This window comes from Delftia sp. WSY_12 (assembly GCF_043104645.1).
Taxonomy (GTDB): domain Bacteria; phylum Pseudomonadota; class Gammaproteobacteria; order Burkholderiales; family Burkholderiaceae_C; genus Comamonas; species Comamonas tsuruhatensis.
The window spans coordinates 339,246-453,531 of record NZ_JBICKW010000012.1 but is presented as its reverse complement, the minus strand read 5'-3'; the positions used below and the strand labels follow the sequence as shown (position 1 = coordinate 453,531).

General features: G+C 66.0%; 95 protein-coding genes, 3 tRNA genes, 1 other RNA gene and 1 riboswitch (2 of these 100 only partly in view). Of the genes, 42 read left to right on the top strand and 57 right to left on the bottom strand.

Annotation, left to right across the window (positions count from 1 at the left end; translation table 11 throughout):
- From ACF8LI_RS07545 to dnaX, 5 genes are all read right to left on the bottom strand, one after another.
- On the bottom strand, positions 1 to 666 hold the 5' portion of the coding sequence (locus tag ACF8LI_RS07545) for an ABC transporter substrate-binding protein (protein WP_016447445.1). 420 nt of this gene lie to the left of the window's left edge; 666 of the gene's 1,086 nt are visible here — the first part of the coding sequence; it begins with the start codon at positions 664 to 666; its stop codon lies off the left edge, out of view.
- 84 nt (positions 667 to 750) lie between these two features.
- Positions 751 to 1,182, bottom strand: coding sequence for an MAPEG family protein (locus ACF8LI_RS07540; protein ID WP_046239288.1), 432 nt, complete (start codon positions 1,180 to 1,182; stop codon positions 751 to 753).
- 45 nt (positions 1,183 to 1,227) lie between these two features.
- Positions 1,228 to 1,818, bottom strand: a complete 591-nt coding sequence (gene recR / locus ACF8LI_RS07535) for a recombination mediator RecR (RefSeq protein ID WP_016451347.1) — start codon at positions 1,816 to 1,818, stop codon at positions 1,228 to 1,230.
- 146 nt (positions 1,819 to 1,964) lie between these two features.
- On the bottom strand, positions 1,965 to 2,297 hold the full coding sequence (locus tag ACF8LI_RS07530) for a YbaB/EbfC family nucleoid-associated protein (protein ID WP_012206701.1): 333 nt from the start codon (positions 2,295 to 2,297) through the stop codon (positions 1,965 to 1,967).
- 47 nt (positions 2,298 to 2,344) lie between these two features.
- Complete coding sequence (dnaX, locus tag ACF8LI_RS07525) at positions 2,345 to 4,531, bottom strand: DNA polymerase III subunit gamma/tau (protein ID WP_046984516.1); 2,187 nt, start codon at positions 4,529 to 4,531, stop codon at positions 2,345 to 2,347.
- A 100-nt stretch (positions 4,532 to 4,631) separates the two neighbouring features.
- On the opposite strand from dnaX, the gene ffs reads away from it, so the two are divergent.
- Positions 4,632 to 4,728, top strand: an RNA gene (gene ffs / locus ACF8LI_RS07520) — signal recognition particle sRNA small type.
- A gap of 64 nt (positions 4,729 to 4,792) precedes the next feature.
- Here the strand turns inward: ffs and ACF8LI_RS07515 are convergent.
- Positions 4,793 to 6,169, bottom strand: a complete 1,377-nt coding sequence (locus ACF8LI_RS07515; protein ID WP_160851911.1) for a TIGR03862 family flavoprotein — start codon at positions 6,167 to 6,169, stop codon at positions 4,793 to 4,795.
- Positions 6,170 to 6,440: 271 nt separating this feature from the next.
- Here ACF8LI_RS07515 and trxA point away from each other — a divergent pair, with 271 nt between their 5' ends.
- Positions 6,441 to 6,773, top strand: coding sequence for a thioredoxin TrxA (gene trxA / locus ACF8LI_RS07510; RefSeq protein ID WP_016447450.1), 333 nt, complete (start codon positions 6,441 to 6,443; stop codon positions 6,771 to 6,773).
- A 267-nt stretch (positions 6,774 to 7,040) separates the two neighbouring features.
- Positions 7,041 to 8,303 carry a transcription termination factor Rho gene (rho, locus tag ACF8LI_RS07505; RefSeq protein WP_016447451.1) on the top strand — a complete coding sequence of 421 codons (1,263 nt, stop codon included), beginning with the start codon at positions 7,041 to 7,043 and terminating at the stop codon, positions 8,301 to 8,303.
- Positions 8,304 to 8,369: 66 nt separating this feature from the next.
- On the opposite strand, the gene ACF8LI_RS07500 is transcribed toward rho, so the two are convergent.
- Complete coding sequence (locus tag ACF8LI_RS07500) at positions 8,370 to 9,779, bottom strand: CoA transferase (RefSeq protein WP_252652162.1); 1,410 nt, start codon at positions 9,777 to 9,779, stop codon at positions 8,370 to 8,372.
- 100 nt (positions 9,780 to 9,879) lie between these two features.
- On the opposite strand from ACF8LI_RS07500, the gene ACF8LI_RS07495 reads away from it, so the two are divergent.
- From ACF8LI_RS07495 to ACF8LI_RS07480, 4 genes are all read left to right on the top strand, one after another.
- Complete coding sequence (locus ACF8LI_RS07495) at positions 9,880 to 11,073, top strand: citrate synthase family protein (protein WP_133073613.1); 1,194 nt, start codon at positions 9,880 to 9,882, stop codon at positions 11,071 to 11,073.
- Positions 11,074 to 11,187: 114 nt separating this feature from the next.
- Positions 11,188 to 11,433, top strand: a complete 246-nt coding sequence (locus tag ACF8LI_RS07490; protein ID WP_012206708.1) for a type B 50S ribosomal protein L31 — start codon at positions 11,188 to 11,190, stop codon at positions 11,431 to 11,433.
- 155 nt (positions 11,434 to 11,588) lie between these two features.
- Positions 11,589 to 13,328, top strand: a complete 1,740-nt coding sequence (locus ACF8LI_RS07485) for a hypothetical protein (protein ID WP_209802390.1) — start codon at positions 11,589 to 11,591, stop codon at positions 13,326 to 13,328.
- Positions 13,325 to 14,692 (top strand): MATE family efflux transporter, encoded by a 1,368-nt coding sequence (locus tag ACF8LI_RS07480; protein ID WP_151019255.1) that lies wholly within the window; start codon positions 13,325 to 13,327, stop codon positions 14,690 to 14,692. The genes ACF8LI_RS07485 and ACF8LI_RS07480 overlap by 4 nt, the downstream gene beginning before the upstream one ends.
- A 28-nt stretch (positions 14,693 to 14,720) precedes the next feature.
- Here the strand turns inward: ACF8LI_RS07480 and phoR are convergent, their stop codons facing one another.
- From phoR to pstS, 7 genes are all read right to left on the bottom strand, one after another.
- A complete protein-coding gene (phoR, locus tag ACF8LI_RS07475; protein ID WP_016447456.1) occupies positions 14,721 to 16,115 on the bottom strand; it encodes a phosphate regulon sensor histidine kinase PhoR in 1,395 nt (464 codons plus the stop codon).
- Positions 16,116 to 16,235: 120 nt separating this feature from the next.
- Positions 16,236 to 16,931 (bottom strand): phosphate regulon transcriptional regulator PhoB, encoded by a 696-nt coding sequence (gene phoB, locus ACF8LI_RS07470; protein WP_016447457.1) that lies wholly within the window; start codon positions 16,929 to 16,931, stop codon positions 16,236 to 16,238.
- 20 nt (positions 16,932 to 16,951) lie between these two features.
- Positions 16,952 to 17,653 carry a phosphate signaling complex protein PhoU gene (gene phoU, locus ACF8LI_RS07465; protein WP_016447458.1) on the bottom strand — a complete coding sequence of 234 codons (702 nt, stop codon included), beginning with the start codon at positions 17,651 to 17,653 and terminating at the stop codon, positions 16,952 to 16,954.
- 13 nt (positions 17,654 to 17,666) lie between these two features.
- Positions 17,667 to 18,449: a phosphate ABC transporter ATP-binding protein PstB gene (gene pstB / locus ACF8LI_RS07460; protein ID WP_016447459.1), complete on the bottom strand. Its 783-nt coding sequence runs from the start codon at positions 18,447 to 18,449 to the stop codon at positions 17,667 to 17,669.
- A 38-nt stretch (positions 18,450 to 18,487) separates the two neighbouring features.
- Positions 18,488 to 19,351, bottom strand: a complete 864-nt coding sequence (gene pstA, locus ACF8LI_RS07455) for a phosphate ABC transporter permease PstA (protein WP_034347746.1) — start codon at positions 19,349 to 19,351, stop codon at positions 18,488 to 18,490.
- A 17-nt stretch (positions 19,352 to 19,368) separates the two neighbouring features.
- On the bottom strand, positions 19,369 to 20,307 hold the full coding sequence (pstC, locus tag ACF8LI_RS07450; RefSeq protein ID WP_016447461.1) for a phosphate ABC transporter permease subunit PstC: 939 nt from the start codon (positions 20,305 to 20,307) through the stop codon (positions 19,369 to 19,371).
- Between the two features lie 172 nt (positions 20,308 to 20,479).
- On the bottom strand, positions 20,480 to 21,520 hold the full coding sequence (pstS, locus tag ACF8LI_RS07445; RefSeq protein WP_016447462.1) for a phosphate ABC transporter substrate-binding protein PstS: 1,041 nt from the start codon (positions 21,518 to 21,520) through the stop codon (positions 20,480 to 20,482).
- Positions 21,521 to 21,767: 247 nt separating this feature from the next.
- On the opposite strand from pstS, the gene ACF8LI_RS07440 reads away from it, so the two are divergent.
- Positions 21,768 to 23,252, top strand: coding sequence for a Ppx/GppA phosphatase family protein (locus ACF8LI_RS07440; protein ID WP_046984522.1), 1,485 nt, complete (start codon positions 21,768 to 21,770; stop codon positions 23,250 to 23,252).
- A 118-nt stretch (positions 23,253 to 23,370) separates the two neighbouring features.
- Here ACF8LI_RS07440 and ppk1 read toward each other — a convergent pair whose 3' ends face one another.
- The gene (ppk1, locus tag ACF8LI_RS07435; protein ID WP_047473911.1) at positions 23,371 to 25,815 is read right to left on the bottom strand and encodes a polyphosphate kinase 1; all 2,445 of its coding nucleotides are present in this window, start codon (positions 25,813 to 25,815) and stop codon (positions 23,371 to 23,373) included.
- Positions 25,816 to 26,024: 209 nt separating this feature from the next.
- Here ppk1 and ACF8LI_RS07430 point away from each other — a divergent pair, with 209 nt between their 5' ends.
- Both ACF8LI_RS07430 and ACF8LI_RS07425 read left to right on the top strand, forming a co-directional pair.
- Positions 26,025 to 26,996: a Ppx/GppA family phosphatase gene (locus tag ACF8LI_RS07430; RefSeq protein WP_043792290.1), complete on the top strand. Its 972-nt coding sequence runs from the start codon at positions 26,025 to 26,027 to the stop codon at positions 26,994 to 26,996.
- 109 nt (positions 26,997 to 27,105) lie between these two features.
- A complete protein-coding gene (locus tag ACF8LI_RS07425) occupies positions 27,106 to 28,959 on the top strand; it encodes an EAL domain-containing protein (RefSeq protein WP_016447466.1) in 1,854 nt (617 codons plus the stop codon).
- A gap of 86 nt (positions 28,960 to 29,045) precedes the next feature.
- Here ACF8LI_RS07425 and glmM read toward each other — a convergent pair whose 3' ends face one another.
- The 4 genes from glmM to ACF8LI_RS07405 all read right to left on the bottom strand — a co-directional run bounded on the left by glmM (position 29,046) and on the right by ACF8LI_RS07405 (position 34,129).
- Entirely contained in the window at positions 29,046 to 30,389 is a 1,344-nt protein-coding gene (gene glmM, locus ACF8LI_RS07420; protein WP_016447467.1) for a phosphoglucosamine mutase, read from the bottom strand.
- A gap of 16 nt (positions 30,390 to 30,405) precedes the next feature.
- Positions 30,406 to 31,242, bottom strand: a complete 837-nt coding sequence (folP, locus tag ACF8LI_RS07415; RefSeq protein ID WP_392414459.1) for a dihydropteroate synthase — start codon at positions 31,240 to 31,242, stop codon at positions 30,406 to 30,408.
- 139 nt (positions 31,243 to 31,381) lie between these two features.
- Positions 31,382 to 33,304: an ATP-dependent zinc metalloprotease FtsH gene (ftsH, locus tag ACF8LI_RS07410; protein ID WP_016447469.1), complete on the bottom strand. Its 1,923-nt coding sequence runs from the start codon at positions 33,302 to 33,304 to the stop codon at positions 31,382 to 31,384.
- Positions 33,305 to 33,475: 171 nt separating this feature from the next.
- Positions 33,476 to 34,129 (bottom strand): RlmE family RNA methyltransferase, encoded by a 654-nt coding sequence (locus ACF8LI_RS07405; RefSeq protein WP_016447470.1) that lies wholly within the window; start codon positions 34,127 to 34,129, stop codon positions 33,476 to 33,478.
- A 31-nt stretch (positions 34,130 to 34,160) separates the two neighbouring features.
- On the opposite strand from ACF8LI_RS07405, the gene ACF8LI_RS07400 reads away from it, so the two are divergent.
- Positions 34,161 to 34,634, top strand: coding sequence for a YhbY family RNA-binding protein (locus ACF8LI_RS07400; RefSeq protein WP_012206726.1), 474 nt, complete (start codon positions 34,161 to 34,163; stop codon positions 34,632 to 34,634).
- 13 nt (positions 34,635 to 34,647) lie between these two features.
- Positions 34,648 to 35,442, top strand: coding sequence for a glycosyltransferase (locus ACF8LI_RS07395; protein ID WP_392414458.1), 795 nt, complete (start codon positions 34,648 to 34,650; stop codon positions 35,440 to 35,442).
- A gap of 77 nt (positions 35,443 to 35,519) precedes the next feature.
- Here ACF8LI_RS07395 and ACF8LI_RS07390 read toward each other — a convergent pair whose 3' ends face one another.
- From ACF8LI_RS07390 to rpsB, 20 genes are all read right to left on the bottom strand, one after another.
- Positions 35,520 to 35,963 (bottom strand): DUF4149 domain-containing protein, encoded by a 444-nt coding sequence (locus ACF8LI_RS07390; RefSeq protein ID WP_016447472.1) that lies wholly within the window; start codon positions 35,961 to 35,963, stop codon positions 35,520 to 35,522.
- A gap of 44 nt (positions 35,964 to 36,007) precedes the next feature.
- Positions 36,008 to 36,484 (bottom strand): transcription elongation factor GreA, encoded by a 477-nt coding sequence (gene greA, locus ACF8LI_RS07385; protein WP_016447473.1) that lies wholly within the window; start codon positions 36,482 to 36,484, stop codon positions 36,008 to 36,010.
- A gap of 251 nt (positions 36,485 to 36,735) precedes the next feature.
- The gene (gene carB / locus ACF8LI_RS07380) at positions 36,736 to 39,984 is read right to left on the bottom strand and encodes a carbamoyl-phosphate synthase large subunit (protein ID WP_016447474.1); all 3,249 of its coding nucleotides are present in this window, start codon (positions 39,982 to 39,984) and stop codon (positions 36,736 to 36,738) included.
- Complete coding sequence (gene carA / locus ACF8LI_RS07375) at positions 39,977 to 41,149, bottom strand: glutamine-hydrolyzing carbamoyl-phosphate synthase small subunit (protein WP_313280892.1); 1,173 nt, start codon at positions 41,147 to 41,149, stop codon at positions 39,977 to 39,979. Before carA ends, carB begins: the two co-directional genes overlap by 8 nt.
- Positions 41,150 to 41,323: 174 nt before the next feature.
- Positions 41,324 to 42,115, bottom strand: a complete 792-nt coding sequence (locus ACF8LI_RS07370) for an RNA methyltransferase (RefSeq protein WP_026062159.1) — start codon at positions 42,113 to 42,115, stop codon at positions 41,324 to 41,326.
- Positions 42,116 to 42,179: 64 nt separating this feature from the next.
- The gene (gene rnhB / locus ACF8LI_RS07365; protein ID WP_016447477.1) at positions 42,180 to 42,887 is read right to left on the bottom strand and encodes a ribonuclease HII; all 708 of its coding nucleotides are present in this window, start codon (positions 42,885 to 42,887) and stop codon (positions 42,180 to 42,182) included.
- Positions 42,850 to 44,040, bottom strand: a complete 1,191-nt coding sequence (gene lpxB / locus ACF8LI_RS07360; protein WP_016447478.1) for a lipid-A-disaccharide synthase — start codon at positions 44,038 to 44,040, stop codon at positions 42,850 to 42,852. Before lpxB ends, rnhB begins: the two co-directional genes overlap by 38 nt.
- A gap of 21 nt (positions 44,041 to 44,061) precedes the next feature.
- The gene (lpxA, locus tag ACF8LI_RS07355) at positions 44,062 to 44,859 is read right to left on the bottom strand and encodes an acyl-ACP--UDP-N-acetylglucosamine O-acyltransferase (RefSeq protein ID WP_017404505.1); all 798 of its coding nucleotides are present in this window, start codon (positions 44,857 to 44,859) and stop codon (positions 44,062 to 44,064) included.
- Positions 44,860 to 44,866: 7 nt separating this feature from the next.
- Positions 44,867 to 45,307, bottom strand: a complete 441-nt coding sequence (gene fabZ, locus ACF8LI_RS07350; protein ID WP_012206736.1) for a 3-hydroxyacyl-ACP dehydratase FabZ — start codon at positions 45,305 to 45,307, stop codon at positions 44,867 to 44,869.
- Positions 45,304 to 46,311 carry a UDP-3-O-(3-hydroxymyristoyl)glucosamine N-acyltransferase gene (lpxD, locus tag ACF8LI_RS07345; RefSeq protein WP_016451336.1) on the bottom strand — a complete coding sequence of 336 codons (1,008 nt, stop codon included), beginning with the start codon at positions 46,309 to 46,311 and terminating at the stop codon, positions 45,304 to 45,306. Before lpxD ends, fabZ begins: the two co-directional genes overlap by 4 nt.
- 24 nt (positions 46,312 to 46,335) lie before the next feature.
- A complete protein-coding gene (locus tag ACF8LI_RS07340) occupies positions 46,336 to 46,845 on the bottom strand; it encodes an OmpH family outer membrane protein (RefSeq protein WP_016447481.1) in 510 nt (169 codons plus the stop codon).
- A complete protein-coding gene (bamA, locus tag ACF8LI_RS07335; RefSeq protein WP_016447482.1) occupies positions 46,845 to 49,142 on the bottom strand; it encodes an outer membrane protein assembly factor BamA in 2,298 nt (765 codons plus the stop codon). The genes ACF8LI_RS07340 and bamA overlap by 1 nt, the downstream gene beginning before the upstream one ends.
- Positions 49,143 to 49,187: 45 nt before the next feature.
- Entirely contained in the window at positions 49,188 to 50,558 is a 1,371-nt protein-coding gene (rseP, locus tag ACF8LI_RS07330; RefSeq protein WP_392414457.1) for an RIP metalloprotease RseP, read from the bottom strand.
- Positions 50,559 to 50,640: 82 nt separating this feature from the next.
- Positions 50,641 to 51,819: a 1-deoxy-D-xylulose-5-phosphate reductoisomerase gene (gene ispC, locus ACF8LI_RS07325; RefSeq protein ID WP_392414456.1), complete on the bottom strand. Its 1,179-nt coding sequence runs from the start codon at positions 51,817 to 51,819 to the stop codon at positions 50,641 to 50,643.
- Positions 51,816 to 52,670 (bottom strand): phosphatidate cytidylyltransferase, encoded by an 855-nt coding sequence (locus tag ACF8LI_RS07320; RefSeq protein WP_016447485.1) that lies wholly within the window; start codon positions 52,668 to 52,670, stop codon positions 51,816 to 51,818. Before ACF8LI_RS07320 ends, ispC begins: the two co-directional genes overlap by 4 nt.
- Before the next feature lie 13 nt (positions 52,671 to 52,683).
- Complete coding sequence (gene uppS, locus ACF8LI_RS07315) at positions 52,684 to 53,430, bottom strand: polyprenyl diphosphate synthase (protein ID WP_392414455.1); 747 nt, start codon at positions 53,428 to 53,430, stop codon at positions 52,684 to 52,686.
- A 35-nt stretch (positions 53,431 to 53,465) separates the two neighbouring features.
- On the bottom strand, positions 53,466 to 54,026 hold the full coding sequence (frr, locus tag ACF8LI_RS07310) for a ribosome recycling factor (RefSeq protein WP_016447487.1): 561 nt from the start codon (positions 54,024 to 54,026) through the stop codon (positions 53,466 to 53,468).
- Between the two features lie 43 nt (positions 54,027 to 54,069).
- Complete coding sequence (pyrH, locus tag ACF8LI_RS07305) at positions 54,070 to 54,792, bottom strand: UMP kinase (RefSeq protein WP_016447488.1); 723 nt, start codon at positions 54,790 to 54,792, stop codon at positions 54,070 to 54,072.
- Positions 54,793 to 54,857: 65 nt separating this feature from the next.
- Positions 54,858 to 55,754, bottom strand: a complete 897-nt coding sequence (gene tsf / locus ACF8LI_RS07300; protein ID WP_016447489.1) for a translation elongation factor Ts — start codon at positions 55,752 to 55,754, stop codon at positions 54,858 to 54,860.
- A gap of 114 nt (positions 55,755 to 55,868) precedes the next feature.
- The gene (gene rpsB, locus ACF8LI_RS07295) at positions 55,869 to 56,621 is read right to left on the bottom strand and encodes a 30S ribosomal protein S2 (protein WP_016447490.1); all 753 of its coding nucleotides are present in this window, start codon (positions 56,619 to 56,621) and stop codon (positions 55,869 to 55,871) included.
- Between the two features lie 367 nt (positions 56,622 to 56,988).
- Between rpsB and ACF8LI_RS07290 the strand changes: the two genes are divergently transcribed.
- Entirely contained in the window at positions 56,989 to 58,260 is a 1,272-nt protein-coding gene (locus ACF8LI_RS07290; protein ID WP_392414454.1) for an FAD-dependent oxidoreductase, read from the top strand.
- Between the two features lie 45 nt (positions 58,261 to 58,305).
- Complete coding sequence (locus ACF8LI_RS07285; protein ID WP_392414453.1) at positions 58,306 to 59,886, top strand: NAD(P)H-hydrate dehydratase; 1,581 nt, start codon at positions 58,306 to 58,308, stop codon at positions 59,884 to 59,886.
- 6 nt (positions 59,887 to 59,892) lie between these two features.
- On the opposite strand, the gene rnr is transcribed toward ACF8LI_RS07285, so the two are convergent.
- Positions 59,893 to 62,460, bottom strand: coding sequence for a ribonuclease R (gene rnr / locus ACF8LI_RS07280; protein WP_338500095.1), 2,568 nt, complete (start codon positions 62,458 to 62,460; stop codon positions 59,893 to 59,895).
- Between the two features lie 34 nt (positions 62,461 to 62,494).
- Here rnr and ACF8LI_RS07275 point away from each other — a divergent pair.
- From ACF8LI_RS07275 to ACF8LI_RS07265, 3 genes are all read left to right on the top strand, one after another.
- A tRNA-Leu gene (locus tag ACF8LI_RS07275) sits at positions 62,495 to 62,579 on the top strand.
- A gap of 160 nt (positions 62,580 to 62,739) precedes the next feature.
- Positions 62,740 to 62,824: transfer RNA gene (locus ACF8LI_RS07270), tRNA-Leu, on the top strand.
- Positions 62,825 to 62,978: 154 nt separating this feature from the next.
- A tRNA-Leu gene (locus tag ACF8LI_RS07265) sits at positions 62,979 to 63,063 on the top strand.
- 151 nt (positions 63,064 to 63,214) lie between these two features.
- Here ACF8LI_RS07265 and ACF8LI_RS07260 read toward each other — a convergent pair.
- Both ACF8LI_RS07260 and ACF8LI_RS07255 read right to left on the bottom strand, forming a co-directional pair.
- Positions 63,215 to 65,839: a DUF349 domain-containing protein gene (locus ACF8LI_RS07260; protein WP_392414767.1), complete on the bottom strand. Its 2,625-nt coding sequence runs from the start codon at positions 65,837 to 65,839 to the stop codon at positions 63,215 to 63,217.
- Positions 65,840 to 65,993: 154 nt separating this feature from the next.
- Complete coding sequence (locus tag ACF8LI_RS07255) at positions 65,994 to 69,812, bottom strand: DUF748 domain-containing protein (RefSeq protein WP_392414678.1); 3,819 nt, start codon at positions 69,810 to 69,812, stop codon at positions 65,994 to 65,996.
- Between the two features lie 767 nt (positions 69,813 to 70,579).
- Here ACF8LI_RS07255 and ACF8LI_RS07250 point away from each other — a divergent pair.
- The 3 genes from ACF8LI_RS07250 to nrdR all read left to right on the top strand — a co-directional run bounded on the left by ACF8LI_RS07250 (position 70,580) and on the right by nrdR (position 73,572).
- A complete protein-coding gene (locus ACF8LI_RS07250; protein WP_016447496.1) occupies positions 70,580 to 71,500 on the top strand; it encodes a lytic transglycosylase domain-containing protein in 921 nt (306 codons plus the stop codon).
- A 136-nt stretch (positions 71,501 to 71,636) separates the two neighbouring features.
- Positions 71,637 to 71,812, top strand: a riboswitch (ZMP/ZTP riboswitch).
- A 34-nt stretch (positions 71,813 to 71,846) separates the two neighbouring features.
- Positions 71,847 to 73,094, top strand: coding sequence for a serine hydroxymethyltransferase (gene glyA / locus ACF8LI_RS07245; protein WP_016447497.1), 1,248 nt, complete (start codon positions 71,847 to 71,849; stop codon positions 73,092 to 73,094).
- 22 nt (positions 73,095 to 73,116) lie between these two features.
- Positions 73,117 to 73,572, top strand: a complete 456-nt coding sequence (gene nrdR, locus ACF8LI_RS07240) for a transcriptional regulator NrdR (RefSeq protein WP_012206755.1) — start codon at positions 73,117 to 73,119, stop codon at positions 73,570 to 73,572.
- Positions 73,573 to 73,634: 62 nt separating this feature from the next.
- On the opposite strand, the gene aroC is transcribed toward nrdR, so the two are convergent.
- A complete protein-coding gene (gene aroC / locus ACF8LI_RS07235) occupies positions 73,635 to 74,732 on the bottom strand; it encodes a chorismate synthase (protein WP_016447498.1) in 1,098 nt (365 codons plus the stop codon).
- 325 nt (positions 74,733 to 75,057) lie between these two features.
- On the opposite strand from aroC, the gene ACF8LI_RS07230 reads away from it, so the two are divergent.
- Entirely contained in the window at positions 75,058 to 75,429 is a 372-nt protein-coding gene (locus ACF8LI_RS07230; RefSeq protein WP_239009656.1) for a helix-turn-helix domain-containing protein, read from the top strand.
- 101 nt (positions 75,430 to 75,530) lie between these two features.
- Here the strand turns inward: ACF8LI_RS07230 and ACF8LI_RS07225 are convergent, their stop codons facing one another.
- Positions 75,531 to 75,983: a CBS domain-containing protein gene (locus ACF8LI_RS07225; protein WP_012206758.1), complete on the bottom strand. Its 453-nt coding sequence runs from the start codon at positions 75,981 to 75,983 to the stop codon at positions 75,531 to 75,533.
- 106 nt (positions 75,984 to 76,089) lie between these two features.
- Here ACF8LI_RS07225 and ACF8LI_RS07220 point away from each other — a divergent pair, with 106 nt between their 5' ends.
- Complete coding sequence (locus tag ACF8LI_RS07220) at positions 76,090 to 77,388, top strand: O-acetylhomoserine aminocarboxypropyltransferase (RefSeq protein ID WP_017406117.1); 1,299 nt, start codon at positions 76,090 to 76,092, stop codon at positions 77,386 to 77,388.
- 22 nt (positions 77,389 to 77,410) lie between these two features.
- Positions 77,411 to 78,220, top strand: a complete 810-nt coding sequence (locus tag ACF8LI_RS07215; RefSeq protein ID WP_392414679.1) for an alpha/beta fold hydrolase — start codon at positions 77,411 to 77,413, stop codon at positions 78,218 to 78,220.
- A 48-nt stretch (positions 78,221 to 78,268) separates the two neighbouring features.
- Here ACF8LI_RS07215 and ACF8LI_RS07210 read toward each other — a convergent pair whose 3' ends face one another.
- Positions 78,269 to 79,744, bottom strand: a complete 1,476-nt coding sequence (locus ACF8LI_RS07210) for an acetamidase/formamidase family protein (protein WP_034367320.1) — start codon at positions 79,742 to 79,744, stop codon at positions 78,269 to 78,271.
- 160 nt (positions 79,745 to 79,904) lie between these two features.
- Between ACF8LI_RS07210 and ACF8LI_RS07205 the strand changes: the two genes are divergently transcribed.
- The gene (locus tag ACF8LI_RS07205; protein ID WP_392414680.1) at positions 79,905 to 82,337 is read left to right on the top strand and encodes an acetamidase/formamidase family protein; all 2,433 of its coding nucleotides are present in this window, start codon (positions 79,905 to 79,907) and stop codon (positions 82,335 to 82,337) included.
- A gap of 13 nt (positions 82,338 to 82,350) precedes the next feature.
- On the opposite strand, the gene ACF8LI_RS07200 is transcribed toward ACF8LI_RS07205, so the two are convergent.
- Positions 82,351 to 83,172 (bottom strand): alpha/beta fold hydrolase, encoded by an 822-nt coding sequence (locus ACF8LI_RS07200; RefSeq protein ID WP_016451331.1) that lies wholly within the window; start codon positions 83,170 to 83,172, stop codon positions 82,351 to 82,353.
- A 216-nt stretch (positions 83,173 to 83,388) separates the two neighbouring features.
- Here ACF8LI_RS07200 and ACF8LI_RS07195 point away from each other — a divergent pair, with 216 nt between their 5' ends.
- Positions 83,389 to 83,742 (top strand): Mpo1-like protein, encoded by a 354-nt coding sequence (locus ACF8LI_RS07195; protein ID WP_016447505.1) that lies wholly within the window; start codon positions 83,389 to 83,391, stop codon positions 83,740 to 83,742.
- Here the strand turns inward: ACF8LI_RS07195 and ACF8LI_RS07190 are convergent.
- The gene (locus ACF8LI_RS07190) at positions 83,739 to 85,091 is read right to left on the bottom strand and encodes a YihY family inner membrane protein (RefSeq protein ID WP_016447506.1); all 1,353 of its coding nucleotides are present in this window, start codon (positions 85,089 to 85,091) and stop codon (positions 83,739 to 83,741) included. The genes ACF8LI_RS07195 and ACF8LI_RS07190 overlap by 4 nt on opposite strands.
- Positions 85,092 to 85,192: 101 nt before the next feature.
- Between ACF8LI_RS07190 and ACF8LI_RS07185 the strand changes: the two genes are divergently transcribed.
- Together ACF8LI_RS07185 and ACF8LI_RS07180 are read left to right on the top strand one after the other, a co-directional pair.
- Complete coding sequence (locus ACF8LI_RS07185; RefSeq protein WP_016451330.1) at positions 85,193 to 85,591, top strand: DUF2069 domain-containing protein; 399 nt, start codon at positions 85,193 to 85,195, stop codon at positions 85,589 to 85,591.
- Positions 85,592 to 85,635: 44 nt separating this feature from the next.
- Positions 85,636 to 87,066: an FAD-binding oxidoreductase gene (locus ACF8LI_RS07180; protein WP_392414682.1), complete on the top strand. Its 1,431-nt coding sequence runs from the start codon at positions 85,636 to 85,638 to the stop codon at positions 87,064 to 87,066.
- A gap of 78 nt (positions 87,067 to 87,144) precedes the next feature.
- On the opposite strand, the gene ACF8LI_RS07175 is transcribed toward ACF8LI_RS07180, so the two are convergent.
- A complete protein-coding gene (locus ACF8LI_RS07175; RefSeq protein WP_046239077.1) occupies positions 87,145 to 87,726 on the bottom strand; it encodes a hypothetical protein in 582 nt (193 codons plus the stop codon).
- Positions 87,727 to 87,902: 176 nt separating this feature from the next.
- On the opposite strand from ACF8LI_RS07175, the gene ACF8LI_RS07170 reads away from it, so the two are divergent.
- The 3 genes from ACF8LI_RS07170 (at position 87,903) to ACF8LI_RS07160 (ending at position 90,427) form a co-directional block, all read left to right on the top strand.
- Complete coding sequence (locus tag ACF8LI_RS07170; protein WP_034400291.1) at positions 87,903 to 88,727, top strand: thymidylate synthase; 825 nt, start codon at positions 87,903 to 87,905, stop codon at positions 88,725 to 88,727.
- A gap of 21 nt (positions 88,728 to 88,748) precedes the next feature.
- Entirely contained in the window at positions 88,749 to 89,249 is a 501-nt protein-coding gene (locus ACF8LI_RS07165) for a dihydrofolate reductase (protein WP_017406729.1), read from the top strand.
- Between the two features lie 95 nt (positions 89,250 to 89,344).
- Positions 89,345 to 90,427, top strand: a complete 1,083-nt coding sequence (locus ACF8LI_RS07160; protein WP_016447512.1) for a metallophosphoesterase — start codon at positions 89,345 to 89,347, stop codon at positions 90,425 to 90,427.
- Between the two features lie 196 nt (positions 90,428 to 90,623).
- On the opposite strand, the gene ACF8LI_RS07155 is transcribed toward ACF8LI_RS07160, so the two are convergent.
- The 4 genes from ACF8LI_RS07155 to hxpB form a co-directional block, all read right to left on the bottom strand.
- A complete protein-coding gene (locus ACF8LI_RS07155) occupies positions 90,624 to 93,242 on the bottom strand; it encodes a TonB-dependent siderophore receptor (protein WP_392414683.1) in 2,619 nt (872 codons plus the stop codon).
- Between the two features lie 274 nt (positions 93,243 to 93,516).
- A complete protein-coding gene (locus ACF8LI_RS07150; RefSeq protein ID WP_392414684.1) occupies positions 93,517 to 94,551 on the bottom strand; it encodes a FecR family protein in 1,035 nt (344 codons plus the stop codon).
- Positions 94,548 to 95,168: an RNA polymerase sigma factor gene (locus tag ACF8LI_RS07145; protein ID WP_126310652.1), complete on the bottom strand. Its 621-nt coding sequence runs from the start codon at positions 95,166 to 95,168 to the stop codon at positions 94,548 to 94,550. The genes ACF8LI_RS07150 and ACF8LI_RS07145 overlap by 4 nt, the downstream gene beginning before the upstream one ends.
- A gap of 162 nt (positions 95,169 to 95,330) precedes the next feature.
- Positions 95,331 to 96,026: a hexitol phosphatase HxpB gene (gene hxpB, locus ACF8LI_RS07140; RefSeq protein WP_392414685.1), complete on the bottom strand. Its 696-nt coding sequence runs from the start codon at positions 96,024 to 96,026 to the stop codon at positions 95,331 to 95,333.
- Positions 96,027 to 96,142: 116 nt separating this feature from the next.
- Here hxpB and ACF8LI_RS07135 point away from each other — a divergent pair, with 116 nt between their 5' ends.
- Entirely contained in the window at positions 96,143 to 96,652 is a 510-nt protein-coding gene (locus ACF8LI_RS07135; RefSeq protein ID WP_047473888.1) for a DUF1993 family protein, read from the top strand.
- A 28-nt stretch (positions 96,653 to 96,680) separates the two neighbouring features.
- Here the strand turns inward: ACF8LI_RS07135 and ACF8LI_RS07130 are convergent, their stop codons facing one another.
- The 3 genes from ACF8LI_RS07130 to ACF8LI_RS07120 all read right to left on the bottom strand — a co-directional run bounded on the left by ACF8LI_RS07130 (position 96,681) and on the right by ACF8LI_RS07120 (position 102,743).
- On the bottom strand, positions 96,681 to 97,970 hold the full coding sequence (locus ACF8LI_RS07130) for an MFS transporter (protein ID WP_392414686.1): 1,290 nt from the start codon (positions 97,968 to 97,970) through the stop codon (positions 96,681 to 96,683).
- A 124-nt stretch (positions 97,971 to 98,094) separates the two neighbouring features.
- Positions 98,095 to 101,727, bottom strand: a complete 3,633-nt coding sequence (locus tag ACF8LI_RS07125) for a hydantoinase B/oxoprolinase family protein (RefSeq protein WP_392414687.1) — start codon at positions 101,725 to 101,727, stop codon at positions 98,095 to 98,097.
- 233 nt (positions 101,728 to 101,960) lie between these two features.
- Positions 101,961 to 102,743, bottom strand: coding sequence for a putative hydro-lyase (locus ACF8LI_RS07120; protein ID WP_046239556.1), 783 nt, complete (start codon positions 102,741 to 102,743; stop codon positions 101,961 to 101,963).
- Between the two features lie 126 nt (positions 102,744 to 102,869).
- Between ACF8LI_RS07120 and ACF8LI_RS07115 the strand changes: the two genes are divergently transcribed.
- Positions 102,870 to 103,799 carry a LysR family transcriptional regulator gene (locus ACF8LI_RS07115; RefSeq protein WP_016447520.1) on the top strand — a complete coding sequence of 310 codons (930 nt, stop codon included), beginning with the start codon at positions 102,870 to 102,872 and terminating at the stop codon, positions 103,797 to 103,799.
- On the opposite strand, the gene ACF8LI_RS07110 is transcribed toward ACF8LI_RS07115, so the two are convergent.
- Positions 103,796 to 104,752 (bottom strand): LysR family transcriptional regulator, encoded by a 957-nt coding sequence (locus ACF8LI_RS07110; protein WP_047326714.1) that lies wholly within the window; start codon positions 104,750 to 104,752, stop codon positions 103,796 to 103,798. The genes ACF8LI_RS07115 and ACF8LI_RS07110 overlap by 4 nt on opposite strands.
- Positions 104,753 to 104,866: 114 nt before the next feature.
- Here ACF8LI_RS07110 and ACF8LI_RS07105 point away from each other — a divergent pair, with 114 nt between their 5' ends.
- From ACF8LI_RS07105 to ACF8LI_RS07080, 6 genes are all read left to right on the top strand, one after another.
- Positions 104,867 to 105,838, top strand: coding sequence for a tripartite tricarboxylate transporter substrate binding protein (locus tag ACF8LI_RS07105; protein ID WP_046987780.1), 972 nt, complete (start codon positions 104,867 to 104,869; stop codon positions 105,836 to 105,838).
- A gap of 7 nt (positions 105,839 to 105,845) precedes the next feature.
- Positions 105,846 to 106,874: a 4-hydroxythreonine-4-phosphate dehydrogenase PdxA gene (locus ACF8LI_RS07100; protein ID WP_392414688.1), complete on the top strand. Its 1,029-nt coding sequence runs from the start codon at positions 105,846 to 105,848 to the stop codon at positions 106,872 to 106,874.
- 28 nt (positions 106,875 to 106,902) lie between these two features.
- On the top strand, positions 106,903 to 108,075 hold the full coding sequence (locus tag ACF8LI_RS07095; protein WP_392414689.1) for an L-rhamnonate dehydratase: 1,173 nt from the start codon (positions 106,903 to 106,905) through the stop codon (positions 108,073 to 108,075).
- Positions 108,076 to 108,086: 11 nt separating this feature from the next.
- On the top strand, positions 108,087 to 109,016 hold the full coding sequence (locus ACF8LI_RS07090) for a dihydrodipicolinate synthase family protein (RefSeq protein WP_392414690.1): 930 nt from the start codon (positions 108,087 to 108,089) through the stop codon (positions 109,014 to 109,016).
- A gap of 94 nt (positions 109,017 to 109,110) precedes the next feature.
- The gene (locus tag ACF8LI_RS07085; protein WP_026062124.1) at positions 109,111 to 109,470 is read left to right on the top strand and encodes a DUF6916 family protein; all 360 of its coding nucleotides are present in this window, start codon (positions 109,111 to 109,113) and stop codon (positions 109,468 to 109,470) included.
- Entirely contained in the window at positions 109,460 to 109,984 is a 525-nt protein-coding gene (locus ACF8LI_RS07080) for a GNAT family N-acetyltransferase (RefSeq protein ID WP_047218219.1), read from the top strand. Before ACF8LI_RS07085 ends, ACF8LI_RS07080 begins: the two co-directional genes overlap by 11 nt.
- Here the strand turns inward: ACF8LI_RS07080 and ACF8LI_RS07075 are convergent.
- A complete protein-coding gene (locus ACF8LI_RS07075; protein ID WP_026062123.1) occupies positions 109,971 to 110,342 on the bottom strand; it encodes a DUF6916 family protein in 372 nt (123 codons plus the stop codon). The genes ACF8LI_RS07080 and ACF8LI_RS07075 overlap by 14 nt on opposite strands.
- Before the next feature lie 137 nt (positions 110,343 to 110,479).
- Between ACF8LI_RS07075 and ACF8LI_RS07070 the strand changes: the two genes are divergently transcribed.
- The 4 genes in view from ACF8LI_RS07070 to ACF8LI_RS07055 are tightly spaced (at most 8 nt apart) and all read left to right on the top strand, a layout consistent with a single transcriptional unit that may run on beyond the window.
- Positions 110,480 to 110,953 (top strand): phage tail protein, encoded by a 474-nt coding sequence (locus tag ACF8LI_RS07070; RefSeq protein WP_016447529.1) that lies wholly within the window; start codon positions 110,480 to 110,482, stop codon positions 110,951 to 110,953.
- Positions 110,953 to 111,444 carry a phage tail protein gene (locus ACF8LI_RS07065; RefSeq protein WP_016451310.1) on the top strand — a complete coding sequence of 164 codons (492 nt, stop codon included), beginning with the start codon at positions 110,953 to 110,955 and terminating at the stop codon, positions 111,442 to 111,444. Before ACF8LI_RS07070 ends, ACF8LI_RS07065 begins: the two co-directional genes overlap by 1 nt.
- Before the next feature lie 5 nt (positions 111,445 to 111,449).
- Complete coding sequence (locus ACF8LI_RS07060; RefSeq protein WP_312841325.1) at positions 111,450 to 111,971, top strand: tail fiber protein; 522 nt, start codon at positions 111,450 to 111,452, stop codon at positions 111,969 to 111,971.
- Positions 111,972 to 111,979: 8 nt separating this feature from the next.
- A protein-coding gene (locus tag ACF8LI_RS07055; protein ID WP_392414691.1) for an IPTL-CTERM sorting domain-containing protein crosses the window boundary here: on the top strand, positions 111,980 to 114,286 show its 5' portion. The gene runs 2,292 nt beyond the window's last position; 2,307 of the gene's 4,599 nt are visible here — the first part of the coding sequence; it begins with the start codon at positions 111,980 to 111,982; its stop codon lies off the right edge, out of view.

The window sequence follows — 114,286 nt, the reverse complement described above, 5'->3', positions numbered from 1 at the left end:
GGCGCCCTTGTCCTCCAGCACGCTCATCAGCGGGTCCGCATGGCACAGCGCATGCACACGCCCGGTGCGCAGCGCCTCCATGGCATCGGGCCCCGAGCCCACGCCCACCAGTTGCACCGCAGCGGGATCCAGGCCATCGCCCAGCAGCATCAGCTGCATGGCCCGGGCCGTGGATGCGCCCAGCGAGGAAACACCCACGCGCCGCCCGCGCAGATCGGCCAGCGTCTGGTAGCGCGGCATCCAGCGCGCAGCCACGCCCAGCGCGATCTGGGGTGCACGCCCCTGCACGACGAAGGCCCGCAGCTGGCTGCCGCGCTGCTGGGCAAGAAGCGTGTGTTCATAGGCGCCCGCGCAGACATCGGCGGCGCCCGACTCCAGGGCCTGCAGCGACTGCGATCCGCCTGGATAGTCCTCAATGCGCACGGCCAGGCCTTCGGCCTCGAAATAACCCAGCTGCTGCGCAATCACCAGCGGCAGGTAGTACAGCAGGCCCTGGCCGCCCACGGCAATCGTCAGCAGCTCGGCCGAGCCGAGCACAGGGAGCGACCAAAGAGGAGCCAGCCCCAGAAGGCTCAACAAAGTTCGGCGATCAAGCACGTGGGAAGACATGATGGTTATTTTGCTGCAGTGCAACACGATCATGCCCAGAGCCCGCATACGCAGCATCGGTGCTTGCCCGTACGTGAAACACCGCAGGGCCTGTGGTGCAGGCCCTGCGCGGGACGAGGGCGCCGGATGCGGCCGCAGGCCTCAGCGGTAGCCTGCGAAAAACAGCAGCAGATTCACCACCAGGGCCAGGGCCCAGGCCAGACTGCGCAGCGTGGCGCGGTCCATCACATAGAAGGCGATGTAGGCGATGCGCAACACCACGAAGGCCACGGCAAGGCCATCGACCCGCGCCGCTGGCGCGCCCAGTTGCCAGGCAACCAGCAAGGCGCCAATGAAGAACGGCAGGCACTCGAAACTGTTGGCCTGCGCCGCATTCGCCCGCGCCTGGTAGCCGGTCTGCTGGGCGAGCCAGGCGCGGGGGTCGTGGTTGTCGAAGCCGCGCTGCCCCGGCCGGTGCTTCATTCCGGGCGCCTTGGCGATGTAGGCGCAGGCCAGCGGCAGCAGGGCCACCACCAGCAGGCACCAATGGGCAAGGGAAAAACCGCCGGGCGGCAGGACGACAGAGGTCGGCATACGGGCTCCTGATGAAAAGACAAGGAATGCTGGCCGCCTCCACCACTACCGGCGATCCACCAGCGCATGGGCGATCGTACCCAGGTCCACGTACTCGAGTTCGCTGCCGATGGGCACGCCGCGCGCCAGCCGCGTCACATGGATGCCGCGCGCTTTCAGCGCCTCGCTGATCGCATGGGCCGTTGCCTCGCCCTCGGCCGTGAAACTGGTGGCCAGGATCACCTCCTGCACCTTGCCGTCGCCGGCGCGCTCCAGCAGGGATGACAGATTCAGGTCGCGCGGACCTATGCCGTCGAGCGGCGACAGCCGCCCCATCAGCACGTAGTAGTAGCCGTTGTAGGCCCCCGTGCGTTCCATGGCCCCCATGTCGGCAGGCGCCTCCACCACGCACAGCCGGGCCGAGTCGCGCCCTTCGTCCTGGCAGATGGAGCAGATGCGGCCTTCGGTGAAGGTATGGCAGCGCTCGCAATGGCTTACCGACTCCACGGCCGTGGTCAGGGCACGGGCCAGCTGCCGCGCGCCGTCCTGGTCGCGCTGCAGCAGGTGAAAGGCCATGCGCTGCGCAGACTTGATGCCCACGCCCGGGAGCCTGCGCAGGGCTTCGATCAGACCATCGAGCGATTGCACATCCGACATGGCGGCTTCCTTTCAATGAAGAAGATTCTCAGAAAAAAAGCGACCTGCAAGGGCAGATCGCTCGATGGCCGCTCAACGCAATTGAGTGGCTGGGGAAACCGTCACGGCCTCTCCTGGCTGTTCGGCACAACCTCTCGGGGCCAGCCTCAGAAAGGGAACTTCATGCCGCCCGGCAGGCCGGGCATGCCGGCCGTGAGCTTGCCCATCTTTTCGTTGGAGGTTTCTTCTGCCTTGCGCACGGCAGCGTTGAAGGCGGCAGCCACCAGGTCTTCCAGCATGTCCTTGTCTTCGGCCAGCAGGCTGGGGTCGATGGTGATGCGCTTGACGTCGTGCTTGCAGGTCATGACCACCTTCACCAGGCCCGCGCCGGACTCGCCTTCCACCTCGATGTTGCCCAGTTCATCCTGGGCCTTCTTGAGGTTGTCCTGCATGGCCTGGGCTTGCTTCATCAGGCCGGCCAGTTGTCCTTTGTTGAACATGTGAGTTCCTTCTTCTGTAGGGTAAAAACGAAACGCTCTAGAGCGTGTCAGGGCTGAATGGATACGGGCTTGATACTGCCAGGCACGATTTTCGCGCCATGGCTGCGGATCAGGGTCTGCACCAAAGAATGATTCATCACGATGTCTTCGGCAATGCGCTGGCGCTCATGGCTGGCCACCGCATTGCGCCGCGCGGGGCTGTCCACCACGGCGCCCTGCTCGACATGCAGTTGCCGGGCCAGGCCGGCAGCCTCCAGCGCCGCACGCAGGCGCTCGCGCGTGGCGGGCTGGGCCAGCGAGCTGCTTTCCACACGCAGCGTCCAAGTATCGCCCTCGCGCGCCACCAGCTGCGACTGCAGCGCCAGCTGGCGCGCCAGCGCAGTGACGGCCTCGGCCTGCACCAGTTGCTGGACGGCAGCGTGCCAGACATCGCCCTCGGCCGTGCGCTCCACGGTCGGCGCGGGAGGCGCATCCGGGGACTGGCGGCCACGTTCGGGAGCGAAATCCTGCACATCGATCTGAGTGTCGATCTGCGGTTCGGACTGCCGTGCCACGGCAGCGGCAGGCGGCTCCAGGGCCAGATCTCCGTCATCGCTCCAGCGGCCTTCGTCGGCCCAGCCCTCATCGGGCATCCCGGCCCAGGCACCCTCGTCCGGCGCATCGGCATCCTGCGCCTGCGGCGCCTCATCGGCAGAAGAGTCTGCGTCTTCCTGCACATCGTCCACGGGCTCATCCACAGGCTCGTCCAGGGGCTCTTGGGCGACACCGGCGGCCGGCTTCACCTCTGGAGCAGCGGAAGGCCTGGCCTCTTGGACAGGCGCAAGCACAGGTTCCGGCCTGGCAACTGCGGCCACGGCCACGGGCGCCTGAACAGGCGCTGGAGCCGCAACGGCTTGCACCACGGGAGCGACCACGGCGGGCGCAGCGGTCACGGGAGATGCGACAGGCGCGACAGGAGCAGGAGGCGCGACCGGGACGGGCATGGCCGCCTTGGCTGGGACAGCGGGGGCCTCGGGCACAGCGGGCTGTGCAGGCCGCGTCTGCGCAACGGGCGCGGGAGATTCAGGCTTCGCCGTGGAGGGGGTCAGCGCTGGAGTTTTTTTTTCAGCCGCGCCCGGGGCGGGCTCTGCAGATTGCGGCTTGAACGCCAGCAGCCGCAGCAGCGCCATGGTCAGCGCCGCATACTCATCGGGCGCCAGGCCCAGTTCGGCCCGGCCGTGCAGGCAGATGCTGTAGAGCAACTGGGTTTCATCACGCGGCATCAGCAGCGCAAGACGGGCAATTTCAGCAGCCTCCGGATCGCTGGCGTCGGCGGCCATCTGTGGCACAGCCTGCGCCACAGCCATGCGTTGCAGCACGGCGCACATCTCCTCCAGCGTGGAGGCTGCAGACAGGCCATTGCGGCGCAGCGCCTCGGAGGTTTCCACCACCACCTGGCCATCGGCCTGGGCGAGTGCCTCGATCAGGCGGAACACATGGCTGCGGTCCACGCTGCCCAGCATCTGGCGCACCATGGACTCCTGCAGCTGGCCGCTGCCAAAGGCAATGGCCTGGTCGGTCAGCGACAGCGCATCGCGCATGGAGCCGCGCGCGGCGCGAGACAGCAGGCGCAGGGCCTGGGGTTCGGAAGCCACGCCTTCCTGGCCGAGCACCTGGCCCAGATGCTCCAGCACGGTTTCGGGCGCCATGGGCCGCAGGTTGAACTGCAGGCAGCGGCTGAGCACGGTCACGGGCACCTTCTGCGGATCGGTGGTGGCCAGCACGAACTTCAGGTATTCGGGTGGCTCTTCCAGCGTCTTGAGCATGGCGTTGAAGGCCGTGTTCGTGAGCATGTGCACTTCGTCGATCATGAAGACCTTGAAGCGTCCCTGCACCGGCTTGTAGACGGCCTGCTCCAGCAGGCTTTGCACCTCGTCCACCCCGCGGTTGGAGGCGGCGTCCAGCTCGGTGTAATCGGGAAAGCGGCCGCTGTCGATTTCGGTACAGGCCGCACAGACGCCGCAGGGCGTTGCCGTGATGCCGCCCTGGCCATCGGCGCCCTGGCAGTTGAGCGACTTGGCCAGAATGCGCGAGACCGTGGTCTTGCCCACGCCGCGCGTGCCGGTGAACAGATAGGCATGGTGCAGGCGCTGCTGCGTCAGGGCATTGGTGAGCGCCTGAACGACATGCTCCTGCCCCACCATTTCGGAGAAATTGCGGGGGCGGTATTTGCGGGCCAGCACAAGATAAGACATCCCGCGATTCTACGGGGCTGAGCACCCTCGCCCGGTGCGCCCCGGGTTTGGCCGGCCTTGTCGCCCGGGCAGCCCGGTGTTTGCCCCTATAATCGAGAGTGACGGGCCTCCTCGCATGGGGAAGCGGCCAACCGGGTCAGGTGGGGAACCAAGCAGCCCTAACCGTGAAACCAGTGCCGAGGGCAAGGCTCGTCACCTTCCATTGAACAGCAGGCCCTGCGGGCGCCTGCCCCGTCCACGCCCGCAGCGGCCCTTCTCTCCTCAACGCGTCTCGCCATCCACCTTCAGATAGCGGGCAACGCCCTGTGCCGCGTGCACGCCGCTGGCCATGCATGCCGTCAACAGGTAGCCACCCGTGGGAGCCTCCCAGTCCAGCATTTCGCCGGCACAGAAAACGCCAGGCGCAGCCACGCACATGCCATTGGCATCCAACGCCTGCAGCCGCACGCCACCTGCGGTGCTGATGGCCTCGTCGATGGGCCGGGCCGCCACCAAGGTGATGGGCAGGGCCTTGATGGCCTGGGCCAGCCGCGCGGGATCGGCCACGCCGTCCTTGCCCAGCACCTCATGCAGCACGGCGGCCTTGATGCCGTCCAGGCCCAGGCGCCCCTTCAGATGGCTGGCCAGGCTGCGTGAGCCACGCGGATGGCGCACCTCCGCCAGCACGCGCTCGGGTGTCAACTGGGGCAGCAGGTCGAGATGGACGGTGGCATGCCCGTCGCGCGCAATGGCTTCGCGCAGCGCGGCAGAGACGGCATAGACCAGGCTGCCCTCCACGCCCGTGGTCGTGGCCACGAATTCGCCCTTGCGCGAGAAAACGTTGCCCTGGCCATCATCAAAGGACAGCGCCACCGACTTGAAAGGCTGGCCGGCAAAGCGCTCGGTGAAATAGGGGCTCCAGCCGCGCGCAGGCTGGGGGCTAGCCCCCAGCAGCTCGGCCATGAATTCCCTGCGATCGATCTGCCCGCCCGGCGCCGCACCGCCCAGGCCCACATCGAACCCGCAGTTGGAGGGCTTCAACGCAGCGACTTCCACGCCGCGCTGCTCCAGCCAGGGCATCCAGGCGCCATCCGAGCCCAGCCGCGCCCAGCTGCCGCCGCCCAGCGCCAGCACCACGGCCTTCGCGTGCACCTGCAGCCGCCCTTCGGGGGTATCAAAGCCCAGCGCATCGCCATCCCGCCACCCCAGCCAGCGGTGGCGCGTGTGCAGGACCACGCCCTGGGTCTGCAGACGCACCAGCCAGGCACGCAGCAAGGGCGCAGCCTTCATGTCCTTGGGGAATACGCGGCCCGAACTGCCCACAAAGGTTTCCACGCCCAGCTCGCCGGCCCAGGCGCGCAGCTGATCCGGGGGCAGCAGCTCCAGCCAGCGCGAGACCTCGGCACTGCGCTCGCCATAGCGGGAGACAAAGGCGGGCAGGTTTTCGGAATGGGTCAGGTTGAGCCCGCCCTTGCCGGCCATGAGGAACTTGCGTCCTGCGGAGGACTTGGCCTCGAACACATGGACAGTCAGCCCCTTGCCGGCCAGCCCTTCGGCCGCCATCAGGCCCGCAGGCCCCGCGCCGATCACCGCCACATCGCAGTCCATCGTGCGCGCCGCCGCGCTGTGTTCAAAAGCATCCATCACATCAGTTCCCATTCCAAGCTCGCATTCAACTTTGCGCTGCCGGCAGACTCATATGCCTGCAGCGCGGGCGCGCAGAATACCCTGCCGCAGGCCGGCCTGCGCGCAGGCGCCACTAATTCCCGATGACCCCGCAACCCTGCTGCCGCCCCGTAAACAGCTATGACAGTCATAGCATCCAGCTACCGCCCATACGGTGCAGCAGGTGATAGGTTTCTGTCACAATCATTTCGCGGTGCGGATTTTCCTGCGCCTTCCTCATTGCGAAAAATCAAGGACATCACCCATGGCCAGCGAACTGATCAAACACATCTCCGACGCAAGCTTTGAAGCTGACGTCTTGCAACCCGGCTCCACGGTGCTGGTCGATTACTGGGCCGAATGGTGCGGTCCCTGCAAGATGATCGCCCCCATCCTCGACGAAGCAGCCCAGACCTACAAGGACAAGCTGTCCATCGCCAAGATGAATGTGGACGAGAACCGCGAGATCCCGGCCAAGTTCGGCATCCGCGGCATCCCCACGCTGATGCTGTTCAAGGACGGCCAGCTGGCTGCCACCAAGGTCGGCGCCCTCAACAAGGCACAGCTGTCTGCTTTCCTGGACCAGCACCTGGCCTGATTCTCCTGGCTGCCCCCTACACCGGGGCAGCCAAACATGCGGCCCGGCGCTGACCGCTGCACCGCATCGCACTGGCGCACAAACCCTGCGCCAGCGCAAATTTCCCTATGACCTGCGGATTTTTTCCTGTCATAATGCCCTTCATCACCGGCCTTATGCATCGAAGGCCGCGCTGAGACCCTCAGGCAAGCCAGCCCACTTCCACAGTGTTTCGCTTGGCTCAACGCCTCCCCCTGGTTTCTTTCCACTCCGTTCTGGAGTCTCTCCATGCACCTTAATGAACTCAAGGCACTGCACGTGTCTGAAGTCCTGAAGCAGGCCGAAGCGCTTGAGATCGAAAACGTCGGTCGCATGCGCAAGCAAGAGTTGATGTTCGCCATCATCAAAAAGCGCGCCAAGGCCGGGGAACAAGTGTTCGCCGACGGCGTGCTGGAAATCCTGCCGGATGGTTTCGGCTTCCTGCGCAGCCCCGACACCAGCTACACGGCCAGCACCGACGACATCTACATCTCGCCCAGCCAGGTCCGCCGCTTCAACCTGCACACCGGCGACATGATTGAAGGCGAAGTGCGCACGCCCAAGGATGGCGAGCGCTACTTTGCCCTGACCAAGCTCGACTCCGTCAATGGCGGCTCGCCCGAGCAGAACAAGCACAAGGTGCTGTTCGAGAATCTGACCCCCCTGTTCCCCACCCAGCAGCTGCGCCTGGAGCGCGAGATCAAGGGCGAGGAGAACATCACCGGCCGCATCATCGACATCATCGCCCCCATCGGCCGCGGCCAGCGCGCGCTGATCGTCGCGCCGCCCAAGAGCGGCAAGACCATGATGATGCAGAGCATCGCCCACGCCATCACGGCCAACCATCCCGACGTTCACCTGATGGTGCTGCTGGTCGATGAGCGCCCCGAGGAAGTGACCGAGATGCAGCGTTCGGTCAAGGGCGAGATCATCGCCTCCACCTTCGACGAGCCCGCCACGCGCCACGTGCACGTGGCCGAGATGGTGATCGAGCGCGCCAAGCGCCTGGTCGAACTCAAGAAGGACGTGGTCATCTTGCTGGACTCCATCACCCGCCTGGCCCGCGCCTACAACAACGTCGTGCCCTCGTCGGGCAAGGTCCTGTCGGGCGGCGTGGACTCCAACGCGCTGCAGCGCCCCAAGCGCTTCTTCGGCGCGGCGCGCAATGTGGAAGAAGGCGGCTCGCTGACCATCATCGCCACGGCCCTGGTCGATACCGGCAGCCGCATGGACGAAGTGATCTTCGAAGAGTTCAAGGGCACGGGCAACAGCGAACTGGCCCTGAACCGCCGCCTCTACGAAAAGCGCGTGTTTCCCGCCATCGAACTCAACAAGAGCGGCACGCGCCGCGAAGAACTGCTGCTGGCTCCCGAGATCCTGCAGAAGACGCGCATCCTGCGCCAGTTCATGTACAACATGGACGAGATCGAGGCCATGGAGCTGATGATCAAGAACATGCGGGCCACCAAGACCAACGTGGACTTCTTCGACATGATGCGCCGCGGCGGCTGATCTCAGAGATCCAGCCCACGGCACCTCTGCGAACGCCTCGCTCACGCGGGGCGTTTTGCATTCAGCTCACCATGCAGCGGCAGCCGTACCCAGGGCGCAAGCCGCACGCTCCCAGTGCATGGGGGCGCCCGCCACCTCCACCGGCGCCCGCAGGCGCCGCGCGGGCCCCCAGGAAGTGGCCTCGACGGCCGCGCCGAAATCCGCACAACGGTCCACCGGCGCCAGCGTGCAGGAGTCCGGATCACCGACGCCCTGGCCCGCCAGGAGATGGGCCGTGCGCGCCAGCGAGGCTTGCACCGTGCTGCCGCCCAGCCCCTGGCTGCGCCGCACCAGCGCCATCACCACGGCGGCCGCCATCAGATAACCCGTTGCATGATCCAACGCCTGCAGCGGCAACGGCGTGGGCCGGTCGCGACCCAGCTGACGCATGCCCGCATCGGCAATGCCGGCGCTCATCTGCACCAGACTGTCGAAACCGCGCCGCTGCTGCCAGGGCCCGCTCCAGCCATAGGCATTGAGCGACACGTCGATGAGCGAAGGATTCACCTGCCGACGCCACGCGGCACCGAATCCCAGGCCTTCCAGCGCGCCGTCCCGGTAGCCATGGACCAGCACATCGGCCCCGGCCAGCAGTTGCTCGAACACGGCACGATGCTGTGGCGCCCGCAGATCCAGCCGGGCACAGCGCTTGCCCAGCGTGACCTCGGGCACCGTGCCGGGCTCCTCCCAGCCCGGCGGATCGATGCGCAATACCTCGGCGCCGTGACCCGCCAGCCATCGCGTGGCAGCGGGGCCGGCCAGAATGCGCGTCAGGTCCAGCACGCGCAGCCCCTGCAGCGGCCGCCTGGCCGATGGCTGCCAGGCACCCGCATGCCGGCTCGATTGCGGATGCGGATGTGGATGCATCTGCCACGCCAGCAAGGGCTCCCGCTGCACTGCGCGACCCTGCGGGTGCGCGGCCCATTCAGACAGCCCGCGCATGGCTGCGGCACAGCCGCCTTGCGCCACAACGGCCGACTCCAGTTCTTGTGCTGCCCAGCGCTCGACCGCGGCAGCCACGGCCTCGCGTTCGGCGGGCGCATCCAGAACGGCCAGTGCCGCTGCACGGTGATGGGGCGCATTGGTATGCAGGCGAATCCAGCCGTCCGCCGTGCGGTAGTCGCCGGCCACGGAATCCCACAGCGCGGGCATCTCCCAGCCCTGCGGATGCAGGCTATGGCCAAACCACAAGGAGGCAAGCCTGCGATCCACCACCACACGCGGCGCTGCAGCGTCGAGCTGCGCGATCAACTCGGATAGGCAAAGGCCTGCCACGCCCAGGCTGGCGGCCGCCAGATCGGAGACCGGGAACACGGAGGCCAAGGAGCCACGACCTCGCTGCTCCAGACGTTGGAGCGCCGCCGGATCACCATCCAGCGCCTCCCAGATCTGGCCGGTGCAATGGTCGAAAGCGCAGGGAAAAGGGAGACGGGACATGGAGCACTCCTGGCAGCTGAAACAAGGCTTGGAGCTCGCACCATAGGTTCCTGGTAAATATTGTCAATATTGATTCAATTAATCAACATATGATCGCCCCATGCCCGACTACCTGAACTCCACCGAGGCCACCGCGCTGCTGGGCGTGAGCCGTGCCACGCTGTACGCCTATGTCAGCCGAGGCCTGCTGCAGGCCCACGCGGCAGACACGCCGCGCCAAAGCCGCTACCTGCGCGAAGAGGTCGAGCAGCTCGCACGCCAGCGCGGCCTGGGCCGCAAGCCGCGCGAAGTGGCGCAGGCCGCGCTCAGCTGGGGCCTGCCGGTGCTGGAGTCCACGATCACATTGATAGAAAAGGGCCGCCTGTACTACCGGGGCGAGGACGCCGTTCACTGGGCGCGAACCCGCACGCTGGAGGAGACAGCCGCCCTTTTGTGGCAATGCCCGACCCAGGCAGCCTTCGCTGCAAACGCCGTGGAGGCCGCGCCTTTGCTGTCCGACCTGCAGCAGCGCATGGCAGGCCAACCGTGCGAAAACACATTGCTGCCCCTGTTCACCGTCGCCAGCGATGACACGGCCACCGCTGCCTGGCAACAATCACCCGAACGGCTGGCGGCAGGCTGCGGTGCGCTGTTGCGCCTGCTGGCTGCCTGCCTGCTGGGCACCGTGCCGGACAAGGCCGCCATCCATCTGCAATGCGCACGGGCCTGGAAGCTGGATGCGCCAGGCGCGGACCTCGTGCGCATGGCCCTGGTGCTGTGCGCCGACCATGAACTCAACGCATCAGGCTTCACGGCGCGCTGCGTGGCCTCCACGGGCGCAAGCCTGCGCGCTGCCGTGGTGGGAGGCCTTGCCGCCTTGACAGGCGGGCGCCACGGTGGCACGACCGCGCGCGTGGAAGCGCTGTGGGACGAGGTGGGCGAGCAGCAGATCGCCACCCGCCTGCGCCAGCGTCTGGCGCGCGGCGAATCCCTGCCCGGCTTCGGCCACCACCTCTACCCTGATGGCGACGTGCGTGCCGCCCTGCTGCTTGACATGCTGCCGGCGCATGGCCCGGCAACGATGCTGGCCAAGGAGGTGATGGCGCTGACGGGGCAGGCGCCTTCGGTCGATTTCGCGCTGGTGGCCCTGCGACGGCATCTGCAGCTGCCGCCGGGCAGCGCCTTCGGCCTGTTCGCGCTGGGCCGCTGCGCCGGCTGGCTGGCGCAGGCGCTGGAGCAGCGTGCCACCCGGCAAATCATCCGTCCGCGCGCGGCGTACACGGGCCCCAGGCCTGCGGGTTTGGCACGGAACTGAGCACTATGCGATAATGCAGGGCTTTTTCTTGCGGAAAGTACGCTTGATTTGAACCGCTACAAAGGTTGCAGCGGGTCAGGCACGGCTACCGCACTTGCATCAGAAGGAAAGATCATGAAAGAAGGCATCCACCCCAACTACCGCGAAGTGCTGTTCGTGGACCTGTCCAACGGCTTCAAGTTCGTGACCCGCTCCTGCGTGAACACGAAGGAAACCGAAACCTTCGAAGGCAAGGACTACCCCCTGTTCAAGCTGGACACCTCGTCCGAGTCGCACCCCTTCTACACCGGCACGCAAAAGTCGGTGGACAACATGGGCGGCCGTGTGGAGCGCTTCCGCAACCGTTTCGGCAAGAAGTAAATCCTGCTTCTCCGGCCAGAAGGGCAGCACGGGCAACCGCGCTGCCCTTTTGTTTTTCGCAGTCCGGCCAATCCATGCCGGCCAGGCATGCCCCATTCTTTTCGAGGCCCTTGCTTCGCGTATTCTTGCGCCCTCCGTTGCAGAAAGTCCTGTGAGTGAACCAGCCCACCCCTGCCATCGTTGCCCAAAGCGCCGTGCGCCGCCTGCCGCGCTGGTCGCTGCTGCTGCTGTGCCTGGCCTATGTCGTGCCCGGATATGTGGGGCGCAGCCCCTGGCGCATGGCCGACATGGAGGCCTTCGGCTACATGCGGGAGCTGGCCCTGGGCCATACCTCCTGGCTGGCACCGCGCATGGCGGGGCTGCTGCCCGAATCCGAAGGCCTGCTCTCGTACTGGCTCGGTGCGCTGGCCATGCAGGGAGCACCTTCCTGGCTGCACCCGGAGATGGCGGCACGCCTGCCCTTCATCGCCATGCTGGTGATCACGCTGGCGGCCACTTGGTGGGGCGTGTACTACCTGGCGCGCACACCGGGCGCACGCCCCGTGGCCTTTGCCTTTGGCGGTGAGGCCCAGCCTACCGACTATGCGCGCGCCATGGCCGACGGAGGGTTGCTGGCCCTGGTGGCCTGCCTGGGCCTGGCCCAGCTCTCCCACGAAACCACCAGCTACATGACCCAGCTGGGCTGCGCGGCCCTGCTGTTCTTTGCCGCCGCCGCCATGCCCTACCACGGCCGCACGGCCACGCTGGCATTGCTGCTGGGCCTGCCCGGCCTGGCACTGAGCGGTGCGCCGACCGTGGCCACGCTGTTCGGCCTGGGCGGTACCTCCATGGCTTTCTTCTCGCGCACCTGGGGCGACGAAGCCACGCCCGCCCCACGCGCATCACGCCTGTGGACCGTGCTGTGGCTGGCGGTGACGATCTTGGCGGCCGCACTGTCCTGGTGGCTGGACCAGTGGGCCTGGCGCGTGGTGGACAGCGGCACTGCCAAGGAATGGCAAAGCCTGGTCAGGCTGCTGCTGTGGTTCAGCTGGCCCGCCTGGCCGCTGGCACTGTGGACGCTGTGGGTCTGGCGTCGCCAGATCGCCACGCCCCGGCGCTATCCCCATCTGGCGCTGCCGCTGTGGTTTGCCATCATTCCGGTGATCGCTTCGTTGAGCACGCTGCCAGCAGACCGCGCCCTGCTGCTGGGCCTGCCCGCCATCGCCACGCTGGCGGCCTTTGCCCTGCCCACGCTGCGCCGCAGCATCAGCGCCCTGATCGACTGGTTCACCCTGCTGTTCTTCAGCGCCGCGGCCATTGCCATCTGGGTGATCTGGCTTTCGCTGCAGACCGGCATTCCCGCCAAGCCCGCCGCCAATGTGGCAAGGCTGGCCCCGCAGTTCACGCCGGAATTCTCGGTGCTGTCCTTCGCCGTGGCGGTGGCCGCCACCCTGGCCTGGTGTGTGCTCGTGGCCTGGCGCACCTCGCGCAACCGTGCGGCCATCTGGAAGAGCCTGGTGCTGCCCGCCAGTGGCGCCACGCTGGCCTGGCTGCTGCTGATGACGCTGTGGCTGCCGCTGATGGACCATGCGCGCAGCTTCGAGCCACAGATGCGCCTGGTACTGGCCGAACTGCCCAGGGACGGCAGCTGCGTTCAAACCTATGGCCTGCCGCGCGCCCACATTGCCGCGCTGCGCTACTACGGTGACATCGATACCCAGCGCCTGAGCATGGCCGGTGCCGCGCGCTGCGACTGGATGGTGGCCGAGGAAGAAACCTGGCTGGATCCTCACAGCGCACGTCTGCAGGCCACCTGGGAGACCGTGGCCCGCGTGGTACGCCCCACCGACCGCAAGGACTTCCTTCTGGTCTTGAAACGCAGGCCTGAGACGAGGCCCGTCCAGGTCAAGCCATGAACCTGCCAGCGCACGCCCCCCTGAGCGCTGAGCGACGCACCATTGCCCAGCATGCCTTGACCGTGCTGGCCGGGCAGCTGGCCGTGATGGCCTTCGGCGTGACCGACACCATCGTGGCGGGCCGCTATTCAGAAGAGGCGCTGGCGGCGCTGTCCGTGGGATCGGCCATCTTCGTGAGCGTCTACGTCTCGCTGATGGGCATTTTCCAGGCCCTGCTGCCGCTGTGGGCCGAGCACCGCGGCGCCGGACAGCCCCAGGCCATAGGCCGCACGCTGCGGCAGGCCATGTACATGCTGCTGGCGGCCTGCGCCGTGGGCATGGGCGTGCTGCTGTTTCCCGATGCACTGCTGCGCTGGGCCGATGTTCCGCTGCCGCTGCAGGTGCAGGTGCGGGCCTATCTCTCGGTGCTGGCCTGGAGCCTGCCGGCCGCCCTGCTGTTTCGCATCTACAGCACGCTCAACCAGGCGCTGGGCCACCCCTTGCTGGTGACCTGGCTGCAGCTGGTGTCGCTGCTGATCAAGATCCCTTTGTCCATCTGGCTGGCCTTTGGCGGAGCCGGCCTGCCGGCCTTGGGCGCCGAAGGCTGCGCCTGGGCCACGCTGATCGTGAACTACGCCATGGTCGCGCTGGCCTTGTCTTTGATGCGCAGCCAACGCCTGTACGCACCGCTGGCGCTGTGGCAACGCATGGAGCCGCCGGACTGGCCGCAGCTGGCGCAGTTCGCGCGCCTGGGCATTCCTGCGGGACTGGCGATTCTGGTGGAGGTGACATCGTTCACGCTGATGGCCTTGTTCGTGGCGCGCCAGGGCACGCTGGCCTCGGCCAGCCACCAGATCGCCGCCAACCTTGCGGCGCTGTGCTACATGGTGCCTCTGTCACTGGCCATCGCCACCAGCGCACGGGTCAGCTACTGGCGCGGCGCCGGCGACGAGGTCACGGCGCGGCGCCTGGTCGCCATGGGCTGGCGATTGGCGGCAATGGGCGGGTTGGTGCTGGCCTGTGCACTGTTCCTTTCCCGCGAGGGCCTGGCCCGCATCTACAGCGGCAACCCCGAGGTGGTTGCCATCACCGCCAGCCTGCTGGCCTGGGTGGCTGCCTACCATGTGGCGGACGCCATCCAGACTTTCTGCATCTTCGTGCTGCGCTGCTACCGCATCACCGTGGCGCCGCTGGTCATCTATTGCCTGCTGCTATGGGGTGGCGGTCTGGCCGGCGGGTACTGGCTGGCCTATGGCACGGACAGCGTCCTGCCCGCCTGGCTGCACCCGGGCACGCCCGCCCCGTTCTGGGCCGGCAGCGCCTGTGCGCTGCTGGTGACCGCCGTGGTGTTCAGCGCGGTCGTACGCAAGGCCACAAACCGCTGAGCGGGTAGCGGCCATCCGTCAGAGCGCGCTATGCGGCGCGGCTGCCCCGGCTGTCGCTGCTGTCACGGGCCTCGGGCGCAGGAATGCGCACCCGGCTGGCCGGAAAGGTCACCGAAAACTCCGATCCCTGGCCCGGCGCGCTGGTGATGCCCAGCTTGGCACCATGGCGCTGCAGCACATGCTTGACGATGGCCAGGCCCAGGCCCGTGCCGCCGGTATCGCGCGAACGGCTGCGGTCCACGCGGTAAAAGCGTTCCGTCAGGCGTGCCAGGTGCTTGGGCTCGATCCCTGGCCCGGAGTCCTGCACGGCAAAGCGTGCCGATCCATCGGGCAAGGTCTCCCAGGTGACGTCGATGCGCCCGCCTGCCGGTGTGTAGCGCATGGCGTTGGCCAGCAGGTTGGAGAAGGCGCTTTGCAGCTCGGCGCTGGCGCCGGCCACCTCGCCGGCCTGCGCCAGCATCTCGGCCGACGGAAAGCTCAGCGCATGCGGCAGGGATTGCTTGCGCGTCAGCATGGACGACAGGCCGCGCGCCTCGTTTTCGCAGCGCTGCATGAGCTGGGCCACGGGCACCCATTCGTTGCTGCTGGGCAGCGGACTGCCCTCCAGGCGCGACAGCGCCAGCAGGTCTTCCACCAGATGCTGCATGCGCTCGGCCTGCTGGGCCATCAGGCCCAGGTAGCGGTTGCGTTCCTCGGGCTCCAGCGGCAGGTTCTGCAGCGTCTCGACAAAGCCCACGAGCACGGTCAGCGGCGTGCGGATTTCATGCGAGACGTTGGCCACGAAGTCACGGCGCATGGCCTCGGCCTGCTCCACCGCGGTCACATCGCGCGCCAGCAGCAGCTTGCGCCCTTCGCCATAGCCGTACAGTTGCACCGACAGCTTGACGGGGCGCGAGGCCGTGCTTTCGCGGCCCTGCATGACCAGATCGCGCGAGAAATCCTGGGTGGCGAAATAGGCGCTGAACTCGGGGTCGCGCACCAGGTTGCCAATGCTTTGCAGCAGGTCGCGTTCGGCATCGAAGCCGAACTGGCGCGCCGCGATCTGGTTGCACCATTCGATGCGGCCGTCGGCATCCAGCAGGACCACGCCGTTGGGACTGGCCTGCAGGGCAGAAAGAATGTCATTGAGCCGCTGGTCGCCCTGCTGCACCTGCTGCACGCTCTGGCGCAGCCAGCGGCGCATGCGCACGCTGGCTTCTCCCCAGATGCCGCTGAGTTCAGGCGCCTCCCGCAGCTCCGACTGGCGCAGCCAGGACAGCAGGCGCATGGCGTTCCAGCTGTCCACCAGCCACCAGATCCAGCCCGCGCACAACGCACCCGCCAGGGCCGCCACGGCCTGTGACGCCATGCCGGGGCTGGAGGCCGCCATGGCGCCCCACAGCCACCATCCCAGCAATGCGCCCGCGATCTGGGACGCCAACAAGCGAAAACCTCGCCAACCCATACTTGCGCCTTCTTTGCGTTGTATTCGCTGCCTGGGGCAGCGGCGCCCGGGCATGGCCTGCGGGGGCCATGCGTGGATTCATTGGAACGCAGGACCGCCTCAGGCCAGCGCCTGCGCGCTGAGCCGGTAGCCGGCGCCCCGCACCGTTTCGATCAATGCACCGGCCATGCCCAGCGCCTCGCGCAGCCGCTTGACGTGGACGTCCACCGTGCGCTCCTCGATGAAGACGTGATCGCCCCAGACTTTGTCCAGCAACTGGGCACGGCTGTGCACACGCTCGGGGTGCTTCATCAGATAGTGCAGCAGCTTGAACTCGGTGGGGCCCACCTTGATCATGTCGCCCTGCCAGCTCACGCGGTGCGCGGCGGCGTCGAGCACCAGCTCGCCGATGCTGACCTTGTCCTGGATCTGCTCGGGCGCGCGGCGCCGCAGCACGGCACGGATGCGCGCCAGCAGCTCCTGGGTCGAGAAGGGCTTGGTGATGTAGTCATCGGCACCCGCATCGAGCCCCGCCACCTTGTCCGGCTCATCGCCGCGCGCCGTGAGCATCAGGATGGGCACGGCCTTGGTGCGGCTGTCGGCGCGCCACTTGCGCGCCAGGGCCAGACCGCTGGCACCGGGCAGCATCCAGTCAAGCAGGATCACGTCGGGCAGCACGGCATCGAGCTCGCGCTGCGCGGTCACGCCGTCCTCGGCCCAGACCGGCTGGAAGCCGTTGTGCCGCAGGTTGACAGCGATCAGCTCCGCGATGGCGGGCTCGTCCTCGACGATAAGGACCATGGGCATCTTCTTCATCCGTTGTTCGCCTCCGGCACTTACAGCACTGCCGACTCGATGGCATCCATGGTCTGGTGGCGGACATCCTTGCCCTCCACCAGATAGATGATCAGCTCGGCCACATTCTTGGAATGGTCACCGATGCGCTCGATGGCCTTGGCCAGGAACAGCAGGTCCAGGCTGGCGGAGATGGTGCGCGGGTCTTCCATCATGTAGGTGATGAGCTTGCGCACGAAGCCGTCGAACTCCTGGTCGATCAGGTCATCTTCCTTGAGGATGGCCACGGCCGCCTTGGTGTCCAGGCGCGCAAAGGCGTCCAGCGTCTTGCGCAGCAGGCCCGAGGCCATCTCGGCCGCAGTGCGCAGGTCGCCCGTGGGCAGGGAGCGTGCGGCGCCGCTTTCGATGATGGACTTGACCATGCGCGCCATCTTGTGCGCTTCGTCGCCCATGCGCTCCAGGTTGGCCGTGGCCTTGGAGAAGGCGATCAGCAGGCGCAGATCGCGCGCCGTGGGCTGGCGCCGGGCAATGATGGACGACAGTTCGTGGTCGATCTCCACTTCCATGGCATTGACGCGCTTTTCTGCGGCATCGACCTGCTCCACGGCCTCGATGCTGAAGCGCGACAGCGCATAGACGGCCTGGCGGATCTGGGACTCGACCAGACCGCCGAGTTCCATGACGCGCGCCGAGACGCGGTTGAGTTCGCTGTCGAACTGGCTGGAAAGGTGTTTTTCGGTCATCGATGGCTCCTGCTCAGCCGAAGCGGCCGGTGATGTAGTCTTCCGTTTCCTTGCGCTGGGGCTTGAAGAACATCTGCTCGGTGTCTCCGAATTCCACCAGGTCGCCCAGGTACATGTAGGCCGTGTAGTCGCTGCAGCGGGCCGCCTGCTGCATGTTGTGCGTGACGATGACGACGGTGTAGTCGTTCTTCAGTTCGGCAATCAGCTCCTCGATCTTGGCCGTGGAGATCGGGTCCAGGGCCGAGCAGGGCTCGTCGAGCAGCAGCACTTCGGGCTTGATGGCAATGCCGCGTGCAATGCACAGGCGCTGCTGCTGGCCGCCGGACAGGCCCGAGCCGCTTTGCTGCAGCTTGTCCTTGACCTCGCCCCACAGGGCCGCCTTGCGCAGTGCCCATTCCACACGGTCGTCCATGTCGGAGGAGCTGAGGTTTTCAAACAGCTTCACGCCGAAGGCGATGTTGTCGTAGATGGACATGGGAAACGGCGTGGGCTTCTGGAACACCATGCCGACCTTGGCACGGATCAGCGCCACGTCCTGCTTGCTGGTCAGCAGGTTCTCGCCGTCCAGCAAGATCTGGCCTTCGGCGCGCTGCTCGGGATACAGCTCGAACATGCGGTTGAAGGTGCGCAGCAGCGTGGACTTGCCGCAGCCCGACGGGCCGATGAAAGCCGTGACCTTCTTTTCGGGAATGTCCAGGTTGATGCCCTTCAAGGCGTGGAACTTGCCGTAGTAGAAGTTCAGGTCGCGCACCGTCAGCTTGGAAGAGGTCAGCGCGCTGGAAGAGGTCGCAGTCATTGCGGAATCCTTGTCCTGGTTGATTGCTTGTTGCTGCATTACTTCTGGCGTGTCAGGAAACGCGCCAGGATATTGAGACCGAGCACCGCCACGGTGATCAGGAACACACCGGCCCAGGCCAGTTGCTGCCAATTCTCGTAAGGGCTCATCGCGAACTTGAAGATGGTCACCGGCAGGCTGGCCATGGGCTTGGACAGGTCGGCATTCCAGAACTGGTTGTTCAGCGCCGTGAACAGCAGCGGGGCGGTCTCGCCGGCAATGCGGGCCACGGCCAGCAGCACGCCGGTGATCACGCCGGCGCGCGCTGCACGCAGCGTCACCATGATGATGACCTTCCACTTGGGCGTGCCCAGCGCGTAGGCGGCTTCGCGCAGGCTGGCAGGCACCAGCACCAGCATGTTCTCGGTGGTGCGGATGACCACGGGAATCACGATCAGCGCCAGCGCCACCACGCCCGCATAGCCGGAAAAGCTCTTGAAGCGCGCCACGACCACGGTGTAGACGAACAGGCCGATCACGATGGACGGCGCCGACAGCAGGATGTCGTTGACGAAGCGTGTGGTATTGGCCAGCCAGCCACGCGCATCGTATTCAGCCAGGTAGACACCGGCCATCACGCCGATGGGCGTGCCCACGAACGTGGCCAGCGCCACCATGATCAGCGAGCCGAAGATGGCGTTGGCAATGCCACCGGCCTCATTGGGCGGAGGCGTCATCTCGCTGAACAGTGCAAGGCTCAGGCCGCCGATGCCCAGGGTGATGGTCTCCCACAGAATCCAGATCAGCCAGAACACGCCGAAGGCCATGGCAGCCAGGGACAGGGTCAGCGCCACCTGGTTCACACGCTTGCGCTGGGCATACTTGGCCTGGCGCACGCGCGACAGCTCGGCGGCATTGATCATCTTGGTGGAGGTGCTGCTCACGAGCGTGCTCCTTCATTCTTTTGCAGGCGGTTGAGCAGGACCTTGGAGCAAGCCAGCACCACGAAGGTGATGAAGAACAGCACCAGACCCAGATAGATCAGCGAAGCCTGGTGCAAGCCCTCGCCCGCTTCGGCGAACTCGTTGGCCAGGGCCGAGGTGATGCTGTTGGCAGCCTCGAAGACCGACAGCGAGTTGAGCTGGTTCATGTTGCCGATCACGAAGGTCACGGCCATGGTCTCGCCCAATGCACGGCCCAGGCCCAGCATCACGCCGCCGAGCACGCCGGTCTTGGTGTAGGGCAGAACCACCTTCCAGACCACTTCCCAGGTCGTGGAACCCAGGCCATAGGCGGACTCCTTGAGCAGGGCCGGAGTGACCTCGAACACATCGCGCATCACGGAGGCGATGAAGGGAATGATCATGATGGCCAGGATGATGCCGGCCGACAGGATGCCGATGCCCACCGGCGGGCCGGACACGAAGGCCTCCAGATAGGGAACGCCCTGGAACAGCTTTTGCAGTGGCTGCTGCACATAGGTGGACAGCACGGGGCCGAACACCATCAGGCCCCACATGCCGTAGACGATGGAAGGCACGGCGGCCAGCAGCTCCACGGCCGTGCCCAGCGGGCGCTTGAGCCAGGCCGGCGACAGCTCGGTGAGGAACAGCGCGATGCCGAAGCTCACGGGCACCGCAATCAGCAAAGCGATGGCCGAGGTGGCCAGCGTGCCGTAGATCATGACCAGGCCGCCGAATTCGTTGCGAACGGGGTCCCAGACACTGCGGCCGAGGAAACTCAGGCCGTATTCATAGATGGCGGGCCAGGCACCGACCAGCAGCGAGGCCAGGATGGCCAGCAGCAGGCCCAGCGTCAGCAGCGCGGCCAGACGCGCGAGAGCGCCAAACAAGCGATCCGCCACGCGCCCCGACAGCATCGGGGGGCGTAGCGGAGAAGGTGTGCGTCGCTGGGAAGCCTGTGCAGAGGCGGCCAGCGAGTTCGAGGGCGACGTTGTGGACACGTGAGGCGCCTTTATTCGCGGTTTGTGAAGGGATCAGGGGAGCCATGATGCACCTGCCGGCGGTGCGCCATGGTCCCCTTTTCAGGGTTTACTTCAGGGAAATGGCAGTGCCGGAGGTGTCCTTGATCTGGCCCCAGGATTGGAAGATCACGTTCTTGACGGCGTCAGGCATGGGCACGTAGTCCAGGTCGGTGGCGGTCTTGTCGCCGGACTTGTAGGCCCACTCGAAGAACTTCAGCGAGGCAGCGGCCTGTGCAGGCTTGTCCTGGGCCTTGTGCATGATGATGAAGGTGGCCGAGGTGATGGGCCATGCCTCCTTGCCAGGCTGGTTGGTCAGGATCTGGTAGAAGCTCTTGGCCCAGTCGGCACCGGCAGCAGCGGCCTTGAAGGTGGCGTCATCAGGGGACACGAAGGTGCCGCCTGCGGTCTGCAGCTGGGTGTAGGTCAGCTTGTTTTGCTTGACGTAGGCGTACTCGACGTAGCCGATGGAGTTGGGCAGGCGACCCACGAAGGCGGCCACGCCTTCGTTGCCCTTGCCGCCTGCGCCCGTGGGCCAGTTCACGGCCTTGCCTTCGCCAACCTTTTCCTTCCACTCGGCATTGACCTTGGACAGGTAGTTGGTGAAGCCGAAGGTGGTGCCCGAGCCGTCAGCGCGGCGCACGGGAGCGATGGTGGCATCAGGCAGGTTCACGCCCGGGTTCAGGGCCTTGATGGCCTCGTCATTCCACTTGCTGATCTTGCCCAGATAGATGTCGCCCAGCACCTGGCCGGTCAGCTTGAGCTGGCCGGGCTGGATGCCCTTGATGTTGACCACGGGCACGATGCCGCCGATCACGGTGGGAAATTGCACCAGACCCTTCTTGGCCAGTTCTTCATCCTTGAGCGGCTCGTCGGAGGCGCCGAAGTCCACGGTCTTGGCTTCGATCTGCTTGATGCCGGCGCTGGAGCCCACGGACTGGTAGTTGATCTTCACGCCGGTGGCCTTGTTGTAATCCGCAGCCCACTTGGAGTACAGCGGAGCCGGGAAGCTGGCGCCTGCGCCGGTGGCTTCCTGCTGAGCCAGGGCCTGGCCCACGCCGCCCGCAGACAGAGCACCAGCCACCAGAATGTGAATCACAGACAACTTCATGTACAGACCTCTTAGGGGTTGAAAGATGCGATGGCTGGACTGTAAGAAGGCTTTGTGACATTGATGTGACATGGAAAAAAGGCGTCACAAACAGCAGGACTTCCCATGTAAGAACCCGGTCATCGCGATGTCACAATTCCGTCTTAGTCTTGTGTGTCGCACGAGCAGGCACCAGACAGGTGCAGCCCTGCCCCCTCGGACATCGCTGTGCAATCGTGCTCGACGAATCTTGATTGGCGTTTCTTTCATGGCACCAGAATCCCTGCTCGCTGCCGTTGACCTCGGGTCCAACAGCTTTCGCCTCGAAATAGGCCGCGTCGGCAGCCACCAGCGCATAGAGCGCGTGGAATACCTCAAGGAAACCGTGCGCCAGGGCAATGGACTCAACGAGCGCCATGAACTGACTGACGAAGCCATGCAGCGCGGCTGGGACTGCCTGGCACGCTTTGGCGAACGGCTGGCCGGCTTTGCGACCGACCAGGTCCGCGCCGTGGCCACACAGACCCTGCGCGAGGCCCGCAACCGCGATGTCTTCATCGCGCGAGGCAGCACCCTGCTGGGCTTTCCCATCGAAGTCATCTCGGGCGAGGAAGAGGCCCGGCTGATCTATCGCGGCGTCTCCAGCCTGCTGCCGCCATCGTCTCAACGGCGTCTGGTGGTGGACATTGGCGGGCGCTCCACCGAAGTCATCATCGGCCAGCATGGCGAAGCGCGCCAGGTGGCCTCCTACCCCATAGGCAGCGTGGCCTGGAGCACGCAGTTCTTTGGCGAGGGCACGCTGTCGCGCGCGCACTTCTCGGCCGCCATCAAGGCGGCGCAGGCAGCTCTCACCCAGACCGTATCGGCCTATCCAGCCACCGCCTGGGACTGCGCCTATGCATCGTCAGGCACGGCCAACGCCGTGGGAGACATCCTGGCGGCCAACGGCTACTCCGGGCGGCTGATCACGCCCGACAGCCTGCGCTGGCTGCATGAGCAGTTGATGGACGCCGGCCACGTGGACCGCATCCGCCTGGCCGGACTCAAGGAAGACCGGCGAGCCGTCATCGCCGGCGGCCTGAGCATTCTGATGGCCGCCCTGGGCCTGCTGGGCATCGACGAACTGGAGGTTGCACAGGGCGCGCTGCGCCAGGGCGTGCTGCACGATCTGCTGGAACACGAGCCGCCTGCCGACCGCGAAGCCGCCGAGATCGCGGCGCTGCAACAGGACTTCGGCATTGACGCATCCCACGCTCTGCGTGTTCGCAAGGTGGCACGCTGGGCCTGGCAGTCGCTGCAGGCGCAGCAGCCGCCCGATGCACTGGCCACGCACGCACTGGACACGGCTGCCAGCCTGCATGAGATCGGCATGCGCATCTCTCTGAGCGCCTACCACCGCCACGGCGCCTACATCACCGAACACTGCAGTGCCGCCACCTGGCCCGTGGAGCTGCGCGAACGCATCACCCAGCTGGTGCTTGGCCACCAGGGCAAGCTGCGCAAGCTCGAGGCTGCCATCGAGGACCGGGCTGTGGCCTGGCCATTGCTGGCGCTGCGCCTGGCCGTGCAGCTGTGCCACGCCCGGCGCGATCCCGATCTGCAGGGCATGCGCCTGCACCGCTCGGACAGCGTCTTTCACCTGACCGTGCCGGAAGGCTGGACCAGGAGCTACCCCCAGTCCGCCCAGTTGCTGCGCACCGAAGCCGTGGCTTGGCAGAAGACGCCCTGGACGCTGCAGTTGCATCTGCACTGAACGCCGAACGTCTCCGGCTGCCGCAGCGACAAGCAAAAAGCCCTGCCAGCGCAATGCGTTGGCGGGGCTTTTTCGATTGCACAGGGCAGGCGCGCGGCGCCCTGACAGGATATGCGGCTCAGGCCCGAGGGCCGTAACGCTCCATCAAGGCGTTCTGCGCCCCCAGGCCCGTGGTCGGATAGGGTGCGCGCTGGTAGGCGCCATTGGCTTCCAGCGTCCAGGCGTCGCGGTTGTCATGCAGGCTGGCGACAAGACATTCGTCTATCACCTGCTGGCGCAACGCCGGATCGCGCACAGGCCAGGCCAGCTCCACCCGGCGCATCATGTTGCGGTTCATCCAGTCCGCACTGGACAGCAGCAGTTCCTGCTGATTGCCCCAGGCGAAGTAGAAGACGCGCGAATGCTCCAGGAAGCGGCCGATGATGGAGCGCACGCGGATGTTGTCCGTCCAGCCCTTGCGCTGCGGCGGCAGCATGCAGGCGCTGCGCACGATGAGATCGATGCGTGCGCCCTGCTGACCGGCACGCACCAGGGCCTGCATGAGCAGTTCGTCAGTCAGCGCATTCATCTTCAGCACAATCCGCGCCTCTTCGCCGCGCTGTGCGGCCTCGCCCACCTGGGCAATCAGCGCCAGCATGCGATCGTGCAGCTGGAACGGTGCAATCACAAGCTGGTGCAGCTTGGGCAAGCGGTTGTGGCTGGACAGGTGGCTGAATACGGCATCCATATCGGCCGTGATCTGTGCATCGCAGGTCAGTTGGCTGATGTCCGTGTACAGGCGCGCCGTGCGCACGTTGTAATTGCCGGTGGACAGGTGCCCATAGCGCTTGAGCTGACCGCTGCGCTTTTCGCGCCGGGTAATCAGCAGCATCTTGGCGTGCGTCTTCAGGCCCAGCACGCCGTAGACCACCTGGGCGCCCAAGGCCTCCAGCTTCTCGGCGGAGTTGATGTTGGCCTCTTCGTCAAAGCGGGCCTTGAGTTCCAGCACGGCCAGCACTTCCTTGCCGCGGCGAACCGCCTCGGCCAGCAGCTGCATGATCTCGGAGTCCGACCCCGTGCGGTAGATGGTCTGCTTGATGGCCAGCACCTCAGGGTCATTGACGGCTTCGCGCAGCAGCTCCAGCACGCCGTCGAAGCTCTCGAAGGGCTGGTGGATCAGCACATCACGCTTGCGGATCTGGGCCATCACCGAGCGGCCCGGCTGCAGCTGGCGCGGCCATGCCGGACGCCAAGGCGGAAACAGCAGCGCGGGGTCATCGACCAGATCCACCAGCTGCGACTGGCGCACCAGGTTCACGGGCCCCTTGACGCGGAACAGTGCCTCGGTCGGCAGGCCGAACTGGCCCAGCAGCAGGTCGGACAGCATGGGCGAGCAGGCAAAGGACACCTCCAGCCTCACCGCCTGGCCGTAGTGGCGATGGTGCAGACCCTGGCGCAGGGCCGTGCGCAGGTCGCTGACGTCTTCCTCATCCACTGCCAGGTCCGAATGGCGCGTGACACGGAATTGCGCAAACTCCGCCACCTCACGCCCCGGGAACAACTCGACGAGATGAGCACGCACGATGCTGGAGATGCTCACGAACAGGCGCTGCTTGCCCGCGATCTTCTCGGGCAGGCGCACTAGGCGCGGCAAGACACGCGGCACCTTGACGATGGCCACCTCGTTGGCACGGCCAAAGGCATCGACACCTTTGAGGCGCACGATGAAGTTCAGCGCCTTGTTGGCCACCTGGGGGAATGGATGGGATGGGTCCAGGCCCACGGGCATGAGCAGCGGCTGGACTTCGCGCAGGAAGTACTCGCGCACCCATTTGCGCTGGGCGCTGCTGCGCTCGCCATGGGATACCACGCGTATGCCCTGCCCCGCAAAGGCGGGAATCAGTGACTGGTTGTACAGCGTGTATTGGCGCAATACCAGCTCATGCGCCTTGTCCATCAGCGAGCGGAAGCTCTGCAGGGTGTACAGGCCCTTGGCGTCGCCGGCCTTGGCGGCCGTCACATGCGGGGCGCAACGCACCTCGAACCATTCGTCGAGATTCGAGGAGACGATGCACAGATAGCGCAAACGCTCCAGCAGCGGCACATCTTCACGCACGGCCCAGTCCAGCACGCGCTCATTGAAGGCCAGGATGCAATGGTCACGGTCAAGAAACTGTTGCTGCTGCTCTTGCACTTCACCGCTTTCGGCTGTGGCGTGCAGTCCAGTGTATTCGGGGGCGGGAAGCCTTGCAGAAGAAGCAGAGGCAGAAGCCGCAATGGCCTGGCCCTGCAGCTCCGACAAGGCGGTGGAGAGGCTTTTCGCCAGAGGCATCATCGGGACATTCAGGGGTGCAGAGACGGGTATGGGAGCTGTCTGGCGGGCCATGCCCAGCGAAGCCGGCCCTGCGGGCACGGCACGCGCTCCCTGTTCATGTTCTGGTTCGGCAGGTGCGGCAGAGGCGCCACCGGGAATCGGCGTGAATGTCTGGGGCATGGATGCAGGGGCCCGGCCTGGGCAGGACCCGGTAGTCACCCCGCTAGCCGGGGATTCGGGCAGTCTGCCCCGGATTTGTGACATGTTCATGACATGCATTCCTCTGTTCATGACATCTGTCATACAAGCCAAGCCAGGCGCAAGCAACGGCGCAGAAACCGTCACGCAAAAGTCATGACCCAGTCACACCGGCACGAGAGCGACGCGAGATCGCCGGGGTGCTAAGCTAGCTGCCTTCCCCTGGATGCCGTTGGCTGCTGCAAACCTGCCGCAGCCGTGCCGTCGTCCGCCTTTCGCGCATGCCCTCTTCCAATCCCCCCGAAAGCCGCCTGGCCGCCATCGACATTGGCTCCAACAGCTGCCTGCTGGCCATGGCCCGCAGCGACGGCGCAAAGGTACAGCTGCTCAGCCATCGCAAGGAAGCCATACGCCTGGGCAGCGCCCTCGACGCCCAGGGCGCCTTGAGCCTGGAGGCCATGCAGCGCGGCTGGGCCTGCCTGGAGCGCTATGCGCAGGTGCTGGGTGATTTGCCCCGCCACCGCGTACGTGCAGTGGCCACGCAGACGCTGAGAGAGGCATCGAATCGCCAGATCTTCCTGGACGAAGGCCAGCGCATCCTGGGCTGCCCCATCGAGGTCATTGACGGCGAGGAGGAAGCACGCCTGATCTATCGCGGCGTCGCCCAGTTGCTGCCGCCCGGCGCCCAGCGGAGGCTGGTGGTGGACATCGGCGGCCGCTCGACCGAGCTGTGCCTGGGTCAGCAGCGGCAAGTACTGCAGGCACGCTCCTTCGCCTTCGGCAGCGTGACCTGGGCCTTGCGCCACTTCCCCGATGGCGAGCTGTCGGCCCAGGCCCTGTCCCAGGCCGAAGCAGCCGTGGCCGACATCATTGCGCCCGAAGCAGGACTTTTCGCTGCCGGGCAATGGAGCCATGCCTATGGCTCCTCGGGCACGGCCGGTGCCATTGTCAAGGTCCTGGCCCATGCGCCCGGGGGCACGGCCGGCTGGATCACGCGGCAGGGGCTGGACTGGCTGCATGCGCAGTTGCTGCGCGCAGGCCATGTCGACCGTGTGAACATGGACGGACTCAAGGAAGAGTTGCGCCCCATGATCGGCGGCGGCATGAGCGTGATGCGGGGCATCTTCTCCAGCCTGGGCATCGAGCGCATGCGCGTCACGCACGGAGCCCTGCGCCATGGCGTGCTCTATGAATTGGCCCACAAGCTCGATGCGCAGTCCAAGGGCCGGCAACGACAGTCCACCGGCACCTGAAAACCAAGGCCCTGCCCTCGCCAGGGAACGACAAAATGCTGTTTTGCGCGCAAGTGCTACACTTTGTAAGTTCCCCCTCATCCCTTTACCACCGCCCTAACGCTTCGCCATGTCCGCGCCGACGATTGCGTACGACCCTGTACTCGAACGTCCGTCTTCGATGATGGCGGCGTCGCTGCAGCGCAGCCTGCGCGAGCAGCAGGCACTGCTCGACAATGCCGGCGTGGGCATCGTCTTCATCCGCCAGCGCGTCATCGTCCGATGCAACCAGTGCTATGCCGACATCTTCGGCTACGCGGGCGAGCATGCGCTGGTCGGCATCAACAGCGAGCACCTGCACCCCAGCCGCGACGAGCTGCGCAGCCTGGGGCGCGAGGCCTATCGCACGCTGAGCGCGGGCCTGTCCTTTCGCACGCAGCGCCGCCTGCGCCGCAAGGATGGCAGCCTGTTCTGGGGTGAACTGACGGGCCGGCTCATCAATCCGGGCGATGCACGCGAAGGCTCCATCTGGATCGTCAGCGACATCGACGACCGTCTGCGCGCCCAGCAGGCCCTGAGCCAGGCCCACGAACTGCTGGAGCAGCAGGTGCGCGACCGCACACGCGAACTCAGCGCCACGGTGGAGAACCTGCACCGCGAGATCGCCGACCGCAAGCTGGACCAGGAACGCATCTACTGGATGGCGCACTACGACGCGCTCACCGGCCTGCCCAACCGCACGCTGCTGGCCGAGCGCAGCGCCCGCGCCATCGAGCTGGCCAAGGTCAACGACACGCCGCTGGCCGTGATGTTCCTGGACCTGGACCATTTCAAGCATGTCAATGATTCGCTGGGCCATCGCGTGGGCGATGCCCTGCTGGTGGAGATTGCCCGCCGCCTGCGTGCCGTCGTGCGCGACCGCGATACGGTGGCCCGCATCGGCGGCGACGAATTTGTGCTGCTGCTGCCCGGCGCCAATGCCCAGGGTGCGGCCCGCGTGGCAGGCAAGCTGCAGGAGGCGTCGCGCCAGGCCTACCAGATCGACCGCCACGAACTGACCATTGCGCCGTCCATGGGCATCGCGCTGTACCCGCGCGACGGCCACGACATCGACTCGCTGACACAGGCCGCCGATGCGGCCATGTACCACGCCAAGCAGGCCGGCCGCAACACCTACCGCTTCTTCACTCCGCAGATGCAGGCCCAGTCCCTGCGCGCCCTGCAGCTGGAGAACGCCTTGCGGCGGGCGCTGGAACGCAATCAGCTGTATCTGCATTACCAGCCGCAGATCACCCTGAGCACCGGACGCGTGCGCAGCGTGGAGGCACTGCTGCGATGGGAGCACCCCGAGCTGGGCTCGGTTTCGCCCGCGGAGTTCATCCCCGTCGCCGAGGATAGCGGCCAGATCCTGCAGATCGGCGAATGGGTGCTGCGCAGCGCCATGCAGCAACTGCAGGCCTGGCGCAATGCGGGGCTGCGGGACCTGAAGGTGGCCGTGAACCTGTCGGCCATCCAGTTCCACCAGCAGCAACTGCCCGAAATCATCAACCGCATCCTGCTCGACAGCGACCTGCCGGCCGATTCTCTGGAGCTGGAGCTGACCGAGGGCGTGGCCATCCATGATCCGCGCCAGGCCACGGCCACCATGGACCGGCTGCGCGAGCATGGCGTGCGCCTGGCCATGGATGACTTCGGCACCGGCTATTCATCCCTGAGCCAGCTCAAGCGCTTTCAGATCTACAAACTCAAGATCGACCAGTCCTTCATCCAGGACCTGGACCACGACAGCAATGACCGCGCCATAGTCAGCGCCATCATCCGCATGGCCCAGGCCCTGGGCATGCAGACCACGGCCGAAGGCGTGGAAACGGAGGCGCAGCTGGAGTTCCTGCGCGAGCAAGGCTGCGATGAAGCCCAGGGCTACCATTTCAGCCGCCCGCTGCCGCCCCAGGCGCTGGAGGCCTTTCTGCGCAGCCAGGGCTGAACGGCTCACCGCGCCACGGTCTGCAGACGAAAAAGCCGAAGACTGCAGCTTCGGCTTTCCATGGCAGAGAACGTGCCGCCCGCCGCTCAGGGCATGGGTGAATTCTTCGCCACGCTGGCCAGGCGCTCGGCGCAGCGGCTGGCCTGGTCGCCATCGCGTGCCTCCACCATCACGCGCAGCAAAGGCTCGGTGCCGCTGGCGCGGATAAGCACGCGCCCCGTATCGCCCAATTCGGCCTTGACGGCCTCGGTGGCTTCCTCCAGCTGGGTGTTGCGCTTCCAGTCCTGGCCCGGCTGCAGCCGCACGTTGAGCAATACTTGGGGAAACAGCTGGACCGAAGACAGCCACTGCGACAGGCTCTTGCCCGAACGCACGCAGGCCTGCAGCACCTGCAGCGCGCTGACCAGGCCATCGCCCGTGGTGTGCTTGTCCAGCGCCAGCAGATGGCCAGAGCCCTCGCCCCCCAATGTCCAGCCCTGGCGGTGCAGCTCCTCCAGCACATAGCGGTCGCCGACCTTGGCGCGCACAAAGCCCACACCCTGGGACTTCAGCGCCACCTCCACGGCCATATTGGTCATCAGTGTGCCCACGGCGCCCGGCACGGCCTCGCCACGCGCCAGCCGGTCGGCCGCCATCAGGTACAGCAGTTCGTCGCCGTTGTAGAGCCGGCCTGCCGCATCGACCAGCAGCAGCCGGTCGGCATCACCATCCAGCGCCACGCCGAAGTCGGCCTTGTTCGCTCGCACGGCCAGCACCAGGGCCTCGGGATGGGTGGCACCCACGCCTTCGTTGATGTTCAATCCATCGGGCGCACAGCCAATGGCCACCACATCGGCCCCCAGTTCATGGAAGACCTTGGGGGCGATCTGGTAGGCCGCGCCATGGGCCGCATCGACCACGATCTTCACACCCTTGAGCGTGAGCGCATGGTCGAAGGTGCTCTTGCAGAACTCGATGTAGCGCCCTGCCGCGTCTTCAAGGCGCCGGGCCTTTCCCAGAGCGGCAGAGTCGACCCATACGGGATCTTCGGTCAAGGCCTGCTCGACCTCTTCCTCCCAGGCATCGGGCAGCTTGGTGCCCTGTGCGCTGAAGAACTTGATGCCGTTGTCGTAATAAGGGTTGTGGCTGGCGCTGATGACCACGCCCAGGCTGGCGCGCTGGGCGCGCGTCAGATAGGCCACGCCCGGCGTGGGCAGGGGGCCCAGCAGCATCACGTCCACGCCGGCAGAGTTGAACCCGGACTCCAGCGCGCTCTCCAGCATGTAGCCCGAGATCCGCGTGTCCTTGCCGATCAGCACCATGGGACGGGCTTCCTTGCGCCGCAGCACACGGCCCACGGCATGCGCCAGACGCAGCGCGAAGTCGGGGGTGATGGGCGAACGGCCCACCAGGCCGCGAATTCCATCGGTACCAAAATATGTGCGTGCCATAGTGCTCCTTTGTTGTTCAGTCGTTGTCGTGCATGGTCTGCCAGACCGTCAATGCCGCCACCGTATCGGCCACGTCGTGCACGCGCACCACGCGCGCGCCACGCTCCACCGCCAGCAGTGCCGCCGCCACGCTGGGCACCATGCGCTGGCCCTGTGGACGGCCACTGACCTGCCCGAGCGAGCCCTTGCGCGACCAGCCGGCCAGCAGCGGGAAGTCTAGGCCCAGCAATTCATGCTGGCGTGCAAGCAGCGAAAAATTCTGTGCCACGCTTTTGCCGAAGCCGATGCCGTAGTCCCAGACAATGCGCTCGCGCGCCACGCCCCGGGCCAGCAGGGCATCGCTGTGCAACTGCAGGAAATCGCGCACGGCGGGCACGGCATCGCCTTGCATGGGCATGGTCTGCATGTCCTGCGGCGTGCCATGCATGTGCATGAGACAGATGCCGCAGCTCGGGTGCGCAGCCACCACCTGCTGCGCACCCGGCTGGCGCAGCGCCCAGATGTCATTGACGATGTCGGCCCCCAGATCCAGCACGGCCTGCATGACCTCGGGCTTGTAGGTATCGACGGAGACAGGCACGCCCAGTTGCACCGCGCCCTGCACCACGGGCAGCACGCGCCGCAATTCCTCGTCCAGCGGCACGGCTGGTGATCCGGGCCTGGTGGACTCGCCACCGATGTCGAGGATGTGCGCGCCTTCACCGATCAGTTGCTCTGCATGCCGCAAGGCCTGCTCCACCGTGTTGTGCCGCCCGCCGTCGGAAAACGAGTCGGGCGTCACATTGACGATGCCCATGACCAGTGGACGCTGAAGGTCTAGAACAAAGCGCGATGTCTGCCATTGATGCGGCATGGGATTTCCTGAAGGTAGGCGCCTGCCGGACCGGGTCCATCGCTCGGCCGTTGCGGGCGATTGAGCACATCCTGCAAGCAAAGCAAAAGGGCCCCTCGGGGCCCTTTGCATGGGATTGGCAGATTCTGCGGCAAGCAGATCAGGCCGTGGTGGGCGCAGGGTCGGCATCCACTGCCGGCGTGCCGCCGGACGAGTTGCCACCGTCGGACGACGGCGGGTTGCGCGGCACCCAGTCCTTGGGAGGACGCGGCTCACGGCCGGCCATGATGTCATCGAGTTGCTCGGCGTCGATGGTTTCCCAGTCGAGCATGGCCTTGGCCATGGCATGCATCTTGTCGGAGTTGTCCTCGATCAGCTTGCGCGCCAGTCCGTACTGCTCGTCGATGATGCGGCGAACCTCCTGGTCCACCTTCTGCATCGTCTGCTCGCTCATGCTGTTGGTCTTGCTCATCGAGCGGCCCAGGAAAGGCTCGCCTTCCTGCTCCGCATAGACCATGGGACCCAGCGCGTCGGTCATGCCGTAGCGGGTGACCATGTCGCGTGCGATCTGCGTGGCCCGCTCGAAGTCGTTGCTCGCGCCCGTGGTCATCTGGTTCATGAACACTTCTTCGGCAATGCGTCCACCGAACAGCATGGCGATCTGGTTGAGCATGAACTCCTTGTCGTAGGAGTAGCGGTCCTTCTCGGGCAGGCTCATGGTCACGCCCAGCGCACGGCCGCGCGGGATGATGGTGACCTTGTGCACGGGATCGCACTTGGGCAGCAGCTTGCCGATCAGTGCGTGGCCTGCCTCGTGGTAGGCCGTGTTGCGGCGCTCTTCCTCGGGCATGACCATGCTCTTGCGCTCGGGACCCATGATGATCTTGTCCTTGGCCTTCTCGAAGTCCTGCATCTCGACGGTGCGCGCATTGCGGCGCGCGGCCATCAGGGCTGCTTCGTTGCAGAGGTTGGCCAGATCGGCTCCCGACATGCCGGGCGTGCCGCGGGCGATCACGCCCGGATTCACGTCCTGGCCGACAGGGATCTTGCGCATGTGCACATTGAGGATCTGCTCGCGGCCGCGGATATCGGGCAGCGTCACATACACCTGGCGGTCGAAACGGCCGGGGCGCAGCAGCGCCGCATCCAGGATGTCGGGACGGTTGGTCGCAGCCACGACGATCACGCCGAGGTTGGTCTCGAAGCCGTCCATCTCGACCAGCATCTGGTTCAGGGTCTGTTCACGCTCATCGTTGCCACCGCCCAGGCCTGCGCCGCGCTGGCGGCCCACGGCGTCGATTTCATCGATGAAGATGATGCAGGGTGCGTTCTTCTTGGCGTTCTCGAACATGTCGCGCACACGGGCAGCGCCCACGCCCACGAACATTTCCACGAAGTCGGAACCCGAGATGCTGAAGAACGGGACCTTGGCCTCGCCCGCAATGGACTTGGCCAACAAGGTCTTGCCGGTACCCGGAGGCCCGACCAGCAGCAGGCCACGCGGAATGCGGCCGCCGAGCTTCTGGAACTTGTTGGGGTCCTTCAGGAAGTCCACGACTTCCTTGACCTCTTCCTTGGCTTCGTCGCAGCCTGCGACGTCGGCAAAGGTAACGGTGTTGTTGTTCTCGTCCAGCATGCGCGCCTTGCTCTTGCCGAAGCTGAAAGCACCGCCCTTGCCGCCGCCCTGCATCTGGCGCATGAAGTACACCCACACGCCGATCAACAGCAGCATGGGCCCCCAGCTGACGAGCAGGGTCATGAGGACCGAGCCTTCTTCGCGGGGCTTGACGTCGAACTTGACGTTGTTGTTGATCAGGTCACCCACGAGCCCGCGATCCAGGTAGGTGGCGGTGGTGCGCACCTTGCGGTCATCGTTGGTCGTGGCCACGATCTCGGTGCCGCCGGGGCTTTCCTGGATGGTGGCGCTCTTGATGCGATTGCTTCGCACCTCTTCCAGGAACTCGGAGTAACCGACATGGGACGCGCCAGCGCCGCCACGGGTGTCAAATTGCTTGAACACCGTAAACAGCACCATGGCGATGACCAGCCAGACGGCAATTTTTGAAAACCACTGATTGTTCAAGCGGGGCTCCAATGGGGGATACAGATAAAACGACTTCCAGCGTGCTCGAAGCGTATTTGCGGTCCATTTTAGGTGTTTCAAGCTGGCTGGTCGCCTATATCCCTCTATAGCAGCCATAGCTTGAATACGGTCTTGACCCGGGTCAGGGCAGCGCCGGGCGGCTGCACAGGCCTACTTGAGCCCCATGCCCACCAAAAACGTCTCCGAAGACTTGTCACGCGAGGACTTGGGCTTGATCGGCTTGACCACCTTGAAGGTCTGCCGGAACAGCGCAACCAGGTCATCGTAGGCCCCGCCGTGGAAGAGCTTCACGACCAAGGCGCCTTCAGGTTTCATATGGTGGATGGAAAAATCAACCGCCAGTTCGACCAGCAGCGCAATGCGCGCCGCATCCGTCGTGCCGTTGCCCGACAGGTTGGGAGCCATGTCGGAGACCACCACGTCGGCCTTGCCCCCGCCCAGGGCCTCCTGGAGCTGGGCCAGAACCGGCTCCTCGCGGAAATCGCCCTGGATGTACTGCACGCCCTCAATGGGCTCCATGGGCAGCAGATCCAGCGAGATGATGCGGCCGTTGAGAGCGCCGACGGCCGCCCCGTTGGGCGACAGGCAACGGCGCACATACTGGCTCCAAGCCCCGGGTGCGCAGCCCAGGTCCACCACCGTGGCACCCGGCCGGATGAGCTTGAGCTGCTCGTCGATCTCCTTGAGTTTGTAGGCCGCGCGCGCGCGGTAGCCGTCCTTCTGGGCGGCCTTGACGTAAGGATCGTTGACGTGGCTGTTGAGCCAAGCCTTGTTGACCTTCTTGCTTTTTGTGTTGACTTTCATGCTGGATTCTTTCAGCCTCGATAATACGGCCATGCCCCAAATTCAATTGACTCCCGCCGAGCGCCGGGAACACCGCGCCAACGCACACCACCTGGACCCCGTGGTCCTCATCGGGGGTGACGGCCTGACGGCTGCCGTGCAAAAGGAGGTCAACGCCGGCCTTAACGCACATGGCCTGATCAAGGTCCGTGTCTTCAACGACGACCGCGCCGCACGCGAGCAGATGTATCTGCAGCTGTGCGACGAGCTTGGCGCTGCACCCATTCAGCACATCGGCAAGCTGCTGGTGCTCTGGCGCCCCATGCCGGAAAAGGAAAAAGCCATCGACGAGAACCGCATGCCCGGCCCTCGCGATGTCAAGCTGCTCAAGTTCAGCAAGCGCTCGGGCCAGAAGCCCGAGGTCAAGCAGATCCGCGTGCTGGGCAACCAGCGCCTGACGGCAGGTGGCCAGGTCAAGCGCGCCAAGCCCAAGCAGAAGTCGGTCAAGAAGCGTCAGGCAGACTGAGTCCGCCGCATCCATGACCGTAGCATCCCATGCCGCCAGCGTGGCCCAGGCCGCGCAACCGCCCTCCGCCTCCCCCTCTGCGCAGCAGCGCTTCGTGATCTGCATGAAGTGGGGCAAGAAGTACGGTCCGGAGTATGTCAACAGGCTCTACGCCATGGTGCGTCGGCATCTGAAGGGCGATTTTCGCCTTGTCTGCCTGACCGATGACGGCGTGGGGATTCGCGACGAGGTCGAATGCCTGCCGATTCCTCCGCTGAACCTGCCCGCGGGCATTCCGGAGCGTGGTTGGAACAAGCTGGCCACCTTCAGTGCCGACCTGCACGGCCTGCGCGGCACGGCGCTGTTTCTTGACGTGGACGTGGTCATCACCGGGCCGCTGGACGTTTTTTTCACCGAGCCCGGCGAATTCCTGATCATCCACGACTACAAGCGTCCGTGGCGCATCACGGGCAATTCCTCGGTGTACCGCTTCGAGCTCGGTGCCCACCCCGAGGTGCTGGACTACTTCCGCACGCATTTCGAAGAGATACGCCGCAACTTTCGCAATGAGCAGGCCTATCTGTCCGACATGCTGCACAAGCAGGGCAAGCTCAAGTACTGGCCGCAGGCCTGGTGCCCCAGCTTCAAGTACCACTGCATTCCCGCATGGCCGACGAACTACTGGAAGCCGCCCTTCGTGCCGGATGGTGCGCGCGTGGTGATCTTCCACGGCGAATGCAACCCGCCTGACGCGTTGGCCGGCCGGCGCAATCGGCGCTTTCGCTATATCCGGCCTGCCACCTGGGTGGCCGAGCACTGGCACGAGTGAGCAGCTCGACCCACAAAAAAACGCCCGCGCTTGCGGGCGTTTTTGTTTGGCATGGTGCCGAACCGGCAGGACCGGGATCAGGCCGTGGCCCGGGTGTTCGCTTGAGACGAACGGCCTATGCGCCACAGCACGACGAGCGCACACAGCCACTGCAGCGCATACATCACCGTGCCCACGCTGTGCCACAGCTTGAGGTTGTCGCGTGCAACGATGCGCGGCGACACGCCGTACTGGACGACAAATGCCAGCAGCATGCCTGCGATCACAAAGCCCAGGCAGGCCTTGGCCCAGGGCTGCAGGACCGACTCCTTGCTGCGCCGGGACAGGACCAGCAGCACGGCCGCGCAGGCGATGGACACCCAGGTCTGCGCGGCAAACAGCTTGGCAGCCATGAAGCCCGCGACAGCCGGCGTGGGCAAGTGGGCGAACAGCATGGGCACGGCCATGAAGCCGATGGCCGACAGGCTGCCCCACCACAGGGCAGCAGCCAGCAGGGGAACGCGCTCGTACAGGTTGCTCATGGGCTTAGGCCTTCCTCAACGATCGAGGCACAGGCACCGACGCATCAGAGGTAGCGCACCGACACCACTTCATAGCGGCGCTCGCCGCCCGGTGCCTGCACGACAGCGGTATCGCCTTCTTCCTTGCCGATCAGCGCGCGTGCGATGGGGCTGGAGACGTTGATCAGGCCCAGCTTGAGATCGGCCTCGTCCTCGCCGACGATCTGGTACTTGACCGTGTCGCCGCTGTCCTCGTCTTCGAGTTCAACCGTTGCACCGAAGACCACGCGGCCGCCGGCATCCACGGCGGAGGGATCAATGATCTGGGCTGCGGACAGCTTGCTCTCTACCTCGGCAATGCGGCCCTCGATGAAGCCTTGGCGGTCCTTGGCGGCCTCGTACTCGGCGTTTTCGCTCAGGTCGCCCTGGGCACGGGCCTCGGCGATGGCCTGGATGATGGAAGGACGCTCCACGGTCTTCAGACGGTGCAGCTCGTCCTTGAGTTTCTCGGCTCCGCGCTTGGTGATGGGAATGGTGGCCATTGAAAAGTCTCCATGTGCAGCAAACGCCGCGCGTTGCGCGGCTTCTTTGGCACAGGCGGGCCGGCAGTATGGCGGCAGGGCCTGCGCCCCAAAAGCAAACCGCCGCACGTTGCCGCGCGGCGGTTTCATCAAGTCATGTGGTCCATTATGCCGCGTTTGACCACCAGCTTCGGTGGGAAAACCCGGCGGCACTGTCGGACAGTGCCGCCGGCTGCACCTCGTCAGAAACGAGGGGCGGCAGCGCGGAAGGATCAGGCCGTTTGCAGCTGGGCGTGCAGTTCCTGGACGGAGTGCACATCCATGTTGCCCATGGACTTCATGCCTTCGACGGCGGCTTCGGCACCGAAGATGGTGGTGAAGGTGGTCACGCGCGCCAGCAGGGCGCTGGTGCGGATGGCTCGCGAGTCGGCGATGGCGTTGCGGCGCTCTTCCACCGTGTTGATGACCATGGCGATCTCGCCGTTCTTGATCATGTCCACGATGTGGGGACGGCCCTCGGTCACCTTGTTGACGAGCTGCACCTCGATACCTGCCTCGGAGATGGCCGCTGCCGTGCCGCGCGTGGCGCACAGCACGAAGCCCATGGCAGCCAGTTCCTTGGCCACGGCCACGGCGCGCGGCTTGTCGGCGTTCTTCACGGTCAGGAAGACCTTGCCCTGGGTGGGCAGTGCCACGCCGGCGCCCAGCTGGCTCTTGACGAAGGCTTCGCCAAAGGTCTTGCCCACGCCCATGACTTCGCCAGTGGACTTCATCTCGGGGCCGAGGATGGTGTCCACGCCCGGGAACTTCACGAACGGGAAGACGGCTTCCTTGACGCTGAAGTACGGCGGCGTGACTTCCTTGGTGATGCCTTGCTGGGCCAGCGTGTCGCCGGCCATGCAGCGCGCAGCCACCTTGGCCAGCTGGATGCCCGTGGCCTTGGAGACGAAGGGCACGGTGCGCGAGGCACGCGGATTGACTTCCAGCACGTAGATCACGTCGCCATCGGCCGTTTCCTTGATGGCGAACTGCACGTTCATCAGGCCGACCACGCTCAGCGCGTTGGCCATGGCAGCCGTCTGGCGCTTGATCTCGGCCACGGTCTCGGGCTTGAGGTAGTAAGGCGGCAGCGAGCAGGCGGAATCGCCCGAATGCACGCCGGCCTGCTCGATGTGCTCCATCACGCCGCCGATGAAGACGGCGCCTTCGCGGTCACGCACGCAGTCCACATCGCACTCGATGGCGTTGGACAGGAAGTGGTCCAGCAGCACGGGCGAGTCATTGCTGACCTTGACGGCTTCGCGCATGTAGCGCTCCAGGTCGCGCTGCTCATGCACGATTTCCATGGCACGGCCACCCAGCACATAGCTGGGACGCACGACCAGGGGGTAGCCCAGGCCGGCCGCCTTTTCCAGCGCTTCGGGCTCGGTGCGGGCCGTGGCATTGGGCGGCTGGCGCAGGCCCAGCTCATGCAGCAGCTTCTGGAAGCGCTCGCGGTCTTCGGCCGCGTCGATCATGTCGGGCGTGGTGCCGATGATGGGCACGCCTTCCTTTTCCAGGCCCAGGGCGAGCTTCAAGGGCGTCTGGCCGCCGTACTGCACGATGACGCCGACCGGCTTCTCGACAGCCACGACTTCGAGCACGTCTTCCAGCGTCAGCGGCTCGAAATACAGGCGGTCCGAGGTGTCGTAGTCGGTGGACACGGTTTCGGGGTTGCAGTTGACCATGATGGTTTCATAGCCGTCCTCACGCATGGCGAGCGCGGCATGCACGCAGCAGTAGTCGAACTCGATGCCCTGGCCGATGCGGTTAGGGCCACCGCCCAGCACCATGATCTTTTTCTTGTCCGTCGGCTCGGCTTCGCACTCCTCGTCATAGGTGGAGTACATGTAGGCCGTGTCGGTGGCGAACTCGGCAGCGCAGGTGTCCACGCGCTTGAACACGGGGCGCACGCCCAGTGCCTTGCGCGCCTCGCGCACGGCCTTGTCGGTGCTGTGCAGCAGCTTGGCCAGGCGGCGGTCGGAGAAGCCCTTTTGCTTGAGCGTGCGCAGCGTGGTGGCGTCCAGTGCAGCCAGCGCGGCATCGCCCTTTTCCTCGTAGACCTTGTCCAGTTCGAGTTCGATCTTGACGATCTCTTCGATCTGCACGAGGAACCACTTGTCGATCTTGGTGATGTTGTGCACTTCGTCCAGCGTCCAGCCGGCAGCAAAGGCGTCACCCACATACCAGATGCGGTCCGGACCTGGTTCGCCGAGTTCCTTTTCGAGGATCTCGCGGTCCTGGGTCTTTTCGTTCATGCCGTCCACGCCGACTTCCAAGCCGCGCAGCGCCTTCTGGAAAGACTCCTGGAAGGTACGGCCAATGGCCATGACCTCGCCCACGGACTTCATCTGCGTGGTCAGGCGGTTGTCGGCAGCCGGGAACTTCTCGAATGCGAAACGCGGGATCTTGGTGACCACGTAGTCGATCGAGGGCTCGAACGACGCAGGCGTCTTGCCGCCCGTGATGTCGTTCTTGAGTTCGTCCAGCGTATAGCCCACGGCCAGCTTGGCAGCGACCTTGGCGATGGGGAAGCCCGTGGCCTTGGAGGCCAGCGCCGAGGAACGCGACACGCGCGGGTTCATCTCGATGACGATCATGCGACCGTCCTTCGGATTCACCGAGAACTGCACGTTGGAGCCGCCCGTGTCCACACCGATCTCGCGCAGCACCGCCAGCGAGGCGTTGCGCATGATCTGGTATTCCTTGTCGGTCAGCGTCTGCGCGGGCGCCACGGTGATCGAGTCGCCGGTGTGCACGCCCATGGGGTCCAGGTTCTCGATGGAGCAGATGATGATGCAGTTGTCCGCCTTGTCGCGGACGACTTCCATCTCGTACTCCTTCCAGCCGAGCAGCGATTCCTCGATCAGCAGCTCATTGGTCGGCGACGCTTCCAGGCCGCGCTTGCAGATGGTCTCGAACTCTTCGGGGTTGTAGGCAATGCCGCCGCCCGTGCCGCCCAGCGTGAAGCTGGGGCGGATGACGGTGGGAAAGCCCATCTCCTTTTGCACGGCCCAGGCTTCGTCCATCGAATGGGCGATGCCCGAGCGTGCCGAACCCAGGCCAATGCGCGTCATCGCATCCTTGAACTTGAGGCGGTCCTCGGCCTTGTCGATGGCCTCGGGAGTTGCGCCGATCAGCTCGACCTTGTACTTGTGCAGCACGCCGTTGCGCCACAGGTCCAGCGCGCAGTTCAGCGCGGTCTGGCCGCCCATGGTCGGCAGGATGGCGTCGGGACGCTCCTTGGCGATGATCTTCTCGACCGTCTGCCAGGTGATGGGCTCGATGTAGGTGACGTCGGCCGTGGCCGGGTCGGTCATGATCGTGGCAGGGTTGCTGTTGATCAGGATGACCTTGTAGCCCTCTTCGCGCAACGCCTTGCAGGCCTGCACGCCGGAGTAGTCAAACTCGCAGGCCTGGCCGATGACGATGGGACCGGCGCCAATGATCAGAATGCTTTTGAGGTCGGTGCGCTTAGGCATTTTTGTGTTTCTCCATCAGCGCCGTGAAGCGGTCAAACAGGTAGGCGATATCGTGCGGGCCGGGGGAGGCCTCGGGGTGGCCCTGGAAGCAGAACGCAGGCTTGTCCTTGTGCTCAAGGCCTTGCAGCGTGCCGTCGAACAGGCTGATGTGCGTGGCGCGCAGCGTGTCGGGCAGGGACTCCATCTCCACGGCAAAACCGTGGTTCTGGCTGGTGATGCTGACCCGGCCGTTGTCTAGGTCCTTGACGGGATGGTTGGCGCCGTGGTGGCTGTTGGCCATCTTGAAGGTCTTGGCGCCAGCGGCCAGGGCCATGATCTGATGACCCAGGCAGATGCCGAAGACGGGCTTGCCGGACTCCACCAGTTCCTTGGTCGCGGCAATGGCGTAGTCGCAGGGCTCCGGGTCGCCAGGGCCGTTGGACAGGAAAACGCCGTCGGGGTTGAGTGCCAGCACATCCTTGGCGGGCGTCTTGGCCGGCACCACGGTCAGCTTGCAGCCGCGCTCGGCCAGCATGCGCAGGATGTTGAACTTCACGCCGAAGTCATAGGCCACCACATGGAAACGCGGGGCCTGCTGCTGGCCGTAGCCTTCGTCCAGCTTCCACTCGGTTTCCGTCCATTCGTACTGCTGGGCGGCGCTCACCACCTGGGCCAGATCCAGGCCCTTCATGCTGGGGGCCGCCTTGGCCGCAGCCAGTGCCTCGTCGATGCGCGCCTGGGTCACTTCTTCGCCAGCGGCCAAACCGACGATGGCGCCGTTTTGTGCGCCCTTGTCGCGCAGCAGCCGTGTGAGCTTGCGCGTGTCGATGTTGGCAATCGCCACCGTGCCGCTGCGCGTGAGGTAGTCGGGCAGGGTCTCGGACTTGCGGAAGTTGCTGGCCAGCAGCGGAAGGTTCTTGATGATCAGGCCCGCCGCATGGACCTTGCCAGCCTCGACATCCTCTGCGTTGACGCCGTAGTTGCCGATGTGCGGATACGTGAGCGTCACGATCTGCTGGCAGTAGCTGGGGTCGGTGAGGATTTCCTGGTAGCCGGTGATTGCCGTGTTGAAAACGACTTCACCAACCGTGGTGCCTTGCGCACCGATCGAGTTGCCAACAAAGACCGTGCCGTCTGCGAGCGCCAGGATGGCGGATGGGAATGCTCCCTTGAGAGACAAAAGCACTGGGTTCTCCGGTTCTAATTACGGTTACGCCCAGCGTGCCGCACGGACGGGTCCGTGCGGTTTACAGCTTGTCTGCAGGGGGTGGCGAGGAAGCGTCGCTAGGCGTATTGTGGAATGCTTGAAAGCCGCCCATTATAGGCTGGTCGCGCTTCAGCCTCCTGACAGGAGGCGGGATTACCCTTGACGTGAGCCGGCACTCACGCTGCTTGCGTGCAGGCATATCGCCGCTGCCGCAGCCACGTTCAGAGACTCTTCACCACCCGGCTGGCCGATGCGCACATGCTGCGCCGCCTGCTGCATCAGCGCCTCGCCAACGCCCTGCCCTTCATGGCCCATGGCCCAGGCGCACGGCCAGGGCAGAGCGGCGCTCTGGATCAGTTCACCTTGATGGGAGCTGGTCACGATCAGGGGCAAGCCAAGCGCATTCAGGTCCTCGGGTGACGCCGACTCCACCAGGTGCAGCCCGAAATGCGCGCCCATTCCGGCGCGCAGCACCTTCTGGCTCCACAGCGCAGCCGTGCCCTTCAAGGCCACGATCTGGCCGAAGCCGAAAGCGGCCGCACTGCGAAGAATGGAGCCCACGTTGCCTGCGTCCTGCACACGGTCGAGCACCACGGTGGCCACGCCGGCACGCACGGCCGCCGACGCCTGCCAGTCCATCAGAAAGCCGATGCGCGCCGGAGACTCCAGTCCGCTGACCTCGGCAAACACAGCATCGGACAGCACCACGCACTTGCCTGCGCCCTGCACCCACTCCAGCGGCACCTGAGGCCAGAAGGACTCGGCCACCACGGCCACGGCGGGCTGCATGCCGCGCGCCAGGGCAGCACGGCACAGATGGTCCCCCTCCAGCCAGACACGTCCTTGTTTGCGGTAGGCCCCGCTGTCCTGGGCAAGCCTTCGCAAATCCTTGACCAGGGCGTTGTCACGGGACTGGATCGATGTAGCGGCAGGTTGTCGGCTCATGGCAAGGCTTCCGGGCAAAGAGAACAGCGAAGAACAGCGCCACGGGCGCAGAAAGCGAAGGCGCTCAGGCCGACAGCAGCAAGGCCTGCGCGCCCTGCGCCGCAGCGGCCACGCGGGCGGCTGCCAGCGGCTCGGCCCTGCGGGCAATGCTCACGACATGGGCCACGGGCGCGAAGGTTCGTCGGTGCTCCTGGCAGGCGCCATGCAGGCGCAGCGCGGCAAGATGGGCCGCCGTGCCATAGCCCTTGTGGCCGTCGAAGCCGTATTCCGGGTATTGCTCATGCAGGCGCTGGCACCACCGATCCCGCGTGACCTTGGCAAGAATGGAGGCCGCCGAGATGGACTGCACCAGGGCGTCGCCCTTGACGATGGCCTCGGCCTGCACATCCAGCACGGGCAACTGGTTGCCATCCACCAGAACCAGTACCGGCTTCAATCGCAGGCCCAGCACCGCGCGGCGCATGGCCAGCAGCGTGGCCTGCAGGATGTTCAGGCGATCGATCTCTTCGACCGAGGCCTCGGCAATGCTGCAGCACAGCGCCTTGGCACGGATCTCGTCATAGAGTGCCTCGCGGCGCGCAGCCGTGAGCTTCTTGGAATCGTTCAGGCCCTCGATGGGATGGAGATCGTCAAGAATGACAGCGGCGGCCACCACGGGGCCGGCCAACGGGCCGCGGCCCGCTTCGTCCACGCCCGCAACCAACCCCGGCGGATGCCAGGGCAGGCACGCCTGTTCAGGCGGCAGTGGGGGCAATGATTTTCTCGATCGCATGGGCGGCCAGTTCGGCAGTATCGCGCCGCAATTCATGGTGCAGCGCTGTGAAGCGCTGTACCAGCGCTTCGACGGTTGAAGGGGAATGCTCGCAGGCCTGCAGCCATTGCAGCACGGCCGCGCTCAGCGCCTGGGGCGTTGCCGCATCCTGGATCAGCTCGGGCACGACGAAATCGCCGCACAGGATGTTGGGCAGGCCCACCCAGGGCTGCAGTTGCTTGCCACGCATCAGACGCCAGCTCCACGGGTGCATGTTGTAGCCGATCACCATGGGCCGCTTGTACAAGGCGGCTTCCAGCGTGGCCGTGCCGCTGGCTATCAGCGTCACGTCACAGGCTGCCAATGCGTCATGGGACTGGCCGCGCACGATGTGCAGCGACGAAGCCATGCCGGCTTGCGCGGCAATGCGCTGCAGCTCGTCGAATTGCGAAGGCACAGCAGGCACTACTATTTTAATAGCTGGCAGCGCCTTCCGAACCAAAGCTGCCGCCTGAAAGAAGCGGGCAGCCAGGTAACGTATTTCAGAGCGCCGACTGCCGGGCAGCACGGCCAGCACCAGACCATCTTCGGGCAGCCCTAACCGGCGGCGCGCAGCTGCGCGGTCGGGCTGCAGCGGAATCACGCTGGCCAGGGGATGGCCCACGTAGGTCGCGTCTATGCCATGGCGGGCCAGCAACTCGGGCTCAAAGGGGAAGATGCACAGGACATGATCGGCCGCGCGGCGGATCTTGTCGACGCGATCGGCACGCCAGGCCCAGATCGAAGGACAGACGAAATGCACGGTCTTGATGCCCGCAGCACGCAGATCGGTTTCCAGCCCCAGGTTGAAGTCCGGCGCGTCGATGCCGACAAAGACGGCCGGCCGCTGCTGGAGCAGTCGCTGACGCAGCTGGCGTCGGATATTCAGAATCTCGGCCAGCCGGCGAAACACTTCCCAGCTGTATCCATGCACGGCCAAGCGCTCGCTGGACCACCAGGCTTCAAAGCCGCGCTGCTGCATCTGCAGCCCGCCGATGCCAAAGGCCGAGGCCTCGGGCCAGCGGGACTGCAGCCCCCCCAGGAGCAAGGACGCCAGCAGGTCGCCAGAGGTTTCTCCGGCGACCATGGCAATCGATGGACTCAGGCGCGCCGATGGCGCCGCGTTCTCTGTCATGCCGTCCTTTCGCGCGCCAGATCAGCGCGCAATGCCCCGGGTCGAAGCCGCCAGGAAATCCAGCATCAGCGATACATCGGCCGCGGCCTCGGGCAGTTCACCCTCCAGCGAAGCAATGGCTTCTCGCGCAGCTTCAAGGGTCAGTCCCTGGCGGTACAGCAGACGGTGCATCTGCTTGACGGCCTGAATGCGCTGCGGCCCGAAGCCGCGACGGCGCAAGCCTTCGATATTGAAGCCGCGCACGGCCAGCGGATTGCCATCCACCATCATGAAGGGCGGCACATCCTGCGAGATATGACTGGCAAAGCCGGCCATGGCATGGGCGCCCACCTTGGTGAACTGGTGCACACCCGTCAGGCCGCCCAGGATGACATGGTCGCCCACGTGCACGTGGCCGGCCAGGGTAGCGTTGTTGGCCAGGATGGTGTGGCTGCCGACAACGCAGTCATGGGCCACATGCACATAGGCCATGATCCAGTTGTCGTCGCCGATGGCCGTGACGCCCTGGTCCTGCACGGTACCGGTGTTGAAGGTACAGAACTCCCGCACCGTATTGCGATCGCCGATAACCAGCCGGGTAGGCTCGCCTGCGTACTTCTTGTCCTGGGGCTGCGCGCCCAGGGACGCGAACTGGAAAATCCGGTTGTCGCAGCCAATGCGGGTATGGCCTTCGACAACGCAATGCGCGCCGATGGTGGTGCCGGCGCCGATTTCCACATGCGGTCCGATGACGGCATAGGCGCCGACCGACACCGACGAATCCAGCTGTGCAGCGGAATCTATCAGTGCCGTGGGATGGATGCGTTCAATGCCAGCCATGCGCCCGTCAGCCCACGTTGCGCATGGTGCACATCAGCTCGGCTTCGCAGGCCACTTCGTCCTCGACGCGGGCCACGCCCTTGAACTTCCAGATGCCGCCGCGCACACGGTCGATGGTGATCTCCAGCACCAGCTGGTCGCCCGGCTCCACGGGACGCTTGAAGCGCGCCCCGTCGATGCCCACGAAGTAGTAGATGTTGTTCTCATCCGGAACCTGGCCCATCGCATCAAAGGCCAGAAGGCCGGCCGCCTGCGCCAGCGCCTCCAGGATGAGCACGCCAGGCATGACAGGGCGGCCCGGGAAATGGCCCATGAAATAGGGCTCGTTGAACGTGACGTTCTTGATCGCCTTGATGCGTGTATTGCGCTCAAGCTCCGTGACCTTGTCCACCAGCAGGAAGGGGTAGCGGTGGGGCAGTTGCTTGAGAATTGCGTGAATATCCATCATTGCGTTCCGTTATGGCCTTGATCCGCCGATTGCTGCAGTTGCCGCTCCAGGGCCTTGATGCGATCGCGCATGGAGTGCAGCTGCTTCAGCGTCGCAGCATTTTTTTCCCATTTGGCGTTTTCATCCACGGGAAACATGCCCGTGTAAACACCTGATTGTGTCAGCGAACGGGTCACTACCGTCGCTGCCGAAATATGCACCCGGTCAGCCAGCTGCAGATGGCCCAGCACGATGGCCCCGCCTCCCACGGTGCAATGCGCGCCAATGCGCGCGCTGCCGGCCACCCCCACGCAGCCGGCCATGGCCGTATGCCTGCCGACGTGCACGTTGTGACCGATCTGGATCAGGTTGTCGAGCTTGACCCCATCCTCGATCACCGTGTCGTCCAGCGCACCCCGGTCTATGCAGGTATTGGCGCCGATTTCCACATCGTCGCCGATCCGCACGCCGCCGAGCTGCTCGATCTTCACCCATGCGCCGTTCTCGGGCGCGAACCCAAAGCCGTCCGCCCCCAGCACCACGCCGGAATGCAGCAGACAGCGCGCGCCCACATGGCAGTTCTCGCCAATGGTGACGCGCGACTTGAGCACGGTGTGGGCACCGATCGTGGCACCCTCCTCGACCACGCACAGCGGGCCAATGGTGGCCGATGCATCAACGATGGCGCTCTCGTGCACCACGGCGCTCGGATGGATACCGGCCGGCGCCACGGGCCTGCAGTTTCGCTTCCACCACTGCGTGGCCCTGGCGAAATACGCATACGGATCAGGGACCACGATGCAGGCACCCCGCTGCTGCGCCAGCTCGCGCATGGCGGGCGCCACAATAACGCAGGCCGCCTCGGAGGCGGCCAGTTGCTGGCGGTAGCGGGGGTTGCTCAGAAAACTGAGATCCCCGGCCCCGGCAGAGTCCAGCGGTGCGATGCGGGAGATGGACATCTCCCTTTCGCCACCGACCAACTCGCCACCGAGTGCATCGAGGATCTGGCCCAACAATACGCTCACGGCATGCAGCCCTGGACAGCTGGCTTACTTGCCGCCGCCGTTCAGCGCCTTGATCACCTTGTCAGTGATGTCGTACTTGGGGTTGATGTAGACGGCTTCCTGGAGGATGACGTCGTACTTCTCGGATTCGGCCACTTGCTTGACCACCTTGTTGGCGCGTTCCAGCACCTGGGCCAGTTCTTCGTTCTTGCGGGAGTTCAGGTCTTCCTGGAACTCACGGCGCTTGCGCTGGAACTCGCGGTCCTGATCCACCAGCTGGCGCTGGCGCGAGACGCGCTGGCTTTCGGCCATGGTGGGAGCTTCACGCTCGAACTTCTCCGAAGCGCTCTTGAGCGAGTTGCCCTGGTCAATCAGCTCCTTCTCACGCTTGGAGAATTCCTGCTCCAGCTTGGACTGCGCAGCCTTGGCAGTCGATGCTTCACGGAAGATGCGATCCGTATTCACAAAGCCGGCCTTGAACTCCTGGGCGTGCGCGGAAACGGCCATGGCGCCAAGCAGCACAGCCAGGGAAAAATGGCTAGATAGAGATTTCATTAGAAAGAGGTTCCGATTTGGAATTGCAGTCGCTGGATTTTATCCCCGGTCTGCTTGCGGATGGGTTGAGCAAAGGCCAGGCGCAGGGGACCCAGCGGGGAAATCCAGCTGATGCCCAGGCCCGTGGATGCCCGCAGCTCCCCGAGATCGAAGTTCTCGTTGGCTCCGTAGACATTGCCCACATCGAGGAATGTAAAAAGACGCAAAGTCCTGTCATTGCCGGCACCAGGGAACGGAACCATGAACTCGGCGTTCAATGTCACCTTCTTGGAGCCGCCAAGCGCCAGGTTTTCCTTGGTGTCGCGCGGACCCAGCGAGCCCTGCTCGAAGCCACGCACCGAGCCCAGGCCGCCCGAGAAGAAGTTCTTGAACAGCGGGAACGGACGGCCATTGAGGCCCTTGCCGTAGCCCAGTTCACCGTTCAGTGCCAGCGTGTACTTCTTGCTCAGAGGGATGTACTGCTGGATCTGGTAGTTGGCTCGCACATAGCGGGCCTCGCCACCCACCGACCACTCGGTGTTCAGGCGCTGGTAGAGACCGGAGTTGGGCGCCAGCGCGCTGTCACGGCTGTCGCGCGACCAGCCCAGGGTCAGCGGTATGCCGGTGTTGGAGTAGCCGTACTTGTCGGCATAGTCCTTGTACGCCTGGGGCAGGTAGGTGCCGGGCTTGATTTCGGAGCGTTCAACGCCGCCGCCGAAGTAAACGGTGTCGATCTCGCTGAAGGGCACGCCAAAGCGGACGCTGCCGCCCGAGGTGACGATCTTGTAGGCCGCATCGTCGTAGTAGGGACGGTCAGTGCGGTAGTACAGGTCGTAGGTGCGCGAGATGCCGGTGTCCGTGAAGTACGGGTCCGTGGTCGACAGCACCATGGTGCGGCGGTACTTGCTGGTGTTCACGTCCACGCCCAGGTAGTTGCCTGAGCCGAACACGTTTTCCTGCTTGATGCCGAAGGACAGCGAAACCTTTTCAGCGCTGGAAAAACCAGCGCCCAGCTGCAGCGAGCCGGTGGGCTTTTCAGCCACCGAGATGACCAGATCCACCTGATCAGGCGAACCCGGCACTTCCTGGGTTTCGACGTTGACTTCTGTGAAGAAGCCCAGACGGTCCACCCGGTCGCGCGACAGGCGAATCTTGTCGCCGTCGTACCAGGAAGCCTCGTACTGGCGGAATTCGCGGCGGATCACTTCGTCGCGCGTGCGGTTGTTGCCACTGAGATTGATGCGTCGCACATAGGCGCGGCGAGAAGGCTCGGCGTGCAGCACCAGGGCCACCCGGTTGGTCGCACGGTCGATGTCCGGCACGGCCTCGACGCGCGCGAAGGCAAAGCCGAAGTTGCCGAAGTGCTCGGTGAAGGCCTTGGTCGTTGCCGTGACCTGATCGGCGTTGTAGGGCTCGCCGGGCTTGATCTTGACCAGGGACTTGAATTCGTCGTCGCGGTCCAGGTAGTTGCCTTCCAGCTTGACGCCGGAGACCACGAAACGCTCGCCTTCATGGATGTTCAGGGTCAGCGAGATGGTCTGCTTGTCGGGCGAGATCGCCACCTGGGTGGAGTCCACGCGGAATTCCAGGTAGCCACGCTGCAGGTAGTAGGAGCGCAGCGTTTCCAGGTCGGCGTTGAGCTTGTTGCGCGCATAGCGGTCCGACTTGGTGTACCAGCTCATCCAGTTGCCGGTGTCCTGGTCAAAAAGGTCCTTGAGCGTGGATTCGCTGAAGGCCTTGTTACCGACGATATGGATCTCGTTGATACGGGCGGGATCACCTTCGGTCACCGTGAAGGTCAGGTTGACACGGTTGCGCTCGATGGGCGTGACCGTCGTGACGACTTCGGCGCCATACAGGCTGCGGTTGATGTACTGGCGCTTGAGCTCCTGCTCCGCGCGGTCGGCAAGTGCCTTGTCGAACGGACGCCCCTCGGCCAGGCCCACATCGCGCATGGCCTTTTGCAGGGTTTCCTTGTCGAATTCCTTGGTGCCGGCGAAGTTCACCTCGGCGATGGTCGGGCGTTCTTCAACGACGACGACGAGCACGTTGCCGTTGGCTTCCAGGCGGATGTCCTTGAACAGGCCCAGTGCGAACAGCGAGCGGATGGCGGCTGCACCCTTGTCGTCGTCATACTGGTCACCCACGCGCAGGGGGATGGAAGCGAAGACCGTGCCCGGCTCCACGCGCTGAAGACCTTCGATGCGGATGTCCTGTACGCGGAAGGGCTCCAGTGCCCAGGCTGCATTGGCAGCCAAAACCATGGCAGCCAGGGTCGATGCAGCGCGCACGCCCAGGCGATTGATACGTTTAGTCATGAATGGATTTGCCGCCGCTGCGGCTTGCCGAAAACGGCTGAAAAGTTAGCCCCAAAGCCGGTTGATATCGTTGAAAAAGGCGACGGACATCATCATCATCAAAACCGCCACGCCTGCACGCTGCAAGCGTCCGGCCCAGACTTCCGACACGCTTCGGCCAGTCACGCCCTCCCAAAGATAATACATCAGGTGCCCACCATCGAGCACCGGCAGGGGGAGCAAGTTGAGAACCCCCAGGCTGATGCTGATCAGCGCCAGGAACGAGAGATATTGGACCAGGCCCATGCTGGCCGAACGCCCCGCGTAATCGGCAATGGTCAGGGGCCCGCTGATGTTCTTGAGCGAGGCCTCGCCGATCACCATGCGGCCCATCATGCGCAGTGTCAGCGACGACAGCTCCCAGGTGCGCTGCACGCCGGCCCACAGGCCCTCCAGCGGACCGCGCTGCACCAGCGCCATTTCCGGGGCGCTGCCGATGTAGGCGCCGATGCGGGCGATGCTTTCCTTGCCGTCTTCCGATCGGCCCAGGTCGGGCAGCACCGGGATCTGCAACTGCCGCCCCTCGCGCTCCACCAGCCAGATCTGCTGCTGGACCTGGCCCGATGCGCCCATCTTGCGGATGAGATTGCGCAGCTGCGTGCCATCGTCCACCGAGGTGCCACCCACGCGCAAAACCAGATCGCCCGAGCGCAGGCCCGCCTTCTCGGCGGCACCACCGGCAATCACCTTGTCCAGCACGGGCTGCGTCCAGGGACCAAGCAAGCCCAGGCGCTCGAAGAAGGCGGCATCGGGCTCGCCCTGAACCTGACCAGCCAGCGCGAGCCGCAGTTCGGACGGGGCGGTGCGGCGGGCCTGGAGCACCTCCATGCGCACGGGCTCGTCATCGAGCGCTGCACGGGTCAGCGTCCAGCGCAGATCATTGATGGAGCGGACCTCTTCCCATTCCTGGTCACCCAAAGCCATGCGCAGCACGCGATCGCCGCCTTGAACACCCGCCATCTGCAGCACCGTGCCTGCTGGCGGTGTTGCCAGCCGTGCAACGGGCTCCTGCATGCCGACCCAATTGACGATGGCCAGCAGCGCAATGGCCAGCACGAGATTGGCCACGGGACCTGCGGCCACGATGGCTGCACGCGCACGCAGCGGCTGGGTGTTGAATGCCAGATGGCGCTGGTCGGCAGGCACCTCGCCCTCACGCTCATCGAGCATGCGCACATAGCCGCCAAGGGGCAGTGCACCGATGACAAATTCCGTGTCCGAACCCTTGCGCTTCCATCGCAGGATGGGGCGGCCGAATCCGACGGAAAAGCGAAGCACCTTCACGCCGCAAGCCACGGCGACGCGGTAGTGGCCCCACTCATGCACGGCAATCAGCAAGCCCAGTGCGACCACGAATGCGACAACGGTCAGCAACAATTGATACTCCTTTGAATCCAATGCGCCTCTGGATTCCGCCGCAGGCCCATCAAGAAAACCATCCTGACCTGCGAAGCCGGCATCACAGCTGCCACTGCCGCGCCACGATCTGCGCGATTTCGCGCGCCTGCGCGTCCAGGGCCAGCAGGTCTTCCAGGCTGCCCAGTGTAGGCGGCAGCAAGGTCTCGAGCGTGCGCAAATTCACAGCGTGGATACGGTCAAATGCCAGGCGCCGCTCCAAGAAGGCGGCAACGGCGACTTCGTTGGAAGCGTTGAGAACCGCCGTGGTTCCCTCGCTGGCGTGCAGCGCCTGCCAGGAAAGGTGCAGGCCCGGAAAGCGCACGGCATCCGCCTCCTCGAAGGTCAGGGCCGACAGCTTGGCGAAATCCAGGGGCGCCGCACCGCTGGCGATGCGGCGGGGCCAGGCCAGGCCGCAGGCGATGGGCACGCGCATGTCGGGCGTACCCAGTTGCGCGAGCACCGAAGCATCCTTGAACTGCACCATGGAGTGCACGATCTGCTGCGGATGGATGACGACCTTGATCTTGTCAGGCGCCATGTCGAACAGCCAGCGGGCCTCGATCACCTCCAGCGCCTTGTTCATCATGGTGGCCGAGTCCACGGAGATCTTGCGCCCCATGGAGAAATTCGGGTGCGCGCAGGCCTGCTCCGGCGTGATCCCGGACAGGGTGGACGGATCGCGCAGGCGAAAAGGCCCGCCCGAGGCTGTGAGCAGCAGACTGTCCACGCGATCGGGCCAGCTGGTGCGGTCTTCGGGCAGGCACTGGAAGATGGCCGAGTGCTCACTGTCTATGGGCAGCAGCGTTGCGCCGTGGCGCTTGACGGTGTCCATGAACAGGGCGCCGCCAACCACCAGCGCCTCCTTGTTGGCCAGCAGCAAGCGCTTGCCGGCGCGTGCGGCGGCCAGGCAAGGCGCCAGGCCCGCCGCACCGACGATGGCCGCCATGACGGCATCGGCTTCAGGATGCGAGGCGATCTGCTCCAGCGCGTCAGGCGACTGCAGCACTTCGGTGGCCAATCCATTGCTGCGCAGCTGCTCAGCCAGCAGCCTTGCATGCGGCGCGCTGGCCATGACGGCGTAGCGGGGCTTGAATTCGGCACACTGGCGCAGCATCAGGTCCACCTGCGTGGCCGCGCTGAGCGCAAAGACTTCGTAGTGATCGCGGTGGCGCGCCACCACATCCAGCGTATTGGTACCGATGGAGCCTGTGGAGCCCAGGACGGTGATTTTCTGCTTCATGAATGCGCGAAAGAGGAAAGCATCAGGGCCAGCGGCAGGGTCGGCAGCAGGGCATCGACGCGGTCGAGGACGCCGCCATGACCGGGCAGCAGGCCACTGCTGTCCTTGACGCCGACGCTGCGCTTGACCAGGGATTCGACCAGGTCGCCGACCACGCTCATCGCGGCCATGAAAACAACCGCCAGCAGCAGGAACCAAGCCCCGCGCGCCAGCAGCAATGAATAGAAACTGGGCACGGCCACCGCGTAGTGGCGGTCAGCCCAGACCCAGACCAAGGCCAGCACCACAACGCCTGCCATGCCGCCCCATACGCCTTCCCAGCTCTTGCCGGGACTGATCGTGGGAGCCAGCTTGGATTTGGTGAATTTCAGGCCCAGGGTCCGTCCTGCGAAATACGCGAACACGTCGGCCACCCAGACCAGCACCAGCACCGACAGCAGGAAGTTGATGCCCATCATGCGCGCCTGCACCACGGCGACCCAGGCCAGCCACAAGGCCAGCACTCCGCCGACCAGGCGCACAGGCGCTGCAATGCGAGGCCAGCCAGCCACGCCGGCACGCAGCAGCGCCCCGCCACCCAGCACCCAGGCAGCACCGGCAACAATCCAGAGCGCTGACAGCGGACGCTCCAGCCAGCCGGCAGCCCAGGCGCCCAGGCACATCGCCGTGCAGATAGCGCCTATGCCGATGGCGCCCGCGGTGCCAAAGCCGTTGAGACGCCCCCATTCCCAGGCACCTGCCGCCATGAGCACGAGCACGACCACGGCGAACGGAATACCCGTGGGATAGAACAGCGCAGGCAACAGGATGGCCAGCAGGATCAGGGCGGTGATGACTCGCTGCTTGAGCATGGCTCCCCCTTGTTCAGGACGTCTGCGGATGGGACGACGTCGGTTGTGATTGTTGTACTTGCGCGGAAGTCTGGCCGAAGCGCCGCTCGCGTGAAGCGAAAGCCGCGATGGCCTCGTCCAGGCAGGCCTCATCGAAATCAGGCCACAAGCTGTCACTGAAGAAAAGCTCGGAATACGCAGCCTGCCACAGCAGGAAGTTGCTGATGCGCATTTCCCCGCCGGTACGGATCAGCAGATCCGGGTCGGGCACATGGGCCAGTGCGAGCGCGCGGTCCAGGCTCTGCGGGGTGATGGGCTCGCCCTTCTCTGCCAGCCGGGCAGCTGCCTGTGCAATGTCCCAGCGTCCGCCGTAGTTGAAGCAGACGTTGAGAACCAGGCGATTGTTGCGCGCAGTGACGGTCTCGGCCTGCGCAAGGCCCGCGCACACTTTCTCGCCCAGGCCGCTGCGGTCACCGATGAAATGCAGGCGCACGCCGTCGCGGCTCAGTTGCTGCACTTCCTTGGCAAGTGCGTTGGCCAGCAGGCCCATGAGACCGGAAACCTCCTCTTCGGGACGGTTCCAGTTCTCGGAAGAGAAAGCGAAGACGGTCAGGACCTGCACGCCGCGCTGGACGCAGGCGCGGGCGCAGCGGCGCAGTGATTCCACGCCCTGCTTGTGGCCGGCCAGTCGCGGCAGAAAGCGGCGATTGGCCCAGCGTCCATTGCCGTCCATGATGACGGCAATATGGCGCGGCACCGCGCCGGAGTCTTGTTTGGTCAAAGGTACGGACCCTGAGGCAAATGAGGCAAGAAGCCTCAGACCGCCATGATGTCTTGTTCCTTGGCCGCCACCAGCGTATCGATCTCGGCGATGTGCTTGTCGGTCATCTTCTGGACATCGGCTTCGCAACGCTTTTGATCGTCTTCCGAGGCTTCCTTGTCCTTGACCAGCTTCTTGACGGCTTCGTTGGCATCGCGGCGCAGGTTGCGCACGGCGACCTTGGAAGCTTCGCCTTCATTGCGCGCCAGCTTGGTCATTTCCTTGCGGCGCTCCTCGCTCATGGGAGGCATGGGCACGCGGATCAGGTCGCCCAGCGAGGCGGGGTTCAGGCCCAGATCGCTTTCGCGGATGGCCTTCTCCACCTTGGCCGACATGCTCTTTTCCCAGGGCTGGACGCTGATGGTGCGCGCGTCAAGCAGGGTGACGTTGGCCACCTGGGACAGCGGCACCATGGAGCCGTAGTACTCCACATGGATGGAGTCCAGCAGCGATGGATTGGCACGACCGGTGCGCACGCGCGCAAGATTGTTCTTGAGCGCTTCGATGGACTGGCCCATCTTGGACTCGGTGGTCTTCTTGATGTCTGCAATCGTCATGTTCTTGTTCCTTGAAGAGCTGTGTAACGCGGTATCAAAACACTCAAGCGTACACCAGCGTGCCCTCGTCCTCGCCCATGACCACGCGCTTGAGCGCGCCGGGCTTGACGATGGAGAACACCCGGATCGGCAGCTTCTGATCGCGGCACAGCGCAAAGGCGGTGGCGTCCATGATGCCCAGGTTGCGCGAGATGGCCTCGTCGAAAGCCAGCTTGTGGTAGCGGGTCGCGTCGGGGTTCTTCATCGGGTCGTCGGTGTAGACACCGTCGACCTTGGTGGCCTTGAGCACCACCTCGGCGCCGATTTCAGCGCCACGCAGCGCGGCGGCCGTGTCGGTCGTGAAGAACGGGTTGCCGGTGCCGGCAGCGAACACCACCACCTTGCCCTCCTCGAGGTACTGCAAGGCCTTGGGGCGCACATAGGGCTCCACGACCTGCTCGATGGCAATGGCCGACATCACGCGGGCTGTCAGCCCCTGCTTGTCCATGGCATCGGCCAGGGCCAGGGCATTCATGACCGTGGCCAGCATGCCCATGTAGTCGGCGGTGGCACGGTCCATGCCGACCGAGCCGCCAGCCACGCCGCGAAAGATGTTCCCCCCACCGATCACCACCGCCACCTGGACACCAACCTTGGTGACCTCGGCAATTTCGGAAACCATGCGCTCGATGGTCGCACGGTTGATGCCGAACGAGTCATCCCCCATGAGTGCCTCACCGGACAGCTTGAGCAGGATGCGCTTGTGGGCCGGTGTGGCGTGGGTCATGGTGTTTCTCCGAAGTGGTGGATGATGATGGATGGTGAAGGGAACGGTTCGGTCGCCCGGAAGGATCAGGCGCCGGCCTTGGCGGCAGCCACCTGGGCAGCCACTTCGGCAGCGAAGTCGTCGACCTTCTTTTCAATGCCTTCGCCGACCACGTACAGGGTGAAGCCCTTGACGTTGGTGTTGGCGGCCTTGAGCATCTGGGCCACGGTCTGCTTGCCGTCGGCAGCCTTCACGAAGACCTGGTCGGCCAGCGAGACTTCCTTCAGGTACTTCTGCACCGAGCCTTCGACCATCTTGGCGACGATGTCGGCAGGCTTGCCGGACTCGGCAGCCTTGGCGGCAGCAACGGTACGCTCCTTCTCGATCAGCTCGGCGGGCACGTCGGCGCTGGTCACGGACACGGGCTTCATGGCGGCCACGTGCATGGCGACATCCTTGGCAGCCGTGGCATCGCCGTCGAACTCGACGACCACGCCGATGCGCGAGCCGTGCAGGTAGGAAGCCAGGCTGGAGCCTTCGAAGCGCTTGAAGCGGCGGAAGGACATGTTTTCGCCGATCTTGCCGATCAGGCCCTTGCGCACGTCTTCCAGCGTGGGGCCGAAGCCGTCCTGCTCATAGGCCAGTGCGCTCAGCGCGGCCACGTCGGCGGGGTTTTGCTCGGCGACCAGCTTGGCGGCGGCGTTGGCCATCGCGATGAAGCTGTCGTTCTTGGACACGAAGTCGGTTTCGCTGTTGACTTCGATCATGGCACCCTGGTTGCCATTGATGAAGGCGGCGATCACGCCTTCGGCGGTCACGCGCGAGGCAGCCTTGCCAGCCTTGGTGCCGAGCTTGACGCGCAGCAGCTCTTCCGCCTTGACCAGGTCACCTTCGGCTTCGGTCAGGGCCTTCTTGCACTCCATCATGGGCGCGTCAGTCTTTGCGCGCAGTTCAGCCACCATGCTTGCGGTAATTGCAGCCATCGTATTTCTCCAATGTCAGTTCGATTCGTTACAGGATTTCGGCTTAAAAAAACGGGGCTACCCTGAGCCCCGCTTTTTATTCGGCGACGAGGTCGCTCAGCCGGACAAGCTCAATCAGGCAGCGGATTCTTCCACTTCCACGAACTCGTCACCGCTCTCGCCGGATGCGGCCTTGACCACGTCGGTCAGTGCAGCAGCGCGGCCTTCCAGGATCGCGTCGGCGATGCCTTGGGCGTACAGTTGCACGGCCTTGGCAGAGTCGTCGTTACCGGGGATGACATAGTCGATGCCTTCGGGATTGTGGTTGGAGTCAACCACGCCGACCAGGGGGATGCCCAGCTTCTTGGCTTCGGCCACGGCAATCTTGTGGAAGCCCACGTCGATCACGAAGATGGCGTCGGGCAGGCTGTTCATGTCCTGAATGCCGCCGATGTCCTTTTCCAGCTTTTCCAGTTCGCGAACGAACATCAGCTGTTCCTTCTTGCTCATGGCTTCCAGACCGGCTTCCTGCTGGGCCTTCATTTCCTTCAGACGCTTGATGGACGTCTTGACGGTCTTGAAGTTGGTCAGCATGCCGCCCAGCCAGCGCTGGTCAACGAAAGGAACGCCAGCGCGCTGGGCTTCGGCAGCCACCAGCTCGCGGGCCTGGCGCTTGGTGCCGACCATCAGGATGGTGCCGCCGTTGGAAGCCAGCTGCTTCACGAACTTCTGGGCGTCCTGGAACATCGGCAGCGACTTTTCCAGGTTGATGATGTGGATCTTGTTGCGGTGGCCGAAGATGAAGGGGGCCATCTTGGGGTTCCAGAAACGGGTCTGGTGACCGAAGTGGACGCCTGCTTCCAGCATATCGCGCATAGTGACGGACATATGAATACCTCAAAGGTTAGGTCTAAAATCCAGCCCGACAATTGCCCCCTGGATACAGGAAGCAACACCTTGAAGGGACTGGTTTGCGATTGACTTTGCAACGGGGGTTGCAAGCATGGGCAGGCATTCATGACGAACACCTCGCACCCCAAAGCCATCACCTGATCTCCGGCAATTCCGAAGAAAATCAGGGTGAACCCCTAGCAAAGCCGCAAGATTCTAGCATACGCCATCCCAAGACTGAGGCTTCGCACCCAACGCGCGCTCACACCCCGCATAGCCACGGTTGCCGCATCGGCCACACACTCCTGTAGTGATAGCTACATCCGCTTGATAATTCAGGCACTTCAGCAGATTCCACCCCAAAATGAACATCGCGATTGTGGGCGCCGGCAGCATTGGCGTTGCGACAGCCCACGCACTGGCCCAGGTCGGGCACGAGGTCACCGTCTACGAGCGCCATGGCACGGTGGCCGAGGAAGCCAGCTTCGGACATGCCGGCTGGCTGGGCCCCAGCCTGCTCCAACCGTGGAGCGTCCCCGGTCTCTCCACCACAGAACGCTCACCCACGCTTCCCGGCCGGCAGGCTTTGCCACGCCTCGGCTCCGGAAACCTCGCAGCCCAGCTGCGCTGGCTATGGCAATGGCGCCAGGCTGGGCGGCGCCTGCGCAAAGCCGGCGAACCCACAGCCACGATGGCGGCACTGGAGACACTCACCCAGCGCAGCCAGCAGTTCCAGCAATCGCTGTGGCGGCAGTGGGAGCTGGACCCGGAATATGTCTCCGGCAGCCTGGTGCTGCTGGGCAGCGAGGCCGACCATGAGCAACTGAAACCTGCACTGGCAGCGCTGGCCGAGGCCGGCACGCGCTGCGAGGCACTGGATGCCGCCCAGACTCGCCTGCGTGAGCCCGCGCTGGGCGAGGAGACCGCACTCGCAGGCTCCTTGTATTTCCCGCAGGCTGGCGCCGCCAACGGCCGCCTGGCCACGCTGATGCAAAGGCAGGCCGCACAGTCCGCAGGAGCACGATTCGAGACGCAACGCCTTGTGCAGCGACTGCAGCCCGGCGGCGCCGGGCGCACCGCTCGCCTGCAGCTGCAAGGCGAAGACACGCCCCGGTCGCACGATGCCATCGTCGTCTGCACTGGCGCCGAGGCCGCAAACCTGCTCGCGCCGCTGAGCCTGCGCCTGCCCATGATCGCCCTGCGCGGCTATGGCATCAGTGCTCCGCTGCGCGAACAAGGCTACGCGCCCCGCCACGCCATCGTCGACTGGAGCGAGCAGATGACCCTGGTGCGCCTTGGCCAGCGCATGCGGGTCGTGGCCGGCGCTGAACTGGGCAGCCACGGCCCCATGCACGAGGCCACGCTGCAGCGCATGTACCACCGACTCAACATGGTCTTTCCCGGCAGCGCGGTGCTGACCTCGGGCGTTCAGATCTGGCATGGCACACGCATGTGCACAGCCGATGGACTGCCGCTGCTGGGCGCCAGCGGTTTGCCCGGCATCTGGCTCAACCTGGGCCATGGCAGCTGTGGTGCCGCCATTGCCCAAGGCTGCGCCAGCATGCTGAGCGACCTGATGGACAACCGCACCAGCTTCCTGGACAGCGCATTGCTGGATCCGCGCCGCTTCGGCTGACCGCTGCGGACACCCCGCCCTGCGGCTGGCGGCTATGCTCAGGCCATGCTGCGCATTCCCACATCCACCGCATTGCCACTGTTCGATACGGTGGCCACACGCACCCTGGAACAGCAGGCCGCGGCCCGACTGCCCGCACACCGCCTCATGCAGCGCGCAGGCATGGGGCTGGCACGCCTGGCACGCGCCATCGCCCCTCACGCCAACCGCATCTGGATCGCCTGCGGCCCTGGGAACAACGGCGGAGACGGCTTGCAGGCAGCCGCCTGGCTTCAACAGCACCTGAACACGATGCCGGCACGATCCCGCAATTGCCGCATCCTGGTCAGCTGCGTGCGCGAACGCGACCGCATGCCCGCCGACGCGCGTGCCGCATGGGATGCAGCCCACAAGGCCGGCGTGCAATGGATCGCCCACATGCCCCCTGACATGGGGCCTCAGGATCTGTGCATTGATGCCTTGCTCGGCATCGGCCTGCGCCGACCCGACACGGCAAGCCCACCCACCCGAAAAGATGACCGATTGCTGCCGCTGCTGCGCAGCCTGCAGTCCGGCATGAGCCCCGTCCTTTGCGTGGACATCGCATCCGGCCTGGATGCCGACACCGGGCAATACCTGCCTGGATTCGAGCCCATGAACCTCCCGGTCAGCGCACGGCATACGCTGGCTCTGCTGACACTGCAACCCGGCCTGTTCACAGGAAGCGGTCGCGACGCCTGCGGCCAGATATGGTGGGACGATCTGGACACAGGACTGGCAAGCAGCGCGCCACCCTTCGCCATCTCACCGTGCGCACAACTTTTCTCCCCGGAAGCCCGCGCCCCGCGTCCGCATGCCAGCCATAAGGGGAGCTTTGGCGACGTGGCCATTCTGGGCGGAGAGGGGCTGGAATACCGCGGCCTGTCCATGACCGGCGCCGCCTGGCTGGCCGCACTGGCAGCCTTGCACGGCGGGGCGGGACGCGTGATGCTGGCACTGCTCGATGCCTCGCACGGGTCAGGCCAGGCCATCTCCCCCTGGCCCGAAATCATGTTGCGCAGCCCCGAAGCACAAGACTGGCGCGGCGCCACCGTCGTGTGCGGATGTGGCGGCGGCATGGCGGTGCGCGCCTGGCTGCCCCAAATTCTGGATCAGGCGCCCAGGCTGGTACTGGACGCAGACGCACTGAACGCGGTTGCCGAAGATGAGTCGCTGGCCCTGCTTCTGAAAGAACGCAGCCGACGCAGCCAGCACACGGTGCTGACACCGCACCCGCTGGAGGCCGCCCGCCTGCTGAAAATGAGCACTGCCCAGATCCAGGCCCAGCGACTTTCAGCAGCCAGGCAGCTGGCGCTGCAATTCAACTGCACGGCGTTGCTGAAGGGCTCGGGCACCGTGATCGCCGGACCGCAGGGCGACGGCAATGCATCGCCGCCCTGCTGGATCAACCCCACAGGCAACGCCCGGCTGTCCACCGGAGGAACCGGAGATGTTCTCGCCGGGCTGATTGCCGCGCTATGGGCGCAAGGGCTGGACTCCGCGCAGGCCGCAACACTGGCGGCCTGGCGCCACGGTCATGCGGCAGACCAATGGCCCGCGCAAATGCCGTTCAGCGCCAGCGCGCTGGCCCAGCGGCTGGGCCAATAGACGCCCTCAGGGCTTGCGCCGGGGCTTGGATGTCTTGCCTGCCACCTTGGACTTGACGGCCCCCAAGGCCTTCTTACCCAAGGCGCGCAGCGCCTGCACCGGCGATGGCGGCGGCAACTGCGGCAGACCGTCGTCAGCATCGACGGCGACAGACTTGCGCGCTTCAGCCGCCCTGCCCTTGCGGGAGGCGCGTGCCGCAGGTGCGGACGAACCAGGCACCACGACCGGCTCACTCACGTCGCTTTGACGCACTGGCGCGGCCGGGCGAGACTGGGCACTCGCATATTCAGCCTCCAGCGCGGCCAGGTTCACGCCCTTGACCATGGCCTTCTTGGACGCCTTGCGCCCCTGCTTGCCGGAAGACACCGCGCCGTCGGATTCAGACCGGGCTCCGCCGGCACCGCCGGAGTTACGCTGCGCACGCTTTTCCTTGGCGTCGCGGCGCCCCCATTTTTCGCCCTGATGGGCTTCCGTGCGCGCCGGCGCCCTGCCGGAACGACCCGAAGCCGGCTGCTCTTCGCCGTCGCGCACCAGGCGGAAATCGATGCGCCGGCCATCCAGGTCCACACGGCTGACCTGAACGCGCAGCCGCGTACCTATTCCGTAGCGAATGCCCGAGCGCTCGCCCCGCAGTTCCTGGCGCGCCTCATCAAAGCGGAAGTAGTCCCCTCCCAGCTCGGTGATGTGGACCAGACCCTCCACATACATGGCATCGAGCGTGACGAAGATGCCGAAGGTGGTGACCGCAGAGACCACGCCAGCGAACTCCTCCCCCAGATGCTCACGCATGTACTTGCACTTGAGCCAGGCCTCGACATCTCGGCTGGCCTCATCGGCGCGGCGCTCGTTCGCGCTGCAGTGCAGGCCTGCAGCCTCCCAGGCCTGGACCTCGGCGGCAGGCGCGCGCTTGCGCGGCTTCTGGCCGGGTGCACTGACACGCGAGGCCAGACGCTTGGCCAACTTGGCTTCGGCCTCTCCAGGCGTGGGCAGCTCGGGCAGGCGATAGTGCGTGCCTTCAAGCTCGGCCTTGATCACGCGGTGCACGAGCAAGTCGGGATAGCGGCGAATCGGACTGGTGAAGTGCGTATAGGCATCGAAGGCCAGCCCGAAGTGGCCCGAATTTTCAGGCGTGTAGAAGGCCTGCATCATCGAGCGCAGCAGCATGGTGTGGATCTGCTGGGCATCAGGCCGGTCCTTGGTGGCATTGGCAATGGCCTGGAATTCGGACGTGGCCGGATTCTCGCCAAGCGCCATACCCACTCCCATGGCCTTGAGGTAGTTGCGCAGGATGTCCTGCTTCTCCAGCGAGGGCTTGTCGTGCACGCGGAACAGGCCAACGCGGCCGCTGTGCTCGATGAAGTCCGCGCTGCAGACGTTGGCGGCCAGCATGGCCTCCTCGATCAGCTTGTGCGCCTCGTTGCGCGTGCGCGGCACGATCTTCTCGATGCGGCCGTTCTCGTCACAGACGATCTGCGTCTCCGTGGTCTCGAAGTCCACGGCGCCGCGTGCTTCGCGCGACTTGAGCAGCGCCTGGTACACCCCATGCAGATTCAGCAAGTCGCCCACGCGATCGGAGCGCTTGGCAGCCTCCGGGCCACGCGTATTGGCCAGGATGGCAGCCACCTCGTTATAGGTGAAGCGCGCATGGCTGTGCATCACCGCGGGGTAGAACTGATAGGCATGGATATCGCCCTTTGCAGTGATCAGCATGTCGCAGACCATGCACAGGCGATCCACATCGGGATTGAGCGAGCACAGGCCATTGCTGAGCTTCTCGGGCAGCATGGGGATCACGCGGCGCGGGAAATAGACGCTGGTGGCACGGTCATAGGCATCGATATCGATGGCACTGCCCGTGGTCACGTAGTGACTCACATCGGCAATCGCCACCAGCAGGCGCCAGCCCTTGCCGCGCCCGACCTTGGCAGGCTCGCAGTAGACGGCGTCGTCGAAGTCGCGCGCATCCTCGCCATCGATGGTGACCAGGGGCACATCGGTCAGATCGATGCGATTCTTGCGATCGGCAGGCCGCACCCTGTCCGGCAGGGCCTTGGCCTGTGCCAGGCAGGCATCGGAAAACACATGGGGCACGCCGTACTTGCGCACCGCAATCTCGATCTCCATGCCGGGATCGTCGACCTCACCGAGCACTTCAATGATGCGCCCCACGGGCTGGCCGAACAGTGCAGGCGCCTCGGTCAACTCCACCACGACCACCTGCCCGATCTTGGCCGAACCCGTCGCGTTGGCAGGGATCAGGATGTCCTGGCCATAGCGCTTGTCTTCGGGAGCGACCAGATACACGCCGCTTTCCTGCAAGAAGCGGCCAATGATGTTGTGCGCAGGCCGCTCGATGATCTCGACCACGCGGCCTTCAGGCCTGCCGCGGCGGTCCTGCCGCACGATGCGAACCTTGACACGGTCCTTGTGCAGCACCGCACGCATTTCATTGGGAGGAAGGAAGATGTCGCCTTCGCCGTCATCACGGATGACGAAGCCATGTCCGTCGCGGTGCCCCTGCACACTGCCCCCGATTTCGTCGTTCGCGTCGGCACTTTTTGCGTGAGGGTTCATTTTCTTGGTATACAATCTAAATCTTTCCTGAGATGCCCAGGTGGCGGAATTGGTAGACGCACTAGTTTCAGGTACTAGCGGGTAACTCCGTGGAGGTTCGAGTCCTCTCCTGGGCACCAAGTTTAACGACAACCTGCAGAGGTTGCGGTGAACTGAGGAACTATCTTCACAAGAAGGTGGCTCCCTGGCTTCATGACTTGGCCGATCACAGTCTCAAGAAAAAAATCGAAGATCAGGACTTCGCTGCAAAAAAATGCAGTAGAATTTCAGCTTCAGCAAGCCCAGGTGGCGGAATTGGTAGACGCACTAGTTTCAGGTACTAGCGGGTAACTCCGTGGAGGTTCGAGTCCTCTCCTGGGCACCAAACATGAAAAGGCCGTTGCACATGCAACGGCCTTTTTCTTTGCCGTTTCCGAAAAGCGACGTCACGCGCCTCTCGCCAGAAAAATTTCACGAAAATCTTTGCAAGCCTGCCCGGCACATCGCTTTCGCGCTATATAATTTGCGTACTCTGAAATGCCCAGGTGGCGGAATTGGTAGACGCACTAGTTTCAGGTACTAGCGGGTAACTCCGTGGAGGTTCGAGTCCTCTCCTGGGCACCAAACATGAAAAGGCCGTTGCACATGCAACGGCCTTTTTGCTTGGGTGCGTACACGGATGCCTCCATCCCAAGCACCATCAGGTATCGGCAGGGTCAAAAAAAGGGAGCCGACGGCTCCCTTTCTTGACGATGAGGGTCTCAACCCCACCCCGTCACTTGCGCAGCAGTTGCTTGAGCACGTTCTGCAGGCGGCGTGCGGTGGCGTCATCGCGTGCCGATGCCAGCACCCGCGCGGCATCGCTGCCCCAGGTTTCCTGCGGGGCCGGATCGTTGCGGCGCGTCAGCAGTTGCAGCTGCAGGGCACGGCGGGCGCTCAGATGCTCTGCAGGCGTGGGCACGTCGGCAGCCATTTCAAGGCGCAGCAGGGCTTCACCCGCATCACCCTTGGGCGCCTGGGCCAGTGCCTGCGACCAGGCGCTGCGCACTTGCGCAGACACGCGACCGCCGAGCTGCTGGGCCGCCGGAATCTGCGTAGCGTCACGCGATTCCCAGGCTGCCATCAGCTGGGTCAGCGCTTCGCCATGGGCCTGGGCCGCGAGCTTGCGCAGAGCGTCCTGCGCATGCTCCATGGCTTCACGCTGGGCACGGAAGGCCGGATCGGCCAGGCGCGGACCGCGCTCTTCACGCGGTTCGCGGCCAAAGCGGCCATTGTCACGGTTGTCGCGTCCGTCCCTTCCATCGCGGCCACGGCCACCGTCGCGGCGGTCGCCAGGACGGGCAGCGCGCGCACCACCCTCTTCCTTCTTCATGCCGGGACGATCATCCCCGCGCACGGCAATCACGGGGCGCACCGGCGCCGGCTTCGCTTGCGATTCTTCCGAGCCGGCCGCAGCCACTGGCGCCTGTTCCGGCTGGGCAGCGTTGACGGAGGCATCGGCACGGCCGCGCAGCGCCTGCTCCAGAGCCTCCACCGCAGCGCGGATTTGCTGCACGTCACCCGATGTGTTGGCAGCTTCCACGGCCTGCGAAGCCTCCAGTACGCGGCGGTCATGGTCGCTGAGCTGCACGGCTGCGGCCCGGGAACCACGCTCGCTGCCCTTGCGGTTGAAAGCCTCGTCCAGGGGCTTGCGGAAGGCGTCCCACAGCTTTTGCTCATGCTTGCGATCCAGCGGCACGGCCTGTGCCTCGGCCTGCCAGCGCTGCTGCAGTGCCTTGACGGCATCGATGCGCAGGCTGGGTGCGGAGCCCAGCGCCGTGGCCTCGTCGATCATGGCGTGGCGGCGCTGCAGGCTGGCCTTTTGCGCAGCATGCAGCGGAGCCTCGGCCAGGGCCATGGCCTGCTTGAACTGGGGCTGCAGCTCGGCAAACAGTTTTTCACCGATATGACCGCTCTCGCGCCAGCGTTCAGCGAACTGGCGCAATGCGCGGGCCGCACCCTTGAGATCTTCGCTGGCGGCCTGCTGCGCTGCCCAGGCCTTGATCTCTTCGATCAGCGCCAGGCGCTGTGCCTTGGACTGGGTGGTTTCCGTGCGCAGCTTGTCGTGCCAGGACTCGACCACCTTGTGGGCCGCGTTGCAGGCTTCGTCAAACTTCTTCCAGAGAGCGTGGTTGGCCGCGCTGCCCTGGTCGGCCAGCTTCCACTGCTCACGCAGGCTGCGCAGGGATTCCTGGATCTTGCGACCGCCCAGCGCCTGGCCTTCGGGACGGTTCAGCAGAGCTTCCGCCTTGGCAACCAGCTCCTCACGCAGCTTGTCTGCGTTCTGACGCGGCCAGCCTTCGGCTTCGCCTGCTGCCAAGAGGGCCTCGTGCACCTTGGTGACCAGTGCGTCGTCCACCAGACGACCATGGGCCTTGATGGCGGCACGCACGGCTTGCACGGCAGCGGAGCCAGCCTTGCTTTCGCCAGCAGCCGTCTCGGCCTGGAGCTGTTCCAGCGCCTGGGTCAGGGCAGCGCTGGCGGCAGCCACCTGCTCAGGCGACGTCTTGGCCTTGGGCTGCGCTGCGCTGCGGCCGGCAGGCGCTGGCTTGGACGGCTCGGCGGCCGCTGCCTCGGGAGGCAGGCCACGCGCCACACGCAGTTCATCGGCCCACACGGGCACGGTGGGCAGCGGGGCTGCTTCGTCCGCTGCGGCGGCCTCGGTCAGCGCAAGGGCAGACTGGAACGCATCCCAGACAAGGATCAGCTGTGCGCTGGCGGCTTCCAGCTGGGGCGGGAAGCGTCCATCCACGCTGGCCCAGTTGGCATCGCCGGTGAGCTCGCCGGCCTGCTCCTGCCAGCGGGCCACGTCGGCGCGCAGGTTGTCGAGCACAGCCTGGGCGTCGCGCCATGGCTTGGTGGACAGGACTTCGATGCGCTGGGCCAGCAAGACAGCCACTTCGCGCTGGACCTGCACGCGATGCTGCAGTTCCTCGATGGCCTTGACGCGCTCGGCCAGTTGGGCCTTGTACTGCGACAGCGGCTCACGCGACAGCGGGGCGCCTGCCTTGGCGGCGTCGCGCTGCCAGGCGATGGCGTCGGCGGCATTGAAGGGCGATGCGACCAGCAGTGCCTGGGCCTTTTCAGCCCATTCCACTGCGATCTTTTCCTGGTCCTTGGTGCGGCGGATTTCATCCAGACGCTCACGCACGGCGCGGGCCGCGCTCTTGTCGCGCGCGCTCAGCTCCTTGAGGACGTCCTGCAATTGCTCGACCGAAGGCTGGGTTGCCAGCCAGTCGCGGATGCGCGAGGCGCGATCACCCGAGGTTTCGGCGGAGAAGGCACCGCCCGTGAGCACATCCAAGGGGTGTTGTTCAGGATTCTTGGCAGAAGCAGGGCTCACTTCAGGTGCATCGGACATGGTGCTGCGGGGGGAAAGAGAAGACATGAATCAATCGTTGAATGCCTGGCTGCCGCGGGCCGCCAGACGCGGCCGGCCGGGCTGCATGCGGGCATGCTAGCCGGGCCGGGAAAACCATATTCTCGCCGTTATTTGAAGCGGAGCCAAAACCGGGCTACTGTGCGGACAGGCTGAGCTGGGCGCGCGGGCTCCATTCCTGGTCGTCGGAATCCAGTTTCGGGGCCCCGAGAAACAGGCGCTCGAGCGGCAACTGCTGCTGCGCCAGATAGTCGCGAACGGCCACGCCGCGCGCCAGCGCCAGCTCGCGCATGGCATCGTCGGGCACGGTGATCTGCTCCAGCAGCAGGCTGCGCATCTGGTCGGTGGGCAAGTCCTTGGCCATGCCGATGACATTGCGCGGCTTGGCAAAGTCGGCACGGCTGTAAAGCGCCTTGGTCAAAGCCGGCACTTCGGCAGCAGACAACTCGGTCACCGATTCTGCCGATTTGCCCTCGCGCAGCACCTGGCGGCGTTTCTGGGCCAGCAACAGGCGATCGAGTTCGGCCTGCTTCCAGGCCTCCTTGTCCTGGGCCTCGCGCGCCTCGCCGATCACGGTGAGCCTGAGGGCCGGGCGCTCCTTGAGGGAGGCGACCACCTTGTCCAGGCTTTCGCGGGCCTTGGCATCGATCTGGGATCGGCCCGGCGCAAAGGCCACCACGCCCGACTCGCTGCTGCCGCCAAATGCGCCCGACAGCAGCGAGAACGGCGAGGTGACGGCCTTCATGATCAGGTTGCCGATGATCTTGAAGATGACTGGCGCCAACCTGAATTGGGGGTCGTTGAGCGAGCCGCTGACCGGCAGGTCCAGGTCGATGACGCCGTTGCGGTCGGCCAGCAACGCCACGGCCAGGCGCACGGGCAGCGAGGCCGGCGCACCTTCGACGGCTTCGCCGAAGGTGAGCTGGTGCAGCACCAGCTTGTTGCGCGCCGTGAGCTGGCCATCGGGCTCGATCTTGTAGCTGACATCCATGCTGAGCTTGCCGCGCTCGATGCCATGGCCCGCGTACTTGATGGAGTACGGCGACAGCGGCGGCAGCTCCAGATCGCGCATCTGGGCGCGTATGTCCAGGGCCAGCGGCTTGGCCAGCGGATTGATCTGGCCGGTGATCTCCAGCGAAGCCGTGCCCTGGGCGCGGCCGCGCAGCTCCACATCCGCCAGTTGCGGCCCCTGCTCCCCGGCCGGCTGTTCGGACGAGAAGGCGCTCAGGCGGCCGGCCAGCTCACTGAGGTCAGCCGAGTAGTTGGGCTGGATGAAGTAGTCGGAGAACTGCACCTTGCCGCCCGTCAGCACGATGGGGCCGATCTTGATGACCGGTGCAGGCCCGGAAGCGGCCTTCGGCGGGACGGGCTCGGCAGGAGCCGCCGCGCCATCCGCAGCCGGCGCGGTGTTTTGCTCCAGGGACTGCTGAGACTGGGCCGACTTGACGATGTCCTGCAGATTGATGCGGCCATTGCGCTGCACGATCACGCGTGCAAAGAAGTCGCTGAGCGCCGTCTCGCGCACGCTCAGGCGCAGCGGCTGGGCGGGCTGCATCTGCAGGTCCAGGCCACGCACGGCCAAGGTTTTCCAGGCGACGAGTTCATCGCGCAGGCCCAGGCCCAAGGCAGCCGATCGAGCCTTGGCCCGGTCGGCCGTGGATTCGCTGAGCACGGCTGCCACGGCGCCTGCGGCCGTGCTGGGTGCGCCCTGCCCCGCAGCCTCACCCCCGGCTTGCACGGGCGAGGCCAGCGCGGAACGCATGCGCAGATCCACCAGTTCGACATCGCCCTGCACCATCAGCTCGGGGCCGGCAGGCTGGCTGGCAAAGCGCAGCTGACCCAGGAAATTGCCATCGGCGCGCACCAGCTCCACATTGAGCATGTCGGCAAAGTAGGGCTCCAGCGCGTGCAGCGGCAGGCTGCGCGCCTGCAGCCTGCCCTGAAGCGACAGTGGCGCCAGTCCCAGATCGCCGCGCAGGCTCAGCGATCCTGCCTGGACACGCCGGCCCGAGCCGACCTGGGCGGACAGCTCCAGCGGCGTGGGGGGGGACTTGGCCGCCAGCGGCTCGATGGCGCCCAAGCGCAGGCGCAGTGAACTCAGATCCAGGGATACGGTGCGCGCCGAATCGGCGTTGCGCACGGGCGCTTCGTCACGCAGCGCAACGGCGCCACCGTCCACTTCCACGGCCTGCAGCCTCAGACCCCAGGGCCTGGGCTTGTCCTTGGCGGGGTCCGGCGTCGCAGGTGCCGAGGATGCGGGTGGCAGCCATTGCTCATACATCCACCGGCCCTGGGCGTCGCGCGACACGCCCAGCTGCGGCTTTTGCAGCGCCAGGCGCCCCACGGAAACCTGCTGGCTGGCCAGATTGACCTGCACCTGCTCCAGCTGCAGGCGCGCGATGTCGACTGGCGCGGCCTTGTCCTTGAGACTCAACTGCTCCACGCCCAGCTCGGCCACCTGCACCACCATGGCGGAGCCGCTCCAGCCCAGGCCGGCGTCGGTGCTCAGCAGACCGGTCAGCTCCGGCTTGAGATGGGCAGTCAGATACGGCGCCGCCAGTTGCAGAGGCAATTGCCGCGCGGAGACGGCCAGTTGCCCCTGCCTGTCGGTCATGGCGCCGCTCAGCCTCAGTTCGGCAGGTTTTGCGCCCTCTCCTGCCGCTGCAGACTGCACCTGCATGCCGGCATCAAATTGCAAAGGCTGCTCCAGCGGCCAGCGGACATCACGCACTTCCAATGACAGCTGGCGCGCCTGCAGCGCCGCACCCGACTGGCCTGCGCCGGGCGACGCATCGCGCCAATGCACCGTGGCATCGGAAATGGCCAGCCTGTCCAGGCTCACCCTCCAGGGCTGGGGCTGGGGCGCATCGGAGGCAGGCTTTTCCACTGCCGGCCTGGAATCGGAGGCAGAGCGACTGCCCATCGCCATCCAGTTGATGCGGCCTTGCGCATCACGGGCCGCGAAAATCTCTGGAGAGCTCCACTGCACGGACTCCAGCTCCACCACCGACTGCAGGGGCTGCACGTTCTTGAGCACGGCCGCCAGGCGCTCGAAACGCAGCAGGGGCGCCTCATCGCGGTCAAGCAACTCGGCACCGGACAGGCTGACCTCGCCGGTGATCCGCACCACGGCCTGCTCGGCCTGCTCAAAGGAGATGTGCAGATTGGTATCCAGCACGCCGGAGCGCGGCTTGACGGGGGCATTGGCGGGCACATAGCCCAGGTAAGGCGTCAGGTCCACGCCCTGCCAGCTCAGATCGACGGCCGTCTGGCGCTGGTCGGTGAAAGGCGTGCTCTGGGCACTGGATTCAAAGCGGCTGCCATTGAGCGCGAAGGACAGGTGCGGCAGCACCTTGATCTCGCGCTTGGACTCCAGATTACTGATGAACGGCAGCTTCAGCTGCAGCTGATCCAGCATGTGCTCACGCTGCTGGACATCGTCCTGCAATTGCACGCGGCCGTCGCGCAGCGCAATGTTGTACAGCGCAAAGCCCAAGGGCTTGGCCGGCGGCGTATCGCTGGGCTCGGCCAGCCGGGCCAGCACATCATCCACATCGAAGTGCCCCAGGCTCTGCTGCGTGAGGCGCAGCACCGGCGCATCGACCTCGATGGCATCCAGGACAGGCGCCAGCCTGAAGAGGGACTGGATACTGGCATTCACATAGATGCGGTCGACCTGCAGCTGTGGCGACGACGGCGCGGGTTCTGCCTGCCCTGCGCCCGCCTGCTGGCTTTTGGCAATGCGCAGATCACGCAGGGTCAGCTCCAGCGACCAGGGCCGGAACTCCACTGCCCCCACATGGACCTGGCGACCCAGCTTGGCCGATGCCTGCTTTTCCAGCTGGCTTTTGGCGACAACGGGCACCAGCGCCCACAGCAGCAGCCACAGCAAAAGAAACGCTGCAAAGGCGATGGCCAGCCTGCGCAGCCAGCGGTGCTTGAAGAGAAATTGCATGGGGCTCTAATAACTAGTACGGCGCCATCCTGGACAGAGGACGCAGCGGTGGCTGCATTGCATCAGAAATTGGGCTGGCAGCAAGGCCTCAACCCGCATCACCGCACATTTCTTGACGTTGCAGTCACCCTGGAACGACAAAGCCCGGAAGCCTTGAACCGGCTTCCGGGCTTTACGGCAGGCACAAGTCCTGGCCGTTTTCCGCAGTCAAGGAGAGGATGGTCCTTGCTGCTCGGAAGCAAGAGATTGCTTCCAGGAAGGCCGCGGAAGAAGACTTGAACGACTGTGCCCGAACCATCGAACACCACTTTTACCCGTCTTCCACCTTGGCGAGACGACTGCAGAAGCAGTCGCCTCCAATATAGAAGGACGCAGGCCAGGCCTGCCAGTGCTTTTGCATTTCATTGCAATTTCATGAAGCCCTGTACAACCGCCGCAAGCGCCCCACATCGGTAGCACGCAACCTGCTCTCAAACACTCAGAAACTGTGTTTGCATCCATGGTTTGTTATTATTCATCGATCTAACAAACGCACTTCATAGTGTTGACCGTGTATTTGGTGAACTCCTAGAATCCGCCAGCGCTCGAATAGAGCGTTTTTTGTTTCTGCTGCCTCACGACTGAGCAGATCCCGCAGGCCTACAACGCAACGGTGCACCAAGCGCCAGCCTCCCGGATCCGCAGCACCCAATCCAGGGTGTCAGCCTCACCGGCCTTCGCTTCGGCGAAGGCCGTTTCGGGTTGGTGCCCCTAGAAAGGAAAAAGCTATGCCAGCGTCAGGAAAATTTTTCGCCGCCGCGCGAACGTTCGCCATCGATGTGGCCAACGGTTTTCTTGCCATCATCCACAACAGCTTCGCCCTTCTGGGCCTGGCTGTGGCCTTCCTGGCCATTACCTTGTTCGCCCGTCCCGACCTGCGCGATGCCGGAGAGAGCCAGCTGCGCTCCTGGCTGACCGCTCGCCAGATGGCCGAGCTGGGTGCGCCCGTCGAACTCGCGGCCAGCGACCGCGCGACGGCGACCAACCCGAAGAACCTGCCCAAGGATCAGGCGGCCGTGGCCTTCTGGCTCAGCAAGAAGTACCGCGTGGCGCCCGAGCCCATCGCGGCACTGGTCAGCGAAGCCTACGACCTGGGCAAGGTCAACCGCCTGGACCCGACGCTGATCCTGGCCATCATGGCCATCGAATCCAGCTTCAATCCGTTCGCGCAAAGCGCTGTCGGCGCGCAAGGCCTGATGCAGGTGATGACCACGGTGCATACCGACAAGTACGAGAACTTCGGCGGCCAGAACGCCGCGTTCGACCCCGTCAGCAATCTGCGCGTGGGCGTGCGCGTGCTCAAGGAGTGCATTGAGCGCGCCGGCTCCATCGAAGGTGGCCTGCGCTACTACGTGGGCGCGGCCAACCTGCCCACCGACGGCGGCTATGCCGCCAAGGTGCTGGCCGAGCACCAGCGCCTGCGCATGGCCGCCGGCCTGCGTGCCGTGCCGCTGATGACCGCCAAGATCGAGCAGCCCAAGCAGGCCGTCCAGATCGCAGCCACCAAGCCGGCCACATCCACGGCCGAGGCAGCCGGACCTGCGGCCTCGGCTGCGTCCGCTGGTACCCCGGCAGTGCCGGTCAGCTCGAGCAGCATGTCCGCGCGCACCGAACAGGTGGCCCTGCAGACACAGGAGCCGGCGCTGTAACCGGAACCACCGACATGGCGCACGAAGCTGGCTAAGGCCAGCTTTTTTCATGCCTGCCTGCACCCGCTGATCTGCCAGGCAGGCGGCTTCGCCAACGCCCCTCGCCTGTCTTCGGCTCCATCAGCTCAGCTACACTAGCGGGGTACGCAACTGGCGATAGGCGCAGCCGCTTCACGCACCGCTGCCGCTGACGTGGAAACCAGCAGAAGGCCTGAAAAGAACCACCTTCTGTGAACCACCGGGGAGCGTACCGCCCAGCCTCCATGCGCACGCGGGATCTGGAGTGTTCCGCCGTTCGCCTGGGCAGCCCTTGGCCTCAAGGGAATTTCAAGTTCACAGGACTGCCATGTTTCAACGCACCAATACCGTCGAGAAGGTCGACGCCGAAGTCTTTGCCGCCATCCAGGCCGAGAACCTGCGTCAACAAGAACATATCGAGCTGATCGCCAGCGAGAACTACTGCTCGCCCGCCGTGATGGAAGCCCAGGGCTCCCAGCTCACCAACAAGTACGCCGAAGGCTACCCGGGCAAGCGCTACTACGGCGGCTGCGAGAACGTCGATGTGGTCGAGCAGCTTGCCATCGACCGTGTCAAGAAGCTGTTCGGCGCCGAAGCCGCCAACGTTCAGCCCAACTCCGGCTCCCAGGCCAACCAGGCCGTGCTGATGGCCTTTGCCAAGCCCGGCGACACCATCATGGGCATGAGCCTGGCCGAAGGCGGCCACCTGACGCACGGCATGCCGCTGAACATGTCGGGCAAGTGGTTCAACGTGGTCTCCTACGGCCTGAACGCCGAAGAAGCCATCGACTACGACAAGATGGAAGCGCTGGCGCGCGAGCACAAGCCCCGCATCATCGTGGCCGGCGCATCGGCCTACGCCCTGGCCATCGACTTCGAGCGCTTCGCCAAGATCGCAAAGGAAGTCGGCGCCATCTTCTGGGTGGACATGGCCCACTACGCCGGCCTGATCGCCGCGGGCGTGTACCCCAACCCCGTGCCCCACGCCGACGTGGTCACCACCACCACGCACAAGAGCCTGCGCGGCCCGCGCGGCGGCGTGATCCTGATGAAGGCCGAGCATGAGAAGGCCATCAACAGCGCCATCTTCCCCGGCCTGCAAGGCGGCCCGCTGATGCACGTCATCGCCGGCAAGGCCGTGGCCTTCAAGGAAGCACTGTCTCCCGAGTTCAAGGCCTACCAGGAGCAGGTCGTGAAGAATGCCAAGGTCGTCGCCGAAACGCTGACGGCCCGCGGCCTGCGCATCGTCTCCGGCCGCACGGAAAGCCACGTCATGCTGGTGGACCTGCGCGCCAAGGGCATCACCGGCAAGGCGGCCGAAGCCGCACTGGGTGCCGCCCACATGACGATCAACAAGAACTCCATCCCCAACGACCCCGAAAAGCCGATGGTCACCAGCGGCATCCGCGTGGGCACGCCCGCCATGACCACGCGCGGCTTCAAGGAAGAGGAAGCCCGCCTGACGGCCAACCTGCTGGCCGACGTGCTGGAGAACCCCAGCGACGAAGCCAACCTGGCCCGCGTGCGCGCCCAGGTGGCCGAGCTGACGGCCCGCTTCCCGGTCTACGGCGCCTGATTTGAGCGCATAGAGGCCTGCCATGAAGTGCCCGTTCTGCAGCCACCCGGACACCCAGGTCGTGGAGACCCGTGAGGCCGAGGATGGGGGCTTCATCCGCCGCCGCCGCCAATGCGGCGGCTGCGACAAGCGCTTCACCACCTACGAGCGGCCCGAGGTCAGCTTCCCCGCCATCGTCAAGAAGGACGGGCGGCGCATCGAGTACGAGCGCGCCAAGCTGCTGGGTTCGTTCAAGATTGCGCTGCGCAAGCGTCCCGTGAGCACGGAGCAGATCGATGCCGCCATCGAGCGCATCGAGGAACGGCTGCGCAACCTGGGCGAGCGCGAAGTGCTCTCCAGCCGCCTGGGCGAGATGGTGATGCGCGAGCTCAAGCTGCTCGACAAGGTCGGCTACATCCGCTACGCCAGCGTCTACCGCAGCTTCGAGGACGTGGACGACTTCAAGAACGTCATGGATGAAGTCCGCAATCCTGGCTGATCAGGCCGGCAGGACACAAGAAAGCCGCCCTTGGGCGGCTTTCTTGTGTCCTGGCAGCGCTTTCAGGGCGCCGCGGCAGGAATCGGCGCCAGGCCTGAATCGACGTCGCCGCACTGGGCGCGGTGGCGCAGGGCGTGGTCCATCACCACCAGGGCCAGCAACGCTTCGGCGATGGGCGCGGCGCGGATGCCCACGCAGGGGTCATGGCGACCCTTGGTGATGACTTCGGTGCTCTGGCCCTGGGTGTCGATGGACTCGCGCGGCGTGATGATGGAGCTGGTGGGCTTGATGGCGATGCGCACCTCCAGATCCTGGCCCGTGCTGATGCCGCCCACGATGCCACCGGCGTTGTTGCTGCGAAAGCCTTCGGGGCTCAGCGAGTCGCCGTGCGTGGTGCCGCGCTGGACCACGCTGTCGAAGCCCGCGCCGATCTCCACGGCCTTGACGGCGTTCAGGCCCATCATGGCGTAGGCGACGTCGGCATCGAGGCGGTCATACAGCGGCTGGCCCAGGCCCACCGGCATGCCACTGGCCTGCACGCGCAGCGCGGCGCCGCAGGAGTCGCCCGACTTGCGCAGCGCATCCATGTATTCCTCGTAGCGGGACACATCGGCCACCGGCGCAAAGAAGGGATTGTTGCGCACATGCTCCCAGCTCTCGAAGGGCAGCGACAGCTCGCCCACCTGGGTCATGCAGGCGCGGAACTCGGTGCCGAATTTTTCCTTGAGCCACTTCTTGGCCACGGCGCCGGCCGCCACCGTGGGCGCCGTCAGCCGTGCGGAGGAGCGGCCGCCGCCGCGCGGATCACGGATGCCGTACTTCTGGAAGTAGGCGTAGTCGGCATGGCCGGGACGAAAGCTTTGCGCAATGTTGGAGTAGTCCTTGCTGCGCTGGTCGGTATTGCGGATCAGCAAAGCGATCGGCGTGCCCGTGGTGCGGCCTTCGTAGACACCCGAGAGGATTTCCACCGCGTCCGGCTCGTTGCGCTGCGTCACGAACTTGCTGGTGCCGGGGCGGCGGCGGTCCAGGTCGTGCTGGATATCCGCCTCGCTCAGTGCCATGCCAGGCGGGCAACCGTCGATGACGCAGCCGATGGCCGGGCCATGCGATTCGCCGAAGTTGGTGACAGTGAATAGGGTTCCGAAGGTGTTGCCGCTCATAGGCCGATGATTATGCCCGGGTCGCCCCCAGGCGCCGCTCCCGCTGCAGCGGTGCATTGCGCAGGCTGCCATCTCCTGCAAAGAAACAATAAAACTATCAAATTACAAATATTGATAGCTAGAATTACAGAACATTGTTCTTCAACCGCCTGCGGACCATCCCTCAGGCACCAGCCGCAACTTGCGGGAGATTCGTGAAATGCAGACCTCTTCCGGCTCAACGCAACGCCAGGATCGCAGCGATCCTGCGAGCAGCACTCCACCGCCCTCACCCATCCTTCAACAGGATGCCGGTGACCAGAATCTTCACCCCACCCTGATGACCATGCTGCTGGTCTCAGCCAGGCCCGATGATTTCAGAACCCGCAACCGGCTTGCCCAGGCCAAGCAGTACATGCGGGCCCGGCTGGATGACCCCGAGCTCAAGCCCCTGCAGGTGGCCCAGGGCCTGGGCATGTCGCTGCGCAGCCTGGCGCGCCTGTTCGCCACCGAGGGACTGACTCCCAGCCGCTGGCTCTGGAACGAGCGCCTGGCCCAGGCCCACCTGCTGCTGCAGGCCGACAATGCGCGGCGCGTGACCGATGTGGCGATGGCCTGCGGCTTCACCAGCTTCTCGCACTTCAGCCGCGTCTTCAGGCAGACCTATGCCGTGCCGCCCAGCGCCTTGCTCAAGCCCCGGCGCAGCAGCGTGCATTGAACGGGCTTGCGCCCGGCCGTAAAAAAACCAAGGCCTGCGCCGCGTTCTGCGGTCGCAGGCCTTGCTGCATGGGCAGGGGCGGTCTTGCCGCGACCGGATGATCAGTCCGCGCCCTGGCGCTCGCCTTCGGGCCAGTCGCGGATATAGGCCTTGAGCATGCGGTTCTCGAAGTTCTGGCTGTCCACCACGGCCTTGGCCACGTCGTACAGGCTGATCACGCCCATCAGCATGCGCTTGTCCATCACCGGCATGTAGCGCGCATGGCGGTCCAGCATCATGCGGCGCACCTCGTCCATGTCGGTTTCCATGGTGCAGGTCATGGGAGCGTCGTCCATGGCCGAGCGCACCAGCGTCTCGCCCACGCCGCCGTGTTTGACGAAGCCCTGGATCACTTCGCGGAAGGTCAGCATGCCGACCACGTCGCCGTGCTCCATGACCACGAGGGAGCCTATATCGCGCTCGGACATCACCTGCACCGCGCTGGCCAGGCTTTCGTCCGGCGACACCGTGTAGAGGGTGTTGCCCTTGACGCGCAGGATGTCACTTACTTTCATGCCGTATCTCCAAGATTGTCTGTGTCGCCGTGGTTGCGGCAAGCCCATGTCTGCCGGGAAATATAGCCCACAATGCCCGCTTGCCTTGACAACCATGGAGACAGGAATGCCCGGCTACTCGGATCCCGGCTTTGACACTCTGGCGCTGCACGCGGGCGCACAGCCCGACCCCGCCACCGGTGCGCGCGCGACGCCCATCCACCTCACGACCTCGTTCGTCTTCGAGTCCAGCGACCATGCGGCCTCTTTGTTCAATCTGGAGCGCCCCGGCCACGTCTACAGCCGCATCTCCAATCCCACGAACGCCGTACTGGAGCAGCGCGTCTCGGCCCTGGAAGGGGGCGTGGGCGCCATCGCCGTGGCCAGCGGCCAGGCGGCGCTGCACCTGTCGGTGGCCACGCTCATGGGCGCGGGCAGCCACATCGTGGCCAGCACGGCGCTGTACGGCGGCTCGCAGAACCTGCTGCACTACACGCTGGCGCGCTTCGGCATAGAGACCACCTTCGTCAAGCCCGGCGACATCGACGGCTGGCGCGCCGCCGTGCGGCCCAATACCAAGCTGTTCTTCGGCGAGACCGTGGGCAACCCGGGCCTGGACGTGCTCGACATTCCCACCATCAGCGCCATCGCGCATGAGGCCGGCGTGCCGCTGCTGGTGGACTCCACGCTGACCTCGCCCTGGCTGATGAAGCCGTTGGAGCATGGCGCGGACATCGTCTACCACTCGGCCACCAAGTTCCTGTCGGGCCACGGCACCGTGGTCGGGGGCATCGTGGTGGATGGCGGCAGCTTCGACTGGGAAAAGTCGGGACGCTTCCCGGAGCTGACCGAGCCCTACGACGGCTTCCACAACATGGTGTTCAGCGAGGAAAGCAGCACTGGCGCCTTCCTTCTGCGCGCACGCCGCGAAGGCCTGCGCGACTTCGGCGCCTGCATGAGCCCGCACACGGCCTGGCTGATCCTGCAGGGCATAGAGACGCTGCCGCTGCGCATGGAGCGCCATATCCGCAACACCGAGAAGGTGGTGCAATTCCTGGCCAGCCATCCGCTGGTGGGCCGCGTGGGCCACCCGCTGCTCGATACCCATCCCTCGCACCAGCTCGCCAAGAAGCTGCTGCCGCGCGGCGCAGGCTCGGTGTTCAGCTTCGACATCAAGGGCAACCGCAACCAGGGCCGCAAGTTCATCGAGACGCTCAAGGTCTTCAGCCACCTGGCCAACGTGGGCGACTGCCGCAGCCTGGTCATCCACCCTGCCAGCACCACGCACTTCCGCATGAGCGACGAGGCGCTGGCCCAGGCCGGCATCGGCCAGGGCACGATCCGCCTGTCCATCGGGCTGGAAGACGCAGACGACCTGATCGACGACCTCAAGCGCGCCCTCAAGGCGGCCGAGAAGGCCGCGTGAATCGGCAAGGGAGACACCAACAATGAAGATCGATGTTCACGGCCACGCCATCTACGCCTATACCGGCGGCAAGGCCTTCCATCCCGCACAGCCGACGGCCATCCTCATCCACGGCGTGCTGTGCGACCACAGCGTCTGGGCACTGCAAAGCCGTTACCTGGCCAACCACGGCTGGAACGTGCTGGCCATAGACCTGCCGGGCCACTGCCGCAGCGCAGGCGATGCGCCGGCCAGCGTGGAGGCGGCGGCGGATTTCATCGGCCAGCTCATGGATGCGGCAGGCATCGAGAAGGCCGCGCTGGTAGGCCACAGCTGGGGCAGCCTGATCGCCATGGAAGCGGCTGCGCGGCTGGGCGCGCGCGTCAGCCACCTGGTGCTGGTGGGCACGGCCTATCCGATGAAGGTCTCGCCCGCCCTGCTGGACTCCGCACTGAGCACGCCAGAGCAGGCCATCCGCATGGTCAATGTGTTCTCGCGCGCCACGCTGGCGCCACCCAGCGGCGCAGGCAGCTGGGTGTTCGGCGCCGGCATGGCGCTGGGCCGGCGCGTGCTGGCCAGCAATGACCGCACCAACCTGCTGCACGCCGGCTTCAAGGCCTGCGACAGCTATGCGGGCGGCGAGGCGGCCATGGCGGCGCTGCAATGTCCGGTCCTGTTCGCCCTGGGCGAGCAGGACCAGATGACGCCGCCCAAGGCCGCCAAGGGCCTGATCGAGGCGGCCCGGGCCGCGCAGCGCCAGGTCAGCATCGTGCACCTGCCCAGCGGCCACAACCAGATGACCGAGGCGCCCGACCAGACGCTGTTCGCCATCCGGGATTTCCTGGCGCGCTGAGACCGGCCGGGTCCTGCCCGCAGGGCAGGCACGCACTCACGCACTCACTCACGCGCCGCGCGCGGGGAAGATGCTCTTTTTCACGAGCGCGTGCACGCCCCAGTTGCCATCCACCACCTGGGTGATGCCGAAGTCCACGGCAATCGACATCAGCGAGATGGCCTCGTCCTCTCCCAGCCCCTGGGTGGTCATGAGGAAGTGGCGCATCTTGTGATAGGCGTCGCGCAGAGCCAGGTCCACGGAAGACTTCTTGAAGATCTGGTTTTGCGCATCCGGCCCCAGCTCCGCCAGGTAGTTGGCGTAGCTGAAGCCGTGCAGCAGCCATTCGTCCTGGGTTTCGAGCAGCGGATAGGCCAGCTCGGCCAGCGGCGTTCCAGGCAGGTCCGCCTTCTTGTGCAGGATCAACTGGAAGGTGCCGGTCAGCGAGCACTCGATGGCCGTGCCGCACAGCTCGGAGTCCCCCTGCGAGGCATGCGGATCGCCCACGGTGAAGTTGGCCCCTGGCACGGCCACGGGGAAATACATGGTCGCCCCCTTGCCGATGCGCCAGTTGTCGATGTTGCCGCCCGTGTGGTTGGGCGGAATGGAGCTGGCCATCTCCACCTCGGCCGGCGCCACGCCGATGGTGCCGAAATGCGGGCGCACGGGAACGCGGATATTGCGCAGCACGTTTTCGTTCTTGCTGATCGTGCGGTGGTCCACGGGCACGCCCGGATAGTCGATGGTCGGGTGGACCACGCCGAAGGGGTCGGTCTGCGGCGTCCAGCGGTAGTTGTAGACGGCGCGGGCCCAGTTGCGCTCGCCGGTCGCATCCACCTCGTAGATGGTGACCACCTCGCGCTTTCGGGGCTCGGTGAGCGTGTCGCCATAGTGAAAGCCCCAGTTCGCCGCCGCATTGCTGCCAAAGGTCCGGCCCTTGAACTGCGGGTTGCCCGAGGGGCGCGGCACCACATCAATGATGCGCACTTCCAGCACATCGCCGGGCTGGGCGCCCTTGATGCGTACCGGCCCCGTGCAGATGTGCACGCCCTGGCCCCCACCTGCGCCGTTCTTGGCATCCATGGGACCGGCACCCCGGCGATCGACGTTCTTGCGCTGGCTGTCCCAGTGGAACACGCTCTCGGCGCCAGGGTCGCCCCGGACCATGCGTTCGGCATCGTCATTGGCATGGTGGGTCAGCGTCTCCATGGTCACGTAGTCACCCGATTCGACTTCGACCACCGGCTTGGCCGATCTGCTGAAGTAGCCCCAGAGCACGGTGCTGGCAGAGGCGGGAATGTAGTAGTGGCTGGCCATGCCCTGGCCGGCCCGGGCGCCAGGCGCACCCTGGGCAAAGGCCCGGGACGGTGCCATCGCACCGCTGATGGCGCCAGCCGAGACCGCGCCGCCACCGACCACCATGGCGTCGCGCAGGAAGGAACGGCGTGCAACCTGGAATTCCTCGCGGATCAGCGTCTCATCGGCTGGCGAAGCACCGTGCTGGCAGCCCGGGCCGCAGATATGTTCTTGGTGGGGGATGGTCATCGAAAATACTCCTGCTGTTGTGGATCGGTGCCGGCAGCGCCAGTGTCCAGGCGAGCATGTCCAGGCCGGTTGTTCCTGCGCGCACAAAAACTTGTCGCGGCTGCCATCCGGTGCGCCGGGCTTGGACAGGCAGTACGCGGCAGTTCATAGTTCGCCCCTGATGCACGACGATCCAAGACGCTTTTCCACCCACGCATTTCCCGATGCCTTGCGGCAGGCTGCGCTCAATGAGGCGCTGTCCAGGGCAGACATCCATGGCGAAGCGCCCACGCCACCAGCCACCCACCTGGCGCTGCGCAGCTCGCCACTGGGATCGGTGTTCATCACGCTGGCCACCTCGCCGCTGACGCTGCGGGCCGTGGCCAAGCGGCTGCGCGGCCCGGGCCTGCTGCTGTGCGCCTTGCTGCAAGGCAGCGCCGATGCGGTGGTCGAGGACGCCGCGTTCCCGCTCAAGGCCGGCTCGGCCTTGCTGCTGGAGTCAGACCGGGAATGGCAGCTGCAGTTGCCCGGCGACGGCCGCCTGCTGCTTGCGCGGCTGGAGTCCTCGAGCTTTCTGCTGCGCCTGCTGCGCTCGTGCCCGCCCGAGGCCAGGCACATCGGCGGGACAGGCGGTGTGGGGGCCATGTGCATGGCAATGGCGGCCTCACTGGCAGAGCAGATCGACACACTGGCACAGGACGATCTGCTGTCGGTGGAGGCCACGCTCACCGACATGCTGGTCACCTGCCTGACACCGCGCGCCGGCAATCCCGACCAGGAGCAGGCCGAGGCGACCGAGCCGCCCAGCGCCGTGCAGCTTGGCCATCTGCGCCGCATCTGCCGCGCCATCGAAACCCGGCTGGGCGATGCCGAGCTGTCCATCGATGCCATCGCCGAAGCCGAGGGGCTGTCCACGCGCTATCTGCAAAAGCTGTTCAAGGGAGCGGCCACCAGCTTCAGCACCTACCTGCGCGAACGCCGGCTGGAGCGCTGCCGCATGGACCTGAGCAACCGCTCGCTGCAGCATTGCTCCATTGCCGAGCTGTGCTTTCGCTGGGGCTTTGGCGATGCCGCCAACTTCAGCCGTGCCTTCACGGCCCGCTATGGACTGTCCCCCAAGGCCTATCGCGCCAGTCCGGCGCGCGTGCAGGATGCGCCGCCCGGCCAGCGCGGACGCCCCTCGCCCGCCGAGAGCGCTGCACAGGGTGCAGAACCGGCCGCAGCGCGCCTGGCACACAGCCCGTTCCAGGCCCTGCTGCGCGACCATGCACGCTACGCCCAGGCGCTGGCCCTTGTGCCCAAGCGCTCGGCGCACGCAGACAATGGTGGTGCGTCGCCCCAGCACTACTACCTTCCGGTCTCCGACAAGACCGTGCACTGGGGCTACCTGAGCCGTTCACTCAAGCCCGTGCTTTCGGTGCGCTCGGGTGACGTGGTGACCATGGAGACGCTGACCCAGCATGCCTCGGACGACTGGGAACGCATGATCGAAGGCGATCCGGGCGCCGAAAGCGTGTTCCACTGGACCGCAGCCCAGAAGGCCGTGGACCGGCGCGGCGCGGGCCCGATGGATGCCTCGATCTACGGCCGCGGCGCGGGCGAGGGCTTCGGCGTGCACATCTGCACCGGCCCCGTCTATGTGCATGAGGCCGAACCTGGCGACCTGCTGGAGATACGCATCCTCGACGTGCAGCCACGCCCCAGCTGCAGCCCCGCCCACCACGGCCGTGTCTTCGGCAGCAACGCCGCCGCCTGGTGGGGCTTTCACTACCGCGACCAGATCACGGAGCCCCGCCAGCGCGAAGTGGTCACCATCTACGAAATCGACCACGCACTGCCCGAGGAGCCCACGGCCCGCGCCGTCTACAACTACCGCTGGACGCCGCAGACCGACCCCTTCGGCGTGGTCCATCCGACCATCGACTACCCGGGCGTGCCCGTGGACCCCGCCAGCATCACCCGGCGCTTTGGTGTGCTGGACAAGGCACGCGTGCCGCTGCGTCCGCATTTCGGCATGCTGGCCGTGGCACCGCGAGAGGCCGGCCTGATCGACTCCATACCGCCGAGCTACTTCGGCGGCAACCTGGACAATTGGCGCGCGGGCAAGGGAGCCACCCTCTTCCTGCCCGTATCGGTGCCAGGCGCACTGTTTTCGGTGGGAGACCCGCATGCATCCCAAGGCGACTCGGAACTGTGCGGCACGGCCATCGAATGCTCGCTGACCGGCAGCTTCGAGCTGCGGGTGCACAAGCGCGCCGCGCTGGACAACCGCTTCCTTGCAGAGCTGGACCACCCTTTCCTGGAGACCGGCTCCGAGTGGGTGATACAGGGCTTCAGCTTCACCGACCACCTGGCCGAACTGGGCAGCCAGGCGCAGTCCCAGGTCTATCGCAAATCATCGCTGGAAGGCGCCATGCGTGACGCCTTCCACAAGGCAAGGCGCTATCTGATGCTGGCCCACGGGCTGGACGAGGACGAGGCCGTATCACTGATCTCCGTGGCCGTGGACTTCGCCGTGACGCAGGTGGTGGACGGCAACTGGGGCGTGCACGCCGTGATCAAGAAGAAGCTGTTTCCGCCGGAGCTCTCGGCGTCCGCCCAGGCGGGCCACTGAAGCCCACCCGGGGTCAGACCCGTGCCAGGAAACGGGCGATGCGCTGGGCGATGCGCTCGGGCTGCTCGCGGTGGGGGACGTGGCCGCCACCGGCCACGATCTCCACCTCCACAGGGCCGCGCGCCCGGTCGCGGATGCGCTCGGGGTGGACCAGGGAGCCGAACTCGTCATGCTCGCCGTGGATGGCCAGCACCGGGCAGCGCACGCGCTCCAGCGCCTCGTCCAGCCGGTAGTCGGCAAATGGCTGCGACAGCCAGGTATCGACCCAGGCAGACAGCACCCAGGCGGCCTTGTCGCCGTGGTATTTCTCCAGGCGCGCCAGCTGGCCGGGCCGGGCGAAATCCTGTTGGGCCGCACGAATGCCCTGCAAGGTGCGATCTTCCACGAAGGCCTGGGCGGACTCCGTGACCACCGCCTTGCACTGCGCGCCGTATCGGGCCGCCACCATGGCGGCCATGCCGCCGCCCACGCTGTGGCCCAGCACGATGAAATCCCCAAGGCCCAGCCCCTGGTGCACTGCCGGAAACACGGTCTCTGCCTCCCGGGCCACAAAGCCCGGCCCCAGCGTGCCCGGATAGGGGTCGGACTGGCCAAAGCCCAGCCGGTCGTAGGCCAGCACATCGCGGCGCGTGGCCTCGGCCAGTTGCTGCGGGAAATCACGCCACAGCGCCACCGAACCCAGCGAGTCGTGCAGCAGCACGATGGGCGCGCGGGCCAGGGACTCTTCGCCGGCCGCCGGCGCCTGCCAGCGCCTGACGTAGATGCTGCCCTGGGGCGTGGAAATGCGGGTTTCGCTCAGGGATGCGGGGATGTCGGTCATGCAGGAGGAAGGCATCGAAAAACTCCATGCCGGTCAGCGCCGGCCCGGCAGACATCATGCGCCCGCATGCCGCCAGAGGGCGACACCGTGGCGACGCGCAGGGCGGAATGCGGCAGCTTTTGTCTCTCTCGGGGCAGCTTTTGCGAACCTGGGCGCGCGGGTTCCTCCGATGGTGAGCGGCAAGGCAGCAGCGTATAAGTTGACCCTACCCCATGCTTGCGAAGGCCTGCCATGTCACACGCTTCCGCTCCCCTGCCCGGCGCCGCACAGGCTGCCGTGGACCCGCGCCAGTTCAAGAGCTTTGCCGAGTTCTATCCGTTCTACCTGCAGGAGCACAGCAACCGCACCTGCCGGCGCCTGCACTTCGTCGGCTCCACGCTGGCGCTGCTGTGCCTGTTCGCGCTGTTCCTGACCGGCAATTTCTGGTTCCTGCTGGGCGGCCTGCTGTTTGGCTACGGCTTTGCCTGGATAGGGCATTTCGGCTTCGAGAAGAACCGGCCCGCCAGCTTCAAGCGCCCGCTCTACAGCTTTCGCGGAGACTGGGTGATGTGGCGCGACATCCTGACGGGCCGCATCCCGCTCTAGACCGGAGCCTGCGGCCTTTGCTCCAGCAGATCGGCCAGCGTCATGCCTGCCAGCCCCGTGCGATCCCACAGCGGCTGCACGGCCGGCGACGGCGCCAGCAGCAGACGCTGCACCAGCGGCTGCAGCGGCGTGCGATGGGGCTCCACCAGCAGCATGTAGCGGGGCTCGGGGCCTTCGCTGGCCGCCACAGTGCCGGGGGCCTGCACCGTGCCCACCCAGTCCAGCACCGACAGCGCCTGCAGCACCGGATCGATCTGCTGCCAGTCCACACGCAGGCGCCGCGCCAGATCGCTGGCGTACAAGCCCTTGGCGGGCGACTCGCGCTCCTGTGCGAGGTACTGCAGGATCTCCACGGCCATCTCGAACTGCCAGCCCTGCTGGCCCGGCATGCGCTGCACGCCCGCCATCACGATGGGCAGGTAGGCCGTGACCACGGCGCCCAGCAGCACGATGACCCAGGCCATGTAGATCCAGATCAGCAGGATGGGCAGCGTGGCGAAGGTGCCGTAGATGACCGAATAGGTAGGCACCGAGGCCAGGTACAGGCCCAGCGCCTTCTTCGCCAGCTCCATGCAGGTGGCCACGAACAGGCCGCCCACCCAGGCATGGCGCCAGCGCACCGCCGTGTTGGGCACGTAGTGGTACAGGCCCGCCATGCCAGCGGCCAGCGCCAGGTACTCGATGGAATCGAAGATGAAGCGCAAGCCTTCGGGCAGCGCATTAACCAGCCCGCGCGAGGCCGACATCACATAGGAAGACAGCACCAGGCTCAGGCCCAGCACCAGGGGGCCCAGCGTGATCGCCGCCCAGTAGATCAGCACGCGCTGGCCCAGCGGCCGCAACTGGCGCACGCGCCAGATGTTGTTGAGCGTGCGGTCAATGGTGAGGATCAGCGCGACCGCCGTGATCACCAGAATGGAAAAACCGGCCATGCCCAGCTGGCTGGCCTTGGAGGCGAACTGCGTCAGATAGCCCAGCACCTGGCGCGCGATGGTCTCGGGGATCAGGCTGTCGATCAGCCAGCGCTCCAGCACGATCTGCACGCGGGAGAAGATGGGAAACGCCGTGAACAGCGCCAGCGCCACCGTGAAGAACGGCACCAGGGCCAGCACCGTGGTGAAGGTCAGGCTGCTGGCGGTCACGCCCAGCCGGTCCTCGCGAAAGCGTTCGCGCAGCGTGTGTGCGGTATTGCGCCATGGAAAGCAGCGCCAGCGTTCGCGCCACGATCTCGGCACCGCAGGCTCGGGCGGCTCGGCCAGGGACAGGCTGCGCTCCTGGGCAGGAACGGGCAGCGCCAGGGAGCCATCCTCCAGGCCATCGACGGGCTCCTTTTCGGGGCCGCCGCTCATCGCCACATCTCCGCCGCAAGGCGCATGTCTGCAGCGGGCGCGGCCATCCAAGCAATCACATGTTCAAAGGTCAAGACCATGGCCGATATGATGCCACCCCGATGACTGATTCCATTTCTCGCCCCGGCGCCGATGTCGCCGCCACCCGCTGGCTGGCGGTCTCCAGCCTCATGGGCCTGATCGTGCTGAGCCTGGCCTGGGAACTGTGGCTGGCGCCCATGCGGCCCGGGGGCTCCTGGCTTGTGCTCAAGGCCCTGCCGCTGGCGATTCCGCTGATCGGCTTGCTCAAGCACCGCATGTACACCTACCGCTGGGTCAGCCTGCTGGTGTGGATCTATTTCACCGAGGGCGTGGTGCGCGCCTGGAGCGACCCGGCGCCCGGCCGCTGGCTGGCGCTGCTCGAAGTTTTCCTGTGCCTGATGCTGTTCACCGCCTGCGCCCTGCATGTGCGCTGGCGCCAGCGCAGCGCGCGCCGCGCGGCCCAGGCGGCCGGCGGCTGAGCCCCCCGTTTTCATGCCTTCACGTCTTTGAAAGAAGTTGCAACATGACTGCACTGCTTGAACGCCTGCGCCAGATCGTCGGCGAAGCCCATGTCCTCACCGAGGGCGACCTCGTCGCCTATGAACAGGACTGGCGCCGCCGCGTGCGCGGCAAGTCCCTGGCCGTGGTACGCCCGGCCAGCACGGCCGAGGTGGCTGCCGTGGTGCGCGAATGCGCGGCCGCAGGCACCAGCATCATCCCGCAGGGCGGAAACACCGGCCTGTCGGTGGGCTCCACGCCGGACGACAGCGGCACGCAGGTCGTGCTCAGCCTCACGCGCATGAATGCCGTGCGCCACATCGACCGCGACAACCTGAGCTTCACCGTCGAGGCCGGCTGCATCCTGCAAAGCCTGCAGGAGCTTGCCGAGAAAGAGGGCCTGCTGTTCCCGCTGTCGCTGGCCGCCGAAGGCAGCTGCACCATTGGCGGCAACCTGGGAACGAACGCGGGCGGCACCCAGGTGGTGCGCTACGGCAACACGCGCGAGCTGTGCCTGGGCCTGGAAGTGGTCACCCCGCAGGGCGAGGTCTGGGACGGCCTCAAGGGCCTGCGCAAGGACAACACCGGCTACGACCTGCGCGACCTGTTCATCGGCAGCGAAGGCACGCTGGGCATCATCACCGCCGCCACCATGAAGCTGTTCCCCCAGCCTGCGGCCCAGCTCACGGCCTTCGCCGCCGTGCCCTCCATGGAAGCGGCCGTGCGCCTGCTGGGCATGGCGCACCAGTACCTGGGCGCGGGCCTGACGGGCTTCGAGGTCATGGGCCAGTTCGCGCTGTCGCTGGTGATCAAGCACATGCCCCAGCTGCGCGTGCCCTTTGCCGGGCTGATCGGCGCGCCGCCCTACTACGTGCTGGTCGAGAATTCGGACAGCGAGTCCGAGCAGCATGCGCGCGAGCGTTTCGAGGCGCTGCTGGAGCTGGCCTTCGAGGACGGCTGCGTGCTCGACGCCGTGGTGGCCGAAAGCCTGTCGCAGGCCCATGAGCTGTGGCACATCCGCGAAAGCATTCCGCTGGCCCAGGCCGAGGAAGGCCTGAACATCAAGCACGACATCTCCATCGCCGCATCGCGCATCCCCGCCTTCGTCGAGCACACCGATGCCGTGCTGCAGCGCGAGATCCCTGGCGTGCGCCTGGTCAACTTCGGCCACCTGGGCGACGGCAACCTGCACTACAACGTGCAGGCGCCCGAGGGCGGTGACGCCAAGGCCTTCCTCAACGAGCGAGAGCACCTGGTCAACCACCTCGTCTATGAAGCCGTGGCCGAATTCGGCGGCTCGTTCTCGGCCGAGCACGGCGTGGGTGCGCTCAAGGTGGACAAGCTGCAGAAGTACCAGTCCCCCGTGGCGCTGGGCATGATGCGCGCCATCAAGCAGGCGCTGGACCCGCAGGGACTGATGAACCCGGGCTGCATCCTGCCAAGGCAAGCCTCCTGAGCGCAACGCCGCCCCTTCTGGGGCAGCGCCGGGTTTGCACGCGCCGTCCTGAGCCAGGAGCGGCCCGTGCCTGCCTTGTCAGGAAACCGGTTTGGCCTCGATATTGGCCATCGTCTTGTTGACCTGTTCGGGCCAGGCGATATCGGCGCCGGCCGCATCGGAGAAGTCGGACTGTTTGCCGCCGGTGAGCAGCCACACGCGCAGGGCATTGCGGGCGGGATCGATCACGATGGCGCCCATTTCCTCGCCGCCCTGGTGCGGGCGCAGGCCGACGATGCTCCAGACATCTCCTTCCTTGGTCAGCGGGCCCACGGTACGCATATTGCTCAGCAGGGTCGGGTAGCTGGTGCCCAGCAGCGCCTTGAGCCGGTCGGCCAGCACGCCCTGCTCCAGGTAGTTGGTGCCGTCATAGGGGTACTTGCCCAGGTACTCGGCCAGGCTGTCCAGGCCGGGCTCCCCCGCCTTGGCGGTGGAGGGCATGCGCGTGCGCGCGGGAAACGCCAGCACCAATTCCGGAGCTGGCGCAGCCACATCGAGTGCGACGGACTGCGCGGCCTTGGGAGTCGGGACGGAGGGAGAACGCGGATCGCAGGCTGTCAGCGCCAGCATGGCGACACCCAATGCAACGGCGGCCTGCCAGGGGGAGAGCATGGAAGACATGCGCAAGCTCCTTGTCAAAGCGGATGCGAAAAAAGCGGTGACGCCGGTGCGAAAGCCTGGGCAATGCACCGGCACCAGTCTGCGGGCATTTTCGCACCCGGGGCGCCAGACCTTGTTTCAAGGGGCATGGATACCGTCGGACAAGGCGCCGTATTCATCAAGGGATAATCCGGAAGATGAACACGACTCCAGCGCCCCGCCCAGCCCGCTCCCAGTACGAAGATTTCATGCGCCATGTGTACGAGCACGGCGTGTCCAAGACCGACCGTACCGGCACGGGCACGCGCAGCGTGTTCGGCCACCAGATGCGCTTCGACCTGTCCGAAGGCTTTCCGCTGGTCACCACCAAGAAGGTGCACCTCAAGTCCATCATCCTGGAACTGCTGTGGTTCCTGCGCGGCGACAGCAATGTGCGCTGGCTGCAGGAGCGCGGCTGCACCATCTGGGACGAATGGGCCCGCGAGGACGGCGACCTGGGCCCGGTCTATGGCGTGCAATGGCGCAACTGGCCGACGCCGGACGGCGGCCACATCGACCAGATCGCCGAAGTGGTCAAGCAGCTCAAGAGCAACCCGGACAGCCGCCGCATCATCGTCAGCGCCTGGAACGTGGCCGACCTGCCGCAGATGGCGCTCATGCCCTGCCACGCCTTCTTCCAGTTCTACGTGGCCGACGGCAAGCTCAGCTGCCAGCTGTACCAGCGCAGCGCGGACATCTTCCTGGGCGTTCCCTTCAACATCGCCAGCTACGCGCTGCTGACCCACATGCTGGCCCAGCAATGCGACCTGGAGGTGGGCGACTTCGTCTGGACCGGTGGCGACTGCCACATCTACAACAACCACTTCACCCAGGTCGAGACCCAGCTGGCGCGCCAGCCCTTCGCCTACCCGACGCTGCAGATCAAGCGCCGGCCCGACTCCATCTTCGGCTACGAGTACGAGGACTTCGAGGTCGTCGGCTACCAGCACCACGAGCCCATCAAGGCCCCCGTGGCCGTCTGAGGCAGCAGAAAGACCCGCCCGATGGCCATCCATCTCATCTACGCACGCGCCGCCAACGGCGTCATCGGCAAGGACAATGCCATGCCCTGGCACCTGCCCGAGGACCTGGCGCACTTCAAGCAATTGACCCAGGGCTCGGCCGTGGTCATGGGCCGCAAGACCTGGGACTCGCTGCCGGCCCGCTTCAGGCCGCTGCCCGGGCGCACCAACATCGTGGTCACGCGCCAGGCGGACTGGGCACCCGAGCCAGCCGCCCCCGGCGTGCTGCATGCCACCAGCCTGGAGCAGGCCCTGGCGCTGGGCCGCCAGGCATCCGCCGACGTGTGGGTCATGGGCGGTGCCCAGATCTACGCCCAGGCCCTGCCGCTGGCCGACAGCATCGAGGTGACTGAAATCGAACGCGACTACGAAGGCGACGCCTTCGCGCCCACGCCGGGCCCCGAGTGGCAGGAGGCCTCGCGCAGCCGCCATGTGGCAGCCAATGGCCTGCCCTACAGCTTTGTGCGCCTGCAACGGCGCTGACACGGTCCTGTCGCAAACGGGTCTGGCGGGCACGGCGGGTCTGTGCAAATAATGTCGGTTTTCCAAGCCTGCGCCGTCTTTTGCATCTTTCCGCCATGAGCCTCGTCCAGCCCCTGCCCCCCGGTCCGCTCGACATCGTCGGCGACATCCATGGCGAAGCCGAAGCGCTGGAGCATCTGCTGGGGCACCTGGGCTACGACGCGCTGGGCCGCCACCCCCAGGGCAGGCGCCTGGTCTTCGTGGGCGACTTCTGCGACCGGGGTCCCGACAGCCCGGGCGTGCTGGCCCGCGTGGTGCCCATGCTGGAGTCGGGCCATGCGCTGGCCGTGCTCGGCAACCACGAAATCAACCTGCTGCGCGAGGATGCCAAGGACGGCTCCGGCTGGTTCTTCGACAGCCGCGTGGCCTCCGACACACCCAAGTACGCCCCGTTCGCACGCATGCCGCTGTGCGATATCCCCGACACCCTGGCCTTGCTGGAGCGGCTGCCCATTGCCATGGAGCGCGAGGACCTGCGCGTGGTCCACGCGGCCTGGCGCCCGCAGCAGATCGCCATGGCGCGCGAGCTGCCGCCAGGCAGCGCGCGCAGCGCCTATGACCACTTCGAGGCCGTGGCCGCCCAGCAGGCCCAGGTCAACAAGGTGGCCGAACGCATGCGCGCCGAGCGCCGGCAATGGCCGCATGACCTGGAAGACCGCAACTGGCTGCCGCCCTTCCTGCCCGCGCACAGCGAGAGCGAACTGGCCAAGGCCATGGTCAATCCGCTGAAGGTGCTGACCTCGGGCGTGGAGCGCGAATGCCGCAATCCCTTCTACGCGGGCGGCAAGTGGCGCTTCGTCGAGCGCGTGGCCTGGTGGAACGAATATGAGGATGCCCAGGCCGTGGTCGTGGGCCACTACTGGCGGCGCCTGAATCGCGGCGGCCCGTCCTTCCACGGCGCCCAGGCCGAGAACCTGTTCGGCCAGACGGGCCCACTGTCCTGGCACGGCCGGCGCGGCAATGTGTTTTGCGTGGACTACTCGGTCGGTGGCCGCTGGAATGCCCGCCTGGCGGGCGAGGACCCGCAGCAGCGCTTCAAGCTTGCCGCCATGCGCTGGCCTGAGCGCCGCCTGGTGTTCGACGACGGTGCCCAGGCGGACAGCGAGGAGTTCGGCGTTGCGGCGGCCGCTGCCGCATAGCACGCGCCAGATACGCGGCGCTTAGCGTCAGCAGCAGCGAGCGCGGTGCGCCGTAGCAGTTGTTGCCCGACACCGTGTTGAACGAAGGCAGGTAGCAGCGCCTGTCCAGCAGGTTGCTGGCGTTGGGCGCCACGCCCAGAGGGTGTCCGCCCCCCTCCGAAGAGAGGGGGAAGCGGCGCAGCCGCTCAGGAGTGCCTCAGAACGTTCCGCGCAGCGTCAGCATCACATTGCGAGGCTCGCCATACCAGTTGTTGCCGCCGCTGGTGCCCACTGTGCGGTAGTAGACCTTGTCGAACAGGTTGTTCAGGTTGAGCACGGCCTGCCAGTTGCGGTTGATGCGGTACTGCACGCTGGCATTCCACACGGCATAGCCGCCCTGGCTGAACTTGAAGGGCACGGCCGCGCCGTCGAACTTGCCCGTGTCAGGATTGAAGGCATTGGCCGAGCCGCTCACGAAATGCGCGCTCTGGATATTGGCGCCGCCGCCAATCGTCCATTGCGACAGCTCGCCGGGCAGGCGGTAGGTGCTCCACAGCTTGAACAGATGCTTGGGCGTGACGGAGTGGTAGATGCCTTCGATGCCCGGCGTCTTGTTGTGGTTGCGGTTGAAGGTGTAGCCGGCAAACAGCTGCCAGCCGCGCGCCAGCTCGCCCGAGATCTCGCCTTCCACGCCCTGGCTGACCACCTTGCCCTTGCTCAGCCAGCAGCAGTTCAGGCCCGCGTCGCCGATGTCGGTGTTGGGATAGGAGGGATCGGCCACGGCCTCGCCATTGCGCTCTATGCGGTACAGGGCCATGGAGGCCATCAGCCGGCCCTCGTTGAACTCGCCCTTGGCGCCCAGCTCGAAATTGCGGCCCTTGATGGGGTCCAGCGGCGTGCCGGGAAAGGGCCCGCCCAGCTTGTCGGCCTGGGACTTGTGGATCTCGGCGACGCTGCCGTAGGCCGTCCAGCGGTCGTCGATGTCGTAGACCAGGCCACCGTAGGGCGTGAAGATGCCGCTCTCGCCATAGGACGACACGATGCGGCTGGTGAGATTGCCGGCCCGGTCGAAGCGCAGCCAGGGCGTCTGCGTGTCGTAGCTGGCACGGCGCGCGCCGACGATGGCGGTCAGGCGGTCCGTCAGGCTCAGGTTGAGCCGGCCGTACAGGCCTTTCTGCGTGGCGCCATAGCCCGCGAAGCTGCGCGTCTTCCAGACGAAGCTGGGCAGGGGAATGGCGCCCGGGTCGAAGCCGAACACACTGATCCCCCCCGCCGGCGTATCCACCTCGGAGAGAAAGGTGTCCTGCGTGTCGCGGATCTTGACCCAGTCCGCGCCCAAAAGCAGCCGGTGCCTGCGCCCCAGCAGGGAGAACGTTCCGCTGACGTTGGCATCCAGCGCCTTCTTGGTGGAATAGAAATCGTTGGAGAACCCGCTGAGCGCCGCGCCCAGGCCGGTCGAGGGGTCCACCGCCCCGGACATGTCCGCCAGACGGCTGTCGCTGTCGACCTTGACGTAGTTGGCATGGGCTCGGACGCGCCAGTCGCCTTGCAGCCGTTGCTCCAGCTGCGCAAACAGTTCCTTGTTGGTTCTGTCGTAGTGGCCCCAGCCGGCCATCAGCGCCGTGCTGCGCGGCAGGTGCAGATCGTCGCCATTGGCCGCGCGCGGCAGGCCGCTGCGCCAGGGCAGGCTGGCCGACTTGTCGTAGCTACCGCCCAGGGTCAGCTTGGTCGCAGGCGTGAGATCGGCTTCCACGATGCCGTAGAGCAAGGTGTTGCGCGCATCGGCGTAGTCATAGAAGAACTCGCGGTCGCTGTGCGCCAGCACGGCGCGGCCGCGCACCCGGCCATCGGCGGCCAGCGGGCCCGCCACATCAAGTTCGGCACGGCGCTGGTTCCAGCTGCCCACCGAGGCCGAGGCCAGCACCTGCGGCTGTGCCGTGGGGCGCTTTCTCACCAGGTTGATGGAGCCGCCGGGCTCGCCATTGCCGCTGTACAGGCCGTCCGCGCCGCGGATCACCTGCACGCTGTCGTACATGGCCATGTTGGGGTCGAAGGTGCCCTGGCTGAAGGCGTCCACCGCCGCTCCGTCGATCTGGACATTGCTGATCTGGAAGCCCCGCGCATAAAAGCTGTTGGCCGTGCCGCCCAGGCCACCCGAGCCCGCGTAGTCCACCGTCACGCCCGTGGTCTGCTGCATCACGTCGCCCACGGAGACCAGGCCCTGGTCCTCGATGCGCTGGCGCGTGACCACGGAGATGGACTGCGGCGTCTCGCGCACGCTCTGCCCCTTGCCCAGCGACACGCGCGAGGCCGCATAGGAGCCCGAACCCTCCGTGGTATCGCCAGCGTGCGCCTGGGCCGTGACCAGCACCGTGCCCAGCGCAGCATCGGCTGCCGGCGACGGCTCCCTGGCCGGTGCCTTCAGCGTGTAGGCGCCCGGTACGGCGTCGATCACGGTCACGCCGGTGCCGGCCAGCAGCCGGTCCAGCGCCTGGCGCGGCGTGAAGCGGCCCTGCAAGGCCGGCGAAGTGCGGCCTGCAACGATCTGCGGATCGAACAGCACCTGGTGCTGGGCCTGCTGCGTGAACTGGCGCAGCGCGCCGGCCAGCGGCTGGGGCGCAATGCTGAAGGCCAGCTCCCCTGCCTGGCCCGCCTGCCCCGCCTGCACGGACGATGGCTGCTGCGCCTGCACCGCCGGCTGCGCCAGCGCAACCAGGGCTGCGGCCACCAGCGACGGCATCCTTGCCCGCCGCCATGGCCTGCCCCTGTGCTGAAACTCTCCTCCCCAAATGCACGCGCCCATGGCGGCGCTGCCGTGTTCTTTTCCTGCTTGCATCCCTGCTCCTGCTGCACTGTGTCCATTGCCCGCTGTCGCGGTGTGCGCGGTGGGTGGCAGGCAGACAGTTGAGCGTCCACCCGCCACGCGCGTGCGCGGCCGTCGCGGTTGTTGGCTGAGCTGTGCACTGGGCAGCGGCCTGGCTGGCAACCATGGAGGCGAGAAAGCCCGCTCTCCATGAAGGTAAAACCCGCCTTCGCGCCAAAGTGGGAATGTGGCGAAACCAGGAAAACGGGTAATTTACATTTATTTACAAAAAGAAGAGAAAGAGCACTCAGTGCGCCGAGATCCGCCAGCCGCCTTGCGCATCGCCCTGCACACGCACCGGCAACAAGTGCGGCAGCGAGCGCAGAAACACCTCGGGCTTGCCGGTCAGCGCCACGCCGGACACGGACAGCGCGGCCAGCCGCGCATCGCCATCCACCCGTACGGGCCGGCCCAGGTAGCGGGCCAGATCGGCTGCCACCTGGGTCAGCGGCGCCTGCTGGAACACCATCTGGCCGCTGCGCCAGTCGCCCACCGTGTCCGCGCCGGCCGCCAGCGGATGCTGCGTGCCGTCGCGGGCATCGACGGACATGCCGGTACCCGCGCCCAGCAGCAGGCGCCTGCCGTCCGCAGCATGGCGGTCGGGACGCAGTTCCACTTTGCCCTCCAGCACCTTGACCACCAGCGCGGGCGGCCCGGCGCGCACATTGAAGGCCGTGCCCACCACGCGGACCTGGCTGGCGCCGCTGTCCACGGTGAAGGGCCGCGAGCGGTCGGCGGCGACCTGGAAGAAGGCCTCGCCCTGATCCAGCACCGTCTCGCGGCGGCGCGGGTAGTAGCGCACCTGCAGCCTGGAGGAAAAATTCAGCGTGACCCGCGTGCCATCGGGCAGTTCGGCCTCGCGCACCTCGCCGGGGCCGGTGGCCATCTCGATCACATGGCTTGCGTGGTTGTCCCAGGCATACCAGCCCCCGCCCAGGGCCAGCGTCGTGACCAGAGCCACCGACAGCAATGCAGGCATCAGGCCGCGGCGTGTGCGCTGACGTGCCGGCGCGGGCAAGTGGGCCTGTGTCTGCGCACGCGGCCCGCTCGCCCTGGCTTGCGGCGCAGCAGCCGCGTCGCAGGCCAGCGCCGGCCTGGGCAACTGCTGCAGGTCCAGCACCGTGCGACCCAGGCTCTCGAAGATGCTGCGGTGCTGCGGGTCGGCGGCCAGCCAGGCGTCGAGTTCGCGCTCGTCGGCGCCGGTCCAGTCGGCTTCGCGGCGGCGGGCGAAGTAGTCGGCGGCGCGGGCATGCAATTGCAGGCGTTGCGGGGTCAGCGTCATTCCCGGCCCTCCCCGTCCGTCGCGGCCTGCGCCAGCAGGCCCTGCATCAGGCGCATGTCTTCGGCGCTGCCGTACTGCACGCGCAGCTCGCAATAGGCCATGGCCAGCGTCACATGGTTGTGCACCATGCGGCGCGTAATGCCCATGCGCTGCGCCACCTCGGTCTGCGTGAGCCCGTCGATGCTGTGCAGCACGAAGGCCTCGCGGCGGCGCTCGGGCAGCTCGGCCATGGCCTGCTCCAGCCGGCCCAGGCGCTCGCGGTGGTGCGCCGCCTGAAGGGGGTCCGACCCCTCGCCGGCCGGCAGTTGCTGCGCCAGTTCCATGTGTTCATCCAGCGAGACCGATTCGCGCCCCGGCGCACCCGCCGAGCGGCGCCAGGCATCGTGCGAGACATGGCGGGCAATCACGCGCAGATAGGGTTCCTGCTCCTCGGGCGGCAGGGCCTTGCCCGAGGCCGCATAGCGCACGAAGACCTCCTGCACCGCATCCTCGGCATCCTCGCGGTTGCGCATCTGCCGACCCAGCAGGCGGCGCAGAGGCTGGTGCCAGCGTGCATACACGCGGGCCAGCAGGGAGGGGGCGGCATCATCGTCCGCGCCAGGCACGCGCGCGCTCACGGGCAGGCTCCCGGCACGGCGGTCTGGACGCGGGCAGGCAGGCCAGCATGGGAAACGGACAGGACGAAGAAGGACGGCACGGGCGGCGATTGTACTGAGAATGGTTCTCATCAACACCCTTGCGGCCGGCACGCGCCATGCGATGCGGGTGCTGCGGATGCCTTACCGGCCCGCTGCCCCATGCAGCGCCACCAGCGTGGGCACCACCCAGTGCGGCGCAGGCTGCGCCCCGTCGAAGCACTGGTCCTCGGACGGCACGGCGATGACGGTCATGCCGGCCTGCCGCGCCGCATGTGTTCCCGAGACCGAGTCCTCGAACACCAGGCAGCGCCCGGCCGGCACGCCCAGGCTTTGCGCCGCGAAGTGGTAGATGTCGGGCGCGGGCTTGCCGCGCACCACCTGCTCGGCCGAGACGATGGCGTCGAACGCCGGCCGCAGGCCCAGCGCATCCAGGGTGTGGTGGCACAAAGACAAAGGAGAGTTCGAAGCCAGCGCCACGCGCCAGCCCAGGGCGCGGCAGGCGCCCAGTGTTTCGCGCACGCCGGGCAGGGCCTGTCCATGCGCGCTGACCAGGGCCGCCACGCGCGCGACCACGCGGCTCTCCAGCTCGCGCTGGCTGGGCCCCTGCCAGGGCCGGTGGGCATACCAGTGCGCGGCAACCTGCGCCGTGGTCATGGGCGCCGTCACGCGGGACATCTCGGCCGTGATGTCGATGCCGACCTCGGCAAAGGACTCGCGCTCGGCACGCTTCCAGAAGGGCTCGGAGTCTATGAGCAGGCCGTCCATGTCGAAGATGGCGGCGCCGAATCCGGCCTGGCCAAGGCCCGCGAACGAGGGAGCGGCTTCAGGGATTTGCATGGCGCGCATGCTAGCGCAGGCGGCAAGTGAAAGCAGTTGCTGTTAGCCTGTGCCGGCTGGCGACGGATGCAGGTGCATGCGATTGCCAGCCCTTCACAATCCTTAGCGAGCCCGCAATGACCAGCCCCCTGTACACCGCCTCCATTCCCGTCCTGCAGCAGATGCTGAAGGCCCTGTCCGACGTGCTCAAAAAGGCCGAGGAACACGCCGCGCAGAAGAACATCGATCCCGACGCCCTGCTGCAGGCCCGCCTGTTCCCCGACATGTTCCCGCTGGTGCGCCAGGTGCAGATTGCTGCGGACTTCGCCAAGGGCATCGCCTCGCGCCTGGCCGGCGCCGAGGTACCTTCGTGGCCCGACACGCAGACCAGCTTTGCCGAACTGCAGGCGCTGATCGCCAAGGCGCTGGACCATGTGGGCTCGTTCGCACCCGAGCAGTTCGCGCAAAGCGAGTCCCGCGAGATCGTGCTGCGCCCCGGCACGCCCAAGGAAAAGAAGCTGACCGCCAGCGCCTACCTGCTGCACTACGGCCTGCCGCAGTTCTTCTTCCATGTGACCACCGCCTATGCCCTGCTGCGCCACAACGGCGTCGAGGTCGGCAAGCGCGACTACATGGGCAGCTACTGAGCGTGCCGGGGCCGGTCTGGCCAGCGCTTCACTGCGCGGCCAGATCCCGGCCTCGCGTCTCCGGCAGGCACATGGCAAACAACACCACCATCACGTAGCCCGCCGTGGCGCAGATGCCGATGGCCATGCCCAGCGACAGTCCCAGCCGGTCGCTGAGCACGCCCACCAGCGCAGGGAAGGTGGCCCCGATGCCGCGGCCGAAGTTGTAGCAAAAGCCCTGGCCGGAGCCTCGCAGTTCGTTGGGGAACAGCTCGGCCAGGAAGGCTCCGGCGCCGCTGAAGATGCCCGACATGAAAAAGCCCAGCGGAAAGCCCAGCACCAGCATCCAGGCATCGGTGATGGGCAGCAGCGTATAGGCATAGGCCAGGCTGCCGGCGCCGATGGCGAACAGCGTGAAGGCCAGGCGCCGGCCCAGCCGGTCGGAGGCGTAGGCACCGCACAGGTAGCCTGCAAAGGCGCCGAAGATGAACATGAACTGGTAGCCGCCCGAGCCCAGCACCGTCAGGTGGCGCTCGTTCTTCAGGAAGGTGGGCAGCCACACGGCAATGGCGTAGTAGCCGCCCTGCATGCCGGTGAACATCAGGCTGGCCAGCACCGTGGTCTTGAGCATGCCGCCTTTGAAGATGTCCAGGAAGTGCCCGCTGCGCTCGCCCCGGCCCACGGCGGCGCGGGTCTTCAGGTAGACCTCGGGGTCCTTGACGGTGCGGCGTATGTACAGGATCAGCAGGGCCGGCAGCAGGCCCAGCAGGAACATGGCCCGCCATGAGATCTCGGGCGGCAGAAACGAGAACAGCGCCATGGACACCAGCACGGCCGCGCCCCAGCCTATGGACCAGCTGCTTTGCACCAGGCCCACCGCCTTGCCCCTGAAGGCCGGGCGTATGGTCTCGGCGATCAGCACCGAGCCCACGGCCCACTCGCCGCCAAAGCCCAGGCCCTGCAGCGTGCGGGCCAGCAGCAGTTGGCCCGGTGTCTGCGCCAGGCCGCAGGCGAAGGTGAAAAGAGCGAATACGAGGATGGTCCACTGCAGCACACGCACGCGCCCGTAGCGGTCCGCCAGGATGCCGGCCATCCATCCGCCGATGGCCGAGGCCACCAGCGTCGAGGTGCCGATCAGGCCGACCTCGGTCTTGCTCATGCCCCACAGCGACAGCAGGATCGGGGTGACCAGGGGCAGCGTGTAGTAGTCGAAGGCGTCCACGGCATAGCCGCCGAACGAGGCCGTCAGCGCCCGCTTTTCCTTGGGCTCGAGCTGGCCCAGCCAGTGGCCCCGGTGCTGCTCTGCGGCCAGGGTCCTTGCGTTGTCAAGGCTTGTCATTTGTTGTCTCCTTGCACTTCAGCTGCGCGAAGCGTCTTGCATTCAATGGCACTCCATCGGTTGTGATCCGGGCCTGGCCGGGCGGCCCTCCCCCGCCCGCGCCATGCCCCCTGCTGGCGGCGTGTCAGGCCGCCGTTCCGTAGCCGCCGCCCCCCGGCGTGCAGACTTCGAAGATGTCGCCCGGCTGCATGTGCACGGCGCCGATGTGGTCCAGTTCCTCGACCTGGCCATCGGCACGCAGCACACGGTTGATGCCCGGCTGCCCCGGCTGGCCACCTGCCATGCCGAAGGCCGGATTCAGGCGCCCGTTGGACAGGATGCTGGCCGTCATGGGCTCCAGGAAGCGCACGCGCCGCACGCCGCCGTTGCCGCCGTGCCAGCGCCCGCCGCCGCCCGAGCCGTCGCGGATCTCATAGCTGTCCAGCATCACGGGGAAGCGGAACTCCAGCACCTCCGGATCGGTCAGGCGCGAATTGGTCATGTGCGTCTGGACGACGCTGGTGCCGTTGAAGCCGCGCTCCACCCGGCCCTCGGCGTCCAGCACCGCGCCCGCGCCACTGCCGCCGGCAATGGTTTCGTAGTACTGGTGGTGCGCATTGCCGAAGGTGAAGTTGTTCATGGTGGGCTGGCTGCCCGCCATCACGCCCAGCGCGCCGAACAGCGCGTTGGTGATGCAGGTGGAGGTCTCCACATTGCCCGCGACCACCGAAGCGGGCGGGTTGGGGTTGAGCATGCAGCCCTGGGGGATGATGACTTTCAAAGGCTTGAGGCAGCCCGCGTTGAGCGGGATGTCGTCGTCCACCAGCGTGCGGAACACATAGAGCACGGCCGCCATGCACACGGCGCGCGGCGCATTGAAGTTGTTGGTCTGCTGGACGCTGGTGCCCGAGAAATCGATGACGGCACTGCGCTCGGCCGTATCGACGGTGACGGCCACGCGGATCTGCGCGCCGTTGTCCAGTTCCAGCGTGAACTGCCCGTTCCTGAGCCGCGTGATGACGCGGCGCACCGACTCCTCGGCGTTGTCCTGCACATGGCCCATGTAGGCCTGCACCACGGGCAGGCCGAACTGGGCCACCATCTTGCGCAGCTCCTGCACGCCTTTTTCATTGGCCGCGATCTGGGCCTTCAGGTCGGCCAGGTTCTGGTGCGGGTTGCGGCTCGGGTACTCGCCGCTTTGCAGCAGCTCGACCATCTCCTGGGCGCGCAGCACGCCGCGATCGACCAGCTTGAAGTTGTCGATCTGCACGCCCTCTTCCTCGATGCGCGTGGAAAACGGCGGCATGGAGCCCGGCGTGATGCCACCCACATCGGCATGGTGGCCCCGGCTGCCGACGTAGAAGGTCGGAGATGCCTCGCCGGCGATATGGACCGGCGTGATGACGGTGATGTCCGGCAGATGGGTGCCACCCTGGTAGGGGTCGTTGAGCACATAGACATCGCCCTGGGCCATGCGCCCGGCGTTCCTGCGGATCACCGTCTGGATGCTTTCGCCCATGGAGCCCAGATGGACGGGCATGTGCGGCGCGTTGGCGATGAGATGGCCCCGGGCATCGAACAGCGCGCAGCTGAAATCCAGCCGCTCCTTGATGTTCACCGAATAGGCGGTGTTCTGCAGCTGCAGGCCCATCTGCTCGGCGATGTTCATGAACAGGTTGTTGAAGACCTCCAGCAGCACAGGGTCCACCGTCGTGCCGGCCGCGTACTCGACCTTGCGCGGCACCACCCGGTCCAGCACCAGGTGATCCAGCCCGGTGAGCCTGGCCGACCAGCCAGGTTCGATCACGGTGGTGGCGTTGCGCTCGGCGATGATGGCCGGGCCGGCAATGACGTCGCCGGGCCGCAGGTCATCGCGCACCACCAGGGCCGCGCCATGCCAGGCGCCGCCGGTGTACATGCGCACGGTTTCGCGGCGCGGATGCTCGCGCGGCGGATGCTCCGGCTGCAGCGGCTCGCCGGGCGCATCGCCCGCAATCACGGCTTCGACCGACACGGCTTCCACCACCAGCCCCTTGCCCGCCATCAGAAAGGCGAAACGCTGGCGGTAGGCCGACTCGAAAGCCGACTGAATGCCCGGCAGGGAGCCAAAGGGCACGACCAAGGCGGAATCGGAGCCCTCGTAGCGCACATGCACGTTGTGCCGCACCTGCACAGGGCCTGCGCCGACCTGCCGGCGCTCCAGCTCCGCCTGCGCGCCCGTGCCCAGCGCATCCAGGCATTCGGCGATCAGCGGCAGGGCCTCGGCAGTCAGCGCCAGCTCCATGGCCTGCTCGCGGATCACGGTCTGGTCCGCCAGGCCCATGCCATAGGCGCTGAGCACGCCGGCCAGCGGATGCACGAACACGCGGGACATTCCCAGCGCATCGGCCACCAGGCAGGCATGCTGGCCGCCCGCGCCGCCGAAGCACTGCAGCGTATAGCGCGTGACGTCATAGCCGCGCGCCACGCTGATCTTCTTGATGGCGTTGGCCATCTGCTGCACGGCGATGCGGATGAAGCCCTCGGCCACGTCCTCGGGAGTGCGCCCCGTCTGCCGCGCCAGTTCCTCGAAGCGGACACGCACGGCCTCGCCGTCCAGTCGCTCGTTGGCGGCAGGCCCGAACACGCTGGGAAAGTAGCGCGGCTGGACCTTGCCGACCATCACGTTCGCATCGGTCACGGCCAGGGGGCCGCCGCGGCGATAGCTCGCCGGGCCGGGATGGGCACCCGCGCTCTCGGGTCCCACGCGAAAGCGCGAGCCGTCATAGGCCAGCACCGAGCCGCCGCCGGCGGCCACGGTGTGGATGCTCATCATCGGCGCGCGCATGCGCACGCCGGCCACCTGGGTCTCGAACTCGCGCTCGAAGGCGCCTGCATAGTGGCTGACGTCGGTGGATGTGCCACCCATGTCGAAACCGATGACCCTGTCGTGCCCGGCCAGGCCCGCCGTACGCGCCATGCCCACGATGCCTCCGGCCGGCCCGCTCAGGATGGCGTCCTTGCCCTGAAAACTGCCCGCGTCGGACAGCCCTCCGCAAGACTGCATGAAGAACAGCCGCACTCCCGGCATCTCTGCAGCCACCTGCTGCACATAGCGGCGCAGGATGGGAGACAGGTAGGCATCGACCACCGTGGTATCGCCCCGGCTCACGAACTTCATCAGCGGACTGGTCTCGTGCGAAGTGCTGACCTGCGTGAAACCCAACTGCCGCGCAATGCGCGCCGCCATCTGCTCATGCCGCGTATGGCGGTAGCCATGCATGAAGACGATGGCCACGCTGCGCAGGCCGCGCGCATGGGCTGCGGCCAACGCCGTGTGCAGGTGCAGCCCGTCCAGCTCGCGCAGCACCTTCCCATGGGCATCCACACGTTCCACGGCCTCGACCACCTCGCTGTAGAGCAGTTCGGGCAACTGGATATGGCGGTCGAACAGGCGCGGACGGTTCTGGTAGGCGATGCGCAGCGCATCGCGAAAGCCCCGCGTGGTCACCAGCAGCGTGGGCTCGCCCTTGCGCTCCAGCAGCGCATTGGTGGCCACCGTGGTGCCCATCTTCACGCACTCCACAAGGTCCGGCGTGACCGGCTCGCCGGGCTTGAGGCCCAGCAGGTGGCGGATGCCGGCCACGGCCGCGTCCCGGTACTGCTCGGGGTTCTCCGACAGCAGCTTGTGCGTGACCAGGCTGCCATCGGGCCGCTTGCCCACCACATCGGTGAACGTACCGCCACGGTCTATCCAGAATTGCCAGCGCCTGTCATGGGGAGTGGAGCGTTCTTGCATGGTGTCGGAACCCGTTTGTCTCGAAGTTGAAGTCAGGAAAACCGTGGCCTGGAGCACGGCCCTCCGCCGGTGCCCACCACTGGCGTCCAATCTAAAAGTGCCCCTGGACCGCGTCCATCGAGAAGTTTTCGCCCCCTCTGTTCACGAAAACTGAACAGGAGCGGCCCCTTGCCGGCCAGCGACGCAAAGAAAAAGGCCCGCCGAAGCGGGCCCCAAGCCAGGCAGGCAGGCCGTCAGAACGCGGCCAGATGGCTGTTGCGCAACTCCGTCACCAGCATGTGGCCCGGCTCGTGCGTGATGGCGAATGGCAGGGCCGCCGAGCGTATGGCCTGCTGGGGCGTCACGCCGCAGGCCCAGAACACGGGAATCTCTCCCGGCCTGAGCGCCATGGGCTCGCCGAAGTCCGGCCTGCCGATGTCGGCAATGCCTATCTGCGCGGGATCGCCCAGGTGCACGGGCGCCCCATGCACGCTGGGAAAGCGCGAAGTCACCTGGATCGCACGGATGGCCTGGGCGGCCGTCATGGGCCGCATGCTGACCACCATCCGGCCACCGAACCGGCCCGCCTGGCCGTTGGCAATGTCGGTGATGAACATGGGCGCGCCCCGGCCTTCATCGATGTGGCGCACGGGCACGCCCGCCTCGCGCAGCGCATCCTCGAAGGAATAGGAGCAGCCGATGACGAAGCCCACCAGGTCGTCGCGCCACAGGTCGGTGAGGTCATTCACCTGCTCGGCCCTGTGACCATCGCGAAACACCCAGTACGAGGGCAGGTCGGTCTTCAGATCGATATCGCCCAGTTCGGGCACGCGGCTGCTGCCGGGCTCGGTCACGCCGATCAGCGGGCAGGACTTGGGGTTGAGGCGAGCAAAGCGCAGGAACTCCTCGCTGCACTCGCGCGGCAATATCGCCAGGTTGCCCTGGGTGTAGCCGGGGCACTGCCCTGCCGTCTGCCCGCGAAAGCGGCCGGCGCGCACCTCCTGTCGGAACTCGGTCGGATGGGTCCAGTGCGTCATGGGTGAGCCTCTATTGAGTGGAGATGCCTCCCAATGTAAAAAGCAGCAGGCCACCGGTCCACTCAGGAATTGTGCGCAGCCTCTCCCAGAAAAACTGAACAGCCACCGCAGCCCGCGCAGACCCCCATGAATATCCGTTTTCTTGAAACCTTTGTGCTGCTGGCACGCATCGGCAGCGTGCGCCGCGTGGCCGAACTGGTGCATGCCAGCCCCGGCGCCGTCTCCATGCGCATACGCGGGCTGGAGTCGGACCTGGGCGTGACCCTGTTCCACTGGGACCGCAAGACGCTGCAGATCACCGACGCCGGCGCCCGCTTGCTGCGGCATGCGGAGGCCGTCATTGAAGCCGCACGCACCCTGGAGCGTGCCGCCAGGTCCGACGACGCCATCGGCTGCCGCCTGCGGGTCGGCGTGCTGGAGACGGCGGTACACACCTTCCTGCCCGAATTCGTCAAGGCGATGGGTGCCAGCCTGCCGCATATCGAGCTGGACCTGACCGTCGATCTGAGCACCCACCTGTCGGAGCAGATGATGCGGCGCGACCTGGACCTGATCGTGCGCACCGGCAGCGGCGTGGACCCCCAGTTCGCCGTGGTCGAGAACCTGCTGGAGGTGCCCGTGCACTGGATTGCCAGGCGGGGCCTGGTGCCCAGGAAGGATGGACTGCACAAGGCGCTGGGCAAGCAATTGCTGACACAGATGCGCGGCACCGGCCCCTACGAGCAGGCCGTGGCCATGGCACAGCAACTGGCCGTGCAAAGCGGCATGGTCTCCAGCGATCTGCGCATCTCGGGATCGCCCTCGCTGGCGGCCCTGGTCTCGCTGGTGCGCGAGGGCCTGGGCGTCGCCATCATGCACGGCATGCTGGTGGCGCCGCAGCTGGCAAGCGGGGAGCTGGTGGAGCTGGATCTGCCCACGCCACCCTCCTTTCGCATCACCACCTGGTACCCCAAGAGCCCGCCGCCCGGCGTCACCGACACCGCCCAAGTGCTGCGCCGCGTCTGCAAGAGCTACTGCAAGCGGGTCAGCCCGCATCTGGTGCGGTACATCGGCTAGGGCGCGGATGCCGGCGGCGGCTCCTGCCCGTGCAACAGCGCCAGAAAGCTGGCGGCCGCCTGGCTCAGCGGCCGGTCGCGGCGCACCAGGCTGCCGTAGGACTGCAGGTTGCGGCGCATGCGGTAGGGCAGGATGCGGACCATGCCGTGCTCGGCATGGTCGCGGGCCACGGCCTGCGGTATCACGGCCACCAGATCGGAGTTGCGCACCAGGTTCATGGTGGTGAGGATGGAGCCCGTCTCGATCAGGCCGCGCGGCAGCGGCAAGCCGTGGGCCTGGAACTCCTGGTCGATCAGCGCGCGCATGGGGCTGCCCGGCGGCTGCAGCACCCAGCCATAGGCCTGCAACTGCGCAAAGCTCACGCTGCGGGCACGCGCCAGCGGATGGCTGCAGCCCGCGATGATGGACAGGGCCTCATCATCGAGCGAGCAAAACCGGTGATCCGCGTCGGACGGCCCGGCCGGACGGCCCACCACCACCTCCAGCACCCCGTCCTGCAACTGCGCCAGCAGCCGGTCGCTGGTGTCCACGGCCACCTCGATGGACAACAGCGGCCACTGGCGCTTGAGCGCCAGCAGCGCCTGCGTGAGGCGGCCCGGCGACGCCGCCATGATGCTGCCCACGGCCAGCCGCCCCGCGCTGCCTTCGCGCAGTTCCTGCAGCTCGCGGTTCAGCGCCTCCATGCCGCCGCGCAGGTGGCGGAAGTAGCCCGTCACGCGCTCGCCGGCGGCGTTCAGTTGCAGGCCGCGGCCCACGCGCTCGAACAGCGGCAGGCCCAGCGCGCCTTCCAGCTCATGCAGCATCTTGGTGGCCGCCGGCTGGCTCAGGCCCAGCCGGGCTGCAGCGCCGCGCAGCGTGCCCTGCTCCTCTATGGCCAGCATCAGCGCCACCTGCCGCATGCGCAGGCGATTGAGCAGTTGCGGCGTGCTGTCCCTGCGGTCGATGGAGCCCATGGAAGTCCCTTTGAATTGATTGCCTGGAGTTATCCATTCATCAGCAATTTTCAGTTTACGGCAATCAATTGCCTGCCTAGCATGGACCCACAACAAAAGCACCGGAGACAAGACATGCAACGCCGCATCCTGCTGGCCGCAGCCGCCCTGCTGCCCTCGCTCGCCACCGCTCAAACCCCGCCAACCCCGCCCGACTGGCCCGCGCGGCCCGTGCGCATGCTGGTGGGCTCGGCCCCGGGCGGCGGCACGGATGCCATGGCACGCGCCGTGGCCGACCGGCTCGCGCCGCTGCTGCGCCAGCCCGTGATCGTGGAAAACCGCCCCGGCGTCTCCAACACCCTGGCCGTGGACATGACGGCCAAGTCCACGGACGGGCACACCATGGTGATGGGAGTGGTCACGGCCCATGCCATTGCCCCGCACCTGCTCAAACTGGGCTACGACAGCAACCGCGACCTGGTGCCCGTGGCCTATGTGGGCGCAGTGCCCAATGTGCTGGTGGTGGGAAACAGCCTGCCCGCGAACTCGGTGCAGGAACTGGTCGCCCTGGCCCGCAAGGAGCCCGGCAGGATCAACTTCGCCAGCAGCGGCACGGGCAGCACCCAGCACATCGCGGCCGAGATGTTCAAGGACGCGGCCGGCATTGAACTGACCCACGTGCCCTACAAGGGCAGCGCCGCCGCCCTGGTGGACCTGGTCAGCGGCCAGGTGCAGATGAGCTTCGACACCATGCCTTCGGTGATCGGCCAGATCAAGGCCGGCAAGCTGCGCGCCCTGGGCGTGACATCGCCCCGGCGCAACGCCCAGCTGCCCCAGGTGCCCACGCTGGCCGAGGCCGGCCTGCCCGGCGTGGAGATAGGCGCCTGGTACGGCATCTACATGCCAGCGGCCACACCCCGCGCCGTGCAGGCACGGGTGCACGACGAGGTCAACAAGGTGCTGGCCATGCCCGAGACGCGCACGCGCCTGGAGGCCGTGGGCGCCGAGCTGCAGCCCATGGGCCAGGCGGAGTTCATTGCCTTGCACAACGCCGAGTACCAGCGCTTTGGCGAAATCATCCGCAAGAACCACATCAAGATCGACTGAGCCGCACATGCCCGCATCCGAACTTCCCGTCGTCGCCCTGACCCTGGGCGATCCCGCCGGCATAGGCGCCGAACTGATCGCACGCCTGCTGGCGCGGCCCGAGGCCATGCAAAAGGCCAACATCGTGCTGGCCGGCGACCCCTGGCTGTGGCAGCAGGGCCAGCGCATCGCGGGCCTGCAGGTGGCCACCACACCCATCGCCGGCATGGCCCATGCACGTGGCCGCACCGACACCGCCCTGCCCGCCTTCCTGGCCCTGGACACGGTGGCCCCCGATGCCGTGCACCCGGGTCGTGCCGAAGCCGCAGGCGGGCGCTCGGTGCTGCAGGTGCTGGACCGGTGCATGGACGCGGCCCAGGCCGGCCAGATCGACGCCATCTGCTTTGCGCCGCTCAACAAGCAGGCCATGAAGCTGGGCGGCCTGCGCCATGAGGACGAGCTGCACCACTTTGCCGAGTACCTGGGTGTGAGCGGCTATTTCTGCGAATTCAACACGCTGGGCGATCTGTGGACCTCGCGCATTTCGTCGCATGTGCCGCTCAGGGACGTGGCCAGCTATCTGAGCCAGGAGCGCATCGCCCAGGCGGCCGAGCTGATCTACCGCGCGCTGCTGGCCAGCGGCATGGCGGCCCCCAAGGTGGCGATTGCGGGCTTCAACCCGCACAACGGCGACGGCGGCACCTGCGGGCGCGAGGAGATCGACATCATCGCGCCGGCCGTGCGCGCGCTGCAGGCCCGCGACTGGCCCACGCCCGACCCGTTCCACGGCCCCTTCCCGGCCGACACCATCTTCCTGAAGGCCCAGGCCGGCGAGTACCAGGCCATCGTGACCATGTACCACGACCAGGGCCAGATCGCCATCAAGCTGCTGGGCTTCTCGCGCGGCGTGACCGTGCAGGGCGGCCTGCCGATCCCCATCACCACGCCGGCCCACGGCACGGCCTATGACATCGCGGGCCAGGGCCGGGCCAGCGTGGAGGCCACCTGGCAGGCCTTCCTGATCGCCTGCCGCATGGGCGCCGCGCGCCTGTCCTGACTGACTTCACTCCCCCGCCCTCACCATCATGAAAATCAAATCCGTCCGCTCCCGCGTCTACGAATGGCAAGGCAAGACCGTGCCGCCCCAGGGCAACTTCTGCTCCAACGCCATGGACCTGCTCTATGCGCCGCAGGAGACCATGTCCACCTTCCGCTTCCATTCCTGGACGGTGGTGGAGATCGAGACCGACGACGGCATCGTCGGCCTGGGCAACGTGGCGCTGGCGCCGCGCATCGCCAAGGCCATCATCGACGAGTACCTGGCGCCCCTGGTCATTGGCCACGACCCGTGGGACTACGAATACCTGTGGCAGCGCATGTACCGCGCCACGCACGCCTGGGGCCGCAAGGGCGTGACCATGGCCGCCATCTCGGCCGTGGACCTGGCCATCTGGGACATCCTGGGCAAGAGCGTGAACAAGCCTGTGTTCAAGCTGCTGGGCGGGCGCACCAAGGAAAGGATTCCCTGCTACTACAGCAAGCTCTACCGCACCGACCTCAAGGCCATGCAGGAAGAGGCGCAAAAATTCCTGGACCAGGGCTTCAAGGCCTTCAAAATGCGCTTCGGCTACGGCCCGGCCCATCTGCAGGAAGGCGTGCGCGAGAACCTGCGCTCGGTCGAGGCCGTGCGCGAGGTCATAGGCTACGACTGCGACCTGATGCTGGAGTGCTACATGGGCTGGAACCTGGAGTACGCCAGGCGCATGCTGCCCAAGTTGGAGAAGTTCGAGCCGCGCTGGCTGGAGGAGCCCGTGATCGCCGACGACATCGACGGCTACGCCGAACTCAGCCGGCTCACCAGCATTCCGATCTCGGGCGGCGAGCACGAGTTCAGCCTCTACGGCTTCAAGCAGCTGCTGGACAAGAAGGCCGTCAGCGTCGTGCAGTACGACACCAACCGCGTGGGCGGCATCACGGCGGCGCACAAGATCAATGCGCTGTGCGAGGCGTTCAGCGTGCCCGTCATCCCGCATGCGGGCCAGATGCACAACTACCACCTGACCATGAGCACGCTGGCCTCGCCCATGGCCGAGTACTTTCCCATCTTCGACGTGGAGGTGGGCAATGAGCTGTTCTGGTACATCTTCGACGGCGAACCCGTGGCCGAGAACGGCTTCCTGCAGCTCAGGGACGATGTGCCGGGCCTGGGCCTCACGCTCAAGACCGAGTACCTGGGCCAGTTCCGCATCGTCGAATGAGGGAGCACGCCATGCCCGGAATTTCTCGGCCGCGCTACAGCGGCATCTTCCCCGTGGTACCCACCACCTTCCACGAGGACGGCACGCTGGACCTGGCCAGCCAGAGGCGCTGCCTGGACTTCATGATCGACTCGGGCGTGGACGGCCTGTGCATCCTGGCCAACTTCTCAGAGCAGTTCCTGCTGGCCGATGACGAGCGCGAGACCCTCACGCGCACGGCGCTGGAACATGTGGCGGGCCGCGTGCCCGTGATCGTCACCACCACGCACACCTCATCGCGCGTGTGCGCCGAGCGAAGCCGCCGCGCGCAGGACATGGGCGCGGCCATGGTGATGGTCATGCCGCCCTACCACGGCGCCACCTTCCGCTTCGGCGAGCCCCAGATCCAGGGCTTCTTCCAGGCCGTGTCCGATGCCATCGCCATTCCGATCATGGTGCAGGACGCGCCCGCCGCAGGCACGCCGCTGTCCCCCGCCTTCCTCGCGCGCATGGCCCGCGAGATCGAGCAGGTCTGCTACTTCAAGATGGAAACCGCAGGCGCCGCCGGCAAACTGCGCGAACTCATCGCCCTGGGCGGCGAGGCCATCGAAGGCCCCTGGGACGGCGAGGAAGGCATCACCCTGCTGGCCGACCTGGAGGCCGGCGCCACGGGCTCCATGACGGGCGGCGGCTTTGCCGACGGCATACGCCCCATCATCGAAGCGCACAGAAACGGCGACCCCGACACCGCATTCGCCCTCTACCAGCGCTGGCTGCCCCTGATCAACCACGAAAACCGCCAGGCCGGCTTCCTGGCCGCCAAGGCGCTGATGAAGGCCGGCGGCGTGATCGCCTGCGACGCCCCGCGCGCGCCCTGGCCGCCCATGCACCCCGAGGTGCGCCGCCAGTTGCTGGACATCGCGCGGCGGCTCGATCCGCTGGTGCTGCGCTGGGGGGGTTGAGGCAGTTGAGGTCTCAGCAGAAGAAAACCGCCGCCTGTGCATGGGCTATGCTGCCGCTCTGTGCCTGCCAGCCCCACCGATCAGACTGCCGCCCATGTCCGCAACCTCTTTGTCCCCGTCCAACGTCGAACTGGACGACGCGCTGTATGCCAGAGTCCTGTCCTGGAGCGACGCCCAGGCCCTTGCCCAGCAGACCGTGAGCTTCTTCATGGCGGAGGGCGAGCACACCATCGGCATCGACATGCAAGTGCTCAGCGCAACGCAGACATCGGCCGACACGCCCGGCATGCTGCAGTTCTCCCTGGTGTTTCGCGGTCCGCGCCAGCCGCAGCTGCCGCAGCGCACTTACCGCGTGCGCCATGCGCAGCTCGGTGACTACGCCATCTTCATCACGCCCATTGCGCAGTCGGCAGGCCATGTCGATTACGAGGCCTGCTTTTCCCATGCCGTCTGATCCGTTCGTGCCCGAGTTGCCGCCGCTGTATCTGGAGGATGTGCGGCTGCGCCTGGCCGAAGAAGCCGACTACGCTTTTCTCCGCGCCCTGTACCGCCAGGTACGCGCTGCCGAACTGGCGCCCGTGCCCTGGAGCGAAGCAGAAAAGCATGCATTCTGCGATTCGCAGTTCGCTTTGCAGGACCAGCACTACCGCAAGCACTACGCACACGGCGCGTTTTTCGTGATCGAGAGGGCAGGTCTGCCTATAGGCCGGCTCTACCTCAATCTCGCACCCGGGCCGTTGGGAGTGATGGACATCTCGCTCGACGCCGCTGTTCAAGGCCAGGGACTGGGCACGGCCCTCATGCAATGGCTGGCCGGCTGGGCAGATCAAGAAGGGCGCGACATGCAGCTGTTCGTGGAAGCCAACAATCCAGCCCGGCGCCTGTATACGCGCCTGGGCTTTGTCGAGCAGGACCAGGAAGGCATCTACCTGCGCATGCGCAGGACCGCGGCGCTCAGCCGCGGTTGAACACGGCTTCCAGCAGACCGCCTCGCGCGTCGCTGGGGCTCAGGAAGACGGCGTGGCTTCCCAGAGCCGGATGAGAGATTTCCCAGGTGTCCTGCAGCAACGCGCCAGGGCGGGACAACTCGAACAGTGCGCTGAAAGAGCGGTCGCCATGCAGTGTGTGCGGCAGCGCTGCCAACGAAACCAAACGTAACTCGGAAACTTCTCCTGCTATCGAGAAGCTATGGCCCAGCAGCGGCTGAAAGTGGCTGCGGCGCAACTCCATGCCAGCCGCACAGGCGATCACTGGAATCCCGGAAACGGCCGCTGCAGCGGGAAAGGCCCCTGCAACCTGCATGAAAGCACGGCGTCCTGTCTTCATCGTGGCCCTTCCTGCCCAAGCAACAGAAGCAAAATATTTTTGCTGCGAAACAGGTTGCCATACTAAACTATTTTGCAATTATTAACGTTTACTAACCCCACCCTGTCATGGCTCAACCCTTTGTTGGGGAAATCCGCATGTTTGCCGGCAACTTCGCGCCGGCAGGCTGGATGTTCTGCGAAGGGCAGCAAATGCCCATCTCGGAATACGAAACCCTTTTCACTCTGATCGGCACGACATACGGCGGTGATGGCCAAAGCACCTTCGCCCTGCCAGACATGCGTGGCCGCATCCCCCTGCACGCAGGCAACGGATTCCCGCTGGCTCAGGCCGCTGGAGTCGAAGACGTCACGCTGACCGTCAATCAGATTCCAGCCCACACGCACGGCGTTCCCGCGTCCTCGGGCACAGGCTTTCTGGCCTCGCCCGCCGACGCAGTGTTTGCCAAGCACAGGGATCACAAGGCCTTTGTGAACGGCGTCCCCGCCACGCCCATGGCTGCATCGATGGTGAGTTCGGTAGGAGGGTCGCAGCCGCATACCAATATGCCGCCCTTCCTTTGCGTGAACTTCATCATCTCGCTGTTCGGCATCTATCCCTCCCCCACCTGATGTCTACCCCCTTTCTCGGAGAGGTTCGCGTCTTCTCCTTCAACTTCGCCCCCAAAGGCTGGGCTCTTTGCAATGGGCAGTTGCTGCCCATCAACCAGAACCAGGCACTGTTCTCGCTGCTGGGCACCACCTACGGTGGCGACGGGCAGACCAACTTTGCACTGCCCGACCTGCGCGGCCGCATGCCCATGCACATGGGAGCCGGCCATACGCAGGGAGAGAGAGCAGGCGAGCAAACCCACACCCTGACCCTGTCAGAGATACCGCAGCATAGCCACGCCATGGCCGCTTCCGGCACTACGGGCCAGGCGACATCGGGCAACGGCAACCTGCCTGCAGCGGCGCGCGGCCACTATGCGCAAAGCGGTGATACGACCATGCCAGCCCTGCTGGCCAATGTGGGCGGCGGCCAGCCACACCTCAATATGCCGCCCTATCTGGCACTGAGCTTTTGCATGGCCATGCAAGGCCTCTTTCCTTCTCCGACCTGAAGACCATGTCCGATCCCTTCGTCGCCGAAATCCGCATTGGCGGATTCAACTTCGCACCCAAGGGCTGGGCCTTTTGCGATGGTCAGCTCATACCGCTTTCTCAGAACACGGCGCTGTTTTCCCTGCTGGGAACGACATACGGTGGAAATGGCAAGTCCAACTTCGCGCTTCCCGACTTGCAGGGCCGCATGCCCATGCACCCGGGCCAAGGACCTGGACTGTCACTGCGCGATCTGGGCGAATCCGGCGGTGTTGAAACCGTGAAGCTGCAGGCATCGGAAATTCCCGTCCACAGCCATCTGGCCCGAGCGGGCACGCCTGCGGATCCCGCTGTAGCCAGCCCGGCAGGCGCCGTCCTGGGCACCGCACCGACGCGCCCGTACATCGCGCCAGCCTCCAACACCTCTGCGGTCACCATGGCTCCCCCTCAAGCTGCGGGCGACAGCCAGCCACACAACAATCTTCCGCCCTACCTGGTCATGAACTTCATCATCGCCTTGCAGGGCATCTTCCCCGCACGGAGCTGAGTACACCTATGCGCAGTTCCATTGCGGCCTTGACCCTGTTGACCTTGACCACGGGGGCTCAGGCCGATCCCCTGGTGCAACGCGAGTTCTCTGGCAGGGACAACCGCTTCATAGAAATGCCCGGGGCCGGCTTTCGCGCCATGGCCTCAGGCAAGCGCATCAGTTTCGACGCGCAAGGCATGAGCATCGACCTGCCCGGCCGGGCCACCAGCGTGCAAGGCCGGTCGGTGGCCGCATCCGGCGTGGCCCGGAGCCTGAGCCTGCGCCCGGATTCGCGCCTGCGCTACAGCTTCGAGAACGCATCGATGTCGGCCCCGCAGGGCCTGCACCCTTCGCGCACGCTCTACCACTGGCTGGTCGGCGAAGCCGCGCAATGGCGCACGGGCCTGCGCAGCTTCGGTGCGCTGGGCTACCGCAGTGTCTGGCCCGGCATCGATGCCGTCTTCCAGGGTGAGCCCGGTGGCCTCAAGTACCAGTTTGAGCTGGCGCCTGGCGCCGATGCCTCGCTGGTCTGGCTGCGCGTGGAAGGTGCGACGGATGCACGCATCCTGCCCACGGGAGCGCTGCAGTGGAGCATAGGCAACGACCTTTTCACCGACGATGCACCGCTGGTCTACCAACCCCGGGGCAATGGCCGCGTGGACGTGCCCGCCCGCTATCGGCTGGAGCAGGTGGACGCCACCACCTGGCGCGTGGGCTTTGAGCTGGGCAGCCATGACAAAGGCCTGCCGCTGGTCATCGATCCGGCCTGGACCGGCTACTCGGGCCTGGTCGGAGGCAACTCGGCCGACCAGGTCAACGCCGTGGCGCGAGACAGCGACGGCAACACCTACGCCTGTGGCGTGACGCAATCGTCCGACCTGCCCAACGCAGGCAGCAGCAAAGGTGGCGAGGATGCCTTCGTCGTCAGATTCGATCCCAAGGGTGTCCCCTTGAGCGTCACTTATGTGGGCGGATCGGGAGACGACGCCTGCAACGGCCTGGCCGTGGACATACAAAACCGCATCCACCTGGCGGGCAGCACGGAATCCACCGGCTTCCCCCTGCTTGGCACAGATGCCAACCAACGCTTTCGGCGCAGCAAGAGCACGACGGATAGGGATGCCTTCGTCATGCGCCTGGCACCAGACGGTGCCGGCATTCTGTATTCGGGCCTGATTGGTGGAACGGGTGACGATCAGGCCAATGCCCTGGCTCTGGACACCCTTGGCCGGGTCTATGTGACCGGATTCACGGAAGGCAAAGGCTTTCCTGCCGTGAACGGGCCGCAGCTCAACCACGGCTTTGGCCCTGCGCAGTCAGAAATGCGGGATGCCTTCGTGGCCCGCATCGACGCTTCAGGCAGCGGGCTGGAGTACGCCGGATACATCGGCGGCGACGGCGGCGCCGACATCGGATATGCCATTGCCGTGGACGGCACCGGCGCGGCCTATGTGGCTGGCGCTACCGACTCTGTCTCGGGACTGCCGGGCGCCACGGGCCTCAGGACACAAATCAATTCGCGCGCCATCGATGGATCAGACGGCTTCGTCGCCAAGATCCGGGCCGACGGCAGCGCCTTCGACTACTTCACGCTGCTGACAGGCTCGGGCGCCGGTGCGGACCGTGCACTGGCACTGAACCTGATGTATGACGGCTCACTGCTCGTGGGCGGGGAGACCGGGTCAGACAACTTTCCTGCCGACAACGGCGGACTGCGCAAGGGCCTAGGGCCGCAGACCGCGCGCAGCACCGGCATGGACGGCTTTGTGCTGCGTCTGAATGCATCAGGAGACCAGGTGCTGGACGCCACCTACCTGGGTGGCAATGGCTACGACAGCGTGGAAGGGCTGGCCGGCGACGGCGTGCAGTGGTTCGCCACGGGCAGCACCAGCAATGGAGCAGGCTTTCCCGTCAAGGCACAAAGCGGCCTGTCCACCACGCCAGGAGGCAAGCAGGACGGCTTCCTGGTCAGCATCGCAACCAGCGATCCGAACAACTGGAACTATGCAGGGTTCCTGGGCACCTCGGAAAACGAGGCCATGCGCAGCCTGGCCGCAACCAATGTGCAGGGCAGGACCCTTCTTTCCGTGGGCGGCGCCACCACCACATCGGGCACCAACGGCCTGACCAACCCTGCGAACAGCGCTCTCAGCGCAAACGAGAGCCTTTCGAATGGTCTGGTATTTCGCATCGATCCTTTCGGCCCACCTGCGGCCATGGCGGTGCTCACTGGCTCTCAACAGTCCACCCGCATCCAGCAGCCTTTTGCCACGCCGTTGTCGGTCAAGGTCACCGACATCGACGACCAGCCGCTTGCCGGCATCATGGTGGAC

Bases quoted from the DNA above. Each gene is read 5' to 3' on its own strand.
- ACF8LI_RS07540 (WP_046239288.1), bottom strand. From the start codon at position 1,182: ATGCCGACCTCTGTCGTCCTGCCGCCCGGCGGTTTTTCCCTTGCCCAT.
- recR (WP_016451347.1), bottom strand. From the start codon at position 1,818: ATGTCGGATGTGCAATCGCTCGATGGTCTGATCGAAGCCCTGCGCAGG.
- ACF8LI_RS07530 (WP_012206701.1), bottom strand. From the start codon at position 2,297: ATGTTCAACAAAGGACAACTGGCCGGCCTGATGAAGCAAGCCCAGGCC.
- dnaX (WP_046984516.1), bottom strand. From the start codon at position 4,531: ATGTCTTATCTTGTGCTGGCCCGCAAATACCGCCCCCGCAATTTCTCC.
- ACF8LI_RS07515 (WP_160851911.1), bottom strand. From the start codon at position 6,169: ATGGGAACTGATGTGATGGATGCTTTTGAACACAGCGCGGCGGCGCGC.
- trxA (WP_016447450.1), top strand. From the start codon at position 6,441: ATGGCCAGCGAACTGATCAAACACATCTCCGACGCAAGCTTTGAAGCT.
- rho (WP_016447451.1), top strand. From the start codon at position 7,041: ATGCACCTTAATGAACTCAAGGCACTGCACGTGTCTGAAGTCCTGAAG.
- ACF8LI_RS07500 (WP_252652162.1), bottom strand. From the start codon at position 9,779: ATGTCCCGTCTCCCTTTTCCCTGCGCTTTCGACCATTGCACCGGCCAG.
- ACF8LI_RS07495 (WP_133073613.1), top strand. From the start codon at position 9,880: ATGCCCGACTACCTGAACTCCACCGAGGCCACCGCGCTGCTGGGCGTG.
- ACF8LI_RS07490 (WP_012206708.1), top strand. From the start codon at position 11,188: ATGAAAGAAGGCATCCACCCCAACTACCGCGAAGTGCTGTTCGTGGAC.
- ACF8LI_RS07480 (WP_151019255.1), top strand. From the start codon at position 13,325: ATGAACCTGCCAGCGCACGCCCCCCTGAGCGCTGAGCGACGCACCATT.
- phoB (WP_016447457.1), bottom strand. From the start codon at position 16,931: ATGAAGAAGATGCCCATGGTCCTTATCGTCGAGGACGAGCCCGCCATC.
- phoU (WP_016447458.1), bottom strand. From the start codon at position 17,653: ATGACCGAAAAACACCTTTCCAGCCAGTTCGACAGCGAACTCAACCGC.
- pstB (WP_016447459.1), bottom strand. From the start codon at position 18,449: ATGACTGCGACCTCTTCCAGCGCGCTGACCTCTTCCAAGCTGACGGTG.
- pstA (WP_034347746.1), bottom strand. From the start codon at position 19,351: ATGATCAATGCCGCCGAGCTGTCGCGCGTGCGCCAGGCCAAGTATGCC.
- pstC (WP_016447461.1), bottom strand. From the start codon at position 20,307: ATGCTGTCGGGGCGCGTGGCGGATCGCTTGTTTGGCGCTCTCGCGCGT.
- pstS (WP_016447462.1), bottom strand. From the start codon at position 21,520: ATGAAGTTGTCTGTGATTCACATTCTGGTGGCTGGTGCTCTGTCTGCG.
- ACF8LI_RS07440 (WP_046984522.1), top strand. From the start codon at position 21,768: ATGGCACCAGAATCCCTGCTCGCTGCCGTTGACCTCGGGTCCAACAGC.
- ppk1 (WP_047473911.1), bottom strand. From the start codon at position 25,815: ATGAACATGTCACAAATCCGGGGCAGACTGCCCGAATCCCCGGCTAGC.
- ACF8LI_RS07430 (WP_043792290.1), top strand. From the start codon at position 26,025: ATGCCCTCTTCCAATCCCCCCGAAAGCCGCCTGGCCGCCATCGACATT.
- ACF8LI_RS07425 (WP_016447466.1), top strand. From the start codon at position 27,106: ATGTCCGCGCCGACGATTGCGTACGACCCTGTACTCGAACGTCCGTCT.
- glmM (WP_016447467.1), bottom strand. From the start codon at position 30,389: ATGGCACGCACATATTTTGGTACCGATGGAATTCGCGGCCTGGTGGGC.
- folP (WP_392414459.1), bottom strand. From the start codon at position 31,242: ATGCCGCATCAATGGCAGACATCGCGCTTTGTTCTAGACCTTCAGCGT.
- ACF8LI_RS07405 (WP_016447470.1), bottom strand. From the start codon at position 34,129: ATGAAAGTCAACACAAAAAGCAAGAAGGTCAACAAGGCTTGGCTCAAC.
- ACF8LI_RS07400 (WP_012206726.1), top strand. From the start codon at position 34,161: ATGCCCCAAATTCAATTGACTCCCGCCGAGCGCCGGGAACACCGCGCC.
- ACF8LI_RS07395 (WP_392414458.1), top strand. From the start codon at position 34,648: ATGACCGTAGCATCCCATGCCGCCAGCGTGGCCCAGGCCGCGCAACCG.
- ACF8LI_RS07390 (WP_016447472.1), bottom strand. From the start codon at position 35,963: ATGAGCAACCTGTACGAGCGCGTTCCCCTGCTGGCTGCTGCCCTGTGG.
- greA (WP_016447473.1), bottom strand. From the start codon at position 36,484: ATGGCCACCATTCCCATCACCAAGCGCGGAGCCGAGAAACTCAAGGAC.
- carB (WP_016447474.1), bottom strand. From the start codon at position 39,984: ATGCCTAAGCGCACCGACCTCAAAAGCATTCTGATCATTGGCGCCGGT.
- ACF8LI_RS07370 (WP_026062159.1), bottom strand. From the start codon at position 42,115: ATGAGCCGACAACCTGCCGCTACATCGATCCAGTCCCGTGACAACGCC.
- rnhB (WP_016447477.1), bottom strand. From the start codon at position 42,887: ATGCGATCGAGAAAATCATTGCCCCCACTGCCGCCTGAACAGGCGTGC.
- lpxB (WP_016447478.1), bottom strand. From the start codon at position 44,040: ATGACAGAGAACGCGGCGCCATCGGCGCGCCTGAGTCCATCGATTGCC.
- lpxA (WP_017404505.1), bottom strand. From the start codon at position 44,859: ATGGCTGGCATTGAACGCATCCATCCCACGGCACTGATAGATTCCGCT.
- fabZ (WP_012206736.1), bottom strand. From the start codon at position 45,307: ATGATGGATATTCACGCAATTCTCAAGCAACTGCCCCACCGCTACCCC.
- ACF8LI_RS07340 (WP_016447481.1), bottom strand. From the start codon at position 46,845: ATGAAATCTCTATCTAGCCATTTTTCCCTGGCTGTGCTGCTTGGCGCC.
- bamA (WP_016447482.1), bottom strand. From the start codon at position 49,142: ATGACTAAACGTATCAATCGCCTGGGCGTGCGCGCTGCATCGACCCTG.
- ispC (WP_392414456.1), bottom strand. From the start codon at position 51,819: ATGAAGCAGAAAATCACCGTCCTGGGCTCCACAGGCTCCATCGGTACC.
- ACF8LI_RS07320 (WP_016447485.1), bottom strand. From the start codon at position 52,670: ATGCTCAAGCAGCGAGTCATCACCGCCCTGATCCTGCTGGCCATCCTG.
- frr (WP_016447487.1), bottom strand. From the start codon at position 54,026: ATGACGATTGCAGACATCAAGAAGACCACCGAGTCCAAGATGGGCCAG.
- pyrH (WP_016447488.1), bottom strand. From the start codon at position 54,792: ATGACCCACGCCACACCGGCCCACAAGCGCATCCTGCTCAAGCTGTCC.
- tsf (WP_016447489.1), bottom strand. From the start codon at position 55,754: ATGGCTGCAATTACCGCAAGCATGGTGGCTGAACTGCGCGCAAAGACT.
- rpsB (WP_016447490.1), bottom strand. From the start codon at position 56,621: ATGTCCGTCACTATGCGCGATATGCTGGAAGCAGGCGTCCACTTCGGT.
- ACF8LI_RS07290 (WP_392414454.1), top strand. From the start codon at position 56,989: ATGAACATCGCGATTGTGGGCGCCGGCAGCATTGGCGTTGCGACAGCC.
- ACF8LI_RS07285 (WP_392414453.1), top strand. From the start codon at position 58,306: ATGCTGCGCATTCCCACATCCACCGCATTGCCACTGTTCGATACGGTG.
- rnr (WP_338500095.1), bottom strand. From the start codon at position 62,460: ATGAACCCTCACGCAAAAAGTGCCGACGCGAACGACGAAATCGGGGGC.
- ACF8LI_RS07260 (WP_392414767.1), bottom strand. From the start codon at position 65,839: ATGTCCGATGCACCTGAAGTGAGCCCTGCTTCTGCCAAGAATCCTGAA.
- ACF8LI_RS07255 (WP_392414678.1), bottom strand. From the start codon at position 69,812: ATGCAATTTCTCTTCAAGCACCGCTGGCTGCGCAGGCTGGCCATCGCC.
- ACF8LI_RS07250 (WP_016447496.1), top strand. From the start codon at position 70,580: ATGCCAGCGTCAGGAAAATTTTTCGCCGCCGCGCGAACGTTCGCCATC.
- glyA (WP_016447497.1), top strand. From the start codon at position 71,847: ATGTTTCAACGCACCAATACCGTCGAGAAGGTCGACGCCGAAGTCTTT.
- nrdR (WP_012206755.1), top strand. From the start codon at position 73,117: ATGAAGTGCCCGTTCTGCAGCCACCCGGACACCCAGGTCGTGGAGACC.
- aroC (WP_016447498.1), bottom strand. From the start codon at position 74,732: ATGAGCGGCAACACCTTCGGAACCCTATTCACTGTCACCAACTTCGGC.
- ACF8LI_RS07230 (WP_239009656.1), top strand. From the start codon at position 75,058: ATGCTGCTGGTCTCAGCCAGGCCCGATGATTTCAGAACCCGCAACCGG.
- ACF8LI_RS07225 (WP_012206758.1), bottom strand. From the start codon at position 75,983: ATGAAAGTAAGTGACATCCTGCGCGTCAAGGGCAACACCCTCTACACG.
- ACF8LI_RS07220 (WP_017406117.1), top strand. From the start codon at position 76,090: ATGCCCGGCTACTCGGATCCCGGCTTTGACACTCTGGCGCTGCACGCG.
- ACF8LI_RS07215 (WP_392414679.1), top strand. From the start codon at position 77,411: ATGAAGATCGATGTTCACGGCCACGCCATCTACGCCTATACCGGCGGC.
- ACF8LI_RS07210 (WP_034367320.1), bottom strand. From the start codon at position 79,744: ATGACCATCCCCCACCAAGAACATATCTGCGGCCCGGGCTGCCAGCAC.
- ACF8LI_RS07205 (WP_392414680.1), top strand. From the start codon at position 79,905: ATGCACGACGATCCAAGACGCTTTTCCACCCACGCATTTCCCGATGCC.
- ACF8LI_RS07200 (WP_016451331.1), bottom strand. From the start codon at position 83,172: ATGCCTTCCTCCTGCATGACCGACATCCCCGCATCCCTGAGCGAAACC.
- ACF8LI_RS07195 (WP_016447505.1), top strand. From the start codon at position 83,389: ATGTCACACGCTTCCGCTCCCCTGCCCGGCGCCGCACAGGCTGCCGTG.
- ACF8LI_RS07190 (WP_016447506.1), bottom strand. From the start codon at position 85,091: ATGAGCGGCGGCCCCGAAAAGGAGCCCGTCGATGGCCTGGAGGATGGC.
- ACF8LI_RS07185 (WP_016451330.1), top strand. From the start codon at position 85,193: ATGACTGATTCCATTTCTCGCCCCGGCGCCGATGTCGCCGCCACCCGC.
- ACF8LI_RS07180 (WP_392414682.1), top strand. From the start codon at position 85,636: ATGACTGCACTGCTTGAACGCCTGCGCCAGATCGTCGGCGAAGCCCAT.
- ACF8LI_RS07175 (WP_046239077.1), bottom strand. From the start codon at position 87,726: ATGTCTTCCATGCTCTCCCCCTGGCAGGCCGCCGTTGCATTGGGTGTC.
- ACF8LI_RS07170 (WP_034400291.1), top strand. From the start codon at position 87,903: ATGAACACGACTCCAGCGCCCCGCCCAGCCCGCTCCCAGTACGAAGAT.
- ACF8LI_RS07165 (WP_017406729.1), top strand. From the start codon at position 88,749: ATGGCCATCCATCTCATCTACGCACGCGCCGCCAACGGCGTCATCGGC.
- ACF8LI_RS07160 (WP_016447512.1), top strand. From the start codon at position 89,345: ATGAGCCTCGTCCAGCCCCTGCCCCCCGGTCCGCTCGACATCGTCGGC.
- ACF8LI_RS07155 (WP_392414683.1), bottom strand. From the start codon at position 93,242: ATGCAAGCAGGAAAAGAACACGGCAGCGCCGCCATGGGCGCGTGCATT.
- ACF8LI_RS07150 (WP_392414684.1), bottom strand. From the start codon at position 94,551: ATGACGCTGACCCCGCAACGCCTGCAATTGCATGCCCGCGCCGCCGAC.
- hxpB (WP_392414685.1), bottom strand. From the start codon at position 96,026: ATGCAAATCCCTGAAGCCGCTCCCTCGTTCGCGGGCCTTGGCCAGGCC.
- ACF8LI_RS07135 (WP_047473888.1), top strand. From the start codon at position 96,143: ATGACCAGCCCCCTGTACACCGCCTCCATTCCCGTCCTGCAGCAGATG.
- ACF8LI_RS07130 (WP_392414686.1), bottom strand. From the start codon at position 97,970: ATGACAAGCCTTGACAACGCAAGGACCCTGGCCGCAGAGCAGCACCGG.
- ACF8LI_RS07125 (WP_392414687.1), bottom strand. From the start codon at position 101,727: ATGCAAGAACGCTCCACTCCCCATGACAGGCGCTGGCAATTCTGGATA.
- ACF8LI_RS07120 (WP_046239556.1), bottom strand. From the start codon at position 102,743: ATGACGCACTGGACCCATCCGACCGAGTTCCGACAGGAGGTGCGCGCC.
- ACF8LI_RS07115 (WP_016447520.1), top strand. From the start codon at position 102,870: ATGAATATCCGTTTTCTTGAAACCTTTGTGCTGCTGGCACGCATCGGC.
- ACF8LI_RS07110 (WP_047326714.1), bottom strand. From the start codon at position 104,752: ATGGGCTCCATCGACCGCAGGGACAGCACGCCGCAACTGCTCAATCGC.
- ACF8LI_RS07105 (WP_046987780.1), top strand. From the start codon at position 104,867: ATGCAACGCCGCATCCTGCTGGCCGCAGCCGCCCTGCTGCCCTCGCTC.
- ACF8LI_RS07100 (WP_392414688.1), top strand. From the start codon at position 105,846: ATGCCCGCATCCGAACTTCCCGTCGTCGCCCTGACCCTGGGCGATCCC.
- ACF8LI_RS07095 (WP_392414689.1), top strand. From the start codon at position 106,903: ATGAAAATCAAATCCGTCCGCTCCCGCGTCTACGAATGGCAAGGCAAG.
- ACF8LI_RS07090 (WP_392414690.1), top strand. From the start codon at position 108,087: ATGCCCGGAATTTCTCGGCCGCGCTACAGCGGCATCTTCCCCGTGGTA.
- ACF8LI_RS07085 (WP_026062124.1), top strand. From the start codon at position 109,111: ATGTCCGCAACCTCTTTGTCCCCGTCCAACGTCGAACTGGACGACGCG.
- ACF8LI_RS07080 (WP_047218219.1), top strand. From the start codon at position 109,460: ATGCCGTCTGATCCGTTCGTGCCCGAGTTGCCGCCGCTGTATCTGGAG.
- ACF8LI_RS07075 (WP_026062123.1), bottom strand. From the start codon at position 110,342: ATGAAGACAGGACGCCGTGCTTTCATGCAGGTTGCAGGGGCCTTTCCC.
- ACF8LI_RS07070 (WP_016447529.1), top strand. From the start codon at position 110,480: ATGTTTGCCGGCAACTTCGCGCCGGCAGGCTGGATGTTCTGCGAAGGG.
- ACF8LI_RS07065 (WP_016451310.1), top strand. From the start codon at position 110,953: ATGTCTACCCCCTTTCTCGGAGAGGTTCGCGTCTTCTCCTTCAACTTC.
- ACF8LI_RS07060 (WP_312841325.1), top strand. From the start codon at position 111,450: ATGTCCGATCCCTTCGTCGCCGAAATCCGCATTGGCGGATTCAACTTC.